Origin of the sequence: Tatumella sp. JGM118 (genome assembly GCF_018257515.1) — a bacterium.
GTDB lineage: Bacteria > Pseudomonadota > Gammaproteobacteria > Enterobacterales > Enterobacteriaceae > Tatumella > Tatumella terrea.
The window spans coordinates 1-109996 of sequence record NZ_JAERJR010000005.1; the positions used below are offsets into that span (position 1 = coordinate 1).

Below are 109996 nucleotides of genomic sequence, written 5' to 3' on the forward strand. Positions count from 1 at the left end.
TCGCGCTTTGCCGTGTCAGTGGGAGCGCATTATAGGGAGATAATTTTTTCTGACAAGGGTTTATTTCAAATAAATTACCGAATGGCGATATTTCATGCTTTCCGGGCAACAAACCAGCGAAATACGCAGTTTTATTCATCACCGGGGCTGTTTTACTCATTAACCAGGGGTCTCAATCGCCGTTTTACTCACGCAAATACACACGTTAATCCCGCTGCCAGGCATAAATAGTGCAAATAAAATCTCTCCCTTGTTGTACAAACAGTATTACCTCACCCCATTTCCGGCCACCAGCCCTGGATTGATGTGGGTACCTTGTATCAACCAGGAGCATTTCCTTATGTCTGCAGATGTACTTCGCTCTTTTCAGGGAAACGTCCCGGCCACAGGGTTGCGGGTCATGCTGGACCCTTCCTGTGTCGTCATCGGTGATGTCCTTATCGGTGATGATGCCAGTCTCTGGCCTCTGGTTGTTGCCAGAGGGGATGTAAACCGGATAACCATTGGCGCCAGAAGCAATATTCAGGATGGCTCTATTCTCCATGTGACTCACCGCTCACCGGCAAATCCTCAGGGCTATCCTTTAGAGATTGGCGATGATGTCACCGTGGGGCACAAAGCAATGCTGCACGGGTGTACGATCAGAGATCGGGTACTGGTCGGGATGGGGAGTATTATTCTGGATAATGCCTATATAGAAGAGAATGTCATGATCGGTGCCGGAAGTCTGGTACCTCCGGGGAGACTGCTGGTCAGCGGGTACCTGTACCTGGGCAGTCCGGTCCGGCAAATCCGTCGCCTGACTGACGACGAAGAACAGAGCCTGCTTTACTCTGCTGCCAATTACGTTAAATGGAAAGACGTCTGTTTATCGGAACAGAGCCAGAACCAGCCGTCGGCATCGTCCTGACCGGTAGCAATCAGTGCTTCGGCTTCTTCTTCAAGATCCCAGCGGTATTGCCGGAAAATTTCCAGTGCCTGCCCTTCGCCGTATCGCTGAAATAATTCCGTTGCGGTGATGGCACACCAGAGCTGCATGCCATGATGCAAGGCCGGGAAGCACACAGCCTGCCGTTCTGCATTCCATTCTTCGCGATCCGGAAACTGTAGTGCCTGATTCATGCCTGCAGCGCCTGTTTCACCGCGGTGATCACCGGCCCGATATCCGGCATCACCCCGTGCCATAATTTAAACGCATGCGCGGCCTGAGATACCAGCATACCGACACCGTCCGAAAGAGACGTCACCCCGTGCTGTGCCGCCATCGCCAGGAAAGGAGTCTGGCCCTGCTGATAAAACATATCGTAACAACGGGTATGGGGAGTGAAGATATCTGCCGGAAGCTGAGGAACCTCCCCGCTGACGCCACTGGAGGTTGCATTAATAATGAGATCGTATTCCTGCAGTAACTTATTATGTTCACTGGCCAGAATAGTTCCTGCATGCCGGTAGGTTTCCACCAGCGTTTCCGCTCTGGATAACGTACGGTTCGTGATTGTTATACGGCACCCGTAGTCCAGTAACGGCAGGATCACCCCGCGGGCCGCTCCGCCTGCTCCCACCAGCAATATATGCGAGTCTGGCGCGATCATCCCTTGCCGTTGCAGATCACTGAGCAAGCCAATCCCGTCAGTGTTATCTCCGAGCAGTCTGCCGTCCGGCTCTTTCCTGAGAGTATTAACCGCTTTTGATAAAGCCGCGCGATCGGTTAACTCGTCCGCCATAGCACAGGCTTCCTGCTTGAAGGGCAGCGTGACATTGGCTCCCCGGCCACCGGCATTGAAAAACTCACGAGCTGTCGGGACAAACTGATCCATCGGGGCACATATCCGGCCATAAGTGTGTTCTATGCCTGTCTGACGGGCAAACAGCTGGTGAATGAAAGGTGACTTACTGTGATTGATCGGGTGACCAAAAACGACGAATTGTTCCATTATCTACCCCTGACGAATAAGTTCACCGGTAATAACATTACGGATCTCTGACGGATTCAGGCGCCCGCCGGTTTCTCCCTGCAGAACAGGAAAATCATGACCAAACCGCTCCGTAACTTCCTGCACATTCCGGCAAGGCTCCTGACCGGAAAAATTCGCGCTGGTAGAGACTAACGGCTTCCCGTAGGCCAGACACAGTTCCTGAACATCAGGATGGTTACTGACGCGGATAGCCAGAGAGTCAAACTGACCTCTTAACCATCGGGGAGCACGGGAAGGTACCACGAAAGTCACCGGCCCGGGCCAGTGTGAGAACATCCGCTCTCTTTGTTCATCAGTCAGTAACTCATCACTGATATAAGGCAGCAGTTGCTGGTAATTAGCCGCGATCAGGATCAATCCTTTTTCTGCAGGACGTGACTTAATTTGCAGCAGAGCGTTAACAGCCTGTTCACTGTCAGGGTCACACCCTAACCCGAACACGGCCTCCGTCGGATACGCAATAACAGCATTCTTTTCCAATGACTCAATACACACGCGCAGAGAATCTGATGATAACGGGTTATACATGATAGGTATTATTTCTCTTCAGTCTTGTCGGGAACAGGCTTACCACAAAGCTTACTGGCGCAGATAAGCCTCAGACCATTTGCGGTTTTCTTTTCAGCTAATAACGGAAAGTGGCAAAACGGACATTCTCCCGCCACCGGACGGGCATTAACCACAAACTGGCATTCCGGATAGCGGCTGCAGGCATGGAAATACTTACCGTATCGTGAACGACGCTGGATCAGATGTCCCTGCTGACACTCCGGACAGGTAATGCCCGTATCATCCGGCCGGTCAATAGTTTCACTGTGTGAGCACTCAGGATAACGGCTGCACGCGATGAACATCCCATAACGCCCCTGGCGCAACGCTTTATCGGCGCCACATTCCGGACAAGGTATCCCTTCGAGGATTTTAATCAGATGCCCTTCATTACGGGCCCCCAGGGGGCGGATGTAATGACACTCCGGGTATCGGGAACACCCGGCGAAAGGACCATGTTTACCTGAACGTATCACCAGTTCTGCCCCGCATTCGGGGCAGTTATCCTGATGACGGACAGCAAACAGTGCTGTTTTATTCATAATTTTGCTATAGCGAAGAAAATATCAATGCAGAATACTGTCATTAGCGTCGAAAAGTAACTCTTCCATTTGCTGGTAGGCATCTTCACAACCCGGAATGTTGAACAGCACCATCAGTACGACCCACTTGAGATCATCGAGGGCAAACTCCAGGGAGTCGAGTGCAGTCACCCGCTCAATAACCATTTCGCGGGTATCGAGGTTCAGTACCTGCACCTGCTCCAGGAACAATAAAAACCCCCGGCAATCCGCATCCAGCTTCTGACACTCTTCAGCGGTATAAATACGCATCGAGAGCGGGTCACTGGACATCTGGATAGGCTCGACCAATCCTTCCTGATAATCAGCAAGTTTCTCCAGCCATTGCAATGCATTACTGATATCTTCCTGATTAAATCCGGCATCCGTCAGGTCATCTGTCAGCCTTTCCTGGTCAACCTGCGTGTCAGTCTCGGTATGGATATAGGTCTCAAACAAGTACATAAGTACGTCGAACATGGCATGCCCTCCTTAAACGGACATAGCCGCCGGGTACAGCTGCGATCCATCCTGCTAACTCCAGCTCAAGCAAAGCAGTTGCAATCACTGGCACAGGTTGGCCGGCACGTTCAGCGACGACGTCAACAGGTGTAACCTCATCTTCTACGTTAGCCAACACATCAGCAAATGGCAATGGAACAGTGCCCTCCCCGGGTGAATTTATTTCCTCAGACGCTGAAAACCGCAAAGAATGATAACCCGTCTGCAAATCCTCCAGCAGATCGTTAGGGTGCGATACCAGTAATGCCCCTTGTCTGATAAGCCAGTGTGTGCCTTCAGTTTCGGGTTTACCCAGCGGGCCGGGGATCGCGTATATATTGCGGTTTTGCTCCAGAGCATAACGGGCCGTGATCAATGACCCGCTTTTTAACCCGGCTTCCACCACTAATACACCCAGACTGAGGCCACTGATGATACGGTTACGACGAGGGAAATGCCCGGGGAGAGGAGGCGTCATCAGCGGGAACTCAGAGACCAGCGCCCCTCCCTGCGCCACAATCTCATGGCTGAGAGACCGGTGCCGGGCAGGATACAGGTTCATTAAACCGCTACCGATGACCGCGATAGTTTTTCCTTTGCAGGACAGAGCCGCCCGGTGTGCAACTCCGTCGATCCCTAAAGCCAGACCGCTGGTAATAGTCATTCCGCTCAATGAGAGCGATTCTGAGAAAAATGTTCCCCAATGTTCACCATAGCGAGTACTCCGCCGGCTACCAACCACCGCTATCTGAGCCGCGGAGAGTACCGCCGGATCGCCCTCGACAAACAGACAGAACGGAGGGGCGGCAATTTCTGTCAGTCGCCGTGGATAACGGGGATCCGATAATGTCAGAAAATGATGGTTTTCGCACTTTAACCACTTCTGCACCAGCTCAAGCGCTTTTTCACTGAGACTCAGGAACTGCTGACGCTGTTTTTGGTTGAAGCCAGCCACGTGAGACAACGATGCCGCTGTACCTGACAGCCGCGATAACTTTTCGGCCATCGTCTGGCGGTCTTCTGCCTTTATTCCTTCTACTGCCGCAAGACGTAACCCTATTTCAGTAATGTCCATACGATGATCCCTGTGCCGGCACTTTTATCCCGTCAGCAATACTGTCAATCGCACAATGAAACGTCTACAATATGAGGTAGTCAACTTATATATTACGAATAAAGATCCGGATATTTATGTCAGTTTTACAGGTATTACATTTCCCTGACGAGCGACTGCGTACCGTTGCTGCGCCAGTAAAAGAAGTCAACGCCGATATTCAGCGCATTGTCGATGATATGTTCGAAACAATGTATGCGGAAGAAGGTATCGGGCTGGCCGCAACTCAGGTCGATATTCACCAGCGAATCATTGTGATTGATGTTTCTGAGAACCGCGATGAGAAACTGGTGCTGATTAACCCTGAACTCCTTGAGTCCAGTGGTGAGACCGGCATCGAAGAGGGCTGTCTGTCCATTCCTGAACAACGTGCGCTGGTTCCACGTGCAGAGCGGGTAAAAATACGTGCCCTGGACCGTGAAGGTAAGAGCTATGAGCTCGAAACGGATGGTCTGCTGGCTATCTGTATTCAGCATGAGATGGACCATCTGATGGGTAAACTGTTCGTCGATTACCTGTCTCCGCTTAAGCGCCAGCGTATCCGTCAGAAACTGGAAAAACTCGCCCGTCAGACAACCCGGGCGTCCTGAACCTCCGAAAAGGGATGATTGTGTCCGACTCGTTGAAAATTATTTTTGCCGGCACTCCTGATTTTGCAGCGCGTCATCTTGACGCGCTGCTTGCTTCAGAGCATCAGGTGGTCGGTGTATTCACTCAGCCCGACCGCCCGGCCGGACGGGGCAAAAAGTTAGTGGCAAGTCCGGTGAAAACACTGGCTGAATCACACCAAATTCCCGTATTCCAGCCCGCCTCGCTTCGGCCTCCTGAAAACCAGCAGCTGGTTGCAGATCTGAATGCCGATATCATGGTGGTGGTGGCTTATGGCCTCCTGTTGCCGGAATCTGTACTGGCGCTGCCCCGGCTGGGATGTATCAATGTCCACGGGTCACTTCTGCCACGCTGGCGTGGTGCGGCACCTATCCAGCGTGCGTTGTGGGCGGGTGATGATGAGACAGGAATTACTATCATGCAGATGGATGCAGGGCTGGATACTGGCGATATGCTGGTGAAGCTCACCTGCCCTATCCGCCTGACAGATACCAGCGCTTCTTTGTATGACACCCTGGCGCAACTCGGCCCACAGGGAATGCTGACCACATTGCAGCAGCTGGCTGACGGCAGCGCGGTTGCCGTGAAACAAGATGATGCACTGGCAACCTATGCCAAAAAGCTCAGCAAAGAAGAAGCCCGTCTGAACTGGACACTCTCCGCTGAACAGCTTGAGAGGTGTATTCGGGCATTCAATCCGTGGCCGGTGAGCTACTTTGTGCTGGATGAACAACCGATTAAAGTCTGGCAGGCATCGGTATTACCCCATCAGGATCTGCAACCCGGTACGATTGTTCAGACTGACAAGAACGGGATTCGGGTGGCAACCGCAGACGGCGTACTGCAACTTGAAATCCTGCAGCCTGCGGGTAAAAAACCAATGCAGGCAAGAGAGTTACTGAACTCGCGCCAGGAGTGGTTTATGCCCGGTGCTGTGCTGGCCTGAACCGGTTATAAATGTTCTGCCGGTAATACTGGTTAACTGAAGATATTCCATGAAAAAAACTACCAATCTGCGCAGTCTGGCAGCCCGTCTTATTGAACAGGTCGTCGATAAAGGGCAGTCGCTAAGCGCAATTCTTCCTGCCGCCCAAAAGAGCCTGAACGATAAAGACAGCGCCTTACTGCAGGAATTATGTTTCGGCGTCGTCCGTACTTTACCGCAACTGGATGCGTTAATCGGTAAGCTGATGGATCGGCCGATGACCGGCAAACAGCGAACGATTCACTACCTGTTAATGGTCGGTATTTATCAGATGCTTTATACGCGGATACCTGCCCATGCAATCCTCGCGGAAACCGTGGAAGGTGCCGTTGTACTGAAAAAACAGAGCCTGAAAGGACTGGTAAACGGGGTTTTACGTCAGTTCCAGCGCCGCCAGACAGAACTGACAGAGTCACTGGAGGGACAAAGCGTTAATCTTTGGCATCCCTCCTGGCTACTGAAACGTTTACAGGTAAGCTGGCCTGATCAATGGCAGCAGATTGTTCAGGCAAATAATCTCCGTCCCCCTATGTGGTTACGGGTAAACCGCCAGCATAACTCCCGTGATCAGTGGCTTGAATTACTGAACGCCCGGGAGATGACAGGCACTGCTGATACCTTATCGGAGGATGCGGTTCGTCTGGAGAAACCCGCAGGTGTGACACAGTTGCCAGGATTTGCTGACGGATGGGTAACGGTTCAGGATCTTTCGGCACAACGTTGTGCACAGTATCTCACTCCGGAAAACGGAGAAGATATCCTGGACCTGTGTGCAGCCCCGGGCGGGAAAACCACGCATATTCTTGAAATTGCCCCCGAAGCCAATGTACTGGCCGTCGACGTGGATGCACAGCGCCTTAGCAGAGTCACAGAAAATCTGGGCCGTCTGGGGATGCAGGCTGAAGTCAGACAAGGTGATGGCCGTACGCCGGCACTGTGGTGTGCAGAGCGCCAGTTTGATCGCATTCTGCTCGATGCACCTTGTTCCGCAACAGGGGTTATTCGCCGTCATCCGGATATTAAATGGCTGCGTCGTGACAGTGACATTGATGAGCTGGTACGGTTGCAGGCTGAGATACTGGATGCTATCTGGCCATACCTTAAACCCGGCGGCACGATGGTGTATGCAACCTGCTCCGTGTTACCGGAAGAAAACCATAAGCAGATGGCCGCATTTCTTGAGCGCCATGATGACGCGAAGCCTGAAACATTACCGGGCGGAGAGAAACATGGTCTGCAGGTCTTCCCTCAGGAACTGGGTGGTGACGGTTTTTTCTATGCTAAATTACTGAAGAATGCCTAACCCATAAGAGTGAAACGACGATGAAAATTATTATCCTGGGAGCCGGACAAGTCGGTGGCACACTGGCAGAAAACCTGGTGGGGGAAAATAACGATATCACTGTTGTTGATACCGATCCTGGCAGGTTACGTCACTTACAGGATAAGTTCGATCTCCGGGTGGTGAATGGCCCGGCGTCTCATCCCCGTGTGCTTCGTGAGGCGGGGGCTGAAGATGCCGATATGCTGGTTGCTGTTACCAGTTCCGATGAAACCAATATGGTTGCCTGCCAGATAGCTTACTCATTATTTAATACCCCTAACCGGATCGCGCGGATCCGTGCCGCGGAGTATTTGCGCGATAATGAGAAGTTATTTATTCCGGAAGCGATCCCAATCGATCATCTGATCTCACCTGAACAACTGGTGATCGATAATATCTATCGACTGATCGAGTATCCGGGCGCATTGCAGGTCGTGAATTTCGCCGGAGGCAAAGTCAGCCTTGGGGTAGTCAAGGCCTATTACGGGGGGCCGCTCATCGGTAACCCACTGTCTGTTATGCGCGAGCATATGCCGCACATCGAAAGCCGCGTCGCCGCCATCTTCCGCCAGGATAAACCTATCCGTCCGCAAGGCTCGACCGTCGTAGAAGCGGGTGATGAAGTCTTCTTCATTGCTGCAAATCAACATATTCGCGCCGTAATGAGCGAAATGCAGCGTCTGGAAAAGCCGTATAAACGTATCATGCTGGTAGGTGGCGGTAATATCGGTTTTGGCCTGGCACAACAGCTGGAAAAACAGTACAGCGTAAAGCTGATTGAACGTAATCCGCAGCGAGCAGCAGAACTGGCCGAATTACTCAACGATACGATCGTCTTTTACGGAGATGCCTCTGACCAGGAATTACTGGCAGAAGAGCATATCGACCAGATTGACCTGTTTATTGCCGTCACCAATGATGATGAAGCTAATATCATGTCAGCTATGCTGGCGAAAAAGATGGGGGCAAAAAAGGCGATGGTACTGATACAACGCCGTGCCTATGTCGATCTGGTCCAAAGCAGCGTGATTGATATTGCTATTTCTCCACAACAGGCAACAATTTCTGCATTGCTTGGCCATGTCCGTAAAGCAGATATTGTCAGTGTTTCTTCACTGCGCAGGGGGATTGCTGAAGCCATTGAGGCTATTGCTCATGGAGATGAAACAACCTCACGAGTGGTAGGGCGCACTGTCAGTGAAATTAAACTGCCACCGGGCACAATTATTGGCGCAATTGTACGTGGTGAGGAAGTCATGATTGCAAACGATAGTGTCAGAATCGAGCAAGGCGATCATGTCATCATGTTCCTGACGGATAAAAAATTCGTGTCAGATGTAGAGAAGCTATTCCAGCCGAGTCCGTTCTTCCTGTAAAAATCTCCGCCAAAGGGACCTTATCCGGCTGAAGAAAACAGGGGTTAGGCTTTGTGCTGGCTGCAATGTAAAAAAGAGTAAAACAGTTAGGTCGTGTTTGTGGAAAAAATACCATTAGTTAACTAGAATCAGGTTTAACTTAATCTTTAGTCGGGTGATAACATGAGTTTAATGAAAGAATTTCGCGATTTTGCGATGCGTGGAAATGTAGTAGATCTGGCAGTCGGTGTGGTTATCGGTGCTGCGTTTGGTAAAATCGTATCTTCTTTAGTCGCTAACATCATCATGCCGCCACTGGGCTTACTGATTGGTGGGATAGATTTCAAACAATTTAAATGGGTACTTAAAGCTGCTGATGGCACAACACCTGCAGTTGTCATGGACTACGGTGTCTTTATTCAGTCTGTCTTTGATTTTGTTATCATCGCTTTTGCCATTTTCCTGGTCATCAAGCTGATTAACAAACTCTATAAGAAAGAAGCGCCGGCACCTAAAGGCCCGTCAGTTGAAGAAACTCTGTTAACTGAAATCCGTGATTTACTGAAAGAAAAACAGTAATTCATCAGTGTTCATGGAAAGCCGCTCAATTAATGATTGAGCGGCTTTTTTTATGGATAAAAGAAAGGGCAATGAGAATTTCATATTTTCATTGCCCTCTCGTCCCTCCTGTCGGTTATTACGGTTTTTACGCCGATAACTTCCTTTCCCTTTTTTATTATTTTCGGTTCTCACACGAAAAAGCGGGTCATGTAACAATGCCTGGAGAGCATTATCAGTAATTACCCCTTTGGTGTGACGATAGCTGCCCATATAACCTCCGCATAGCGTCTCTATTCATTATTTAGCTGTCGGATGACAGTCGCACCGTAGTGACTATCATATAAAAAGTCTGTACTCAGACCTGCCTGACGTAATTTCTGTTCCAGTACACGTAATCTCTTATGATATTCCGCGGCCTGATGATCGTCAGGATCCAGTTGCTGTAACAGATCGACCAGTTCAAGCGCTTCACGACGGGATTCAAGTTCCGGAGGAAGATACCCGGAATTTTTTAACAGACGATAGGCCGTACGCAATTCCGCAGGGACCTGACTATCATCGTCAAGCAGAAGAGGCTTTCCTTCACCGTTCAAACCGGAAAGTTCACCTTTTTGCAAAGCTTCCTGAATGTGTCGCTCGGCCATCTGATCAATAAGCCACATAGGTGTCCTCCGGGGCAGGGCTGAATAGATATTATACACCACTTTTCTTCAGACAATAAAAAACCCGCCGAAGCGGGTTCTTTAATTACTGCAAATTACTCTGCAGTTGCTTCTGCTTGAGCTTCTGGACGATCAACCAGCTCGATGTATGCCATCGGAGCGTTGTCACCAGCACGGAAGCCACACTTCAGAATACGAGTGTAACCACCGGTACGGCTCGCGAAACGCGGGCCGAGCTCATTAAACAGTTTTGCAACGATCTCGTTATCACGAGTACGTGCGAATGCCAGACGACGATTAGCAACGCTATCAGTCTTGGCAAGAGTAATCAGCGGCTCAACTACGCGACGCAGCTCTTTGGCTTTCGGCAGAGTCGTCTTGATGATCTCATGACGAACCAGTGAACCAGCCATGTTACGGAACATAGCCTGACGATGGCTGCTGTTACGGTTCAGTTGACGACCACTCTTACGATGGCGCATGACCTTATCCTTCTCAGTGAAACCTTAACCTGTGATCCGGTTACTCATCAGCAATGCTTGCTGGTGGCCAGTTTTCCAGGCGCATGCCCAGAGACAGTCCACGCGAAGCCAGCACGTCTTTGATCTCGGTAAGAGATTTTTTCCCAAGGTTAGGCGTCTTAAGAAGCTCAACCTCAGTACGTTGTACCAGATCACCGATGTAGTGGATAGCTTCTGCCTTAAGGCAGTTAGCAGAGCGGACAGTCAATTCCAGATCGTCAACAGGGCGCAGCAGGATCGGATCGAATTCTGGTTTTTCTTCTTTCACTTCTGGCTGACGAACATCACGTAAGTCAACAAAAGCATCCAGTTGTTCAGCCAGAATGGTCGCCGCACGACGAATCGCCTCTTCAGGATCGATTGTGCCGTTGGTTTCCATTTCGATGACCAGCTTGTCCAGGTCGGTACGTTGCTCAACACGAGCTGCTTCAACATTGTAGGCAATACGATCTACAGGGCTGTAGCAAGCATCGACTAACAAACGACCGATTGGGCGCTCATCTTCTTCCGAATGAATTCGGGCAGAAGCCGGCACATAACCACGACCACGCTGAACTTTGATACGCATATTAATAGATGCGTTTTCATCGGTCAGGTGACAAATTACGTGCTGTGGCTTGACGATTTCGACATCACCATCATGGGTAATGTCGGCTGCAGTCACAGGGCCAATGCCAGATTTATTCAGGGTCAGGATGACATCATCTTTACCCTGAACTCTTACCGCCAGCCCTTTCAGGTTGAGCAGGATTTCCAGGATATCCTCCTGAACGCCCTCTTTGGTGCTGTACTCGTGGAGTACACCATCAATTTCAACCTCGGTCACCGCGCAACCCGGCATGGAAGAAAGCAGAATACGGCGCAGTGCATTACCTAAAGTATGGCCAAAGCCACGCTCTAAAGGCTCAAGGGTCACCTTGGCGTGCGTCGAACTCACTTGCTCGATATCTACCAGGCGCGGTTTTAGAAACTCTGTCACAGAACCCTGCATTGTGTCCTCTCTTTGGTACTCAAGCTTTATTTAGAGTAAAGCTCGATGATCAGGTGCTCGTTAATGTCCGCAGACAGATCAGTACGTTCTGGCTTACGCTTGAACACACCTTCCATCTTCGCTGCATCAACTTCCAGCCAGGTTGGCTTTTCACGCTGCTCAGCCAGCTCCAGAGCGGCCTTCACGCGAGATTGCTTTTTGGCTTTCTCACGGATGCTAACGACATCATTCGGAGATACCTGATAAGAAGCGATGTTAACAACGCGGCCATTTACCATAATCGCTTTATGGCTAACCAGCTGGCGTGCTTCAGCACGAGTGGCACCAAAGCCCATACGATAAACTACGTTATCCAGACGACCTTCCAGCAGAACCAGCAGGTTTTCACCTGTGTTGCCTTTCAGACGTGCTGCTTCTTTATAATAGTTACGGAATTGACGTTCCAGAACACCGTAGATACGACGAACTTTCTGTTTCTCACGTAACTGACCGCCGTAGTCAGACAGACGTGGCTTACGCGCACCGTGCTGACCTGGGGCTTGTTCAATTTTGCACTTGGTATCGATCGCGCGAACGCCAGACTTAAGGAATAAGTCGGTGCCCTCACGACGGCTCAGCTTGAGCTTAGGACCCAAATATCTTGCCATTTTCTTTCTCCAACTAACCTAAAAACGGGGCGTTAAACGCGACGTTTCTTCGGCGGACGACAACCGTTGTGAGGGATCGGAGTCACATCAGTAATATTAGTGATGCGGAAACCAGCGGCGTTCAGAGCACGAATAGTTGATTCGCGACCCGGACCCGGACCCTTAACCATAACTTCCAGGTTCTTAATACCGTAATCTTTTACAGCTTCTGCACAGCGCTCTGCAGCGACCTGAGCAGCAAACGGAGTAGATTTACGTGAACCGCGGAAACCGGAACCACCGGCGGTTGCCCAACCCAGCGCATTACCCTGACGATCAGTGATAGTAACGATGGTGTTGTTAAAAGATGCATGGATATGAGCCACGCCATCTGAGACTTGTTTTCTTACACGCTTACGTGCACGAACTGGTGCCTTTGCCATTATTTACCCACCCCGATTATTTCTTGATCGGTTTGCGCGGACCCTTACGGGTACGTGCATTGGTCTTGGTACGCTGACCGCGAACCGGAAGACCACGACGATGACGCAAACCACGGTAGCAGCCAAGGTCCATAAGACGCTTGATGCTCAGGGTAACTTCACGACGCAGATCACCTTCAACAACGAACTTGCCAACTGCTTCACGCAGTTGCTCAATCTGTTCTTCAGACAGCTCACTGATCTTAACATGTTCAGCAATACCCGTTGAGGCACAAATGGCCTTAGAACGAGTTTTACCGATACCGAAAATCGAAGTTAATGCGATAACGGTATGTTTATGATCAGGAATGTTAATGCCTGCTATACGGGCCACTATGCACTCCTATTACTTATTAACTGCGTGCCATTCTGAAAAGCCCGTTTTCAGGATACTCAAATGGGAACGCAATAACATACAAAAGATTGGCTGGCTAATCTAGCCAGCTCAACCCGACTTTGCAAGAAAAATATGCGAAAAAATCAGCCCTGGCGCTGTTTATGCTTAGGCTCGGCACTACAAATCACACGTACGACACCGTCGCGGCGGATGATTTTGCAGTTACGACATAATTTCTTGACGGAAGCACGAACTTTCATTTTTACTCTCCGTAACTTCTCAAGCTCCTGAATTAACGGCCGTAGCCTTTCAGGTTTGCTTTCTTCAATGCAGACTCATATTGACTCGACATCATCAGAGTTTGCACTTGAGCCATAAAGTCCATGATGACGACAACTACAATCAGCAGTGAAGTACCGCCGAAGTAGAAGGGGACATTCATCGCCTCACGCATGAACTCCGGGATCAGACAGATAAAAGTAATATACAAAGCGCCAACTAATGTTAAACGCGTCATTACTTTATCGATATACCTGGCCGTTTGCTCTCCCGGACGAATTCCCGGTACGAATGCACCAGACTTCTTCAGGTTATCTGCTGTTTCACGTGGGTTGAAAACCAACGCCGTGTAGAAGAAACAGAAGAAGATGATTGCAGTCGCATAGAGTAGCACATAAAGCGGCTGACCTGGCTGTAAATACATAGAAATAGTAGTCAGCCAGTTCCAGCCGGTACCGCCCCCGAACCAGGACGCAATTGTCGCCGGAAACAGGATGATGCTGGAAGCAAAGATTGCCGGGATAACACCCGCCATATTTACTTTCAACGGTAAATGTGTGCTCTGTGCAGCGTAAACGCGGCGACCTTGTTGACGTTTAGCGTAGTTCACCACAATGCGGCGTTGACCACGTTCAACGAAGATAACAAAGAAAGTCACTGCAAATACGAGAACTGCAACCAACAGCAACAGGAGGAAGTTCAGGTCACCCTGCCGTGCCTGCTCAATGGTATGGCCAATGGCCTGCGGTAAGCCCGCAACAATACCAGCAAAAATAATGATCGAGATACCGTTACCAATACCTCGTTCAGTAATTTGCTCACCTAACCACATCAGGAACATTGTCCCGGTGACCAGGCTGACAACAGCCGTAAAGTAGAATGCCAGACCCGGATTTAACACCAGGCCTTGCATACCAGGCATATTCGGCAGACCGGTAGCAATACCGACTGCCTGGAATATAGCCAGGACTAACGTTGCATAGCGGGTATACTGGCTTATCTTACGACGTCCAGCCTCCCCTTCTTTCTTAATTTCTGCTAACGCCGGATGAACCACCGTTAACAGCTGGATAATAATAGAGGCCGAAATATACGGCATAATACCCAGGGCAAAGATAGAAGCACGGCTAAGTGCACCACCAGAGAACATGTTGAACATTTCAATGATGGTGCCACGCTGTTGCTCAAGCAGTTTGGCAAGGACTGTGGCATCAATACCAGGGATTGGAATAAAAGAGCCAATTCGGAAGACAATCAGTGCACCTATAACAAACATCAGTCTGCGTTTCAGTTCACCTATCCCACCCTTGGCACTTTGAAAATCTAATCCTGGTTGTTTAGCCATCAGCTCACTTAGTCCTCAATTTTACCGCCAGCAGCTTCGATTGCAGCACGAGCACCTTTAGTGACACGCAGACCACGAACCGTTACCGGAGCAGAAACTTCGCCAGACAGAATAACTTTCGCGAATTCAATCTGAATTCCGATAATGTTAGCTGCTTTCAGCGTGTTCAGATCGACAATACCGCCTTCTACTTTCGCAAGGTCAGACAGACGAACTTCGGCTGTGACCATTGATTTGCGAGAAGTGAAACCAAATTTTGGCAGACGACGGTATAAAGGCATCTGGCCACCCTCGAAACCGCGACGTACGCCACCGCCAGAACGTGAGTTCTGACCTTTGTGACCACGACCACCGGTTTTACCGAGACCGGAACCAATACCACGACCCAGACGTTTGGAAGCGTGCTTAGACCCTTCGGCCGGAGACAGAGTATTTAAACGCATCTCTTACTCCTCCACTTTAACCATGTAGGAAACCGCGTTAACCATACCGCGAACCGCAGGAGTATCCTCACGTTCTACAGTATGACCAATGCGACGCAGACCCAGGCCAAGCAGTGTTGCCTTATGTTTAGGCAGACGACCGATTGCACTACGGGTTTGAGTAATTTTAATAGTCTTTGCCATGATAATTACCCCAGAATTTCTTCGACGGTTTTACCACGCTTAGCAGCGACCATCTCAGGAGAATTCATATTGCTCAGGCCATCAATAGTTGCACGAACCACGTTGATCGGGTTAGTAGAACCATAGGTTTTAGCCAGTACGTTATGAATTCCGGCGACTTCCAGAACGGCGCGCATTGCACCACCGGCGATGATACCAGTACCTTCTGAAGCCGGCTGCATGAATACGCGGGAACCTGTGTGAACACCTTTAACAGGGTGCTGCAGGGTACCGTTATTCAGCGCGACATTAACCATGTTGCGACGGGCTTTTTCCATCGCTTTCTGGATAGCTGCTGGAACTTCACGCGCTTTACCGTAACCAAAACCAACGCGACCGTTACCATCACCCACTACAGTCAGAGCTGTGAAGGAGAAGATACGACCACCTTTAACGGTTTTAGATACACGGTTTACCGCGATCAGTTTTTCCTGCAGTTCGCCAGCTTGTTTCTCGATGTGTGACATCCTAGACCTCTACCTTAGAACTGAAGGCCAGCTTCACGGGCAGCATCTGCCAGTGCCTGGACACGACCATGATATTGGAAACCAGAGCGATCGAAAGAAACAGCAGTGATGCCTTTCTCTACAGCGCGTTCTGCGATTGCTTTACCAACAGCAATTGCAGCGTCTTTATTTCCAGTGTACTTCAGTTGTTCAGAGATAGCTTTTTCTACAGTAGAAGCAGCAACCAGAACTTCGGAACCGTTCGGAGCGATTACCTGTGCGTAAATATGACGCGGGGTACGATGTACCACCAGGCGAGTAGCACCCAGCTCTTTGAGCTTGCGACGTGCACGGGTCGCACGACGGATACGAGCAGATTTCTTATCCATAGTGTTACCTTACTTCTTCTTAGCCTCTTTGGTACGCACGACTTCGTCGGCGTAACGGACACCCTTGCCTTTATAAGGCTCAGGACGACGGTAGGCGCGCAAGTCAGCTGCAACCTGGCCGATCACCTGCTTATCAGCGCCTTTCAGCACGATTTCAGTTTGAGTCGGACACTCGGCAGTGATGCCTGCAGGCAGCTGATGTTCAACCGGGTGTGAAAAACCCAGTGACAGATTAACTGCATTGCCTTTAACAGCAGCACGATAACCAACACCAACCAGCTGCAGCTTCTTGGTGAAGCCTTCGGTAACACCGATAACCATTGAGTTCAGCAGCGCACGAGTCGTACCTGCCTGAGCCCAACCATCTGCAAAACCTTCGCGTGGAGCGAAAGTCAGCTGATTGTCAGCCTGCTTAACTTCAACAGCTTTATTGATAGTACGAGCCAGCTCGCCGTTTTTACCTTTTACCGAAATTTCCTGACCGTTGAGTTTTACCTCTACGCCGGCAGGAATAACGACAGGTGCTTTAGCAACACGAGACATTGAATCCTCCGATTAAGCTACGTAGCAGATAATTTCGCCGCCAAGACCAGCCTGGCGCGCTGCACGATCAGTCATAACACCTTTAGAAGTAGAAACAACTGCGATACCCATCCCTGCCATGATTTTTGGCAGTTCGTCTTTGCGCTTATAAATACGCAGACCTGGACGGCTTACACGCTGAATGCTTTCTACAACAGCCTTGCCCTGGAAATACTTAAGAGTTAATTCCAGTTCTGGCTTGATGTCGCCTTCGATTTTAAAATCTTCAATATAACCTTCTTCCTTCAGCACGTTGGCAATTGCCACTTTCAGCTTGGAGGAAGGCATGGTGACCGCAACTTTGTTCGCGGTCTGACCGTTACGGATACGGGTCAGCATATCCGCGATCGGATCTTGCATGCTCATCAGTCTTTACTCCCGTGATTCAATTGGTGACAATTACCAGCTAGCCTTTTTCAAGCCAGGTACTTCACCGCGCATGGCGGCTTCACGTAACTTGATGCGGCTCAACCCGAACTTACCTACATAGCCATGTGGACGGCCAGTTTGGCGGCAGCGGTTACGCTGACGGGACGGGCTGGAATCACGCGGCAGAGCCTGAAGCTTAAGAACAGCATTCCAACGATCTTCGTCAGAAGCGTTCACATCAGAGATGATCGCTTTCAGTTCAGTGCGTTTCGCGAAGAACTTGTCTGCTAATTTTACACGCTTAACTTCGCGTGCTTTCATAGATTGCTTAGCCATGAATTAACCCTACCTTACTTGCGGAACGGGAAGTCAAAGGCTGCCAGCAGAGCACGGCCTTCATCATCAGATTTCGCAGTAGTGGTAATGGTAATATCCAAACCACGGACGCGATCGACTTTATCGTAATCGATTTCTGGGAAGATGATCTGCTCACGGACACCCATGCTGTAGTTACCACGACCGTCGAAAGACTTCGCAGATAAACCACGGAAGTCACGGATACGAGGTACAGCAATGATGATCAGGCGCTCAAGGAACTCCCACATACGCTCGCCGCGCAGAGTTACTTTACAGCCGATCGGATAGCCCTGACGGATTTTGAAGCCTGCAACAGATTTGCGTGCTTTGGTGATCAACGGCTTTTGACCGGAGATTGCTGTCAGATCCGCTGCTGCATTGTCCAGCAGTTTCTTGTCAGCGATCGCTTCACCAACACCCATGTTCAGGGTGATCTTCTCGACCCGAGGGACTTGCATGACTGAATTGTAGTTAAACTCAGTCATGAGTTTCTTAACTACTTCGTCTTTGTAGTAATCATGCAGTTTCGCCATCGTACTACTCCAAATTACTTGATAGTTTCGCTGTTAGACTTGAAGAAACGGACTTTTTTGCCGTCTTCGAATCTAAAGCCTACACGGTCAGCCTTACCGGTTGCCGCATTGAAAAGTGCAACGTTAGAAACCTGAATAGCAGCTTCTTTTTCAACGATGCCACCTGGTTGGTTCAGGGCCGGGACCGGCTTCTGATGTTTCTTAACCAGGTTGATACCTTCAATGATGACTTTGCCAGAAGACAAAACATTTTTTACTTTACCGCGTTTACCTTTATCTTTACCGGTAAGCACGATAACTTCGTCGTTGAGACGGATTTTCGCTGCCATGATTCGCTCCTTAGAGTACTTCAGGTGCCAGAGAGATAATTTTCATGAACTTTTCAGTACGAAGTTCACGAGTTACCGGCCCAAAAATACGCGTTCCGACGGGTTGCTCGCTGTTATTGTTTAAAATAACGCATGCATTACCATCGAAGCGAATGACAGAACCGTCAGGGCGACGAACACCCTTCCTGGTGCGCACCACTACCGCCTTCAGGACGTCACCTTTCTTAACTTTACCACGTGGAATTGCTTCCTTGATGGTAACTTTAATAATGTCGCCGACGCCTGCGTAGCGACGGTGCGAGCCACCCAGAACCTTGATACACATTACGCGACGTGCACCGGAGTTGTCGGCGACGTTCAGCATAGTCTGTTCTTGGATCATTTTAGTGCTCCGCTAATGTCAACTACTACTTCGGGACCTAACTTCAGGTCGATTAAAAGCCCCATTATCGAGGGCGCGGCATTATAACACCGGTTCTCGTAGATGGGTAGAAAAAATGAACGGCTCAGACGAGCCGTTCATCTATTTTTCACAGAAAAGTGATTCTATTACAGAATCGCTTTTTCCACAATGCGAACAAGTGTCCAGGACTTAGTCTTAGACAGTGGACGGCATTCGCGGATAATTACCACGTCACCAATACCACATTCGTTGTTCTCATCATGGATGTGCAGCTTAGTCGTACGCTTAATGAATTTACCGTAAATCGGGTGTTTCACGAAACGTTCGATAGCAACAACCGCAGATTTCTGCATTTTGTCACTAACAACACGACCTTGCAGAGTACGGATTTTATCGGTCATTACGCACCCGCCTTCTCAGTCAGTAAAGTCTTAACGCGTGCAACATCACGACGAACCTGCTTCAGCAGATGGGTCTGCTGCAGCTGGCCGGATGCTGCTTGCATGCGCAGGTTAAACTGCTCACGCAACAGGTTAAGCAGCTCAGTGTTTAGCTCTTCAACACTTTTTTCACGCAGCTCAATTGCTTTCATTACATCACCGTCTTAGTTACAAAGGTGGTTTTGATAGGCAGTTTTGCTGCTGCCAGCTTGAATGCCTCACGGGCCAGCTCTTCTGATACGCCGTCCATTTCATACAGGACTTTACCAGGCTGGATTAGGGCAACCCAATACTCTACGTTACCCTTACCTTTACCCATACGAACTTCAAGCGGCTTCTCGGTAATTGGTTTGTCCGGGAATACACGGATCCAGATTTTACCTTGACGCTTAACTGCACGGGTCATAGCACGACGTGCTGCTTCGATCTGACGGGCAGTCAGACGACCACGGCCAACAGCTTTCAGACCGAAAGTACCGAAGCTAATATCCGTACCAGCAGCCAGACCGCGGTTACGGCCTTTGTGCACTTTACGGAATTTCGTACGCTTTGGTTGTAACATCAGCGACTCTCCTTACTTACGGCCTTTACGCTGCTGCTTTTTAGGTTGAGCAGCCGGTTTTTCCGATTGTTCAACAGCAGCCATACCACCCAGGATCTCACCTTTGAAGATCCATACCTTAACGCCGATTACACCATAAGTGGTGTGCGCTTCAGAGGTGTTGTAGTCGATGTCCGCACGCAGAGTATGCAATGGAACGCGACCTTCACGGTACCATTCAGTACGCGCGATTTCAGCACCGCCCAGACGGCCACTGACTTCAACTTTAATACCTTTAGCGCCCAGACGCATTGCGTTCTGTACAGCACGCTTCATAGCACGACGGAACATAACACGACGTTCCAGCTGTGAAGTGATGCTGTCAGCAACCAATTTAGCGTCCAGTTCCGGTTTACGGACTTCGGCGATATTGATCTGCGCAGGGACGCCAGCGATTTTCGCGACGACATTACGCAGTTTTTCTACGTCTTCACCTTTCTTACCGATAACGATACCAGGGCGAGCAGTGTGAATAGTCACACGGATGCTTTTCGCTGGACGTTCGATAACGATGCGAGATACAGACGCTTTTGCCAGTTCTTTATTCAGATACTGACGAACTTTAAAATCGCTGTCCAGGTTGTCAGCGAATTCGTTGGTATTTGCGAACCATGTAGAGTTCCAGGGTTTTACAATACCCAGGCGAATACCATTAGGATGTACTTTCTGACCCATTGCTAGTCTCCAGAGTCTCAGCGATCGGACACAACCACAGTAATGTGGCTGGTGCGCTTCAGGATGCGATCTGCACGACCTTTAGCACGCGGCATAATGCGCTTCATGCTAGGGCCTTCGTCGACGAAAATTTTCGTGACTTTCAGATCGTCGATGTCAGCGCCATCGTTGTGTTCGGCGTTAGCAATGGCAGATTCCAGGACTTTCTTAACCAGTAAGGCTGCTTTCTTATTGGTGTAGGTCAGGATATCCAGAGCCTGCGACACTTTCTTACCGCGTACAAGATCCGCAACCAGGCGAACCTTCTGAGCAGAAGAACGAGCATGGCGATGTTTAGCGATAGTTTCCATCTCTTCCTCCTACCTTATTTCTTCTTGGCTTTTTTATCAGCCGCGTGACCGCGATAAGTACGAGTCGGCGCAAATTCACCCAGCTTGTGTCCAACCATTTCGTCGGAAACAAAGACAGGTACGTGCTGACGACCATTATGGACAGCGATGGTCAAACCGATCATGTTAGGAAAGATCGTTGAACGACGGGACCAGGTGCGCAGGGGCTTCTTGTCACCGCTTTCCACCGCTTTCTCTACCTTCTTCAGCAAGTGCAGGTCAATAAAAGGACCTTTCTTGAGAGAACGTGGCATGGTTTATCCTCTAAAATTATTTGCTACGGCGACGTACGATAAATTTATCAGTACGCTTGTTGCTACGGGTCTTCTTACCTTTGGTCTGAACGCCCCACGGAGTGACCGGGTGCTTACCAAAGTTACGACCTTCACCACCACCGTGCGGGTGATCGACTGGGTTCATCGCAGTACCGCGAACGGTAGGACGAACACCACGCCAGCGAGTTGCACCTGCTTTACCCAGAACGCGCAGCATATGCTCAGCGTTACCGACTTCGCCCAGTGTTGCGCGGCAGTCAGCTTCGACTTTACGCATTTCACCTGAACGCAGACGCAGGGTTACGTAGGAACCATCACGCGCAACGATCTGCACGTAAGTACCAGCAGAGCGAGCAATCTGACCGCCTTTACCTGGTTTCATTTCTACGTTGTGTACAGTTGAACCGACCGGGATATTACGCATCGGCAGGGTGTTACCTGCTTTAATCGCAGCATCACTACCAGATTGGATCTGGTCGCCAGCTTTCAGACCTTTAGGGGCCAGGATATAACGGCGTTCACCGTCTTTGTACAGAACCAGTGCGATGTTCGCAGAGCGGTTCGGATCGTACTCAAGACGTTCAACGACAGCCGGGATACCATCTTTATTGCGTTTGAAGTCAATAATACGGTAAGCCTGCTTGTGACCACCACCGATATGACGGGTAGTGATACGACCGTTATTATTACGGCCACCGCTTTTGCTGTTTTTTTCCAGCAGCGGAGCAAAAGGTTTGCCCTTGTGCAGCTCAGGGTTCACCACTTTAACTACATGGCGACGACCCGGAGATGTCGGTTTACATTTAACAATTGCCATTGTTTCTCTCCTCCGACTTACTCTGCGCCGCCGACGAAGTCCAGATTCTGGCCTTCTTTCAGGGTGACGTAAGCTTTTTTCCAGTCGCTACGACGACCAATACGCTGTCCGTGACGCTTAACTTTCCCTTTAACAACCAGGGTGTTTACGTCTTTAACTTCAACTTCGAACAGCTTTTCTACGGCAGCAACGATCTCTGCTTTGGTTGCGTCTTTTGCAACTTTGAGAACGATGGTATTTGTTTTTTCCATCGCAGTAGACGCTTTTTCAGATACGTGCGGCGCGCGCACGACTTTCAGCAGACGTTCTTCACGGATCATGCCAGCATCTCCTCAACTTGCTTAACTGCATCAGCAGTCATAACGACTTTGTCGAAGGCGATCAGGCTAACTGGGTCAATGCCTGCTGCATCACGTACGTCAACCTTGAACAGGTTACGTGCTGCCAGGAACAGATTCTCATCCAGTTCACCGGTGACGATCAGTACATCTTCCAGAGCCATGTCTTTCAGTTTCTGTGCCAGCAGCTTAGTTTTAGGCGCTTCTACAGAGAACTGTTCGACAACGATCAAACGTTCCTGACGTACCAGTTCAGACAGAATGCTTTTCAGCGCTCCGCGGTACATCTTTTTGTTAACTTTCTGACTGTGATCTTGAGTCTTAGCAGCAAAAGTCACACCACCTGAACGCCAGATTGGGCTCTTAACAGAACCTGCACGTGCGCGGCCGGTGCCTTTCTGGCGCCATGGTTTTTTACCAGAGCCAGTAACTTCAGCGCGGGTCTTCTGACCACGGGTACCCTGACGGGCGCCTGCTGCGTAAGCGACAACAACCTGGTGTACCAGCGCTTCGTTAAAATCACGACCGAAGGTAGTTTCGGAAACAGTCAGCGCGCTCTGCGCGTCTTTCAATACTAATTCCATTGCTATCCCCTTACGCCTTAACAGCTGGTTTTACAATCAGGTCGCTACCGGTAGCACCGGGAACTGCACCTTTAACCAGCAGCAGGTTGCGCTCAGCGTCTACGCGAACGACTTCCAGGCTCTGAACGGTCACACGTTCGTTACCCAGCTGACCTGCCATTTTCTTGCCTTTGAACACTTTGCCCGGAGTCTGGTTCTGACCGATAGAACCCGGTACGCGGTGTGACAAGGAGTTACCGTGAGTTGCGTCCTGGGTACGGAAGTTCCAGCGCTTAACGGTACCTGCGAAACCTTTACCTTTAGAGGTGCCAGTTACGTCTACTTTTTTCACGTCAGCGAAGATATCAACACTGATGCTCTGACCAACGGTAAATTCTTCACCTTCGGTGCGGAATTCCCACAGGCCACGGCCAGCTTCAACGCCAGCTTTAGCAAAATGACCAGCTTCTGGTTTAGTTACACGGCTTGCTTTTTTAGCGCCGGTAGTCACCTGAATAGCCTGGTAACCATCGTTCTCCAGACCTTTGACCTGGGTAACACGGTTTGCTTCAACTTCGATTACGGTTACAGGGATAGATACGCCTTCTTCATTGAAGATGCGAGTCATGCCCACTTTCTTACCGACTAATCCAATCATTGTATCAACCTCTTAATCGCTCGTAACCTGATTAACCCAGGCTGATCTGCACATCAACACCGGCAGCCAGATCCAGACGCATCAGAGCATCAACGGTCTTTTCAGTTGGCTCGACGATGTCAACCAGACGTTTGTGAGTGCGAATTTCGTACTGATCGCGCGCATCTTTGTTAACATGCGGAGAAATCAGAACGGTAAAGCGCTCTTTACGAGTCGGCAGCGGGATTGGACCACGAACCTGCGCACCAGTGCGCTTGGCAGTCTCAACGATTTCCGCGGTTGATTGATCGATCAGACGATGATCAAACGCTTTAAGACGGATACGGATTCTTTGGTTCTGCATGAGACCAGAGCTCCAAACATTTTATAAACAAAAATAATTACTCCTCACACCCATTACGATTGATGGGGGAGTGTAATCGTTCAGCATATAACTCCCCAATCGGGAGTATTGTCAGGCGACGCAAATCGCGTGCCTGCGATTCTGCTCGAATCGCGCTGCTAATTTCAGCAAGCCCGCGCATTATACGTATATTTCAGCGCTTGGCAAGGGGTGCTTCGTTTTTAACCGATACTATTGCATCATCTCTCCGGCCCCGGAAGATAGTTTTGTACTGCGATGATACATCCCGGAACCCGGCACTCGCACTGTCATTTCCCCGCTTTGCCTCTGCAACCCCCTGCGGCACTCTTACGGGAGTCTCGTCTGCAAAGAGGTGTATGTTGCTACTCTTCATCTTTATTCTTGGCAGTATCCACGGAAGTTTCATCGCACTCCTGGCTGACCGTTATTTACCAGGTAAGTCCCTCCCCTGCTCTCTGCGGGCGCTGGTAATACCGCCCTCTTCCTGTACGCAGTGTCACCATCCGCTTGCCTGGTTCGAACTTATTCCCGTCATCAGCTTCATCGGATTATTGGGAGCCTGTCGCTATTGCCGGCAGGCTCTGCCCGTTCACCTGCTGTATATGGAAATCCTGACGGGGCTTTTTTGGCTATCGGTCAGTACGATCTTTCCTTCCCCTTTCCAATGGGCGGCAGCCTTACTCAATTATTCCTTGCTCTGTCTGCTGGCCAGTACCGACCGCCGGTATATGCTGCTACCGGACGGGATGGTATTTATTCTCCTGTGGTCCGGGTTGCTGCTTTCTCCGGCCTTTACTTATCCTGACCTGTACTCACGGCTATTGGGGGTCTGTTGCGGGTATCTTTTTTTGTATGTGATTAACCTGGGGTATCGTCACTACCGGTACAGGGAGGGGATCGGTGAAGGGGATATGAAATTGCTGGCGGCTATCGGGGCATGGAATGGCTGGCAGTCTCTGGCACCGGTTATCATCATCGCCTCCGCTTATGCGTTGTGCGAACTGATTTACCGGCGAACATTAATGACCAGTTTCCGGGATTCGCTCCCGCTACCGTTCGGATATTTTTTATCGATAGCGGGTGCATGCTGGTTTCTGGTGCAGAATCTGCCTATCCGGCTGCCTGCTCTTTAATCTGAGTCTGAATATAATTCTGTATACCCACGCGGGTAATCAATTCGAGCTCTGTTTCCAGCCAGTCGATATGGTGCTCTTCATCGGCAAGGATTTCTATCAGCAGATCCCGCGTCACATAATCATGGACTTTATCGGCATGGGCGATGGCTTCACGTAAATCAGTCGCACCTTCAAGTTCCAGGCTGAGATCTGACCGCAGCATTTCTTCCACATCCTCGCCGATGCGTAATTTTCCAAGATCCTGCAGGTTAGGGATACCTTCCAGAAATAAAATACGCTCGATGTATTTATCAGCATGTTTCATTTCATCTATCGACTCATGATACTCAATATCATTGAGCCGGCTCAGACCCCAGTTTCGGAACATACGGGCATGCAGAAAATACTGATTGATAGCCACCAGTTCATTACCGAGAAGTTTATTCAGATGAGTTATAACTTTCTTATCGCCTTTCATAGTACTTCCTCCGCTTCCAGTTACTTTCAGAGTAGTTGGGAGCTCCCGGAAGTCAAAAGACAGAAAGGCTATAAAGCAGGCGGTTTTCTTATAGATAAAAGAAGTCAGGCGGAGCGGAGATAGATGACCATTGAGTCCTGTTCATGCTCCAGTATTTGTCGTGCAGACCGCAGACATTTACCACACTGTGTTCCGACCGGGACAAAACGTTGTAATTCTTTCAGTGACGATGGCTGATGCTGACGGATAACCGCGCGGATAGATTTGTCGCTGATGCCATGACATAAACAAACATACATATTACAACCCTGACCTTACTGTATATTTTTCATGCACCATCATAGATGAGAATGGTTTGCATTACAATAAGGATTTTCATTTATGGCTTTGGTTCTCTGTCTGCAGCCATAAAAAAAGGGCGCTTATGCGCCCTTCTCATCAGGATGTTTCTAAACTATCGGCAATTAAGCGATAACTTTAGCAACAACACCTGCACCTACAGTACGACCACCTTCACGGATTGCGAAACGCAGACCGTCATCCATCGCGATTGGGTGGATCAGGGTAACAACCATTTTGATGTTGTCACCTGGCATTACCATCTCTACGCCTTCCGGCAGTTCGATGGTTCCGGTCACGTCAGTTGTACGGAAGTAGAACTGTGGACGGTAGCCTTTGAAGAACGGAGTATGACGGCCGCCTTCGTCTTTAGACAGAATATAAACTTCTGACTCGAACTGGGTGTGTGGTTTGATTGAACCTGGTTTAGCCAGAACCTGACCACGTTCGATCTCTTCACGCTTGATACCACGCAGCAGAACACCAACGTTCTCACCTGCCTGACCCTGGTCCAGCAGCTTACGGAACATTTCAACACCGGTACAGGTTGATTTCGCAGTATCTTTGATACCAACGATTTCAACTTCTTCACCGACTTTGATGATCCCGCGCTCTACACGACCGGTAACAACAGTACCACGGCCGGAGATTGAGAATACGTCTTCGATTGGCAGCAGGAACGGCTGATCGATAGCACGCTCTGGCTCAGGGATGTAAGAATCCAGGAAGCCAGCCAGCTCCAGGATTTTCTCTTCCCACTCACCTTCGCCTTCCAGTGCTTTCAGCGCTGAACCGCGAACGATTGGCGTGTCGTCACCCGGGAAGTCGTACTGTGACAGCAGGTCACGAACTTCCATTTCTACCAGTTCCAGCAGCTCTTCATCATCAACCATGTCACATTTGTTCAGGAACACGATGATGTAAGGAACGCCTACCTGGCGGCCCAGCAGGATGTGCTCACGGGTCTGAGGCATAGGGCCGTCAGTCGCAGCAACAACCAGGATAGCGCCGTCCATCTGTGCAGCACCGGTGATCATGTTTTTAACGTAGTCGGCGTGGCCCGGGCAGTCAACGTGTGCATAGTGACGGGTCGGGGTTTCGTATTCTACGTGTGAAGTATTGATGGTAATACCACGTGCTTTTTCTTCAGGCGCGTTATCGATCTGCGCGAAGTCACGTGCAGCACCGCCGTAGTGTTTAGCCAGTACGGTAGTGATTGCTGCAGTCAGAGTGGTTTTACCGTGGTCAACGTGGCCGATAGTACCGACGTTAACGTGTGGTTTGTTACGTTGAAATTGCTCTTTCGCCATGGCGATATTCCTTACGTTATGCCTTCATCATCTGATGAAGGCATCTGTTCAAAATTAAACCGTGGTATTACTTACCACGAGCTTCAATAACGGCCTGCGCAACGTTGTTTGGCGCATCGTCATACTTCAGGAACTCCATGGAGTAAGAAGCACGACCTTTGGTCAGTGAACGCAGCTGAGTTGCATATCCGAACATTTCAGACAGCGGAACTTCTGCGTGAATCTCAACGCCAGTTGCGTTAGATTCCTGCCCTTTAAGCATACCACGACGTCTGCTCAGGTCACCGATGACATCACCGGTGTTTTCTTCCGGAGTTTCTACTTCAACCTTCATGATTGGCTCAAGCAGAACCGGAGTTGCTTTCTTGAAGCCATCTTTAAAGGCGATAGAAGCCGCCAGTTTAAACGCCAGCTCAGAGGAGTCAACGTCATGGTAAGAACCAAAGTGCAGACGAACACCCAGATCTACTACCGGGTAACCCGCCAGTGGACCTGATTTCAGCTGCTCCTGGATACCTTTATCAACCGCAGGGATGTATTCCGTTGGGATTACACCACCTTTGATGTCGTTGATAAATTCGTAACCATCCGGGTTCTTACCTGGCTCCAGCGGGTACATGTCGATAACAACATGACCGTACTGACCACGACCACCAGACTGCTTGGCGTGTTTACCTTCGATATCGGTGACTTTAGCGCGGATAGCTTCACGGTAAGCAACCTGTGGTTTACCCACGTTCGCTTCGACGTTAAATTCACGCTTCATACGGTCAACGATAATATCCAGGTGCAACTCACCCATACCAGCGATGATAGTCTGGTTAGATTCTTCATCAGTCCATACACGGAAAGATGGATCTTCTTTAGCCAGACGACCCAGAGCCAGACCCATTTTTTCCTGGTCAGCTTTGGTTTTTGGTTCAACGGCGATAGAGATTACCGGCTCAGGGAATTCCATACGCTCCAGAATGATCGGCGCGCTTGGATCACACAGGGTATCACCAGTAATCACATCTTTCAGACCGATAGCTGCGGCGATATCGCCCGCACGGACTTCGCTGATTTCTTCACGCTTGTTAGCGTGCATCTGAACGATACGGCCGAAACGCTCACGTGCAGATTTTACTGAGTTCAGTACGGTGTCACCGGAGTTAACAATACCGGAATAGACACGGAAGAACGTCAGGTTACCAACGAACGGGTCGTTAGCAATTTTAAATGCCAGTGCTGAGAACGGTTCGTTATCATCAGCGTGACGCTCTGCAGGAGTATCTTTACCGTCATCCAGCATACCTTTAATCGCAGGTACGTCAGTCGGAGATGGCAGGTACTCGATAACTGCATCCAGCATCGCCTGAACACCTTTGTTCTTAAATGCAGAACCACAGGTCACCAGGATGATTTCGTTGTTCAGAACGCGCTGACGCAGAGCTTGTTTGATCTCTTCTTCAGTCAGTTCTTCACCGCCGAGGTATTTCTCCATCAGCTCTTCAGAAGCTTCTGCAGCGGCTTCAACCAGGTTCTGGTGCCACTCGTCAGCCAGATCGACCAGATCAGCAGGGATTTCTTCGTATTCGAAGGTTACACCTGCGTCTGCTTCGTTCCAGTTGATGGCTTTCATTTTCACCAGGTCAACAACACCGGTGAAGCCTTCTTCTGCACCGATTGCCAGCTGCAATGGAACAGGGTTAGCACCCAGACGGCTTTTGATCTGGCCAACAACTTTCAGGAAGTTAGCACCCATACGGTCCATTTTGTTAACGAACGCGATACGTGGAACTTTATATTTGTTCGCCTGACGCCATACAGTCTCAGACTGAGGCTGAACGCCGCCGACCGCGCAGTAAACCATGACTGCACCATCCAGAACACGCATTGAACGCTCTACTTCGATAGTAAAGTCAACGTGTCCCGGGGTATCAATGATATTGACGCGGTGTGGTTCAAATTGTTTTGCCATACCAGACCAGAAAGCGGTGGTAGCAGCGGAGGTGATAGTAATACCACGTTCCTGCTCCTGAGCCATCCAGTCCATGGTTGCAGCACCATCATGAACTTCACCGATTTTATGGTTTACACCGGTGTAGAACAGAATACGCTCGGTAGTTGTGGTTTTACCGGCGTCGATGTGTGCACTGATACCAATGTTACGGTAGCGGGCAATGGGTGTTGTACGAGCCATTTGATTCCTCTGATTCTCGGACGTTCATTGTAAGTAAACCACGGCGGGTTTGCTTCAGAAGCGTCCGCCGGGTTAACAACTACACCGTGGTGATTACCAGCGGTAGTGAGCGAACGCCTTGTTGGCTTCAGCCATACGGTGAACGTCTTCACGTTTCTTAACTGCAGTACCTTTGTTTTCTGCAGCATCAGAAAGTTCGTTCGCCAGGCGTAAAGCCATAGATTTATCACCGCGTTTACGAGCAGCTTCTACGATCCAACGCATTGCCAGGGCATTACGACGAACCGGACGGACTTCAACCGGAACCTGATAAGTAGAACCACCGACACGGCGGGATTTAACTTCTACTGTAGGACGCACGTTTTCGAGAGCTACATCGAATGCTTCCAGTTCAGATTTACCGGAGCGCTGAGCCAGGGTCTCAAGCGCAGTATAAACGATAGATTCTGCAGTAGATTTTTTACCGTCTACCATCAGAATGTTTACAAATTTGGCCAGTAATTCAGATCCGAACTTAGGATCTGGCAGGATTTTACGTTGACCAATAACACGACGACGTGGCATGGAAATTCTCCGTTGATAATTCAGGATTGTCCAAAACTCTACGAGTTTATTCTGACATTTATATTAAAACGTTTGGCCTTACTTAACGGAGTTCCATTAAGCCTTTGGCTTCTTCACACCGTACTTAGAACGCGCTTGCTTACGGTCTTTAACACCTGAACAGTCAAGTGCACCGCGAACAGTGTGGTAACGCACACCTGGCAAGTCTTTAACACGACCGCCACGGATCAGGATCACGGAGTGTTCCTGCAGGTTATGACCTTCACCACCGATGTACGAAGTCACTTCGAAACCGTTGGTCAGGCGAACACGACATACTTTACGCAGTGCGGAGTTCGGTTTTTTAGGAGTGGTAGTATATACACGAGTACAAACACCACGTTTCTGCGGGCAGGCTTCCAGCGCAGGCACGTTGCTTTTTGCAACTTTGCGTACGCGTGGTTTGCGAACCAGCTGGTTAACTGTTGCCATTAAATAGCTCCTGGATTTAGCTTTTGCTTCGTAAACACGTAATAAATCGCCTCGTATTTCTACGAGGACGCAGAATTTTAGGGCCACGCCTAAAAGGTGTCAAGAAATAACCAATACTTCTGTGCTACCAGGCGAGCTGTTGTGGGTGACGAATCGTTAATTCAACGAACCCATTATAGCCTACCTTGTGCATATTGGGTGAAATTTGTTCAGCCAGGCCGCGGGCCTGAAGGTCATCTTCCAGCACATAAATTGTTGCGGGGGATGCCAGCAGCATTTCCGCGAAAGGATTACCTTTAAGGGCTGCCAGTACGCCATCCTGTAACAGTAAGACGTCATCATCCGCGCCCAGCAATGAGATACGGCCCGTAACATCACTCTGCCAGGGTGAATGCATTAATGTATGTAACATGGGTAGTTTTATCTCAGAAGGTGACGATTCTGTCGTAATTATTCAGACAATGCCTTAACGCCATTGGTTCCAGGATTTCCGCATTCAGTATCCATGCCGTCTCCTCCGGGATCCCCCGACGGGTCAGCGACGCCTTACATAAATAACATTGCTCAATGTCATAAAGTGATAATACACCGAACGTTGCCGCATAATGTCGTGACAAAATTTTATCAGGCTGCTGGCCCGGCAGTAACTGGAGGACACCGTCTCCCAGAAAAAACACTCCGCACTGATCATTCAGAGCAGCGGTGGCCAGCAACGCATCCAGCCCTTCCCGCCCTGCACTGCTACCATGCGGAGCCGAGGTGAAAATAAACGCGACACGATTCATCAGAACTCTACCAGACGATCACAGGTTAATGCAGCTTCAGCAAAGGCGCCAAGGCCTGCCAGTACAAATCCTTGTTGCAGGTTTGCGACGGGTAACTGTAACCGGGCCGCCTCTGCGGAATCAATGACCCCACGCCGTAACGCCGCGGCCACGCAGATATGCAAGCCGGTACCGTGCTGTTCATGCAGCTTTTGCCATTCCCGTACAATATCCACTTCGTCACTGGCGGGTGCCGTCAGCAGGTTGGCATTGAGAACGCCTTCACGGTAGAAGAACACCGTATCCAGTTGCTGGCCGGCAGCAAGAAGTGCACGGGCAAACAGCAGTGCACTGGTCGATTGCTGCGTCCCGTAAGGTGCGCCGGTCACCAGCAATGCATAGCGCATCAGCGATCGCCTCCCTGAAATTCACCGTTTTTAAACTGCCGGATATAGAGATATACCGTATGTTTGGAGATATCCAACCGATCGGCGACCTGATTAATCGCATCTTTAATATCGAAAATGCCTTTTTCATAGAGGTTCAGCACGATCTGTCTGTTCTTTGCATTATTCGCGACATTCCGGTCATTAGTGACCTCTTCTATCGTGAATTCCAATGTCTGAGCCACCAGGTCATCCACTGAACTGGCAAAATTCACGCTTGAATCTACCTGATGCAGTTCCGGAGGCATAAACGTCGACATAATCTGAGAGAACGGGACATCCAGATTCATGTTAATACACAATAAGCCGATAACCCGCTGCTCACGATTGCGAATGGCAATCGTCACCGATTTCATGAGTACCCCGCTCTTGGCGCGGGTAAAGTAGGCGCGGGAGACATTACTGTCTTCCCCCTGCAGGTCATGTAACATCCGCAGGGCCAAATCAGTGATAGGTGAGCCGACCTGTCTGCCGGTATGCTCGCCATTGGCGATACGTATTGCTGAGCACGTCAGGTTATCCAGAGAATGCAGCACAATTTCACAATGCGACCCAATCAGCATCGCCAGACCGTCTACGACCGACTCGTAAGATTTCAGGATCTCGTAGTCTGACGGTTCAAAAGACGGTTGCTCCGGAATTTCATAAACAGAGGCATCGCCAGGATTAAAAGGATTAGACATCACAGATATTACCCTACATAGCAGGAGCCTGTCATAAGCACTGCCGGGCAGACTCAAATAGTAAAAACATCAGAGGGATCAGTCTGGCAAATGTCGATGACATAAACCAGCGTTTTTATTCTGCGCGGGGGGAAGACACCGCCGCAGAGCGCGGCGGTGTAAAGTATTACTGGGCTGCTTTGGTCTGGCTGTCAGCTGTCGGTGCTTTAGCCGCATCGTCAGTTTTAGGTGCCGGTTTAACATCCAGTAATTCGACCTGGAATACCAGGGTGGAATTTGGCGGGATACCCGGAACACCGTTCTGGCCGTAAGCTAAGTCTGGCGGGATCACCAGCTCAATTTTACCGCCTTTCTTCACGTGCTTCAGACCTTCGGTCCAGCCAGGGATCACACCGTCAAGACGGAAAGTCAGAGGCTCGCCACGCTTGTAGGAGTTGTCGAACTCAGTCCCGTTGACCAGAGTCCCTTTGTAGTTGACGACAACCGTATCGCTGTCAACCGGCGCCGGGCCAGTCCCTTCTTTCTCTACTTTGTAAAGCAGGCCGCTGGCCGTTTTCTTCACGCCGCTTTCTTTCGCGAATTTCGCCGCGAATGCATCACCTTTTTCTGCATTCTCTTTCGCGTCTTTTTCCATTTTAGCCTGAGCTGCCGCTTTTACATTCCCTTCAAACGTTTTCAGGGTTTGTTCAATTTCAGCATCAGATAATTTGCTCTTACCTGCAAATGCATCCTGCACACCGGCAATCAGGAGTTTTTTGTCAAGCTTGATACCAAGCTTCTCTTGTTCCTTCAGAGAGTTGTCCATGTAACGACCCAGAGAGGCCCCCAGAGCGTAGGCCGATTGCTGTGACTGATCTTTAAATGCAGCATTGGTCGGTGCCTGCTCTGTGGTCGTTGTTGCTGATGTTGCAGCCATAACTGCAGGTGCATTCAGCGCAACAGCCAGGGTGGTCGCTAACAATGAGACTTTAAACAATGATTTCATCCATATCTCCCAACCGAAGTCCAGGACCCCGGTGATTGTTGTGTTTTAATTGCTCACACTATAACGGTATATGACAGTGTTAACACTGCCACCACAATGATTCTCTGTTAACCTCCGACCTTTTTTGCATCAGGAAGTTTCAAAGATTATTGGGGTATGAGAGTAAATTTCAAGTTTACAACGTGGCTGGTCTGCAAAATTCAGGTAATTTCCCTCCACCGGGACTCGAATAAAATGCCGGGATCGCGCATCATGGCGCGCAAAGAGACAGCGAGGAAAACTAATGCAGATAACCGAATGGGAAAAACATCTGGAAGCGCTTGAAAGCAAAATTGCTTTTCAGGAACTGACTATCGAGGAGCTGAACCAGACTGTGGTCCGGCATGAACTCGAGATGGCAAGATTACGTGAACAATTCCGTCTGTTAGCTGACAAGCTTAAGACAGCAGCACCGTCATTGGTTGCCCCGCAATCTGAAGAGATACCGCCCCCGCATTATTAATGCGGTCAACAAAAAGCCGCTCGTCAGCGGCTTTTTGTTCAGGACAGATTAGTGGTGGCAGCCGCAACCGCCAGTTCCGCAACCTTCCTGACCGTGATCATGGTCGTGGCCATGCTCATGACCATTTTCGCCGTGCACATGGCCGTGGGCCAGCTCTTCAGCGGTCGCTTCACGGATAGCAATGACTTCGACATTGAAGCTCAGGTTCTGGCCTGCCAGCATATGGTTGCCATCAACCACAACATAATCATCACCGACTTCGGTGATTTCAACCGGTACCGGGCCCTGATCGGTTTCAGCCAGGAAACGCATACCTACCTGCAGTTCATCAACACCGACAAAAACGTCTTTCGGTACACGCTGAACCAGGTTGTCATCATACTGACCGTACGCATCGTTGGCCGGGATGTTAACGTCAAACTTATCACCTGCTTCATGGTTTTCCAGTGCCTTTTCCAGACCAGAAATCAGGGAACCATGACCGTGCAGGTAATCCAGCGGTGCATTTGCAGGGGATTCATCAACTAATACCCCATCTTCTGTACGTACCTGATAAGCAAGGCTGACAACCAGGTCTTTTGCTACTTTCATGATATCTCCTAACCGTTGAGAGCTATATTCCCGTCTCATTGGTCTATTTTTGCCTGCAATAACACCAACCAGAAAGGTCCTGACCGGGAAAAACATAAACTGATTTCCTCTCCGGTCTTAGTGGTGGCAATTGTAACGAAATTCAATCCCTCTGTAAGTTACAGAGGGAAAAAAAACCTGATGCCCGCGCTATTCGGGCGTGAATACCCCGATAATTTTACCGGCCCCTGCATGTGTATCCGCTAACCGCTTATCCGCTTCACGCATCTGGTGACCACACTTTACGCATTCCACCACATCCACATTGTTTTCACGCCACATCGCCAGCGTATCGGTTTTCTGACAGTGCGGGCATACGGCGCCGGCAATAAATCGTTTCGCCATCCTGTACTCCTGTCGGTTGAAAGCCCTTCGACAGCACTCTCACCTCGGTCGTCTTATTCAAACTCATCCCAGCCATCCAGCTGTTGCTTTTCCTGCTGCATTTCGCGGTTGAAAATATCCTCCAGCTCGCGACGGGCTTCCCGTACCCGTGAGATTTGTCCGCTATCATCATGATTTGGCATCAGTTCACGTAGCATCCGCATATCGAGACGACGGAAATGAAGCTGCGCACGCATTGCCTGATGGGGATGCATACCCACAGAAACCAGTGTTTTCCGTCCAAGCTCCAGCGCACTGGAGAAGGTTTCGCGGCTGAACTGCGTCACCCCGGCCTGCAAAAGTTCGTGAGCTTCCACACGGCCGCGGGCGCGTGCAAGAATTTTCAGGTGCGGGAAATGGTGCTGGCACAACTGAACAATCGCCATCGCATCTTCCGGATCATTACAGGTGATGACGATAGACTCGGCCCCTTCTGCACCGGCAGCCCGCAATAATTCCAGTTCCGTCGCATCGCCGTAATAGACTTTATAACCATACTTACGCATCAGGCTGACCGCGCTGATATCCCGTTCCAGTACCGTTATCCGGGTATTATTGGCCATCAGCAGACGACCAACGACCTGACCGAAACGACCGAAGCCCACCACGATCACCTGAGGCTGATCATCCTCAACATAATGCTTCTCGCCATGGTCATCTTTTGAGTTATTGAAACGTCGAATCAGTATCTTATCGATACCCTGCATCAGTAACGGTGTCGTCATCATCGATAACGTCACGGTCACGAGTAACATCGGCAGTTGTTCGCCGGTAAACAGATGCACCGAGGAGGCCGCCGAGAAGAGCACAAACGCAAATTCCCCGCCCTGGCTCAATACCCCCGCAAACTGCAAACGTTCCGAACTGCGTAAACCATACACGCGGGCCAGGATGTACAGGACCAGCGCTTTAACCGCGACCAGCACCAGTACGGCGATAATCACCTCAGTGATGTGGGTGTAGAGCACGCCCAGGTTAAGTGCCATCCCGACCGAGATAAAGAACAGCCCCAACAGCAGTCCCTTAAAGGGGTCGATAGCCACCTCAAGTTCATGCCGGTATTCACTTTCGGCCAGCAGGATACCGGCGATAAAGGTCCCGAGCGCCATCGACAGTCCCAGCGCATCCATAAACAGCGCTGAACCGATCACCAGTAATAATGCCGCCGCGGTAAAAACTTCACGCACTGCCGAACCGGCAATAAAGCGGAAAATCGGACGCAGCAGAAAGCGGCCGCCAATCAGCATGCCCGCGAATGCCAGCACCTTCATGCCTACTTTTATCCAGTCCGTCGCCTGTCCGCCATCACTGCCCCCGGCAAGGAGCGGGACCAGGGCCAGAGCCGGGATCACCGCCAGATCCTGGAACAGCAGGACAGAAAAGCCAAGCTGACCGGACTCACTACGGTTCATGCCTTTATCGCGCATCAGCTGAATAGCCATCGCGGTAGAGGACATCGCCAGCCCGATACCGCCGATGACGGCACTCTGCCAGGAAAAATGTGTCAGCCAGAGCAACCCGCCCAGAATGGCCGCCGAAAAGATGACCTGGGCCGCACCGACCCCAAAAATAGAACGCCGGAGTTGCCAGAGTTTGGCCGGGTTCAGTTCCAGGCCGATGATAAACATCAGAAAAACTACACCCAGTTCCGAAAAATGCAGTATTTCGTCAACATCACTGATAAGCCCGACACCCCAGGGGCCGATAGCAATACCCGCAAGCAGATAGCCCAGTACCGCACCAATACCCAACCGGGCAGCAATAGGCACAGCAATGACCGCTGCCCCAAGATAAATTACACCCGCAGTTAACAGGCCTGGTCCCTGCATTAAATTACCCCCTGTGGTAATGGCTGGGCTAACCAGTCGCTGTAAGCACTGGCATACGTTGTCATCGCCTTGCCCGTCTGGCGTCTGGCGGAATAAATAATCATCGGTGTTAACCAATGCATACGACAGGCCTGTGCCGTCAGTTCAAAGGGCCGCATGATATCGCTCATCGGGTACCGGTTCAGGCCGTGCTGATGATAAGCGGTTTCCGGTTCACCGGTCGTTATCACACTGCGCCAGTACTTGCCGGCTAACGCCTGCTCGCCATTGCCGATCGCAAATCCGCGGGTCAGCACCCGGTCGAACCACTCTTTCAGTAACGCCGGGCAGCTATAAGTATAGAGAGGATGCTGGAAAATGATGATGTCATGTTCCCGCAGCAGTTGCTGCTCGTAATGGATATCGATAAAAAAATCAGGGTAGAACGCATAAAGGTCATGTACGGTTACGTTTTCCTGACGTTGTGCAGTCTTCAGCAGGATCCTGTTAGCGACTGACTCCTGTGATTCAGGATGGGCATAAAGAAGCAGGATTTTGGGCTGTGTCGACATTGTTCCCCTCCAAATCATCGTCACGGATAACTATTTCAGCTACCATGCAGCACATAACGAAATTTTCTGTTTAATCATTGGTTCACTTTAGCTGATAATTTAACATATTCTGACGAAACGGCGCTTATGATTGTCTTTTCTTCGCTACAAATACGACGCGGCACCCGCGTGCTACTGGACAATGCTTCCGCCACCATCAATCCCGGGCAAAAAGTTGGCCTGGTCGGTAAAAATGGCTGCGGAAAATCCACACTTTTATCCCTTCTGAAAGGGGAAACGTCCAGTGATGCCGGAAATGTCAGTTTTCCTTCGAACTGGGCTCTGGCCTGGGTAAATCAGGAAACTCCGGCCCTGGATCAACCGGCGATCGAGTATGTTATCGACGGTGACCGGGAGTTCCGCCATCTGGAATCGCAACTGGCTCAGGCAAATGCAGAAAATGACGGTAACCGCATTGCACTGCTGCATGCTCAGCTTGATACCGTCCAGGCCTGGACAATTCAGGCACGTGCGGCCAGCCTGCTGAATGGTCTGGGATTTACCCAACAGCAATTACAGGCCCCGGTGAAAGATTTCTCGGGAGGCTGGCGTATGCGTCTGAATCTGGCACAGGCGCTGATCTGTCGTTCAGATTTGTTGTTGCTTGACGAACCGACGAACCACCTGGATCTCGATGCCGTGATCTGGCTTGAACGCTGGCTGAAGAGTTATACCGGCACGCTGATACTGATCTCCCACGATCGGGATTTCCTTGATCCGACCGTGAATAAAATTTTGCATATTGAGCAGGAAAACCTGTTCGAATACACCGGTAATTATAGTGACTTTGAACGGCAGCGAGCCACCAAACTGGCCCAGCAACAGTCGCTTTATCAAAGCCAGCAGGCGAAAGTCGCCCATCTGCAACACTATATCGACCGTTTTCGCGCCAAGGCGACAAAAGCCCGTCAGGCCCAGAGCCGGATAAAAATGCTGGAGCGCATGGAGCTCATTGCCCCGGCACATGTGGATAATCCTTTCAGCTTCAGTTTTCTGCCTCCGGAGAGCCTGCCGAACCCATTACTGAAAATGGAGAAAGTCACCGCGGGCTATGATGACCGGGTGATCCTGAATTCGGTAAAACTTAATCTGGTTCCCGGTTCACGCATCGGGTTACTGGGACGCAACGGGGCGGGTAAATCGACGCTGATTAAGTTATTAGCCGGAGAGTTATCTCCTCAGCAGGGCGAAGTTTCTCTGGCGAAAGGCATTAAAGCAGGCTATTTCGCACAGCATCAGCTTGAATACCTGCGAGCAGACGACTCGCCGTTACAGCACCTTCAGCGTCAGGCCTCGCCGCAGGTCACCGAACAGCAGTTACGGGATTATCTGGGCGGCTTCGGGTTTCAGGGAGATAAAGTCACAGAGATGACAAAACGCTTCTCGGGTGGAGAGAAGGCCCGGCTGGTGCTGGCGTTAATTGTCTGGGAACGTCCTAATCTGTTACTGCTCGATGAACCGACCAACCATCTTGACCTGGATATGCGCCAGGCACTGACAGAAGCTCTGATCGATTATGAAGGCGCTCTGGTGGTCGTTTCGCATGACAGGCACCTCATCCGTGCGACCACTGATGATCTGTATCTGGTCGATGCCGGGAATGTGGATGTGTTCGATGGCGATCTCGAAGACTACCAGCAATGGCTGACGGAACAGCAGAAAAACAGCGTGGTCAAAGAGGCCCCTGCCGTTACTCAGGGCAATTCCGCCCAGGCCCGTAAAGATCAGAAACGTCGTGACGCCGAACTCCGTGCACTGACGCAACCGGTCAGGAAAAAAATCGAGAAAATCGAAAAGCAAATGGCGTTGTTACAGAATACCCTCAGCGAGAATGAAGCTTTACTCGGTCAGCAGGAACTGTACGATGCGGCCCGTAAAGATGACCTGACCACTGCCCTGAAGGTACAGGCTGAAAGCCAGTCAGCGCTGGACAGCTATGAAATGGAGTGGCTGGAACTTCAGGAGCAGCTGGAACAGATGCAGTCGGCAGACTAAGGCCCATCCCTGCACCTGATTGCTCCCCCCTGACACCGGGAGTCTGTGATCCCGGGTGAGTCAAACATGATAGCACGGACAGCTGCCGGCTACGCATTACGCCAGCCGGTGCTGTTAACTATTCAGCCGGTTCGATGAATAAAGACTTGCCTGTCTGCCGGGAAAACAATAAATTTGTCGCCGGGTTTTCAGGGAATATTCTGCATTATCAGCATACAATCCCCTGATATACTGGCTCAGGCCGTTATCTCCGCTGAGCCATGGCAGGAAAGCCTGCCGGGGCGATGGGTGTCTAAAGCCAGATCAGAATGACACAGGATGCGGTAAGCAGCCCCATAAAGACATTAAAGATTTTCCATGCCTGCGGGCTTTTAAGCCAGCGGCCAATCATCGTCCCAAAGCCCAGCCAAATGATACCGGCCACAAGGTTGACCAGAAACATCGCAAAACTGATGGCCAGTACAGACGAACGATATTCTGCTCCGGCAAGGCTGAAGCTGGCAACGGCGCCTAATGACATCAACCAGGCTTTAGGATTGATCAGCTGCAGCAGACCTCCCTGCCAGAATGGCATGGCTTTCCCGCTGTCCGGAGAAGGGTCTACCTCAAGAACTTCATAGGGGGCGCTGCCGATTTTCCATGAAAGCCAGAGTAAATAGAGACTGCCCGCAATTTTGAGCAATAAGTGCAGCGCCGGATAAATCAGAATAAGGCCGCCGATACCAAAAGCGACCAGCAGCAACATTATTTGCATACCCAGCATGATGCCAAGCATGAGCGGGAGACTGCGAACAAAACCAACGTTGGCACCGGATGCAGTAAGTAACATATTATTAGGGCCAGGTGTTATTGCGGCAACCCATAGGAAGCCAAGTAGTGAAAGAAATAACCCCATTTCCATGCGTGGCACCTTTCCTGTCTCAGGATGAAATTAAACCGTTTAAACTATACAGTGAGTTATGGATCAGACAAGTCCCGACAACATGAATAATTGTCGTACCCCGGATGAGCATTTCACACCGATTGCTCAACTGAAGAACCCTCACCTTCAGACGCTCCTGCCCAGGATCCTGAGACGTATCGTCCGGATCAAACCCTGCTGGCAGAGACTGGAATTACCTGATGGTGATTTTGTCGATCTTGCCTGGAGCGAAGACCCGGAACGTGCACGCCATAAACCTCGTGCCGTGATTTTTCATGGCCTGGAAGGCAGTATTAACAGCCCTTATGCCCATGGCCTGCTCTCTGCGATTAAAAAACAGGGATGGCTGGGGGTTGTCATGCATTTTCGCGGGTGCGGTAAAGCCCCTAATCGTATGACGCAAAGCTATCATTCCGGTGAAATCGGCGATGCCAGCTACTTTCTGCAGTGGTTACAGGATACCTATGGGAAGGTGCCTACGGCCGCCGTCGGATTCTCGCTTGGCGGTAACATGCTGGCCTGTCTGATGGGATCTCAGGGAAGTGATTGCCTGCTGGATGCCGGCGTCATCGTTTCTGCCCCGCTAATGCTTGAACCCTGCAGTTCAAAACTGGAACAAGGCTTCTCACGCTTTTATCAGTTTTACCTGTTGTCACAACTGAAGAAGAGCGCTCGGCGGAAAATGAAAGCCTACCCGGAATTACTGTCGGTTTCTCCTGAACGTTTGAAGAAAATCCACCGGTTACGTGATTTCGATGACGAGGTGACCTCGAAGATACATGGCTTTGCCGATGCGACCGACTATTACCGCCGGGCCAGTGGCATGCCCCTGCTTTCTGGCGTTGAAAAACCTCTGCTGATTATCCATGCACGGGATGACCCTTTTATGGTGCCGGACGTTATCCCGAATCCGGAGCATCTGTCGCCCAGCATTACCTACCAGCTCAGCCAATATGGCGGGCATGTCGGTTTTGTCAGCGGAACATTAACCCGTCCGGTCATGTGGCTGGAGAAACGGATCCCTCAATGGCTCTCGACCTGGCTGGATAAAAAAGCATGATTATTCCGTGGCAACAACTCAACCCTGAGACTCTGAATAACCTGATCGAATCGTTTGTCCTGCGTGAAGGCACCGACTATGGTGAGGAAGAACGAACGCTGGAAGAAAAAACGCAGGATATTCATCGCCAGCTGACAGCCGGTGAAATCGTGGTGGTCTGGTCTGAACTGAACGAATCGGTATCCTTAATGCAAGCCAGTACCTTCAGACAGAACAGATAAATTCTGCTCACCTGAGTGATGACAGACTCCGGCAGACATGCTAACAATGCAGTCAGCCGAACGAGTTCAGGGAGCACAGCCTCATGTCAGCCAGACATCCAATCATTGCCGTCACAGGCTCAAGCGGTGCCGGGACCACCACGACCAGTCTGGCATTCAGAAAAATCTTCCAGCAGCTTAATATCCAGGCCGCCGAAATTGAGGGGGATAGCTTTCACCGTTATAGTCGTCCGGAGATGGATGTGGCCATCCGCAAAGCCAGAGATTCCGGTCGCCATATCAGTTATTTTGGTCCCGAGGCTAACGATTTCGCGATGCTGGAACACACCTTCATTGAGTACGGTACTCAGGGGACCGGTCGCTCCCGTAAGTATCTGCATACTTATGATGAAGCCGTTCCCTGGAAACAGATCCCGGGCACGTTTACGCCCTGGCAACCTTTGCCTGATAATACCGATGTTTTATTTTACGAAGGATTACATGGCGGGATTGTCACGGACCAGCACAATGTGGCAGATAAAGTGGATCTGATGGTCGGTGTCGTCCCGATTGTTAACCTGGAATGGATTCAAAAACTGGTCAGGGATACGCGCGAACGAAGCCACTCCCGTGAAGCGGTCATGGACTCGGTAGTTCGCTCCATGGATGACTATATTAACTACATCACGCCGCAATTCTCCCGTACCCATATCAACTTTCAACGGGTACCGACGGTCGATACCTCTAACCCTTTTGCCGCCAAAACCATCCCGTCATTAGATGAAAGTTTTGTGGTCATTCATTTCCGGGGGCTGGAAGCCATTAACTTCCCCTACCTGCTGGCGATGATTCAGGGGTCTTTTATTTCGCACATTAATACGCTGGTCGTACCGGGCGGGAAGATGGGACTGGCAATGGAGTTGATCATGACACCGCTGGTGAAGCGATTAATGGAAGAGAAGCAGTTTCAGTAGACAACATTGAGTGCCATGACGGCACTCAAACGCGTATCAGAGGCTTACCACCTCAAAGCTATGCGTAATCTCCGCACCTTTACCCAGCATCAGTGCCACTGAGCAGTATTTATCGGCAGATAACGTGACAGCTCGCTCAACCACCGCATCAGTCAGATTGCGACCCGTGACGACAAAATGCAGATTAATATGCGTAAATAAACGGGGTGCTTCTTCACGACGTTCAGAGGTCAGTTTGACTTCACAGTCCACCACATCCTGACGCCCCTTTTGCAGGATAGATACCACATCGATTGCGCTGCAACCGCCGGTAGCCATCAGCACCATTTCCATCGGACTCGGCGCTTTATCACCTGAATTGCCATCCATCAGAACCTGATGTCCGGAAGCCGATTCTCCGATAAAGCTGAGTCCCTCAACCCATTTTACGCGTGCCTGCATTATGCTTACTCTCAACTCTGAAAAAACAGGCTTCAGATTACTCCTTCAGAGTACAAACAGCAATCTGCTGTCATTCGTTAAAGTCTGAACATACAACAGGAGACAGTTGCGCCAGTGTGTGCTACAAACAAAGGGTGAGACATTTTTTTATCAGATTACAACTATGGTGAAACGGTAGAAAAATCCAGAACAAAATCTGCTTTTCTGCGGTAATTGCCAATAAAAATACCCTATGACTTCCTTGCCTGGCAGGAGCTTACCCCTGTATTTATGGCACGATTACAACAGAGGATAAAAGAGAATGGTTCTCGGTAAACCACAAACAGACCCTACACTCGAATGGTTCCTGTCCCATTGTCATATTCATAAGTATCCTTCCAAAAGTACCCTTATCCACCAGGGTGAGAAAGCCGAAACCCTGTACTATATTGTGAAAGGCTCCGTGGCTGTTTTAATTAAGGATGAAGAAGGAAAAGAGATGATCCTTTCTTATCTTAACCAGGGAGATTTCATTGGTGAACTGGGGCTTTTTGAAGAAGGTCAGGAACGCAGCGCCTGGGTGCGTGCCAAAGTGGCATGTGAGGTTGCGGAAATTTCCTATAAAAAATTCCGACAACTCATTCAGGTGAACCCGGAAATTCTGATGCGTTTATCTTCACAGATGGCACGCCGGTTACAGGTAACTTCCGAAAAAGTCGGTAACCTGGCGTTTCTTGACGTGACAGGCCGTATTGCCCAGACGTTACTGAATTTAGCCCGCCAGCCAGACGCGATGACGCATCCGGACGGAATGCAGATTAAAATTACCCGTCAGGAAATCGGACAAATTGTCGGCTGCTCACGGGAGACGGTTGGGCGAATTCTTAAAATGCTGGAAGATCAGAATCTTATTTCTGCTCACGGTAAGACGATTGTCGTCTACGGAACCCGTTAACCTGCCATCTACACGGTAGCATCCCGCTACCGTGTCCTGTTTTACTTTTTATCAGCGATTGTATTCCGATGTGGCGCCGACTGATTTATCATCCCGAAGTTAACTATGCCCTGCGCCAGACACTGGTCGTTTTTCTGCCGGTTTTGATCGGTGGACTTACCGGTAACCTGCAGAAAGGATTACTGTTTTCCCTTATCCCTGCCTGCTGCAATATCGCCGGACTGGATACCCCTCACCGTCGTTTCTTTGAACGGATCCTCCTCGGGGGAACACTGTTTGCTGTGAGCAGTTTTCTGCTGCAGTGGCTGTTAATACGGCATGTACCGCTCCCCTTTATCGTTTTCACCCTGCCGTTACTGATTGGGGTATGCGGAGAGATCAGTCCCCTGTATGGCCGGTTATTACCCGGTGCGCTGATCGCCATGACGTTCACACTTAGCCTGACAGGGCGAATGCCTTTATGGGGACCACCGTTACTGTATGGCGGCGGTACACTGTGGTACGGACTGTTTAACTGGTTCTGGTTCAGATTATCGAAGGATCAGCCGCTACGTGAAACATTAAGTCTGCTGTATCGGGCGCTGGCGAGCTATTGCGAAGATAAATATCATCTGCTAACCACAGCAGAACCGGAAGATACGGAAAAGGCACTGCCTGCGTTGTTAAACCGGCAGCAAAAAATCGTCGATTTGATCACTACCGCGTATCAGCAGATCCATATGTTGTCTGCCGAAAAAAACAGCCGCGAGAAATATCTGATCCGTTCCTTTATTATGGCCGAAGATTTACAGGAACATATTTCCGTCACACTGGGTGAAACCGACGATGTTCGTGCCTTAATCATAAAAAGTGGTTCAGCCGCGATCATTAAACAGAATGCCGATGAAATCTGTGCGCAGCTTAGGAGCACGGCGGATAATATTCTTTATCATCAAATCCCGGGGCATTTTTCGATGGGAGAATCGCTGGCTGCGCTGCAAAACGTTGCCCGCGAATACCCGGACAATCCGGTGGGAACATTCTTCGGATATCACTTCTCGAAAATTGCAAAAGTACTGCAGTCACGGGCTCCGCTTTACCGCCGTGATCTCATGGCGGACAGTCAACGCCGGCTACCTTTCCTGAGTGCATTACGCAGTTATCTGTCACTGAAGTCGACGGCATTACGCACTGCCGGACGCTTTTCGGTGATGCTGCTGGTGGCCAGTACCCTTGCGCTATCATTAAACATGCCCAAACCTTACTGGGTACTGATGACCATCATTCTGGTCAGCCAGAACAGTTACAACGCGACCCGCGTGAGGATACAGCACCGGGCCTTAGGGACATTTGCCGGACTGATTATTGCTGCACTCTCTTTACAGCTCGCGACCCCGGAACCCGCCATTTTACTGACCATGCTGCTGCTTACTCTGTTCAGCAATTTGTTCTCGCGACAATACTATGGCTGGGCCACCATCGGTACTACGGTGACCGCCGTGTACAGTCTGCAACTGCTCGCGCTGAACGGTGCGCACTTTCTGGTACCACGCCTGCTGGACACACTGCTCGGTTGCCTGATTTCTTTCGCGGGCATGCTATGGCTGTGGCCTCAGTGGCAGAGTGCGCTGCTGAGGAAAAATGCACAGGATGTCTTGTCCACCTACCAGAAAGCGCTGCAGATCCTTCTCGGCCCCTCCCCCGGGGCAGAAGCCGCCGAAGCCATCCGGATAAAAGCAAACCAGCAACATAATGCACTGTTCAGTTCCCTGAACCAGGCAATGCAGGAGCCAGGTTTTGATACCGAATACCTTAGCGAAATGCATCTCTGGGTGACACACAGTCAGTTTATTGTGGAGCATATTAACGTGCTGACGACTCTGTCACGTGAACATACGATGCTGACACCGGACCTGGCGGAAAGGTATCTGCAATCCTGCGAAGTGGCCTTGCAGCAATGTCAGCAACGGCTCGATTTTCACAGCGAGGGAGATCACAGCAGAAATGTCATGGATGAAGAGGTTAAAATACCTCTGGGCCCGGTCACCATTGTGGAGCGGCAACTGAACCAGATATTAAGTCATCTGAAGGTGATGCGGACGATTTCCGCACTGGTCTGGCGTCAGCGTCCTCATCATGGTCAATGGCTGCTGAGCAGAAAAAACAGCCATAAATAAATCAGGGGACAGCCATATCGCTGTCTCCTGATTATCTGCCGTCTCAGCCAAAAAGCGTCTCTGCAGCCGCCGCGAACCGGGTCATTCCTTCACGAATGTCCTGCTCCGTAATGACCAGTGAAGGTGCAAAACGAATGACACCGTTACCGGCTGTCAGGATCATCACACCTTGCTCTGCTGCTGCGTGCAAAAGATCCCGTGCTTTCGCTTTATACTCATCTTTCAGTTCTGCACCGATCAGTAATCCTTTACCGCGGATTTCGGTAAATACAGAGAAGCGCTGGTTAATTTTCTCCAGTTCTTCATAAAACCATTGGCGGCGTTGTTCCACTCCCGCAAGGACTTCCGGTGTATTGATGATATCCAGTGCGGTTTCTGCAATCGCACAGGCCAGTGGGTTTCCGCCATAAGTTGTCCCGTGAGTCCCCGGAGTCATTGCAGAAGCAATTTCCTGTGTGGTCAGCATCGCACTGACAGGGAACCCCCCTCCCAGAGCTTTTGCGGTTGTCAGGATATCCGGTTTCACGCCATAGTGTTCATACGCGAAGAGTTTCCCGCTGCGTCCCATCCCGCTCTGCACTTCATCCATCACCAGCAAAGCCTGATGCTGATCGCACAGTTCGCGTAATCCCTGCATAAATTCTGGCGTTGCCGGCGTAATGCCTCCTTCACCCTGAATAGGTTCCAGAACGATCGCACAGGTATGATCATCAATCACGGCTTTTACCGCATCGAGGTCATTAAAAGGCACATGGACAATATCGGCCGGTTTAGGACCAAAACCGTCGGAATATTTAGGTTGTCCTCCGACAGTGACCGTGAACAACGTCCGGCCGTGAAAGGCATGGTGGAAGGCAATAATTTTAGTTTTGTACGGGCTATGGCGGACGGAGGCATAGTAGCGGGCCAGTTTAAAGGCGGCTTCGTTCGCTTCAGCCCCTGAGTTAGCAAAGAACACCCGCTCCGCAAAAGTTGCCGAGATAAGCTTGCTGGCTAAACGCAGTGCCGGTTCATTGGTGAACACATTACTGGTATGCCATAATGTTTCGCCCTGCACTTTTAGTGTATTCACCAGTGCCGGATGACAGTGGCCGAGTGCGGTTACCGCAATACCGCCGGAAAAATCGACATACTCTTTATTCTGTTGATCCCAGACCCGGCTACCTTCCCCCCTGACCGGAACAAACTTCGCCGGTGCATAAACCGGCAAAATAACCTGATCAAAGGTTTCCCGTGTCACTGCCATTTTCTCTTGTGCCATATTCTTTCCCGCCTGATTGATTCACTGACCGATTAAATAATAATCCATAAAATATGCATAAAAAATCATTTAAAGGCAATCTTTACCCGGCCTGACTCACAAAATTTTTCAATAATTCCACCCCCTGCTCACTCAGAATACTTTCGGGATGAAACTGTACGCCTTCCACAGGCAGTGTTTTGTGTCTGATACCCATGATTTCGTCAGGCTCACCGTTGATCTCCGTCCAGGCAGTGATTTCCAGACAATCCGGCAATGAGGCTCGCTCGGCGATCAGGGAGTGATATCGTGTTACCGATAACGGATTCTTCAGCTGCCGGAAGACACCGATACCACGATGGATAATCGCTGATGTTTTACCGTGTATCGGCTGACGCGCACGGACCACCTTACCACCAAAGACGCGGACTATCGCCTGATGTCCCAGACAGACCCCGAGAATAGGAATTTTACCGGCAAAGTGACGAATGGCAGCCATTGAAACCCCGGACTGATCCGGTGTACAGGGGCCGGGAGAAATCACCAGATGTGTCAGGGGTAACTGGCACATCTCTTCAATCGTTATCGCGTCATTACGTACTACCCGGACATCCACTCCGGTCAGGCTAAAATACTGGAATAAATTCCAGGTGAAGGAGTCGTAATTATCGATGAGGAGCAGCATGAAAGTAATCTCTGTCTGACAGTTACCGGGTGAAGGACGGGGTCGGCATAAACACGATGGTCCCCCTCTCTGCAGATGCCGGAAGAGAGGGGGACCGGAATGAAGTCAGTGGAATGATCGTGTATTCCACTGAGCGCATCTGACTACGGTAATACTTTCGCTGAAGTGATCACAATCGGTTTAGCCGGAACATTCTCGTAAGGGCCGTTCGACGAGGTGGCTACCTGAGAAATTTTATCCACAATATCCATCCCCTTCACCACCCGGCCAAAGACCGCATATCCGAAATCGCGCTGACCATGATTCAGGAATGCATTGTCCGCCACATTGATAAAGAACTGACTGGTTGCACTGTCTTTATCTGCAGTACGTGCCATGGCGATGGTCCCACGAACGTTCGGTAATCCATTGTCAGCTTCATTACGGATAGGAGCACCTGCGGTTTTCTGCTGCATGTCTGCCGTGAACCCGCCGCCCTGGATCATGAAGCCCGGGATCACCCGATGAAAAATAGTATTGTTATAAAAGCCACTATTGACGTAGCTGACAAAATTCTTAACGCTCACCGGTGCTTTCTGATCATTAAGATCCAGCTCAATATTACCTGCCGTCGTTGTCAGTAATACATGAGTATCGGCCAGTGCCGACACAGAGACAGAAGAGAGAGCTAACAAAGTGAAAGCTGTCGCCAAAGTACGTTTCAACATAAAAACTCCCTGGTTAGATAGATAGCGCAAAAAATCCGGGTAATTGTAGTGATATAAACGGGTAAGAACCAGACGTTTACCCGGCGATGACTCTGTTAACCGCAGGAAAAGATCACTCTGCACGGATAAACATTTGAAGCACATCACACATTAAATGCAATAAAGGTATGATATTGCATTGATTATTTTTGAAGATCACGGTTCACTCTTCAGCTGTGCCGTTATAACTAGTACTTCTCTTATTATTAGGGTGTCGACAATGACAAAGACCAACAGAATTGGCCTGACCTGGATTAGCTTTTTTTCTTATGCACTGACGGGTGCATTAGTGATCGTGACAGGGATGGTCATGGATGATATTGCCCGGTACTTCAATGTGCCGGTGTCCAGCATGAGTAATACGTTCACGTTTCTTAATACCGGGATTCTGGCTGCTATTTTCCTGAATGCCTGGCTGATGGAAATCATTCCTCTGAAACGCCAGCTGATTTTTGGCTTTATACTGATGCTGCTGGCTATTGCAGGACTGGTCTCCGGGCACAGCATTGCACTATTCTCCGTCTGTATGTTTGTCCTTGGGGTGGTTAGCGGTATTACCATGTCGATTGGTACCTTCCTGATCACTCATCTGTATGAAGGTCGTCAGCGCGGCTCACGCCTGCTGTTCACGGATTCCTTCTTCAGTATGGCAGGAACTCTGTTCCCTATCATCGCGGGTATCATTCTGGCCCGTCACCTGCCCTGGTACTGGGTATATTGCTGTATCGGGCTCCTCTACGTAGTTATCTTCGTGCTCACACTGATGATGGAATTCCCGGTACTGACCAAAAGCAGCCGCCAGGAACAGGCCGGAAAAGAAAAATGGGGAAGCGGCGTGTTTTTGCTGGCACTGGCTGCACTCTGCTACATTCTGGGACAGCTGGGCTTTATTTCCTGGGTACCGGAGTATGCGACTAAAAATATGGGGATGCAGATTTCTGATGCCGGCCAGCTGGTAGGTAATTTCTGGACGGCATATATGGTGGGTATGTGGGTGTTCAGTATCGTACTGCGTTTCTTCGACCTGCAGAAAATCCTGGTTGTGATCACGGCTCTGGCAACGCTGCTGATGTACTGGTTTACTCATGCTCAGGAAGTCCCGATGCTGCACCTGATTATTATGGCCTTAGGCTTTTTCTCAAGTGCCATCTATACCACCATTATTACATTGGGATCGCAGCAGACCAGAGTATCCTCACCGAAGCTGGTTAACTTTATTCTGACCTGCGGTACCATCGGTACAATGCTGACCTTTGTTGTGACCAGCCCTATCGTAGAACACAGCGGACCACATGCTGCGCTGCTGACGGCCAATGGCCTGTATGCGGTCGTGTTTATCCTGTGTATCGGCCTAGGATTTGTAACCAGACACCGGCTGCATAGCACGCCTGCAACCCGCTAATCATCACAGCGGAACGCTCCGACGCCGGGACGCCGGCGTTTTCTGACAAAAAAGCCACCTGACGGTGGCTTTTTTGGTTTTTATTACGGTATGACTGTAGGGTGTGCCTTACTGAGGACGGGCCACAAAACCTACCGCCTGATATACCTTATCCAGCGTTTCACGGGCTCTGCTGCTGGCCTTCTCCGCGCCTTCCTGCATGATCTTATTCAGCAAGGCTTCATCGTTACGATAGTGTTCGAAGCGCTGTTGTAGCTCGCCAACCATTCCGGCAACGGCGTCGGCTACCGCGCCTTTCAGATGGCCATACATTTTACCGCTGAATTCCTCTTCCAGCTCAGGAATAGACTGACCGGTAACACCGGAGAGAATATCCAGCAGGTTAGAAACACCGGCTTTGTTTTTCACATCATAACGAACCACCGGTGGCTCATCCGAGTCGGTCACCGCACGTTTAATCTTCTTCACGACCGACTTTGGATCTTCCAGCAGGCCGATCACGTTATTTCGGTTCTCATCCGACTTAGACATTTTACGGGTCGGTTCCAGCAGAGACATCACGCGCGCACCTGATTTCGGAATAAAAGGCTCCGGAATGCGAAAGATATCACCATAAATAGCATTAAAGCGCTGAGCAATATCCCGGCTTAATTCAAGGTGTTGTTTCTGATCTTCGCCTACCGGCACCTGGTTGGTCTGGTAAAGCAGGATGTCTGCGGCCATTAACACCGGATAGTCGAAAAGACCGGCGTTAATATTCTCAGCATAACGGGAAGATTTATCTTTGAACTGTGTCATGCGACTCAGCTCACCAAAATAGGTGTAGCAGTTCAGTAACCAGGAGAGCTGCGCATGTTCCGGTACATGAGACTGGACAAATATGGTCGACTTTTCAGGATCAATGCCACAGGCCAGGTACAGTGCCAGGGTATCCAGCGTTGCCTTATGCAGCGCTTGCGGATCCTGACGGACGGTAATGGCGTGCTGGTCAACAATACAGTAGATGCAATGGTAATCATCCTGCATCTGTACCCATTGACGAAGAGCCCCCATGTAATTACCAATGGTTAGTTCACCTGAAGGCTGTGCGCCACTAAAAACAATGGGTTTACTCATAAATTTCTTCCTGATTCCTTACAGCCCAAGTGCGGGCAAAAGTTGGTCAAACGAATTCAATACTCTATCCGGCTTACTGTCCGCGATAGGCTCACCATAGTTATATCCATAGGTCAGGCCAGCACAGGGGACACCTGCAGACTTCGCTGCCTGAATATCATTTTTTGAATCACCAACAAACAATAACTCATGCGGATGCAGCCCGAATTTACCCAGAACGAGGTAAATTGCCGCCGGATGCGGTTTTTTCACCACCACATCATCCCCGCCGATGACCAGTGAAAACATGTCAGCAATTCCCAGAGATTCCAGCAGGGGTGCAACAAATGGCGTCGGTTTGTTGGTCACAATGGCCATCGGCAGTGGCTGCTGATGTAATGTGCGCAGGGTTTCTTCTACCGCCGGGAACAAGGCACTGCCATGTTCAGCCGTTTGTGCATAATAACTAGCAAATAACTGACGGGCTTGCCCGAAGTCGGTGGCTGTGGGCGTACGACCCAGGGCGTGCGTCAGGGCGCGTTCCACCAGAACATCGGCTCCGTTTCCGACCCAGGTCGTGATCTGGTCAACGCTGGCAGCAGGAAAACTCAGGGTTTTCAGCGTGAGATTGATGGCTTCAGCAAGACCAGGGATGCTGTCAGTCAGCGTACCGTCGAGATCGAATGCCAGGGCCCGAATATCAGTGAAATGACCCATTGGCACTCTCCAGTTCCCGACGCATCTCTTCGATCACTTTTTTATAGTCAGGCTGACCAAAAATCGCGGAACCGGCAACAAACATATCCGCTCCGGCCGCGGCAATCTGAGCAATATTGTCCGTTTTTACTCCGCCGTCCACTTCCAGGCGAATATCAAAGCCACTATGGTCGATACGTTTACGCACATCACGGAGTTTATTCAGTGTCGAAGGGAGAAAACTCTGACCACCAAAGCCAGGGTTCACCGACATCAACAGCACCACATCAATCTTATCCATGACGTAATCGAGATAGTTCAGCGGTGTTGCCGGGTTAAATACCAGGCCGGCTTTGCAGCCATGTTCTTTAATCAGCTGTAAGGTGCGGTCAATATGTTCTGATGCTTCCGGGTGAAAAGTGATAATGCTGGCACCGGCCTTCGCAAATTCAGGTACCAGACTATCTACCGGTTTCACCATCAGATGAACATCGATGGGGGCGGTGATCCCGTAATCACGGAGCGCTTTCAGCACCATCGGTCCCATCGTCAGGTTGGGCACGTAATGGTTATCCATTACATCGAAATGAACAACGTCTCCCCCGGCAGCCAGTGCTTTTGCGGTGTCCTCTCCCAGTCTGGCGAAATCAGCCGACAAAATTGAGGGGGCTATCAAATAGTCTTTCATTCTGTTCTCCCGAGGGTTGTGCCCGGTTAAATTACCTGAGAAATAGACCTGACTATGCTCAGCTTAGCGGTAAAGCGCCAGTAATTCGTTAACCTTAGTGCGCCCGTTTACATTACGACTGATAGAGCGGCGGGCCTTGACGATATATTTTACTGCCTCACCGTACCACTGCTGAGTTAACTCAGTATCATGATTAGAGATTAACACAGGGACTGCGTTTTCCCTTGCCAGTTTTGCCGCCAGTTCGGCCAGCTGTACCTGTTCAGCCAGATTAAAACTGTTCGTATGGTAAGCCGTAAAATTTGCCGTCGCCGAAAGCGGTGCATAAGGTGGGTCACAGTACACGACTGACCCGGAGCGCGCCTGACTCATTGTTGTGCTGTAAGACTGACAAACAAAAGTCGCCTGCTGTGCACGTTCGGCAAACCATAACAGTTCGGCTTCAGGGAAATATGGCTTACGGTAACGGCCAAAAGGCACGTTAAACTCTCCGCTCAGGTTATAGCGACACAAGCCGTTATAACCGTGACGGTTCAGATAGAGGAATAACAGAGCCCGTTCATAAGGGTCCCTGCTCTGATTAAAGATTATCCGCTGGGCATAATAGACATCAGGGTCATTAAACTCCGCGGTGAACAACCGGCGCGAATCTGCAATAAATGCCGCACTGTTCGTCTTGATAATGTTGTAGAGATTAATCAGGTCGCTATTGATATCAGCCAGCTGATAACTTTTATAATCTGTGTTCAGAAATACTGAACCAGCACCTACAAAAGGTTCGATTAAACAATCACCCTCAGGTAAGTATCGGCGAATATCATCCAGCAGGTGGTATTTTCCCCCTGCCCACTTCAGGAAAGCGCGGTGTTTTTTCATGCTGTCGTAGTAAAGATTATTTCATTAATGGCTGCGGATAGACCGACAGCAGATCTGCGCTTATCAGTGGGGCTGCCCATTGCAGCCCCGATAATTATCACTTAGCAGCCTCTTTCCTGACCTGGCTTAAAGGTTTAACCCATGGACTCTTCGCCCGTACAGCTTCAGGAAGGGTACTGATAGCACGTTTAGCTTCAGCAGAAGTTGCATAAGAACCACTCACTAACACATACCATGGCTGTCCGTTACGCTGCGTTTCATAAACATGGTAACCGGTAAGGTTTTGTTGTCTGGCCCACGCGTTCAGGGACTCCCTGTGTGTCGCACCACTCAACTGTATTGTGTACTCACCTGAAGGGACCTGTGCTACAGCCTCAGGGGGAGTTTTACGTGCCACACTGGCAGGTTTCGATTCATGCATGACCGGTTCAGAAGCAGTGACCGGCTTGCGTGTTTCTTTCACCGGATGTTCAGCAACGCGACGGGATTCCGCGGCACGACGCTGTTCAGCGACACGTCGTTGTTCTGTGACACGGCGCTGCTCTTCCCTGCGACGTTGTTCGGTTATGCGCGCCTCGCGCTCACGACGCTCCGCCGCGACATTACGTTCGCTGGCAGGGGATTTCCGGACTGCACTGTGTGGTACAGAAGGTACAGAAGGTACAGAAGGTGAAGTATTGGCCGAACGGTTACCCGGGACCATGCCGTTATTTTTTACATTCAGTCCCAGCGTGGCTGGCGCGGTCGGTAATGTTGTCTGGCTGGCGACCGGTGTGGCCGTCCCGTCAGTGCTGACATCCTTTTGCGCTGCATCAGGCTGTGACTGAACACCCGGCGCGGATGACGCAGAAGACGATGCAGATGACATATCAGTATCACTGCCGGCAACGGGCGGTAGCGGCGCATCTGAAGCTGTTCCCGGGGTATTGCTCATCACAGAAGAGCCGGAAAGGTCAATAGACTTCCCTTCTCCGCCCGCAGAGGAACTGTTTCCGGCTACCGGTGACTGCGATGGACCCTTCAGAGCGGCACCAATGCCAAGGATGAGGAGCAGAAGAACCAGAATACCGACAGCAATCATAATATGCTGCTTCGATACCGGTAACTGCGGGAGTTGCGGTAGTTTCGGTAACTTTGGCTTGGGTGATGATTTACGGGTTCGCGCAGCAGGACGATCACTGGCGTCAGGTTTTAACTCATCTTCCGGCTGGAACTCATCCATTAAACCACCTCGTGCTTAACCGTTAGTATCCCGCTACCTGTGTGCAGCAGAACAAGCTATGTCTTATATCAGCCTGGCTGACAATCATTGATCGCCGCTAAAACAATATCATGCGCTACACCACTTCTCACCTCTGCCTGCCCTGTTTTACAAGGCAGCACCAGACGCAACTCTCCGCCCAGTACTTTTTTATCACGCAGCATGTGAGGCAGATATTGCTCTGCGCTCATTTCAGCCGGTCCACAGGTCGGTAGTCCGGCCCGCGCCAGCAGCGCAATAATGCGCTCTGTTTCGGCTGAGGTAAAACCATTACAACGTTCGGCTGTTTTCGCAGCCATCACGATTCCGGCGGCCACCGCTTCACCGTGTAACCAGTTACCATAGCCCATATGCGCTTCAATCGCGTGCCCGAAGGTGTGCCCCAGATTCAGCAACGCCCTGACTCCGGACTCCCGCTCATCAGCGGCAACAACTTCAGCTTTAAGTTCACAGCAACGGCGAATACAGCGGGCTATCGTAGGTTCATCCAGGGCCATCAGCTGTTCCATATGCTGTTCAAGCCATACAAAAAAGTCAGCATCCAGAATGATACCGTATTTAATGACTTCCGCCAGTCCGGACGATAACTCTCGTAGCGGCAGCGTTTTCAGACAGCGGGTATCAATAATGACCGATGCGGGCTGATAAAACGCCCCAATCATATTTTTACCTAACGGGTGGTTTACTGCGGTTTTTCCACCGACGGAGGAATCAACCTGTGAAAGTAAGGTGGTCGGGATCTGAATAAAACGGACACCCCGTTGGTAACATGCCGCGGCAAAGCCGGTCATATCACCGATCACCCCGCCCCCGAGAGCCACCAGCGTGGTATCCCGGCCATGGGGTTTTTTCAGTAATGCGGTAAATATCTGCTCCAGAACATCCAGCGTTTTGTACTGCTCGCCATCCGGCAGAATGACCTGGTCAACCGCAATACCTGCATCAGAGAGTTTCTGTGTCACAGACGTCAGATAGAGTGGTGCCAGTGTTTCATTGGTCACCACCATCGCGGTATCACCGGCACTGAGAGGCCAGTAGGAAGCAGGGTCATCAAATAAACCTGCAGCTATGGTAATCGGATAACTACGTTCTTCAAGTGAGACCGAGATCTGCTCCATAATGATCGATACCCTGCGACTGAGTCTGTTTTACGCTAACAAATTAATTACTTTCCAGCATATGAATAATCTGGTTCGCGACCACTTTAGCACTCTGCTCATCGGTTCTGATGGTCACATCCGCAATTTCTTCATACAAAGGATTACGTTCGTCGGCCAATTCCTCCAGAACTTCCCGCGGAGGAGAGTCAACCTGAAGTAACGGGCGCCGTTTATCACGCTGTGTCCGTGCCAGTTGTTTTTCGATGGTTGTTTCCAGATACACAACAACACCACGGGCGGAAAGACGATTACGGGTATCCCGTGATTTTACTGAGCCACCGCCAGTCGCCAGGACAATTCCCTGTTTTTCAGTGAGCTCGTTGATGATTTTTTCTTCACGATCACGAAAACCATCCTCGCCTTCTACATCAAATACCCAGCCAACATCAGCTCCGGTACGTCGCTCAATTTCCTGATCGGAATCGTAAAATTCCATATTGAGTTGCTGAGCTAACTGACGACCAATAGTGCTTTTGCCGGCACCCATAGGCCCAACCAGAAAGATATTTCGTTTCTCTGCCATTTTATCGGTATTACTAAGAATTCGTTGATGATACCCCGCGTTCAGCCTTGCTGACAGTCGGGACAGAAACTGAGACCTCATAAGCGTTAACAAGAGTCAGACGAAAAATTATCTCAACACTCTGGGCTGTTTGGCAACCAATTAAATGATCTCAGGAGTAGCTTTCTCTTCCGGAGCAAGGTGAGATTGTATAGTCTGCCTGTTTTTCGGGCAATTATTCATGCAATCACAAAGATAACCTGATCCTACATCTGTTTTTCAGTATTTGGCTCCGGACTTACAGAATCGCTCAATCTTTTATGCTAAATGCACGGCCGCGTCAACGCGGATTCAGTCAGCAGACAATTTCAGAGTGAGAGATCAGGGGAATATTAATCGCGGGGTGATAAATATCACAAGTTCACGTTTATTCTGCTGACGTGAATCATGGCGAAATAATTGACCAAAAAACGGTATATCTCCCAGGATTGGCACCTTATTCCGCTGGTTATTCTGATTTTGCTGAAAAATTCCGCCCAGAGCCAGGGTCTGACCATCACGTACCGTGACCCGGGTCGAGATTTCCTGTTTATCGATACTTATCGGTACGTTACTCCCTTTTTGCAGGGCCTTTCCCGGAACATTCTGGCTGAGCTGTATCGTCAGGCGAACATTTCCACCCCCGAGCACTTCCGGAGTGATCTGCATTCCTAATACGGCTTCTTTAAATTCAACGGTTGCTGTTTCATCTTTTCCCTGGGTGACGACATAAGGTATTTCCGTCCCCTGTTTAATGGACGCCATACTACCATGTGACGTCATCAGACGCGGACTGGCGATAATTTCCGCCTGATGTTCCTGTTCAAGTGCACTCAACTCAAGGCTCAACAGTTGTCCATTCATTCGTGTCAGCGTCATGCCTGCGGTGAAGGATGCCGGTGTCACTGCCAGCGGAATATTCAGCACAGAGAGTGCTCCCGTCTCTGCCTGCAGGAGTTCGCCTTGCTGCCCCCACGCCACCCCTAATTCGCGTAAGCTTTCCTCACTGATGGTGATAATATGCGCCGTGATTTCCACCTGGGGGATAGCTACATCATAACTGTCCAGCCATTCAGAGATTTTCCTGACGGACTCTGCAGTGTCCTGAACAATCAGCATATTGGCCCGGGTATTCGCACTAATGTGGCCTGCAGGACTCAATAAGCCGGCGCTATCGCTCGTCAGTAGCGGTTTTATCGAGGCGGCGTCGGTATTCCGCAGGGTAAAACGTCGGGTGATGACCGGTGAAGACGGATGGTCCCGCGTGTTCCGGCGTCCACCCTCATCCTGAATTTCCGGGAAAACCCGCAAAATATTGTCGTCCAGGACGGCCCTCACTCCGGCCATTTCCGATACCAGTAATATCGCCCCGGGCCAGGTAATATCGTGCAACCGTAAAGACAACGTCCCGGTGACGCCCGGGGCGATGACCAGGTTAAGGTTTCGGAATGCGGCAAGATAATAGAAAATCCGCGTAACCGGTGTTTCCTCAAAGTCCAGTGTCACAGGAGAGTCCGGCACGACCGCCTGCCCCATTCCTGTAAAAAAAATAAGAAGCGATATCAGGTTATTACTCTTCATCGGGGCTCTCCCGGGTCAGTGATAATTGCCAAAACGGCTTATCGCACGCCGGGGTATTGCGGAACAACACTTTACCACGATGGATACTTTCGGCTTTCCATGCGGTTCCCGGCAGGTACTCCCCCACCTGCAGAAAATAATGACCGCCGTCGGGGCCGGTAATATAGGCGGCCTGGTGAGTCTGGTCAGATAAAGTCCCTTGCAGCCGCCATTTACGAGCACCGGATTTTTCCGGTAACTGACATTGCGGACGGCTTGCCGGAGGCTGAAAAGGGTCCCGGTCTTCGGCCTGTGCTGCACTGAGTATCAGGCTAAGACACCACAGCCAGGCTCTAGTCACCGGTCTGCAACCACAGTGTCATTTCCAGCACATCTTTCTGGCGACCAAGAGTAAAATCGCCGGCGGACCAGGCCGGAGACAGTGAGGCAATACGCCCGAAAATATCTTTAACCTCCGGCCAGTTCAGCCATAACTGTATCTGTGCCGGAGAGCCACTTTTCCAGTGACGGACCCTGACATTCGTGCGGGCCAGTAGCATCATGGGGGTCATCCGCGGGGGCTCCGGCGCTATAGCCTGACTGCACAGAGCACGCAGTTGAACCAGTGAAGGCAGAGATGCCAGTTTTTTCCGTTTCTGGTTCAGGACGGTCGATTGCTGAAGATAACGGACTTCACTCCGCTGCCACTGGCGCCAGGCTGGGAAATCCAGCAGTGCTGCTTCTGCAACCAGACTGCCCATGCCAAGCAGAACGAACAGCAGCCACTGCTGACTCTGTGGACGGTATAAAAAAGAAAGTATAACTTCAGGCATTACCATCCTCCTTCCCGTGGAGTCCGGGGAGCAGACGGGCCGTAAGCGTAAAGCGGTATCCGCCTTCGGCTACCGTGACCAATTCCTGAATAGACGGTGAGGATAAAAACGGATGTCCTGCCAGATGGCGGTTAAATCGTATTAGTTGCGAAACACTGTCAGTCTGCCCTCGGAAAATGAGTACCCCTTTCTGACGGCTGACAGAGGATAACCAGACCGAGGCAGGCATTAGTCCCGGTAAGTCAGCCCAGAAACGACGCCATTGCAATTGTTGCTCCTGCTGTACCTGCCGGGCTTCCCTGTTCTTCCTCAGATCATCCAGGCGCAGCGACAGCTGTTGTTGTTCGGTAATGAGCTGGTTTATCCGTAACTGCTGTTGCTGTTGATGCTCATCCAGTAAAAGCATCTTCTGCAGCCGATCACGCAGAATGACATATCCCACGGTACAAAGAAGAGTGATCACCATCAGCAAGACGCTATAGCGAATGACCCAGTGGCGCGCCCGTTGTTTTATCGCCGTTTCCCGCCAGGGCAACAGATTCACCCCGGTCATACGCTATCTTCCGGGCGTAAAGCAAGACCGGTCGCCAGGACATAACCATTGTCATTGGCCGGTAACGGCGGATACCGATGGGCAATCATCCGCAGAGGATGGCATAACGTAAAGCCGGGCAGCGGCTGCCGGAGAGAGTCTCCGCAACAGAGACGAAAGGCTGCCTCAGGGCACTGCTGCCGACAGAGGGTGTCCGCATCGGGGACTTGCTGGCGAAACTGCCAGCCGTAGCTGATTTTCCCGTGCCGGCGGGCAGCCCATAACCAGAAGGCATCACTGCAGTGAAGTAATATGCCGTCTTTTTCCGGCTGCTGCGCTTCCATAATTACCGCCAGACTGGCCGGAGAGAGATCAAATACCTCAGGGTTCAGTCCTGCCTGTCGGAATAATGCCTGCCACTGATCCAGTACCTTTTGATTGACGACCGTCACCGTGAGTCCCCCCGAAGAAAACGGTTCAGCGGTGTAATCAAGTCCCAAAGGTCCGGTACCTTCAGGAAACCATCGGCGTGCCGCGGCCCGGATATAACGCCCGCGCTGCGGCTCACACATGGCGGCCATGGGCAACGTAAGTTCACGGCGGGAAACGAGATGCGGAGGTAAACCGATCCGCAGCGAAAACCGGCCGGGTAACAGCCGGCGCCACTGATGCAGAAGAGATAACAAGGCTGACCGCTGCCCTTCGATATCCAGGGTGCCGGTGCCTGTGGAAGGTAACCGGTGCTGCCACCAGTGGCGCAATTGCCAACCTGTGCGGCGGGCCTGTACCCCGAGGGCTGTAATACAGTCAGGCTGAATATCAAGCCCGACATTCCAGCGCTGAAAATTCATAAATGACACCTCCGCTGTGTCTGTTGCGCAAAATGACGTATCAAACCAATCTTCTTGCCTTTATACTACGGCAAAATTGTCTATAAACTATGCAGTTGACCTTTGGTGGGATATTTCAGGTGAAGTTCTTAAAGTATTTATTTATTTTCGCAATTTTTTGCGTATTTCTGGGAGTCGGCTCTGTCTATGGCCTCTATAAGTATATTGAGCCACAGCTGCCTGATGTAAACACACTGAAAGATGTGCGGCTGCAAACGCCGATGCAGGTCTACAGTGCCGACGGCGAGCTGATGGCTCAGTTTGGCGAAAAACGCCGTGTCCCCTTAACGCTGAATCAAATCCCGCCTGAAATGGTAAAAGCGTTTATTGCCACAGAAGACAGCCGTTTCTACGAGCATCACGGCATTGACCCGGTCGGGATCTTCCGCGCCGCCAGTATCGCCCTGGTGACCGGCCATGCTTCTCAGGGGGCCAGTACGATCACCCAGCAGTTAGCGCGTAATTTCTTCCTGAGCCCGGAAAAAACGTTCATGAGAAAGGTCAAAGAAGCCTTTCTTGCAATACGCATCGAGCAGTTACTGAGTAAAGATGAAATTCTGGAACTCTATCTGAATAAAATCTACCTGGGCTATCGTGCGTATGGTGTCGGGGCGGCCGCGCAGGTTTATTTTGGTAAGAATGTGGATCAACTGACATTGAGCGAGATGGCCATGATCGCCGGGCTACCGAAAGCGCCGTCAACCTTTAATCCGCTCTATTCCCCGGATCGTGCCCTGGCCCGCAGAAATGTCGTGCTGTCGCGCATGCTGGACCAGCATTACATCACACGTCAGCAGTATGATGACGCCAGGGTACAGGCGATCGATGCCAGTTACCATGGCCCGGAGGTCGCCTTTAGCGCACCGTATATCACCGAAATGGTACGCCAGGAGATGGTGAAGCGTTACGGCGATAATGCGTATACCGACGGATTTAAGGTCTATACCACCATCACACGCCGGTTACAGACCGCCGCTCAGGCTGCCGTACAGAAAAACGTTATCGACTACGATATGCGTCATGGCTATCGCGGGCCACAAAAGGTGTTATGGAAATCCGGCGATAATGCCTGGGATGCAGCAAAAATTAGCCGGGAGCTGAATACACTTCCGGTGTATGGCCCGCTCATCCCGGCCGTCGTCACTGCCGCAAACGCCAGTACTGCCAGTGTGACCCTTAAAGGGGATAAAGTGTTGTCGCTCGACCTTGCCGCTGTTCGCTGGGCAAGACCGTTTAAGACAGATACCCAGCAAGGCGCGACCCCACAGACGGTTAACCAGGTGCTGCAACCGGGACAGCTTATCTGGGTACGTCAGACAGAGAGCCAATGGCTGCTGGCACAGGTGCCGGATGTGAATTCCGCGCTGGTCTCGCTGAATTCCAAAACCGGTGCCATCATTGCGCTGGTTGGTGGCTTTGATTTTAACCAGAGCATGTTTAACCGGGCCACCCAGGCCTTACGGCAGGTCGGGTCAAACATCAAACCACTGCTGTACACCGCAGCCATGGATAAAGGTCTGACATTAGCGACTCTGCTGAATGATGTGCCTATCTCCCGCTGGGATGCCGGTGCCGGTACAGACTGGCGTCCTCATAACTCACCGAATACTTACGACGGCCCTATCCGTTTACGTCAGGGGTTAGGGTTGTCTAAAAACGTGGTGATGGTCAGGGCGATGCGGGCGATGGGTGTGGATTATGCCGTGAAGTACCTGCAACGACTGGGCTTTCCGGAGCAGAATATTGTCCATACGGAGTCCCTGGCTCTGGGGGCGGCGTCATTCACGCCGTTACAGGTTGTCAGAGGTTATGCCACCCTGACGAATGGCGGTTTCCTAGTTGACCCATGGTTTATTCAGAAGATTGTCAATGATGGCGGGGATACCGTTTTTGAAGAACAACCGAAAATCGCCTGTCCGCAATGCAATATTCCGGTGATCTATGGCGAGACCCCGAAATCAGCGGCACTGAACGAAGAAAGTATTGAAAATGTCGCGCAATCTGGCACGGTTGCCCCGGCGAATGCCTCTGCACCACAAACGGATCTGGAACACCCCCTGGTGCCGCCGGTGACAGATCAGCAATATGCGCCCCATGTCATCAGTACTCAGCTCTCCTTCCTGATTAAGAGCGCTCTGAACTCGAATGTCTTCGGGGAACCGGGCTGGCAAGGGACAGGCTGGCGTGCCGGCAGGGACCTGAAACGAAATGATATCGGTGGTAAAACAGGTACCACCAACAATTCGAAAGATGCATGGTTTTCCGGATTCGGCCCGGATATCGCCACTTCGGTCTGGATAGGCTTTGATGATGCCCGCAGAGATTTAGGCCGCAGTACTTATTCCGGAGCCATTAAAGATCAGGCCGCCGGGTATGAAGGCGGTGCTAAAACCGCCCAGCCAGCCTGGGATGACTATATGAAAGTCGCTCTGGAGGGTGTACCACTGCAGCCACTGGTCCCACCGGAAGGCATTACCACGGTGACTATTGACCGTACCACCGGAAAACTGTCTAAAGGCGGGGCTAATTCGCGTCAGGAATACTTTATTACCGGCACAGAACCGACCGAATATTCAGTGCAGGATACCAGCCCTGAAATCATCAATAACGGCCAGAGTCACGACCTGTTCTGACATTCCTTACGCAAGATCCCCCGGGACGGGGGATTGGAGGGACCGGGAGCAATAAGACCTTCGGTCCGCGACATTTATGGTCGTTGCCCGGCGCTGTTTATCGCGGCCCGGGCCCTGTTGATTGACCCTGCTCAGGGGATAAAAAAGCCGGCACTGCCGGCTTTTTGTTATGATCAGCCAGGCAGTTTATTGTGCTTTATCAACCATTCCCGTAGCAGGAACAGCGCACTGATATTTCTGGCCTCACTGAATTGGGGCTTTTCCAGCAAGCCAGTCAGATTATTAAGCGGCCAGCGGTGCACGACCAGGGGTTCAGGTTCATCACCTTCCAGTTTTTCCGGATAAAGATCCTGCGCAACAATAATATTCATGCGGCTGGAGAAATAAGAAGGAGCCATCGTCAGACTGGCCAGTAATTCGGTATTCCGTGCGCCAAAACCGGCTTCTTCTTTCAGTTCACGTTGTGCCGCCTCCGGGGGAGTTTCGCCCGGGTCTATCAGTCCTTTAGGAAACCCCAGTTCATAACTCTCCAGACCGACCGCATACTCTTCGATCAGTAGCACCGAATCACCGTCCAGTGCGAGGATCATCACGGCTTCCCTCGATGAAGGTTTCATACGCTCATACGCCCGCCGCTCTCCGTTACTGAATTCCAGGTCGACCTGCTGGATAGTAAATAGCCGGGAACGGGCAACCTCTTTGATATTCAGAATTTCTGGTTTTTTCAGGGAACCCATCGATAACCTCGAACAGTACGTTGGAATGAGCAGCGGTAATGAACCTGCAGACTAACTGATCGTATTGAACCACAGCTCACCCTGTAGCTCAAATACCCGGTTCAGTCCTTCACAGGAGTGGCAGGGTCAGGCATTATCTCCCCCGCTGGCAGATCATATAAGATATGAATATTAAGATTAGACCGATACCCTTATTGTGCGGCGCGCAGTAGAATAGTGACGAGCGAAATCTGACTTTAATCAATGACTCAGCAGCACTAAGCTGAAGGCGAAAAGGGTCATCATTCGCGGCAGTAGTCGCGCACACCGGGCCGGTACCCGGTGCAACTGAGAATCATCTTTTATTATCTTTTCCGGAGTAAATAACTTCCGCGGAGTTCTCTGTAGCCAGGCTGAACATTACATGGGTATGATGATTACGATTTTAGCATTAGCAATATTATTAGCTGGTGCTTCAATGATTTATTTCAGAAGGTACCGCTTCTTTCCGGAGAGGCTGACTTTATTGATCCCTGCAACCAAACGTCCTCTCTCTTCAGAAGAAAAGCAAGCCGCGGTTGCGTACCTGTCAGCTATATCATCATCACGCCATCCTATTCTTGCGCTGTTCAATCGCCCCAATGTCAGTAAAGAACCGGTTTTTACGCTACGCAGTCATAAGGTCTACTCCCTCACTTATCCGATAACGCGCTACGGGCTGTCCACCAGTTCCCCCCAGCAATGGCGATATTATCTCGATACCATTGAGATCCATCTGCCGCCCTTGTGGGAACAATTCATTACGGCAGAAAACACCATTGAACTGATCCCCGCCGGGAATATTTTACTGGTCATTGCACTTAACGGGCATCAGCTGGCTGACTATTTTCAGGAGACCTCCGAGAGCCTCCCTCATCTGCCACTGAACTCCCCGGCCTCTATCCGTAAAGAGAAAAGCAGTAATATTGAGCTGCTGCAGATACGCAGAGAAACACCGGAAGAACACCAGCTTTCCAGGCCCGACGGAACCCCGGAAGCCTTTATTATCTGTCTGGCACTACTGATCCTGTTCCTGAGTCAGCTTGTGCCCCCGGGGCTGCTGTTATGGCTGGTCGTACCGTCACTGTTAGTCATCTCCGGATGCCTGTGGAGTATGTTCCGCCCTGCCAGACTCAGTGATTTTAAAGAAATCCACTGTATGCGTGGGTTGCCCAAACGCTGGGGGCTTTTCGGGGAATCGAATCAGGAACAAAGTAATATTTCGCTGGGCGTTATCGATCTGCACTATCCCGACTACTGGATGCCCTATATTCAGCACGACCTGGGGAAAGTGACCGAAATCGATATCGATACCGAACGCCGGGTGATCCGTCAGGGCAGATTTCTGTCATTGCACGACGAATGCCGCGAATTTCCGATCCAACGCTGGCGTAAAAATGCTGTTCTGGCCGGCGGCGCATTACTGGTATTGCTCATGATGGCGAGCTGGGTCCCGCTGGGGATGCCTTTCAAACTCAGTATGGCCTGGTTGCAGGGGACTCAGCGAATTGAAGTGACCTCACTGAAGCAGTTGTCTGCCATGAAATTACAGGTGGGAGATTTACTGGATGTCAAAGGCGACGGAATGTGCTCGGTCCCGGGCAGTTACCAGGGGAACCGTAGTTATGGCTATATGCCCTTTGACTGCTCGGCCATATACTGGAATAACGCCTCCCCTCTTCCATTGCCGCAATCTGAGATCATTGATGAAACCATGGCACTGCTGGATACCGTCCAGCGGCAACTGCATCCTGACTCCATCGACGATTTAAAAATTAATCCCCAGCTGGCATTAGCGATTCAGAAATCGGGGATGATCCTGCTGGATGACTTCGCCGATATTGTACTGAAAACCCATCAGCTCTGTGGTCAGGCGATGGACTGCGTCCGTCTGAAAAATGCGCTGGTCAATCTGGGCAATGCAAAAGACTGGTCATCCCTGGTAACCCGTGCGAAATCCGGTCAGCTGAATGGGGTCAATGTCCTGTTGCGTCCGGTCAGTGCCGGCATGCTGGAGAATCTGGTCAACAGCGCTGCGGCAACGTTTTTTACCAGTGAAACACGTAAAGCGATAGAAACCCTGAACAGCCCGCCGCCGGGGGGCTACCTGTTGATCAGTGACCAGGGCCGGCAACTGGTCAGGCAGCCGCAGCCGGATGTCTCTTTATTTGATCTCAGTGCACCCGAACAATGGAATGAGCTACAGCGCATTTCCGCGATGTTACTCCATACCCCTTTTACCGCGTCCGGTATCATTACTGCACTCTCTGTCGATGCTAACGGCACGACCCATGTCTCGTTACATGAAGAGCCGGGCGGGATCTCTCTCTGGCGTTATCTCGGGACATCGCTCTTCCTGGTAGTATTGGTGCTCTGCCTGCTGGTGAACGCAGTTCTTGCCTTCCGTGGAATGCGTAAAGACTACCAGCGAAAGATAGCCATTCAGCAGTATTACGATAAATGCTTTAATCCGACCCTGGGCAGCGGACATGAGCCCCGGTCGCTTTTCTGATCCCGGATAGCCGCTTCAGCCATTTCTATGGAGTTAACGGTCATCTCCCCCGGGAGCCATAACATGACCGTTACTACAGCATTTCCGGGTACTGGCGACGCAATACTTCCGGCCGGAAGTACGTTATAATGATACCTCACTGGTTTGTGCTGCACGGAAGATACTGTCATCTGTAGCGTCCCCCTTCTGCCTTGAATTATCTGTATTCACCCATATCTACTCAATTCCGGCACAGGGCGGTCACCCACATTAATGGCACTCTGCCAGGCGCAGGTCGCCGGTGATTCTGATAACAGGAGCCAGCATGAAACCAAAAATGCCCCCGCAGGAGGTCAGGCTGGATAAATGGCTATGGGCAGCCCGTTTTTATAAGACCCGGGCCATCGCCAGAGAAATGATTGAAGGCGGAAAAGTCCATTACAACGGACAACGCACTAAACCCGGCAAACATGTCGAGCTCAACGCTGAGCTGGTGTTACGTCAGGGAAATGACCTGCGTACCGTGGTGATCACCGGCATCGCCGGGCAACGAGGCAGCGCGACGGATGCCAGTCTTCTTTATCGCGAAACGCCGGAAAGTATCGAAAAACGTGAGGCTCAGGCCGTTGCACGGAAACTCCATGCATTGACGATGCCTCACCCTGACAGACGGCCGGATAAAAAAGAACGCCGCCATCTGATAAAATTTAAATTAACGGGCGATGAATAATCTCCCGTCCCCAAAGAGAGACACTTATGCCTGTACACGATCAGCTTCATCGCTTCATTTTTAACAATGCCGAGGTTCGCGGCGAGCTCGTGAACGTTTCACAGACTCTGCAGGATATCCTGCAGGGTCATGACTACCCGCAGCCGGTGCAGGCGTTACTGGGCGAGTTGCTGGTCGCGACCAGTCTGATGACCGCGACACTGAAATTTGAAGGCGACATCACTGTTCAGTTGCAGGGAGACGGTCCTCTGTCGATGGCGGTGGTCAATGGTAACAATCATCAGCAGCTTCGCGGTGTTGCCCGTATGCGTGGTGATATTGCTGACGGCGCAACACTGAAAGAGATGGCCGGGAATGGGTATCTGATCATTACCATCACTCCGGCGAAAGGCGAACGTTATCAGGGCGTGGTCGGGCTGGAAGGTGAGACGATTGCTGAGTGCCTGGAAGACTACTTTGCCCGTTCAGAGCAGTTACCTACCCGGCTTATTATCCGCCAGGACGCCCGGGGGGCCGGCGGTATCCTGCTTCAGGTTCTGCCGTCCCACGGTGCCGGTAACGAGGAGTTTGAACACCTGGTGACGCTGGCTGAGACCATCAAGGCAGAAGAGCTGACCTCATTATCGGCTACCGACGTGTTATGGCGTCTTTATCACCAGGAAGAGGTGTCAGTCTTTGACCCGGTTTCGGTTGAATTCAAATGTACCTGTTCACGTGAGCGTTGTGGCGATGTACTGAAAACCGTGGCGGCTAATGAGATCGATGAGATCCTTGCCGAAGATGGCAAGATCGATATGCATTGTGACTACTGTGGCACTCATTACATTTATGATGCGGTCGATGTGGAAAACATCCGCACTAATGCACTCGCAGGTAACAACTCCGTCCACTGATCACGAAACGCCGGCCTTATCTGCTGAGGCCGGCGTCACCGGTATCGCTGCAGGGCTACCTTTTCTGTTGAAAGAAAGGGTAGTCATTACAGCGAAGTATAACCCGCTTCACACTTTTCCCCGGACCTCCTTCCTGCCTTGATGATCCGCTGTGTACACTGCCCGTAACTCTCAGGCTGATATTCTTCCGGAATGATTATCGTTGCCTCTGGCCGCGGCATATCCACTTGCAGACCCAGGTTCGAAAGGAGCAGACACATGTCTTCCAGTAATGGGAAGTTGCCCGATCTCTCATCGTTAGGTATTCAGCATACCCCCTGCATTATTTATAACCCGGACTACACAACCCTGTTTAACGAAGAACTCCGCCCGGAATTACAGGGCTTTGAGCGGGGGATACTGACCAGTAACGGTGCCGTTGCGGTAGATACCGGTATTTTTACCGGCCGCTCTCCGAAAGATAAATACATCGTCCGCGATGAGACAACCCGCGACAATCTCTGGTGGAGTGACACTGCACAGGGCAGCAGCGGCAATCAGCCGCTCAGCGTGGACACCTGGCAGGCACTAAAACGTTGCGTGACCGATCAGCTTTCCGGTAAACGTCTGTTCGTGACAGATGCCTTCTGCGGCGCCAATGCCAACAGCCGCCTCAGTGTACGCTTTGTGACAGAAGTGGCATGGCAGGCTCACTTCGTCAAAAATATGTTTATCCAACCGGACGAGGAAGAACTGGCACAGTTTACCCCGGACTTTGTGGTCCTGAATGCGTCAAAATGTACCAATCCGTACTGGCAGTCTCAGGGGCTGAATTCTGAAAATTTTGTGGCATTTAATCTGACCGAGCGTATTCAGCTTATCGGGGGCACCTGGTATGGCGGCGAGATGAAGAAAGGCTTGTTTGCCGTCATGAATTATTTACTGCCTTTGAAGAATATTGCCTCTATGCACTGTTCCGCTAATGTGGGTAAACAGGGCGATGTGGCCGTATTCTTCGGCCTGTCCGGTACCGGGAAAACCACTCTCTCAACCGATCCGGCCCGACAGTTGATCGGTGATGATGAACACGGCTGGGATGATGAAGGCGTCTTCAACTTTGAAGGCGGGTGCTATGCAAAAACCATTAATCTTTGTCCGCAGGCCGAGCCGGAAATCTACCAGGCCATCCGCCGTGATGCTCTGCTGGAGAACGTCGTTGTCCTCGCCGATGGCCGCATTGATTTTGCCGATGCCTCGAAAACTGAAAATACCCGGGTCTCTTATCCTCTCAGCCATATTGAGAATATCGTGACCCCGCTTTCCAAAGCCGGGCATGCCCGTAAGGTTATTTTTCTCACTGCCGATGCCTTCGGGATTTTACCCCCGGTATCACGGCTGACACCGGAGCAAACCCAGTATCATTTTTTGTCCGGCTTCACGGCCAAACTCGCCGGGACAGAACGGGGAATTGTCAGACCGCTCCCCACGTTCTCGGCCTGCTTCGGGGCGGCCTTTCTTACCCTGCATCCGACCCGTTATGCAGAAGTGCTTCTGAAGCGAATGCAGGCCGCAGGCGCAGAAGCCTATCTGGTCAATACCGGCTGGAATGGTCAGGGTCAGCGTATATCGCTGAAAAACACGCGGGCGTTGATCAATGCCATTCTTAACGATGAATTACGGCAAGCTCCGATGCAGGTATTGCCGGTATTTAACCTGCAGATGCCTCTGAGGCTGAAAAATGTAGAGAGTTCACTACTTGACCCGAGGAATAGCTGGGCATCAGAGAGCGAATGGCGAACCCAGGCCGGGATACTGGCACAGAAGTTTATTGATAATTTCGTACAATATACGGATACGGCCACCGGTCAGGCACTGGTACATGCCGGTCCGGTGCCCGATTAATTCACCGTCACAGACAGGGTGACCCACCCTGTCTGTTCCGTACACTTAATGAGTGGCGGTATTCACCACCGGCGGTTCCGTAACCGGCACCGGTAACCAGGCCCGGATACGCAACCCGCCCTGTTCACTTCTGCCGATTTCCAGCTCACCCCGGTGTGCATCGATAATCCGCTGGACGATAGCCAGCCCTAATCCTGTCCCGCTGGTACTGCGGGCACTGTCACCGCGGACAAAAGGCTGAAGCAGATGTTCAATTTGCTCCGGTTCAATCCCGGGACCATTATCTTCTACCTGAAACCAGGCCCGGTTCAGCTCACGACCGCTACTGACTTTGATCCAGCCATTACCATAGCGGGCAGCATTCACCACCATATTCGCCACAGCTCGTTTAACAGACAGCGGATTGATATCCAGCAGAAGTTCACTGTCCATCACGGCATTTTCTATCTCGCGCTCATAACCGCTTTCGGCAGCGACCACTTCTCCGAGTACCGTATTCAGATCGACACGTTCTGTCTGCATTTCCTGCCCGGTACGCAGATAATCGATAAACTGTTCGATAATGGCATTACATTCTTCAATATCTTTGTTGATGGATTCGGAAAGATACTTTTCTTCTTCGCCCATCATCTCCGTCGCCAGACGAATACGTGTCAGCGGTGTCCGGAGGTCATGGCTGACTCCTGCCATGAGCAAAGTACGGTCATCAGCCAGTTGTTTAATCCCGGCAGCCATCTGATTAAACGCCCGGGTCACCGAGCGTACTTCCGATGCGCCATATTCTCTTAACGGCGGCGGTATAATCCCCTGTCCCACCTGCAGAGCAGCATTTTCCAGTTCCACCAATGGCCGGTTCTGCATACGGATAAATAACCAGGCTCCGCAAATCGCCAGCAGCATAATGGCCAGGGTATAGCGGAACAGCGGGGAGAAATCTCCCTGATGAATTTCCGTCAAAGGGACACGCACCCAGATATCGGGAGATAACCAGGTCTTCAGCCAGACCACAGGAGAGTTCTTATTGACCTCCACCCGGACATCGGTCGGCCCGCCCAGTTGCTGCGCCATCTGATCACTCAGAAATTCATAATGCTGTGCCCAGCGTAACCCGCCTTCCTCTGCCGCTGCATTGGTATACAGTGAAATACCTAATTCCCGATAGATTTCCCGACGAAAAGCCGGCGGAACTTCTAACTGCGTGCCATCTTCCAGCTGCAGCTTATCGGTCATCAGCATTCTGACTTCATACGCCAGAACCTTATTAAACTGCTGAAGACTCGGCAAAATCGCAAAATTCAGCACCACCAGATACGTCGTGACCAGACTGACAAACAGTAAAGTCACGATCAATAACAGCGTACGGGCAAAGGAGCTCCGTGGCGAGAAGCGGAATCGCTTCATGCTTTACTGCCGTCCGGCACAAACACATACCCCAGGCCCCAGACGGTCTGGATATACCGCGGGTGTGCCGGGTCTTCTTCTACCATACGGCGCAGACGTGAAATCTGAACATCAATAGAACGTTCCATCGCACTGTATTCACGGCCACGGGCCAGATTCATCAGCTTGTCGCGGGATAACGGCTCACGCGGGTGGCTGACCAGCGCTTTCAGTACCGCGAACTCACCACTGGTTAATGGCATAGGTTCATCTTCACGGAACATTTCGCGGGTGCCGAGGTTCAGTTTAAACTTACCAAAGGCGATAACGGCTTCTTCCTGCGACGGTGCGCCCGGCAGTTCATTCGCCTGGCGACGCAATACGGCGCGGATACGGGCCAGCAGTTCACGCGGGTTAAACGGTTTAGGGATATAATCGTCAGCACCGATTTCCAGCCCGACAATACGATCCACTTCTTCACCTTTGGCCGTCACCATAATAATCGGCATCGGGTTACTTTGGCTGCGTAAACGGCGACAGATAGAAAGGCCATCTTCGCCCGGCAGCATCAAATCAAGTACCATCAGGTGGAAGGATTCACGGGTCAGTAAACGATCCATCTGTTCGGCATTCGCTACGCTGCGAACCTGGAAACCCTGCTCGGTCAGATATCTTTCCAGCAATGCGCGCAGTCGCATATCATCATCAACGACCAGAACTTTGTAATTTTCCTGCATTTCTTCACTCCCAAAGGCACAATTGCCTGATGCTGTATTGTTAAAAAAGATATATTACAGTGACAGTTTATAATGGTTTATATTCTAGCCGAAATTGTTACAAAGCATATTAAACAGCAAGTTAACTCCGTTTTTATCGCCCGATGCCCGTGGAGTCTGTTGAAATTCCTCAACCTTTTCTTCCGGATTTCTTCACGGACGATAATGGCTGTTTTACGCGCAGTACGGTGAATTTCGGGTTATCCAATCTATAAACCGGACTTTTACACCCGTATAAGCGACATACACTGACAATGACTGACATTTATTGACTGTTACGGGAAGCGGAATGAGAACGCCACTGATTACACGCGAAGGCTATAACAAATTAAAACAGGAACTTGACTACCTTTGGCGCGAGGAACGTCCGGAAGTCACCAAAAAGGTGACCTGGGCTGCCAGCCTGGGTGATCGCAGTGAAAATGCCGATTATCAGTATAACAAAAAGCGGCTCAGAGAGATTGACCGCAGAGTCCGGTATCTGAGAAAAAGCCTGGAAGCGTTACGTATTGTCGATTACTCCCCGCAGCAACAGGGAAAAGTCTTCTTTGGCGCACAGGTTGAGGTCGAAAATGATCGCGGTGAGATTAAATCTTTTCGCATTGTGGGCTATGACGAGATTTTTGGCCGTAAAGACTATATTTCGATCGACTCTCCGATGGCCAGAGCCTTGCTTAAAAAAGAGGCCGGCGATGCCGCACAGGTAGAAACACCGGCCGGCATTGCCACCTGGTATATTAACGAGATCCTGTACCCGGACGCAGATTAGGAATATAGCCCAAAGGCAGCGGCGCTACTGGCATTTTAACGGCTCAGTCCGTATAACTGTCCGCTGGAAACCAACCTCGCAGAAATCTGATGCTAAAGATGAAAAATTCGCTAAGCCAAATTATTGCCGGTGAACTTCAGGTGCGTGCAGAGCAGGTCAATTCTGCTGTGCATCTGTTGGACGAAGGGAATACCGTGCCATTTATTGCACGCTATCGTAAAGAAGTCACGGGCGGGCTGGATGATACACAGCTACGCCAGTTAGAATCCAGGCTGAGTTATCTCCGTGAGCTCGAAGATCGCCGCCAGACCATTCTCCGCTCCATTGAGGAACAGGGTAAGCTGACACCGGAGCTTTCCGATGCGCTGAACACCACCCTGAGTAAGACGGAACTCGAAGATCTCTATCTCCCTTATAAACCGAAGCGCCGCACCCGTGGACAGATAGCCATTGAAGCCGGTCTGGAACCCCTCGCGACCCTGTTATGGCAGCAGCCGGATCAGGACCCTGAGAGCGCGGCGCAGTCTTATGTTGATGCAGATAAAGGTATCGCGGATACCCGCGCAGCGCTGGACGGCGCCCGTTATATACTGATGGAAAAGTTTGCGGAAGATGCCGTACTGCTGGCGAAAGTACGTCATTATCTGTCTAAGAATGCTCATCTGGTGTCAAAAGTTGTGGAAGGCAAGGAAGAAGAAGGCGCGAAATTTCGCGACTACTTTGATCACCACGAACTGTTGTCATCAATCCCTTCTCACCGCGCGCTGGCTATGTTCCGCGGGCGTAACGAAGGTATCCTGCAGCTTTCTCTGAACCCGGATCCGCAAAGCGATGAACCACCGCGGGAAAGTTATGGCGAGACACTGATAGCAGAACATCTGCAGGTCATTTTCAATAATGCGGCAGCGGACCGCTGGAGAAAAGCCGTCATCAGCTGGACATGGCGGATCAAAATCCTGCTGCATCTGGAAACCGAACTGATGGGAACACTCAGGGAGCGCGCTGAAGATGAAGCGATCAATGTCTTTGCCCGTAACCTGAATGATCTGCTGATGGCCGCACCGGCGGGTATGCGCCCGACCATGGGTCTCGATCCCGGCCTGCGTACCGGCGTAAAAGTCGCCGTTGTCGATGCCACCGGTAAACTGGTAGCGACCGATACAGTCTATCCGCACACCGGTCAGGCGGCCAAAGCCGCAGCCAGTGTGGCCGCGTTATGTACCCGCTATCAGGTTGAACTGGTCGCGATAGGTAATGGTACTGCCTCCCGCGAGACCGAACGATTCTTCCTCGAACTGCAGAAACAGTATCCGCAGGTTACGGCTCAGAAGGTGATCGTCAGCGAAGCAGGCGCTTCAGTGTACTCTGCTTCTGAACTGGCCGCCCTTGAGTTCCCAGATCTGGATGTGTCGCTGCGTGGCGCGGTTTCCATTGCCCGCCGCTTACAGGACCCGTTAGCTGAGCTGGTGAAGATTGAGCCTAAATCCATCGGGGTCGGGCAGTATCAGCATGATGTCAGTCAGAGTCAGCTGGCGAAAAAACTGGATGCTGTGGTAGAAGACTGTGTTAACGCCGTCGGTGTTGACCTGAATACGGCATCCGTTCCCCTGCTGACCCGGGTTGCCGGGCTGAGCCGGATGATGGCACAGAATATTGTCGACTGGCGGGATGAAAATGGTCGTTTCATAAACCGTAAGCAGTTACTGAAAGTCAGCCGTCTGGGGCCAAAAGCCTTTGAGCAGTGTGCCGGATTTTTGCGGATCAGCCAGGGTGAAAACGCGCTGGATGCCTCCACCGTTCACCCGGAAGCCTATCCGGTGGTTGAGCGCATTTTGCAGGCAACCGCACAGAGCCTGCAGGAACTAATGGGTAACAGCCAGGCGGTTCATGCCCTGAAACCTTCAGAGTTTACCGATGAGCGTTTCGGGTTACCGACCGTTAACGATATCCTGAAAGAGCTTGAAAAACCGGGCCGGGATCCCCGTCCTGAATTCAAAACAGCGACTTTTGCCGAAGGTATCGATACGATGGCAGACTTACTGCCGGGGATGGTACTGGAAGGCTCGGTCACCAATGTGACTAACTTCGGGGCTTTTGTGGATATCGGCGTTCACCAGGACGGTCTGGTACATATCTCGTCCCTGTCGGATAAATTTGTCGACGACCCGCACAAGGTCGTGAAGGCCGGAGATATCGTCAAGGTTAAGGTCATAGATATCGACCTGCAACGTAAGCGTATCGCCCTGACAATGCGTCTGGATGAGCAAGCAGGCGAAACACGCAGACCGGGAGGCAGTGCCGCACCCGCCGGTCAGCCACGCCCTGCAGCCCGCCAGAATGCCGGTAAAACACGACCTAAAGCCACAGGCAACAGCGCAATGGAAGATGCTCTGGCCGCTGCGTTTGGCAAAAAACGCTAATCTGAAAAGCTCCCGTCCCGGGAGCTTTTTTCCGCAATTCAGTCCGCACTGACTTCCTGCGAAAGAACAACGTCCAGCGAGGCACGGTTATTCAGCGCTGCTGCCAGCTTCTGAAATGCCGGGGCTTTCTCATGTTCATCCAGGTGCTGACGTGAGCTCCAGCGCTCGAGCATAATAAATTGCTGCGGCTTACTGATATTTTGATGGAGTACATAAGATTCACACCCGGGCTCACCCTGCACTTCTCTCTCAGCCGTTTTTAAGGCTTCAGCAACCACTTTCTCTTCACCTGGTGTTGCGGTAATTGATGCAATAACTGTTATGACCTGGCTCATATCTGACCTTCTGATGGTTAATACGGGATCCCGGCAAACGGCCGGCAGACATTGAATCTGTCTGAAAGTATGCAACTGCAGGCAGGAAAAATACACCCTGAGGCCAGCCTGTCCGCATCAGAAGATAAATGGTGCAGCACAGACCGCCCGAAGGCAGCCTGTGCAAAACAGATTACTTATAGACTTCTGCCGTGGCACTGATACGGCCATGCTCACGTCCGGCAATCACCCTGAAGTAGCGCCCTCCCTTTTCATCAGCCAGTCTGGACAGCTCAGCTTTGGCATCTATCGGAGCAGTGGCTTTTGAGGTGGTCGTCACCGTGCCTATTTTTTCCAGATGCTGGCGGCTGACTTCCGCTTTCGTAACCTCTTCTGCCGCCAATGCAGAAAAAGACACGGTACCCGCGACGAACGCAGTTACTGCAAACTTCAACATATTCATAGGGTAAGCCTCTTATTTTATGATTTTATAAAATGCGTAAAAACAGGCAACCCCTGACACGGGAGAAAATGTCAGGGGCTGTCCGACAACAGAGGTAAGGATGTTGTCCGACCAAAGTATGCGCGAATGTTTAAAAAACAGGCAATGCACAAGGTCAAATTTTTACAAATCAGATGAAAAATCCAGCACCTGCTGGCAAAAGAGGTCAGGATGAGAAATGAAAGGTGCGTGTCCGGCCTTAGGAATGATCAGTGACTGTCCGTGTCCGGTATACTGGTCCACCTCAGGCACTATCGCTACCGGCACCAGCGCATCCAGTGCCCCGTAAATGCGCAGCACCGGCACCTTCAGAGCGGACAGATCACCACGCAGGTCTGCGGATTGCAGAATAGACAGCCCTCCGTTAAGCACATCGGCTTGCGGTAACGGCTGCGAAAGAATGACGTCTCTGAGTTGCCGGGCATCCTGTCTGGCTGTACCGGTTCCCAACGTCTGTAGCGCCATAAACCGTTCGACCGTTTTTTCAAAATGCTGACTGAGTTGCTGTCTGAAGCCCTCAAGCACGGTCGGTTTAATCCCCGGCCACTGCTCCCGTTCACTGAAACAGGGTGAGGAAGCGAGGGTTATCAACCCGCGCACTTTCTGTCGTGCTGTCTGTACCAGCCGGGTCGCCACCAGGCCACCTAATGACCAGCCAGCAATAATCGCATCTTCGGGTAAATGTGGCAGTAATACCCCGGCCATCTCCTCCAGCGTCATCGCAGAATAACCCTGACTGCGACCATAGCCAGGCAGGTCGACGAGATGTAAACGGAAATGGGGCCTTAATCTCTCCGTGATACCAGACCATACTTCGGCATTCAAACCCCAGCCGTGCAATAGCACAAGATCCGTTTTTCCTTCTCCGCAACGGTGCCAGTAAAGCGACATGATGAAGTACTCCGGTTAAAAGTGAGAGGTTAACATGTTCACATTAAAAGGTAATTGCTGGCTATGCCAGTTGCCCGTGTGCTCGCCGGAACGCGGGATTTGCAGTCCCTGCCAGCGCCGGTTGCCCGCACTCCCGTCGCTGTGCTACCGCTGCGGTTTGCCTGCAGCACCGGATACGGGCGCCTGTGGTCGCTGTTTACTCAATCCCCCGCCGTGGCACCGGCTGGTCTGTGTCAGTGATTATCTTCCGCCGCTCAGCCGGTTACTGCATAAGTTTAAATTTTCAGGGTGTACCGCACTGCAGGTGATGTTTGCCAGACTGATTTTGCTAAGCTGGTTACAGCAGCACAGAAGCTGTGGTCTGAAAAAGCCGGACATTGTGGTGTGCTCGCCGTTGAATAAGCACCGGCGGTGGCAACGGGGATTTAATCAGTCCGCCTTGCTCGCGCAACCTTTAGCCCATTGGCTATCCTGCGATTATGCACCGGAAGCACTGACCCGTACCCGGAAAACGGCATTACAACACCGGCTAAGTATTCAGCAAAGAAAGCGTAATCTGCGCCATGCCTTTGCCACGGAATTCAGCTTTTCCGGACAGCATGTGGCGCTGGTGGATGATGTTGTCACCACCGGTAGCACGGCAGGTGAAATATCACAATTGCTCACCCGTGCAGGGGCAGCCAGTGTGCAGGTCTGGTGCCTGTGCCGCACCTTGTAGAGTCACGGTGATGGGCGTATTATTACCCACTGTTTCAGTCAACTATTGAGCCATACTATGATCCGTATTACTGACACTGCCCAGGAGCATTTTTCGAAACTGCTCGCTAAACAGGAAGAAGGCACCCAGATTCGTGTTTTCGTGATCAATCCGGGGACGCCCAGTGCAGAGTGTGGTGTTTCCTATTGCCCACCCGATGCGGTGGAAAGTACCGATACAGAGCTTAACTATGAGCGCCTGACCGCGTATGTCGATGAACTGAGTGCACCTTATCTTGAGGATGCTGAAATCGACTTCGTGACAGATAACCTGGGTTCACAGCTCACGCTGAAAGCGCCAAATGCCAAAATGCGTAAAGTCGCAGATGATGCTCCGTTAATTGATCGGGTTGAGTATCTGTTACAGGCACAGATTAACCCGCAGCTTGCCAGCCACGGCGGTAAAGTCTCTCTGATGGAAATTACCGAAGACGGCTATGCGATTTTGCAGTTCGGTGGCGGATGCAACGGCTGCTCCATGGTAGATGTCACCCTGAAAGAAGGGATCGAAAAAGAGATGCTGGCCGCTTTCCCGGAACTGAAAGGGGTGCGTGACCTTACCGAGCACCAGCCAGGCGAACACTCTTACTACTGATAAGTGTTATCCACCGTTTGGTAACGGTGGATATTTCAATCGCTCAGCACAGCACCAGCTGCACATCATGCTGCCGGATAACACTGAGTAGTTCTTCCGGCGGCTTACGGTCCGTGTACAGGCTGTCCAGCATACTGATATTCCCCAGATTCACCATCGCATTCCGGCCAAATTTTGAATGGTCGGTGACCAGGATGACATTCCGTGAATTTTCAATGATCGCACGCTTCGTCCTGACCTCATGGTAATCGAATTCCAGTAACGTTCCATCCATATCAATACCGCTGATCCCCAGAATGCCATAGTCCAGCCGAAACTGAGAGATAAAGTCCATCGTTGCTTCACCGATGATCCCGCCATCCCGAGTACGGACATCTCCGCCGGCCACAATGACTCTGAACTCCGGTTTTGCCATCAGCAACATCGCCACATTCAGGTTATTGGTCACAACCTGCAGATGCTTGTGGTTCAGTAACGCATGAGCCACCGCTTCAGGCGTGGTACCGATATCGATAAACAGCGTCGACCCTTCGGGGATCTGCGCGGCAACACTGCGGGCAATACTGGCTTTTTCTTCGGAATACATCATCCGGCGATCATGCCATGCCGTATTCTCGGCGCTGGAGGGTAAAGCCGCGCCACCGTGATGTCGCTGGATCTGGTTCTGTTCTGCAAGATCATTCAGATCCCGTCGGATTGTCTGCGGGCTGACCGAGAAATGTTCCACCAGCTCTTCAGTGCTGACATATCCCTGTCGTTTGACCAGTTCAATAATGACATCGTGCCGCTGAGTCTGCTTCACTCTACCCTCCTGTGCAGGATTTCCCTGACCTCTGTCTTCATCATCAACGCTGCTTTCTGGCGGACTGAGTATCGGCAAACGCCATCGCCAGCCCCACCAGTAATCCCGTGAAGTGCGCCATATTGGCGATATCCATCCCGAACAGCCCATAATACCCGACAACCAGCCACACTATAGAGAACACAATTAATCCGCGTTCCAGATACACTCCGCTCTGCGGGTCTCTTTCGCCCCGTAACCAGCAATATCCCATCAGTGCATAGACCACACCGGAGAGACCGCCGAACCAGATCCCGCTGAATTTGGCTTGCATCCAGCCACTCAGTAAGGCTGAAATTACGGTGATCACAAACAATTTTCCGCTACCCAGCCGTTTCTCAACCGCGCCGCCCAGATACCACCACCAGAGCAGGTTAAAGACGATGTGCAGCAAAGAAAAGTGAAGGAATATATGGCTGACCCAGCGCCAGACCTGGAAATATTGCCCCGACCCGTCAGGCCAGGACAGCCAGCTTAAGACCGTTTCATCACCGACAATCTGCATCAGAACAAACACGACGATGCAGATCATCATCACACTCATCGTCAGCGGACCGGCCCGTTCACGGAGGTTGGTCAGAAACTGCCCCCGCGGGTACTCCATACGTAGCCGTGTCGTCCCGCTTTTCCAGCTCGCGGCCTGATAGCGGGGATGATTGGGATCGCGCATAAACTGACTGAGTTCACTTTCCGTTAATGTCAGCTGATCTTCATCGTCCAGCCAGAGCTGGTAACTGTTTTGCTGCTGTTCAATATGCAACCTGACGCCGCGGGTTGCCATATAATCCACAAACGCCTGGGCCATTCGCGGGTTCGTAAACTGCGTAATACATTTCATGACCTATCCCCGGTACCGGACATTATCCCTGACTGTTATCGGTGCGGATTTGCGCAGGAAACGCCGTCCGCCAGGCATCAAACCCGCCGTCAACACTATATACCTGATCAAACCCCTGATTAATAAGATATTGAGCCGCACCTTTACTGCTGTTGCCGTGATAGCAAAGTACCAATACCGGCTGGTCAAACTCCGCTTCTGTCATAAAATTGTTGAGAGTTCCGTTGGTCAGATGGAAAGCCTCAGCAACATGTGCCGCTTCAAAACTTTGCGGGTCGCGAATATCAACCAGGATAGCGCCCTGTTGTAACTTCTCCATTGCCTGCAGAACGTTAATGCACTCGTAGGTTTCCATATCACTCTCTCTAATCAATCAGCTTACAGCCGCACATTGTAACCTGATCTTTGTTCTCCCGATAATCCGATAAATCACGTGCTTCAGCTGTATTGTCATCCGGTTTTGTTATCTGTATCACGCTAAAATGTTTTCATAAGGTTAAATATTGGCATCAATGTTTGTTTTCGCCTATGATAATGTTCGCAAACGAACATTGACTGATTATTCCGAACACCGGAGGAAAGCACGTGGAAACCAAAGATCTGATCGTCATCGGTGGTGGCATCAATGGTGCCGGAATTGCGGCAGATGCTGCGGGACGTGGCTTATCAGTACTGATACTGGAAGCCCGGGACTTTGCCTGTGCGACGTCCTCTGCAAGTTCGAAACTCATTCATGGTGGTTTACGCTATCTGGAACATTATGAATTCCGTCTGGTCAGTGAAGCGCTGGCCGAACGGGAAGTCTTACTCAAAATGGCTCCCCACCTCGCCTTTCCTATGCGTTTCCGTCTGCCGCACCGCCCGCACCTTCGCCCGGCGTGGATGATCCGTACGGGATTATTTCTGTATGATCATCTGGGGAAACGGACCAGTCTGCCGGCCAGTAAAGGGATCACTTTCGGGGCAGACTCAGTACTGAAACCGGAAATTAATCGTGGCTTTGAATACTCAGACTGTTGGGTGGATGATGCCCGTATGGTCGTCGCGAATGCCCAGGCTGTCGTCAGCCACGGGGGAGAAGTCAGAACCCGTACCCGGGTGACCCGCGCATGGCGTGAAAACGGTTTATGGATCGTCGAAGCCGTGGACAGTGACAGCGGGGAACACTTCCGCTGGCAGGCAAAAGGTCTGGTAAATGCTGCCGGTCCATGGGTGAAAGAATTCTTCGATAACGGTCTCGCGCTCAAATCGCCTTACGGGATCCGATTAATCAAGGGCAGTCATATCGTGGTCCCCCGTGTCCACCAGGGGAAAGAAGCCTATATCCTGCAAAATGAGGATCACCGCATCGTGTTCGTGATCCCGTGGATGAATGAGTTTTCGATTATCGGCACGACCGACGTCGAATATCATGGCGATCCGAAAGATGTGAAAATTGATGATAACGAAACGGATTACCTGCTTAAGGTCTTCAATGACCATTTCCGCCATAACCTGACGCGCGAGGATATTGTCTGGACCTATTCCGGTGTCCGGCCGTTATGTGACGATGAGTCAGACTCCCCTCAGGCAATCACCCGCGATTACACGCTGGATGTGCATGATGAGCATGGCAAGGCACCCTTATTGTCGGTGTTTGGTGGCAAGCTGACAACGTACCGCAAACTGGCTGAGCATGCGATGGAAAAGCTGGCGAAATATTATCCGAAGGCCGGACCGGCCTGGACCAAAGAAAGTGTGCTGCCCGGCGGGCATTTTTCCGGCAGCCGTGAAGACTTTGCCGCCAGCCTGCGCCGCCGCTATCCGTTTATCACCGCGAATATGGCTATGCACTATGCCCGGACCTATGGCAGTAATACGGAAAAGGTTCTGGGTGATGCACAACGCCTGGAGGATTTGGGTGAAAACTTCGGTCATGAATTTTATGAGGCAGAACTGCGCTATCTTGCCGACCATGAATGGGTTCACGAGGCACAGGATGCGCTCTGGCGCCGGACAAAACAGGGAATGTGGCTGACAGAGGAACAACAGGCCCGGGTCGCTGAGTGGCTGAAGACCCGGTATAACATCTCTTCTGTACTTCCCGCATCGTTACCGGTGGCCGGGCTGTAATCTTCAGACAGAAAACAAAAGAAGGCGGCCTGGTGGTCGCCTTCTTTTTTCCTGCGCTCTGTCAGAGAGCCACTCTTTCTTAGCCTGCTAACTGACGCAACATTCTTCTGAGAGGCTCGGCCGCGCCCCAGAGTAACTGGTCACCCACGGTAAAGGCCGACAGATATTCCGGCCCCATATTCAGTTTACGTAACCGCCCGACCGGCGTGGTCAGCGTCCCGGTGACCGCTGCCGGTGTCAGTTCACGCATAGACAATTCACGATCATTAGGAACCACCTTCACCCACTCATTATGACTGGCCAGCAATGATTCGATCTCCGGCAGAGAAATATCTTTCTTCAGTTTCAGGGTGAATGCCTGGCTATGGCAACGCAGTGCACCGACACGGACACAAAGCCCGTCAACCGGGATCGTCGCGGATGTCGACAGAATTTTATTAGTCTCTGCCTGCCCCTTCCACTCTTCACGGCTTTGACCGTTGTCCAGTTGTTTATCGATCCAGGGGATCAGGCTGCCGGCCAGAGGAACACCGAAGTTATCGCTGGGTAAGGTGCCTGAACGCGTCAGCTCAGTGACTTTACGCTCAATATCCAGAATGGCGGACGCCGGGTTTTGCAGTTCTTTGGCAACATGGCCATGCAGCATGCCCATCTGAGTGAGCAATTCACGCATATGACGGGCACCGCCGCCGGAAGCTGCCTGATAAGTCGCCACAGAGGCCCACTCAACCAGATCATGAGCGAACAGCCCGCCCAGTGACATCAGCATCAGACTGACGGTACAGTTCCCGCCGACAAAGGTCTTGATACCGTTTTCTAATCCACGCTGGATGACATTCTGGTTCACCGGGTCGAGAATAATGATGGCATCGTCTTCCATACGTAAGGTGGACGCTGCATCAATCCAGTACCCCTGCCAGCCTGATGCCCGCAGCTTCGGATAGATATCGCTGGTATAATCGCCGCCCTGACAGGTAATAATAATATCCAGCGCACGCAGCGCTTCAATATCACTGGCATCCTGAAGTACGCCATTCTGACGACCACCGAAAGCCGGTGCCGGTTGCCCATGCTGAGAGGTAGAAAAGAAGACCGGATTGATCGCATCAAAATCACGCTCTTCACTCATTCTGGACATCAGTACGGAACCCACCATGCCGCGCCAGCCAATAAAACCTACATTTTTCATCTTGTGCCTGCTTATCCTGTATTCTGAGTTCTTTTACGCCGCATTGTCAGGAACCTTGACAACCGATCGTGAGATTATACGATCTGCAGAAATAATATCCGCTCCGGAACTGATCTCTGATGAAATAAATCTTTTCCATCACCTCAGCCGGCCTGCATGTAATAATCAGATTTACCTATGACCCCCAACTCTACAAAATGCACACGCGCTGGCAAGTAAATAAATTCGATACGCCAGGCTTTTTTAATCATTGAACTAATATCAGCGCTGACCAAAGGATAAGACTGCCCTCATGACAGAGATGATTTCCGTTACCGTACTCCTTTTATTGATCATGGATCCGCTGGGTAATTTACCCATTTTCATGTCAGTACTCCGACATCTCGAGCCGCGCCGGCGGCGGGTCGTGATGATCCGCGAACTGTTAATCGCTTTGGTTATCATGCTGCTGTTTTTATTTACCGGGGAAAAAATTCTGGCCTTCCTGAATCTGCGGACAGAAACCGTGTCGATTTCCGGGGGGGTTATTTTATTTCTGATCGCGATAAAAATGATTTTCCCCGGACCTGAGCAAAGTGGATCCGGTAACGGATTACCTGCGGGTGAAGAACCTTTTCTGGTCCCCCTGGCGATCCCTCTGGTCGCCGGCCCCTCATTACTGGCCACCTTGATGCTGATGTCTCATCAATACCCGGGATCTCTGGGGATGCTGGTCCTGTCTCTGCTGCTTGCCTGGGCGATTACCTCGACCATTTTATTACTTTCGGGGGTGTTCCTGAGGTTGCTGGGCGATAAAGGGGTGAATGCGCTGGAACGGCTGATGGGGTTAATCCTGATTATGCTGGCCACACAGATGTTTCTTGATGGTGTGCGGGCCTATCTTAAGCTCTAAACATCGGGCGCAGCAGTCTGCCCTGCTGCGCCTTCATTCGTCACTCGCCTGATCAGCTTAACAGCGTAAACGCTATCATGCCGATAATTCCCCCGGTGGTGCCCAGGATAGTTTCCATCAGCGTCCAGGTCTTCAGTGTTTCTGCTTCGGTGGCACCGGTAAAGCGACCGAACAGCCAGAATCCGGCATCATTTACATGACTGCAGATAATGGACCCGCCCCCGATACAGATGGACAGCGCAGCCAGTTGTGCGCCGTTGTAATGTAAAGGACCGATCACCGGCATAATCAACCCCACCGCGGTCAGACAGGCCACCGTTGCCGACCCCTGAATAATCCGCACCGCGCCGGCTAGAATGAAGCAAGCCAGAGCCACCGGCATCCCAGCCCCGGCAATGGCATGACCCAACGCAGGGCCTACCCCGGAATCCACCAGTACCTGCTTAAAGACCCCTCCGGCACCGATCACCAACAGAATAATTCCCGCCGGTTGCAGCGCTTCACCACAAATCTGCATCACACGGGAGCTATCCATTCCCTGACGCCGCGCCAGTCCGTAAATAGTGATCAGACACGCCAGTAAAATTGCGATAAAGGGATGGCCAACGAATTCCAGCACGTGATAAAGACGGGAGTCTGGCTCCACAAAATGGGTTCCGATCGTTTTCAGGCCCACCAGGACCAGCGGGAAGAGGATCAGCGACAGGCTGAAACCAAATGACGGCAACGTGTGCTGATCTGCCGGTGCCGGGGCACTCTCTTCCGGCAAGCTAAAATGCACATAACGGGCAATAATGCTGCCAAACAAGGGGCCTGCAATCAGCATCCCCGGGATCGCCGCACAGAGACCCAGCAGGATCATCCAGCCAAAATCGGCATGCATCTGCGCTGCCAGTAACATCGGGGCTGGCCCTGGCAGTACAAACGCTGCGGCTGCGGCAACACCTGCAAACAACGGTATCACCAGTCTGACCAGGTTTCCGCCGGTACGCCTGCCCACCGCAAAGGCAATACTTATCAGCAGGACGACGGCCACTTCAAAGAACAATGGCAGTGCGCAAATAAACCCGGCAATGCCCATCGCATAGTGTGCACGCTGTTCACCGAAGGTTTTCAGCATACGCATCGCTATCTGATCGACAGCACCGGTTTCATGCAGTATTTTGCCAAACATGGCCCCCAGCGCCACGACAATAGCCAGAAAGCCTAACGTGCCGCCCATTCCCTGCTGCATAGTTTCAGTAATTTTTTCCAGCGGCATCCCCGACAGGATCCCGGCGCCGACCGAGACCAGCATCAGGGCAACAAACGCATGTAAACGTGCTTTCATCACCAGCAGCAACAACAGAAGAACTGACCCCACCGCCGTAAGAACAAGTGTTGCGGTACTCATCATTACCAGTCCTTAGTTAATGGCGTCTTTAATCGCTCCGACGGTCGCCGAAACCACCTCATCAATGGACTGCCGGATATCCACCGCCACAACATCGGTCTCTTCCGCACCAGGCTCTTCCAGCGTCGAGAACTGGGTCACCAGCATAGAGGGTTTAAAGAAATGTCCCTTACGGGCTTTGAGGCGGGATTCAATGGTATCGAAGTCCCCTTTCAGGTAAATGAATTTCAGATTGCTGTTACCTTTACGAAGGATATCCCGGTAACTTTTTTTCAGGGAGGAGCATACTATTAACGATACAGCCTGAGTCCGTTGCATGGCAAAAGCTGCATCATTAATGGCCTGCAACCAGGGCTGACGGTCCTTGTCATCTAACGGGTGACCATCAGCCATTTTCAGTATATTGGCACGGGGATGCAGAAAATCACCATCCAGAAAGGCGGTCTGCAACTCTTGTGCAACCCTGTTGGCAACAACCGATTTCCCGCTACCTGAGACGCCCATCAGAATAAAGACATAATGTTTTGAAGAGGGTGTAGACATTGTTCGCTCCGATTAATGTTACCGATAACAATTAATCAAAACATTGTCATGAGTCGTTCATTTTCTGGCAACAGATTAAGTGTTAAAAACATCAAACTGTGAACTGAATCATAAAAACAGGTTAAATACTGCGCCCGGTCTCAATCTTAAAGCCAAGATCACGGACAGGCTCAGTGATCTCCTCTCCCCTGAGTCGTCGCAATATCATAGCTGAAGCTTCCTCTCCGATTTGCTTACGCGGAGTGACGACGGTGGCCAGTACCGGCGAGACCACGCGGGTAATGTCATGCCCATGAAAACCAGTGATCGCAATCTGCTCTGGTACATTCAGCCCCAGTCTCTGGCATTCAAACATCGCCCCGACCGCCAGATCATCATTGGTACAACACAGGCTATCCATCTGCGGAAATCTCTGCAGCGCTTCTTTCAGTAACATGGCCCCGGTGGTAAACGAAGAAGGTGTTGCGCTCATAACAGAAAGTGGTTCAAGGCCGGCTTCCTGCATCGCCCGCTGATATCCCTGTTGTTTCTGAAGGGTGCGCTCATCGAGCCTGGCCCCCAGATAAACCGTTGAGCGGTATCCACGGCGGATGAGCGTCTCTGCCATCTGCCGCGCGGCTTCCGTGTTATCAAAACCCACCGCCATATCCAGACAGGGCGACACAGAGTCCATAATTTCCACCACCGGAATCCCTGCCGTTTCCAGCATTCGCAAAGTGGCAGGTGTATGGGTTCTTTCTGTCAGGATCACCCCATCGACATTCCAGCCCAGCAGGGAACGCAGCTGTCGTTCTTCTTTTTCGGCCTGGTAACCAAAATGAGCCACCAGGGTCTGATAACCGGCGGCATCGTTGACGGTTTCTATCCCTTTCAGGACATCCGCAAAAACATGATTGGTCAGTGAGGGAAGTAATACAGCAATCGCTTTGCTGGTCGCATTCGACAGTATCTCCGGGACCCGGTTAGGGATATACCCTAACTCATCCAGCACAACAGCAATGCGCTGGCCTAATGCTTCAGAGACTTGTTCCGGATTACGTAAAAAGCGGCTGACCGTCATTTTAGTGACGCCCAGTCTGTCTGCAACATCCTGAAGTACCGGCCTTTTTTTCTTCATGGTCATAGGAACTCATTCCCGTCTGGAGTAGGCTGAGTTTACCATTAAACACCGGTACAAAAATGCCCCGTAAGCGATCCAGCTCACAGGGCATAACTTTTTATCGGGATTTATCAGACCGGCGGCAAATCGAAGATAAGGACTTCAGTATCCTCTTCCGCCTGCAGTGTCAGCGCAGACTCTTCTGTCAGCGCAAGTGCGTCACTGGCTTTCAGCGACTGGTCATTGATGGCAAGTTTACCTTTCACCACCTGAACCCAGTAATTCCGCCCGCTCTCCAGGGAAATATGCTGTGTCTCCCCAGCCGGGACGACCTGGCGGGATAAGGTCATATCCTGCCAGACTTTTAATGAGTCTTCCCGGCCATCCGGGGTTAATACCCATTGCCGGCCCCGAGGATCGTCAAAACGTTTCTGCTCGTAACGCGGCTCAACACCGGCACGCTGAGGCATAATCCAGATCTGATAAAGATGTAACGGCTCCGTCGCGCTCGGATTATATTCCGAATGACGGACCCCCGTACCTGCACTCATGATCTGGAACTCTCCTGCCGGGATCTGCTCCTTATTGCCCATGCTGTCCTGGTGTTCTACCGTTCCGGAAAGAACATAGGTCAGGATTTCCATATCTTTATGGGGATGTGTCCCGAATCCCTGACCGGGGGCAATAATGTCTTCATTAATGACCCGTAAGGCCGAAAATCCCATAAAATCAGGGTCATAATAGTTGGCGAAAGAAAAGGTATGCCAGCTCTTCAGCCAGCCATGGTGTGCGTGACCACGATCTTCTGCTTTACGTAAATAAATCATCTCAGACTCCTTAATTTTTTATAGTCTGACGCCGATCACGCAGAAAAAATAGCTGAAAAAGTTCACGCCTCTGTTCAAAAAAAGTGAATGATATTCCGCGACGGAGGGACGGGATGGCGGTAAAAAAAAAGCCAGCCCCGAAGGCTGGCAAATTAATACCGGAAGCAATGTGAGCAATGTCGTCTCTCCACCGGAAGTCCGTTAAGGATGACCGGTGAAGATGTGGTAATAATAATCATTATCATTACTATTTGTAAAGCAGGATCTCTGCTTTTTATCTCTATGTCTCATCAGACTATGCTGAAAAACACCGACGGCCTAACGGAATCCGCCGCTCCCACGCACTCCCGCGCTGCCGGTTCGTTGCCCGATAGCACAAGCAGACCTATACTTTTCCGATGTGCTATCCGAAGGGAGAACATCATGCTCAAACCTCTGCTATTAATCACGATCTTCGCTCTGCCGCTGAGTAGTTTCGCTGATATCAGCAGTAACCCGTTAAACCCTACTCAACCCGGGGCCGTATATAATCCGTCACAGAAAAGGATGCAGGACCAGATGGAAATGCAGCAAAAAACGGAACAGTTGAAACTGCAGAACGAACAGCAGCAACAATCACAAAAAATTCAGCAAACTATCAGCCAGCAGCAGGCACAGGCGAGACAGCGACTCAGCAGTACCCAACCCTGAGGTCGCGGAGAGCCGCCCGCCCGCTGGCGTTTTATGCGCTGAAACCGGGGCCAATAACATCAATACAATCGGTACAGATCATATCGACACCCCACCGCAGAAGCTCCCGGGCTCGCTGCGGGTCATTCACCGTGTACACCAGAATACGTAACCCGGCGGCTTTAATCTGTCGGGTGCGCACTTCATCCAGTAACCGGTGATTGAGGTGGAGGGCGACACAACCCAGCTCATCCGTCTGAGCCTGCCAGTCGTCCTGCCACTCATCCAGTAACAACCCCCGGGGCAGTTCCGGTACGGCATCCCGGGCAGCCGCCAGGGCCTGAGGTGAAAATGACGACAGTAAGGGAGCGACCTGCCCCTGCCAGAGTGTTCTGGCTGCCAGAGCAACGTCACGACCGGTCAGCTCGTCCTGCCCGGTGGTGGGTTTTATTTCAATATTAGCCTTCATCCCATACTGCCGGCAGCGTTCAGCGACCTGTGCCAGCAGCGCCGGGGGTTCATTTCTGAAGCTATCGCTGAACCAGCGCCCCGCATCCAGCGTCGATAATGCTGCCCAGTCCTGTTGTCCGGCAATCCCCTGACCACTGGTTGTCCGTTCCAGGGTGTCATCGTGCAGCAAAAAGACCTGATGATCTTTTGAGAGTTTTGCATCAAATTCGATCATGGTATGCCCGTAACGGTGCCCGACATCGATAGCCGCCAGGGTATTTTCCGGTGCCAGTTTTCCGCCACCGCGATGAGCCACAATGTGCGGGTAAGGCCAGGGCTGAGTTTTCATTCCAGACGGTGTCCTGTAGTGGTGTCAAAATAGTGCCGGGCGGTCAGCGGAACCTCCAGCCATAGCAATGACCCGGGCTGCGGACGTTGCTCATGAGGTAAACGGACCACCAGGCGATGTTCCCCGATTTTACCATGGACTAAGTTATCAGCCCCGAGGATTTCCAGCGTTTCAACCTGCATCGGCACTCCGCCTTCTTCCCGGGAACGGAGTTTAATATGTTCCGGGCGGACCCCTAAGGTTATCTGCCGGTTGGCCAGACCGGGCTGCTGCTGGCTGAGGGGAAGATGGCACTGCGGGTCGAGGATAATGTCCCGGCCATCAGCACTGATTTTCCCTGGCAGCAGGTTCATGGCCGGTGAACCGATAAAGGCCGCAACAAAGGTCGTTGCCGGTTTTTCATAGACTTCGACCGGCGTTCCGACCTGCTCAACAATGCCTTTATTCATCACCATGACACGCTGGGCCAGTGTCATGGCTTCTACCTGGTCATGGGTCACATAAAGACTGGTTGTTCTCAGCCGTTGATGGAGTTGCTGCAACTCCAGCCGCATTTGTACCCGTAAGCGGGCATCCAGGTTAGAAAGAGGTTCATCAAACAGGAACACCGATGGCTCGCGCACAATGGCCCGTCCCATCGCAACCCGCTGACGCTGCCCTCCCGATAATTCACGGGGATGGCGGGTCAGTAAGGTATCCAGTTCCAGGCTACGGGCTGCCTGCAGAACCTTCTGGCGGATCTGTTCTTTAGCCATCCCCCGGATACGGAGTCCGTACCCCATATTCTGCTCAACCGTCATATGCGGGTATAACGCATAATTCTGAAACACCATCGCAATACCGCGATCTTTCGGCTCCAGGGTAGTGACACACTGATTATCAATATAAATATCGCCGGAGCTGACCGTTTCGAGGCCAGCCACCATTCTCAGTAAGGTCGACTTCCCGCAGCCGGAAGGGCCGACCATCACCATAAATTCGCCTTCTTCAATCGTAATATTCAGCGGCTGAATGATCCGGTTTTTGCCATCATACGATTTTGTTACTGCCTGAAAATGTACACTTGCCATAACTTATTTCTCACTTTCTACCAGGCCTTTCACAAAGGCACGCTGCATAATAATCACGACGAGCAACGGCGGAATAAGGGTCAGCAGCATCGCTGCCATCACCAGGTTCCACTGTGTCACGCCATCCCCCAGCGAAATCATTCCGCGTATACCTGCAACAGCGGTGCTCATCCGTGAATCACTGGTAATGAGCAAGGGCCAGAGATACTGGTTCCAGCCATAGATAAAGGTAATCACGAACAGGGCTGCCAGATTGGTTTTGGATAATGGCAATACAATGTCAAAAAAGAAGCGCATCGGGCTGGCGCCATCAATGCGGGCAGCCTCAATCAGCTCATTCGGTAAGGACAGAAAGAACTGCCGGAACAAAAACGTGGCCGTGGCCGATGCCATCATCGGCAATATCAACCCGTTATAGCTGTTGAGCATATGCAGCTGTGACACCACTTCCACGGTCGGGAAGATGCGTACTTCGACAGGTAACATCAGCGTGATAAAGATCATCCAGAAAAAGAACTGACGCAGCGGAAAACGAAACCAGACCAGCGCAAACGCAGAGATGATCGAAATGGAAATTTTACCGACCGTGATACCTAACGCCATAATCATACTGTTGAGTAACATATGGCCAATAGGCGGGCTGCCGGGACTGACGCCCTGCGTCCAGATGGTGTGAATGTTTTGCCAGAGATGGCTGCCGGGCAGCAACGATATCGGGGATTGGAAGACCTCATGGTTATCCAGGCTGGCAGCAACCACCGCGATATAAACAGGGAACAGAATGGTCAGAATACCCAGCCATAACATGATGTGACTGAAGATATCGAGACCACGACGATTTTCTATCATTGGTAGCGCACCTTACGTTCGATATACCGGAACTGAACGACCGTCAGCAGAATGACAATCACCATTAACACCACCGACTGAGCCGCCGAGGCACTCAGGTCCAGCCCCGTGAAACCTTCACGATAAATTTTATAAATCAGGGTCGTGGTGGACTGCACCGGACCGCCCTGGGTCGCCGCATCAATCACCGGGAAAGTATCAAAGAAGGCATAGACCAGATTGACGACCAGCAGGAAGAAACTTACCGGGGTGATCAATGGCAAAGAAAGATTGATAAACCGGCGTACCGGCCCGGCGCCGTCCAGCGCTGCGGCTTCGACTAAAGAACGGGGAATCGCCTGTAATGCTGCGAAGAAAAACAGAAAGTTATAGCTTAACTGCTGCCAGACTGATGCCAGGACAACCAGAACCATCGCCTGACCACTATTTTGTGCATGATTCCAGTTATAGCCCATCCATTGCAGTGCATGGCTTAGCACCCCCATGCCGGGGTTAAACAGGAACATCCAGAGTACGGCCGCTATCGCCGGCGAGACGGCATAGGGCAGCAGCAGTAACATCTGATAAAACTTCTTCAGGCGCAGAACATGATCCACCAGTGCTGCAAATAGCAGTGAAATGACCAGGCCTATCCCCGTCACCAGACCGCTGAAAATGATCGTCGTACGGAAGGAGTCCAGGTAATACGGATCCCGGAACAGTTCATAAAAGTTTTCAAGCCCGACAAAGCGGGAAGAAAATCCGAAGGGATCCAGATTTTCAAGTGAATACCATAGCGCTTCACTGGCCGGCCAGATGAAGAAAATCAGCGTGACCGCCAGCTGTGGCAGCAGCAACAGGTAAGGCAGAACGCGCTGATGAAATACGGGGCGGGAAGATGACATAATCGAAGACCTCAGGCGGTAAGACGATAAAAGCTACCCTCCCGGGCCCGCCTGACGGTGAGGCCTGAGAGGGTATCGCTGATACCGGGGTTACTGAACCTGCTGGCGGAAACGTTCCAGCAACAGATTTCCACGTTTAACCGCGTTATCCAGCGCAACTTTCGGGGTTTCTTTGCCCGTCCAGACGCTTTCCAGCTCTTCATCAATGACCGTACGGATTTGCGGCATATTGCCAAGACGTAAGCCTTTAGTGAAAGGCAGAGGCGGCTTATTCAGCATCTGTTTCATGGCAATATCTTCGCCCGGATTCTGTTTATAGAATCCCTGCTGGCGGGTCAGGTCATAAGCCGCCTCTGTGGCGGGCAGATAACCGGTTTTCTGATGCCATTCTGCCGCAATCGCAGGCTCGGCCAGGAACTTCATGAATTCGGCCACGCCCTTATACGTCTGAGCGCTCTGACCGCGCATTACCCACAGGCTGGCTCCGCCGAGCATGGCATTCTGCGGGGCTTTTTTGTCTGTTGCATCGTAAGGCAGCATGCCGACACCAAAGTTAAATTTGGCGTACTGGCGAATATCGGCCAGAGAGGCAGACGAAGCGGTCGTCATACCACATTCACCACTATAGAATTTCGCGGTAGATTCATCCTTACGACCGTAATAGGTGAACGTCCCGGCTTTATTCATCTGTTCCAGCATTTCAATATGACGGATCTGCTCCGGTCCGTTAAACACCAGTTTTGCGTCGGTGCCATCAAAGCCATTATTCTCTGTAGCGAAAGGCAGACCGTGCCAGGCGCTGAACTCTTCAAGCTGGATCCAGCCCTGCCATCCACTCGCATAGCCACAATTCATTCCGGACTTACGTAATGCCGCTGCATCTGTTTCCAGTTCCTGCCAGGTCACCGGCGGCTTTTCAGGATCCAGACCCGCTTTTTTGAAAGCATCTTTGTTGTAATAGAGCACCGGGGTTGAACTGTTGAACGGTTCCGAGAGGAGTTGCCCGGTTTTCGCATCGGAATAATAGCCGGCAATGGTCGGTACAAACTGCTTTTCGTCAAACGGGATCCCGGCATCTTTGAACACCTGATAAACCGGTTTAATGGCGTGGGAGGCCATCATGGTTGCGGTGCCGACTTCATACACCTGTAATATGGCCGGCGCATTTCCGCCACGCACGGCCGCAATGCCTGCCGCCAGACTTTGTTCATAATTCCCTTTATAGACAGGGACAATTTTATAGTCAGGATGTTGCTGGTTAAAACGCTGAGCCAGGGAGTTGACTTCTGTCCCCAGCCCGCCGTCCATGGAGTGCCAGAAAGGTATTTCAGTGACTGCAAATGCATTACTACTCAGGCCGGAGGCCAGTAACAACCCTGCTGCATAGTGACGTATTTTTATTGCTGACATAGTTTTATCCTGTGGCATTAACTGTCCGCTAAGAGATTCGCGAGCTAAAATGACACGGGAAAATGACAGAAAAATTAATTAAAGATGTCAGTTATATGACTAAAGAATGACAGGACTCCCGGCAGAACGGGGAATCTGTTAAACATCAGGCACGATCAATTGCGCTGCCCCGGCTACCAGACAATAAAAAAGGGCGGCCACCAGGCCACCCTTCTGTAAAATTATCCGGATCAGGCTTCGATAGCCACCCGCAATTTTTTCATGGCATTCTTTTCCAGCTGGCGAACACGCTCTGCGGAAACACCATACTGATCGGCCAGTTCCTGCAACGTTGTTTTGCTGTCTTCATCAAGCCAGCGGGCACGGATGATATTCTGGCTACGCTCATCCAGACCCTGCATCGCATCGCTCAACTTATCAGCCGCATGGGCTTCCCAGTTATCTTCTTCAATGCCGTCAGCAAAGTCAGACGCTTTATCCTGCAGATACAGCATAGGGGCCATCGATTTCCCTTCGCTGCTTTCGTCATCCGGCGTCGGATCAAATGTCATATCCTGGGCAGCCATCCGTGATTCCATTTCACGGACATCTTTGCTGCTGACGCCCAGTTCACGCGCAACCATTTCGACTTCATCCTGATTAAACCAGCCGAGGCGCTGTTTAGTCTTACGCAGGTTAAAGAACAGTTTACGCTGAGCTTTCGTGGTGGCCACTTTCACGATACGCCAGTTGCGCAGCACGTATTCGTGGATTTCTGCTTTGATCCAGTGGACTGCGAAGGAAACCAGACGTACACCCACTTCCGGATTAAAACGGCGTACCGCTTTCATCAGGCCGATGTTACCTTCCTGAATAAGATCCGCCTGAGGCAGGCCATAACCTGCATAATTACGAGCAATATGAACCACAAAGCGCAGATGTGACAGGATCAGCTTTTTCGCTGCATCCAGATCGCCCTGGTAATGCAGCCGTTCAGCCAGCGCTTTTTCCTCGTCGGCTGTCAGCATCGGGCAGCCGTTCGCGGCCCGGATATATGCATCCAGATTACCCAGAGGAGCAATAGCTAAAGCATGCATTTCTTTGGTCATTCAAACCCTCTCAGAATTATTGAAAAATATTGCCTGATCCTTACCACAACCGGCGTCTTTATTATGTCAGCCATGTCTAAAGATCGAAAGCAATGCGTGCTATTAATCAGTAAGACACTAAAGTTATCCACAGGTTCATTCTTTAATGTGAATAGTTCTGACGGGACACCGGAGGTACAGCGGGGAAATTATCCTCTGCTCCCCGACACATGGCAACAGAGGATAAGTATAGCAAAAAAACATTTCTCCGGATTACTGGGGTGTAAAACGGCGTAAATGTTGTGCCGTCGCAAGCCAGGCGGCAATCCAGCCGACAATGGCCGACACCAGCAGCAGCAGCAGGGCCTCGTCGAATGAAAATCCTTTCAAATCAAAGGACGTACTGAAGACACTTGCCACATGAGACACAACCGATTCAAGGCGGAACACCAGGATCTCGGAGAGGATCAGCGAAACAACGGCGCCGGACAAGCCCAGCATGGCACCGCCATAAACAAAGGGTCGTAAGATAAAACCATCCGTCGCACCGAGAAGTTTCTGTACGTTGATGGTATCTCTGCGGGCAAAGATACTGAGCCTGACGCTATTACCGATGACGAGGAACACCGCCACCACCATCAGTAACCCAATCATCAGTGCCACCTGACCGACCAGACCCGTTAAGGCGGATAATCTGGCAAACCAGCTATCATCCATACGTACCTGGTCAATACCACTCACTTTCGCCACCCGATCACGCAATGTATTCATGGTGTCTGAATTCTGGAAGTTGAGTTTTGGCGTAATGATCGCCACCGCCGGCAGGGGGTTCTGCTCCAGCATATCCATTGCGCCGCCGAATCCGGACCAGTTACGGAACTCGTTCAGGGCTTCTTCGCGACTCAGATAATCAACATGTTCCACACCGTCGGTCTGTTTCAGCTGATTAATCACATTCTGCGCAGCATCATCATCCAGTGTTTTCGACAAATAGACCGTCAGCTGCGGCGCCGGGTACCATTCGTTAGCCGCCTGGTCGACGTTCTTCCACACGATATAACACACACTCGGCAGCGTCAGTGAGATAGCAATAACCGTGACCGTCAACAGGGTGGCCAATGGCTGGCGTAACATATCGGACAACATTCCGCGCCAGGCATAGTGCCATTGTTCCTGCCAGCCACCGCGCAGTGCTTTCTCTTTCGACACCCGTTTAGGTTTTGGCTTCGCCCGGGGCCGGGCGGCCGCGGCCGGTGCTTTTTTAACCCGGCGGTTTACCTGATTACCCTTGCCAAACTTCATGCCACTCCCCCATGTAATCGTCCCTGACTGAGGGTCATAACACGATAATTCCTACGGGAAATAAGAGACATATCATGAGTTGCCATCAGGACAGTGACACCGACGCGATTAAATTCTTCAAATAAGCGCAGTATATCTTCCGATAATGCGTGATCGAGGTTACCGGTCGGTTCATCCGCCAGCAATAATGCCGGTTTATTGACAACGGCTCTGGCAATACCGACACGTTGTTGTTCACCCCCGGAGAGCTGAATCGGGAAACTCTTCGCTTTATCAAGCAGGCCAACTTTATCCAGAGCCGCAGAGACCCTGCGGCGAATATCTTCACCGCTGGCACCGGAGATAATTAACGGGATAGCAATGTTGTCATACACGGTTCTGTCCATCAGCAGATGGTGATCCTGGAAGATCATGCCAATCTGACGGCGCAGAAACGGCACCTCGCTGTTGCGTAAACGCGTTATATTATGTCCGCTAAACCAGATTTGTCCGGCACTGGGGCGCTCGATCCCGCAGATAAGCTTGAGTAAGGTACTCTTACCTGCCCCGGAATGACCGGTCAGAAACGCCATTTCTCCCTGACGCAGATGAAAATCTACGCCCTGAAGCGCCTGGCGTCCTCCCAGATATGCTTTACTGACCTCTTCAAAGCGAATCATCCAAATTAGTCCTCTCGGGCAAACAATGCCTCTATAAAATCGCCGGCCTTAAATGGCCGTAAATCATCGATGCTTTCTCCGACACCGATGAATCGGATAGGAATACCGAACTGGTCTGCCACAGAGAAGATCACCCCCCCTTTCGCTGTACCGTCCAGCTTAGTCAGTGTAATACCGGTCAGGCCTACCGCTTCATGGAATAACTTAGTCTGGCTGACGGCGTTCTGCCCTGTGCTGGCATCAATGGTCAGCATCACTTCATGCGGAGCACTGTCATCCAGTTTACTCATCACACGGGTGATCTTTTTCAGCTCTTCCATCAGGTGCGATTTATTCTGTAACCGGCCTGCGGTATCCGCAATCAGGACATCAATACCACGGGATTTAGCGGCCTGAATGGCATCAAAAATCACCGAGGCTGAATCCGCACCGGTATGCTGGGATACGACCGGAATGTTGTTACGCTGTCCCCATACTTCCAGCTGCTCTACCGCGGCGGCACGGAAAGTATCCCCGGCGGCCAGCATGACCGATTTTCCTTCCGACTGATACTGACGAGCCAGCTTACCGATAGTGGTAGTTTTACCCACACCATTGACACCGACCATCAGAATAACAAACGGTGTTTTTCCTTCAATATCCAGCGGTTGCTCGACCTTATCCAGAATAGCAGACATTTCCTGCTTCAGAATGCCATACAGCGCTTCAGCATCGCGCAGCTGTTTACGGCTTGCCTGAGCGGTGAGGTTACTGATGATTTTACGGGTAGTATCAACGCCAACATCGGCGATAAGTAGTTGTTCTTCAAGCTCTTCGAACAGGTCGTCGTCGATTTTTTTTCCGCGGAACAACCCGATAAAACCGGTACCGAGGTTCTGTCGTGTTTTGACCAGACTGCGTTTTAAACGGGCAAAGAAACCTTCACGGGCAGGTCGTTCCTGCTCGGTAATAATGCCTGTTTCTGCAACGGTCTCTTCACTCTCTTCCGGACTAATCTTAGACGATTCCGCCGGGGTTTCCGGCACGTCTTCGATCAGTTCCGGCTGTTCAACGAGTTGCCCGTCGTTAGTTTCCGTCGCCGGCGGAATGTCAGGGGCGGCTTCCGGGGTCGGCTGTTCGGCTTCCACGCGTTCAATCGCCGGAGTGGTAATACTCTGAGTGACCGGCGCTACCGACTGCGGTTGTTCAATAATGGTACCCGGTAATTCCGGTTCTACCGGCTCAGACAGTGCCGCTTTATCGGCGTCAGAGATCAGCGGTTTGCTTTCCGGCACCTCTGCCCTGTCAGGTTCTGCCTCGTGAACGGCCTCAGTCTCGTCAGGCGCTGCGTCATGAACGGCCTCTGCCCTGTCAGGTTCTGTCTCGTGAACGGCCTTAGTCTCATCAGGCGCTGCGTCATGCACCCGGGGCTCGTCTACCGCCTCAGGCAGGGAAGGCGTTGCCTCCGCAGGCTCCCCGGCCACAGGTTTCGGTGTGCTCTCATCCTCCCCGGCTGCCTCTTCCTTTGCCGGGAGGTCCGGTACGTGTTCAGGTTCTGCAGGGACGCCTGGTTCAGCGGTCACATCCGCTGTTTCTTTTTGTTGTTCTTCAGGCTCTGCATTTTTCTCTTCATCACGACCAAAGCCCAGCCAGGAGAAAAAGCCCCGTTTTTTTTCTTTTGCCATTATGCAGCAACACTCCTTTCGGCCCGAACCAGGAAGATGAACCCCTTCCGTACAGAGATATTCGGGACTTCTGTTTAATTTATCAAATACCTGCCAGTTTTATGCTGCCGTCAGGTATCGCGAACGCATGGTCTGATAGTCTATCATTTTCCAGGCATTGCATTACAGCACCCTTTTTTACCGTTTCTTATCACGCCAGTGCCCGCTAAACTAAGCCACAAATTATGAAGAGTTGTGATGAATATGAATAAACATTCCCGGGGGCCGGCAAGTGCCGGACAGGTACGCATTATTGGCGGACAATGGCGCGGCAGAAAACTGCCGGTGCCGGTCAGTGCCGGGCTTCGCCCGACGACCGATCGGGTTCGGGAGACACTGTTTAACTGGCTGGCCCCGGAGATGGCACAGGCACGTTGTCTGGATTGTTTTGCAGGCAGTGGCGCTCTGGGTATTGAAGCCCTTTCCCGTTATGCCGGCCACGTCACATTGCTGGAACTGGATCCTGCCGTCGCCCGACAGCTGACCGCCAATCTGCAGACCCTTAAAACGACACAGGGTCATGTGGTTCAGGGCAATACATTACAATGGCTGAACAGCCCCGGAGAACCGTACGATATCGTCTTCGTGGACCCGCCCTTCCGTAAGGGCCTGCTGAGTGACACCCTCACTCTGCTGGAAAGTAAAGGCTGGCTGTCCGCAGAGGCCATGATTTATATCGAATGCGAGACCGAACATGCGCCCCCTGAGGTGCCTGCCAGCTGGCGACTGTACCGTGAAAAAGTCGCAGGGCAGGTGGCTTACCGGCTATATCAACGTTGCGTTTCTGACAGGCAAGGAGAATAAATATGTGGGTCATTGGCGGACGTATCCTGATGGTTTTCGTCTGGCTTTTTTTGCTGATGAATATTGTTCATCCCGCACCGAAGCCTCTGAAGTATTTCATTGATGTGGCATTATTTTTTATGGTGGTCATGCATGGCCTGCAGCTGGTACTGCTGCGTGCCACACAGACCAAAGATGCCCCGGCACTTAGCGGATTTACCCAGCTAAAAATCTTCTTTTTCGGGGTATTCGAACTGCTTTCCTGGCAGAAGAAAAACTACCCCGGTAAATAAGTGCATTAAGGATCGGTCGGGGATTAATGCGTCCCCGGCGTGAAGCTGATAAAGCGCGTTCCCTGCATACGTAAAGCCCCGGTAGTGCCGGGAATGCAGTCATTATATTGCGCTTCGTTCACCGGCACGGTAAAGGTTTCGCCTACCGGCTCGCGACGGAAGGTGATCTCATAGCGGAGGGTTTCGCCGGCGATCACCTCACGTTGCCGTGAATGCCGGTCCGGAGAAGGATATTCGCGCTTACTGACAATAACCGCCTGCTGAGTCACGACCGGGGAGGCATCATTTTTAGCGGTTTCATCCCGTTGTCTGAAAAACTGATGCCCGGCCAGCAACGCAATGGCAACAATGACAATCATAAAAATCAGCGGCGGTCTGGTCATCCGGTCATCCTTACAAAATCGCTTTCTGAAAAATCCGCATCATTTGCCTGCATTTTTTGCCGATCACAGTAATAATCGTTGAGCAATGTCAGTGGCGAAACGGAGCCGTAGTCATCACAGTATTCTCCGCTCCCGGCCAGATTTAAAGAGGATTAAGGAAGAAAATATGCTTTGGTCATTTTTTGCAGTGCTGTTTTCCGGCTGGCTTTATATTGATGCTTCCTACCGGGGGCCCCGCTGGCAACGCTGGTTGTTCAAACCGGTGACGTTTTTACTGATGCTGGCCTGGGCCTGGCAGGCACCGACCCGTTCGGTGGTCGATTACTTTATTCCCGCCGGGTTGATCGCGGCGATGGCCGGTAGCCTGCTGTCCATGCTTACCCGCCGGCAACTGTTATATGCCTTTGGCGCGATGTTCCTTTCTTCTTTGCTGTATACCCTTAACCTGACCCGCGGGATTTCTTTCGGTGTCTGCTGGCCGGTACCGCTGACGTTACTGGTCATCGGCCTCGTCGTATTGGGGATTATCTGGAGCCGGCTGGAAGAGTTGCGCTGGCCGGTATGTACAATGCTGACGATGACACTGGTGATGTGCTGGGCTGCGTCATTGCAATATTTCAGCCATCAGACCGATGAAACGTTATCTCTGATGGCAGGCGCAGATTTACTGTTACTGGCACATATTTGCGGACTGGTCAGCCTTTTCCGTCGCCGTTTCGCCGGAGACCGCGCCATCTGCGAGGCATTATTTATTATCGGACATTTTATGATAGTCCGCTCGCTGTGGGTCTTTTAGCTTCCGGTCAGCCGGGTGATTAGACGCCCTTGCGGAGCAGATAGCGAAACGGTGACTGCGCGGTATCCTGCGCCAGTAACGTATGCTCCATAAAGCGGCAGAACCCCGGGATATCGCGTGTGGTCGCGGGATCATCCGCCACGATGAGCAGGGTTTCACCTTCCTGCATATGACGGATAGTTTTACGCACCAGCATCACCGGCTCGGGGCAGCGCAGACCCAGCGTATCCAGGGTATGGTTGGCCTGACTAAAAAGCTCACTCATGGGGTTCTCTGATTATTATTACGGAGGACTATTCTACCTCCGGTCACAGGGACAGACAATTCCCGACGCCCCTTCCCCTTGCATTACCCGGTTAAGCAGGTAATATGCGCCGCCTTGTGGCACCGCCACGGTTCCATGAGCGACCGTTCATCGATACACTCATCATTGAATTAATGGGTTCCCTCACCCCCACTTAAAAAGGTCTGACATGATTGCGTTTAATTCCCGCCAGCGTCTGCGTGCGCGCATTGTATTATCGGTTTTTCATTTACTCATTATTACTTCCAGTAATTACCTGGTGCAGTTGCCTGTGAATATCTTCGGGTTTCATACCACCTGGGGAGCGTTCAGTTTTCCGTTTATCTTTCTTGCCACCGATCTGACGGTAAGGATCTTCGGTGCTCCGTTGGCCAGGCGCATTATTTTCCTGGCAATGCTGCCCTCACTGCTGATTTCCTACCTGATCTCTTGCCTGTTTTATCAGGGAAGCTGGCAGGGCTGGGATGCGCTGCAACATCTGAATATCGTCGTTGCCCGCATAGCCCTGGCCAGCTTTATGGCTTATGTCCTGGGTCAGTTGCTGGATATTCATGTGTTCGACCGTCTGCGTCGGCTTTCCCGCTGGTGGCTGGCCCCGGCGGCTGCGATGTTTTTCGGTAATATCAGCGATACCTTCGCTTTTTTCTCTATCGCCTTTTACCACAGCAGCGATCTGTTTATGGCTCAACACTGGGTCGAAATCGCGCTGGCCGACTATAGCTATAAGATACTGATTTGTATGGTATTCTTCCTGCCTGCCTATGGTATCCTATTGAATACCCTGCTAAAAAAACTTTCCGGAAATATGCAAGGCAAAACGGCACGATTCAGCCGATGCTGAATGACCCTGGTCATAAGAGCAGCTAAGATTTGGTGACAAACAACAGATTGATTTTCTTTTCCGTTTTCGTTGTGATCACTGATGTGGACTATTAAAAGGAATTCAGATGCGTAAATTTATCAGATATCTCAGTGTCGGATTGCTGGTCATCGGCCTGGCCGCCTGTGACCAGAAGAAAGACGATACCTCTGACAATCATAGTGCGGCAGCTTCACAGCAGGCAGCACAAACCATTACTCTGCCAGCAGGCAAACTCAGTTTTACCCTGCCGTCAGGTATGACAGATCAGACAGGTAAGCTGGGTACAACGACCAACAATATGCACGTGTATGCCAACAGTAATGGCCAGCAGGCGGTTATCGTGATCGTCGGTTCCCAAACCAGTGACGGACTGGACGTACTGACACAGCGCCTGGAAGAGCAGCAACGTAACCGCGATCCACAGTTACAGGTGGTGTCTGATAAAGCGATCACTCTGAGCGGTCAGCCGGCACAGCAACTCGATACGGTAATTTCTGCGAAAAATCAGACTAACTGGTCTACGGTCGTCATGACTAAAGTCGGCGGTCAACTGGTGACTCTGCAGATTTCATTACCGGCCGATAATCAGGCACAGTCGCAGACGACGGCTGAGGATATTGTTAAGACCATCACCCTTAACTGATCCTTCCCCGTGTTTATCACGTTTTCTTATGGCAAAGCGTGATAAACACCCTTAACCCTGTCGGGTTATCGCTAAACTCCCCGCCCCACCCCGCCTGCATAAAAAATAAAACCTTATTAATCATAAAATAAAGAAAGTCTTTCGTGCGTCAGGTACCGGAATCCGTCAGACACGCGCTGCCTGTTTTCTGACCGCCCATGACTTCCGCCATAGATTAAAGTTATACTTATGGCCGCATGACAATAACCGCTCTGCGGTTTTATTGTCCGCCAGGATGCGCCGAAATGCTGATTAGCCATTATGCTTACTGCCCCGGTAATATTTACTTACACTCATCGCCGGGCGACCTTCCTGACCGTTTATGAACAAAATACAGGTATGCATATGAAATTACGTAGGAAGCGTATAAAACCCATCGAGATTGATGACGTCACCATTATTGATGACACCCGGCTACGTAAAGCAATTACGGCTGCATCGCTGGGGAATGCTATGGAGTGGTTCGATTTCGGGGTTTACGGATTCGTCGCCTATGCCTTAGGGAAAGTCTTTTTCCCTTCCGCATCACCCGGCATTCAGATGATTGCAGCTCTCGCGACTTTCTCAGTACCGTTCCTTATCCGCCCGTTAGGGGGATTATTTTTCGGTATGCTGGGAGATAAATTTGGCCGGCAAAAAATTCTGTCGGTCACCATTGTTATCATGTCTGTCAGTACCTTCTGTATCGGTCTGATCCCATCGTATGCCTCGATAGGGATCTGGGCGCCCATCCTGCTGTTGATAGCAAAAATGGCGCAGGGTTTCTCTGTCGGAGGGGAATATACCGGTGCCTCTATCTTTGTCGCGGAGTACTCTCCGGATCGTAAGCGCGGCTTTATGGGGAGCTGGCTGGATTTCGGCTCCATCATCGGGTTTATCCTCGGGGCCGGTGTCGTGGTCTTAATTTCTGCCATTCTCGGTGATGAGCGATTCACTGAATGGGGCTGGCGTTTACCTTTCTTCCTGGCGCTGCCGCTGGGGGTTGTCGGGTTATATCTGCGTCATGCTCTGGAAGAGACACCGGCCTTCCGGCAGCATGTGGATAAACTGGAACAGGGAGACCGTGAAGGCCTGCGTGATGGTCCTAAGGTTTCCTTCAAATCTATCGCCACCCGCCACTGGAAAAGTCTGCTGGCCTGCGTAGGACTGGTCATATCCACAAATGTGACCTATTACATGTTGCTGACCTACATGCCGAGCTACCTGTCGCATAACCTGCACTATTCCGAAGACCACGGTGTGCTGATTATTATTGCGATTATGATCGGTATGCTGTTCGTCCAGCCCGTGATGGGCATGCTCAGTGACCGTTTCGGACGCCGTCCGTTCGTGATTATTGGCAGTATTGCGCTGTTCTTCTGTGCCATTCCGGCATTTATGCTGATCACCAGTAATGTCCTGGGCCTGATTTTTGCGGGTTTACTGATGCTGGCGGTGATCCTCAATGCCTTTACCGGGGTCATGGCTTCCACCCTGCCGGCGATGTTTCCGACCCGGATCCGCTACAGCGCTCTGGCAAGCGCCTTTAATATTTCTATATTGATTGCCGGTCTGACGCCCACCCTGGCTGCCTGGCTGGTGGAAGCGAGTAATAACCTGATGATGCCGGCTTACTATCTGATGGTCATTGCCGTGATCGGATTGTTCACCGGGATCTTTATGAAAGAAACGGCAAACAAACCGCTAAGCGGCGCCACCCCGGCCGCCTCTGACCTGGAAGAGGCGCGGGAAATTCTTCAGGAGCACCACGACGATATCGAACATAAAATCGAAGATATCGACGAAGAAATCGCGCGTCTGGCAGCCAAACGTAAAAATCTGGTTCAGCAGCACCCGGATATTAACGAATAATGTTTTTTCCTCCCCCGGCAGTGTGCCGAGGGAGGTTTGCCCGGTAATTGGCACACAGAGCATCGTCCCGCCGTCATAAAAGGAGTACACTGAATCAACATTTCTAATCAGTGCAGAGTGAAAAATGTCCGACTTTTCTATTGTGCAGCGTCCGAGAAGACTGCGTAAAAACGCCTCCGTCCGTGAGTTATTCAAAGAAACTTCCCTGAGCCTGAATGATCTGGTCCTGCCTATCTTCGTTGAAGAAGGGCTGGATGACTATCAGGCAATCAACGCCATGCCTGGTGTGGTACGTATCCCTGAAAAACGACTGGCTTACGAAATTGAACGTATCGCTAACGCGGGTATCCGGTCCGTGATGACTTTCGGGATTTCACACCATCTGGATGATACCGGGAGCGACAGCTGGGCCGAAAACGGGCTGGTCTCACGGATGTCCCGGATCTGTAAAGAGACGGTGCCGGAAATGATCGTCATGTCAGATACCTGTTTCTGTGAGTACACCTCCCATGGTCACTGCGGTGTGATCTGTGACGGAGCAGTACACAATGATCAGACGCTTCACAATCTTGGTAAGCAGGCCGTGGCCGCTGCCCGTGCCGGGGCTGATTTTATCGCACCCTCCGCGGCAATGGACGGACAGGTGAAAGCGATTCGGCTGGCACTGGATGCGGCCGGATTTACGGACACCGCGATTATGTCTTATTCGACAAAATTTGCGTCCTCCTTCTATGGTCCGTTCCGTGAAGCCGCCGGTACCGCGCTGAAAGGCGATCGTAAAACCTATCAGATGAACCCGATGAACCGTCGCGAAGCTATCCGTGAATCCTTACTGGATGAGGCAGAAGGTGCAGACGCATTGATGGTAAAACCGGCAGGCCCTTATCTGGACGTCATCCGGGATATCCGTGAACGCACAGACCTGCCTCTGGCGGCTTATCAGGTCAGTGGTGAATATGCGATGATCAAATTCGCGGCTCAGGCGGGCGCCATTGATGAACAGAATGTGGTACTGGAGAGTCTGGGTGCCATCAAACGTGCCGGTGCAGATATTATCCTGAGCTATTTTGCGCTGGATTTGGCCGAGAAAAAAATTCTGACCCGCTAACGTTACACATCCGGGGAGACTGGCTACGCTTCTCAGGTAAAAAGGCGTCCTTTGGACGCCTTTTTTGCAGGGGTAACCCGTGATTATTTATTATCTTCGGGTTCGTAATACTGTACACCAATCGTAATACGTTCACGGCCTGTCGCGACCCGATGGCGGTTGGTATCACGTAACGAGTAGATACAGCCGCAATATTCCTGCTGGTAAAAGCGTTCACGCTTGCTTATCTCGATCATCCGCGCGGAACCGCCGCCTTTACGCCAGTTGAATTCCCAATACATCATTTCAGGATAATTCGCGGCAGCACGAACGCCACAATCATTAATCTGTTTCATGTCTTTCCAGCGGGAAATGCCCAGTGACGAAGTGATCACCGGAAAGCCATTTTCATGGGCATACAGCGCCGTACGTTCAAAGCGCATATCAAAGCACATAGTGCAACGCTCTCCGCGCTCCGGAGACCATTCCATGCCTTTCGCCCGCTCAAACCAGTTGTCGCGATCATAGTCAGCATCGATAAAAGGTACGCCGAACTTCTCTGCAAAACGAATATTTTCTTCTTTACGCAGTTCATACTCTTTCAGCGGATGAATATTCGGATTGTAGAAAAAGATGGTGTACTCAATTCCCGAAGCCAGCATGGCTTCCATCACTTCCCCTGAACATGGCGCACAGCAGGAGTGCAGTAAAACTTTATTATGACCACCCGGCAGCGGCAGTGGTTTTCTTTCGAAAGCGTCAGACATACTCAGATTTCCAAAACGTAGCAACAGCGAAAATGCATCATCCGGGACAGACCCGGATGCAAAGTGTACAGCATATTGTTATCGGATTCTGTTCAATACGCCAGTCCGCTGTATCTGAATCGCCATTTTTACACAAATGAATGAAAAAACGGGCCATCATTTCAGGTGACACCGGGGGGGAGACGGAGGTAACAGAATGCCGGACGGTATTTTATCATCGTCCGGCAGAATGATCAGCTGACCAGTGCCGCCGGCAACGGGGCCTTTAGCCGGCGGATAGCCTGCAGGAAAGTCTCCAGTTCTTTATTCAGTCGCCCGGTAATCATGTCAGCTATCCGTGCCTGAGGCCCGTCCTGGATAACCTGACTGTCATCGGCAAAGACGCCCTGCAAGATATCCCGTGCTTTCAATGTACTCAGTACCGGTTTCAGGGCGTAATCAATCGCCAGCATATGTGCCTGGCTGCCCGCGGTGGCCAGAGGAAGTACCACTTTATTCTCCAGGGCACGTTCCGGTAGCAAATCCAGTACCGTCTTCAGAACCCCGGAATAAGACGCCTTATACACTGGCGTGGCGATAATAATACCGCTGGCGCTGGCCAGATCTTCTTTGAACAGCGTCATTGCCGGCGCATCAAACCGGGCCTGAATCAGGTCATCCGGCTCAAAATGCTGAATATTCCACGGGATCACCTCAACCCCGTGCGATTCCAGAATATGCTGGCTGTATGTCAGTAAAGACGTGGAGCGTGATGGAAACCGGGGACTCCCGGCCAGAGTGATCACCCGCATCTTTTTCCCCTTCTCAATGTGCTGTCACCCGCAGGAAAATTTAAGCGAATAATGGCAGAGAGAGGCAGACAGGAAAAATAATATATCCGGCAAAGCTATTGCCGGTTTTTGCTAACCCCCGGAATACCCGGGGATATCCGGCGACGGCACGCAGGCTCTCAGAGCTGGTAGTCCGGGGCTTTGATCAGTTGTGCCATTTCGGGTGCGATTTGCGTCTCCCAGACCGACGATTTCCATTCTTCCCGGGGAACATATTTCAGCGCAATACTGACGGCACCGTCGCGGCACTCCAGATACTGCTGCATGAGCTGTGTTATCGCATCGGCGAATTCTTTCGTCTGCTCCGGCGTCAGTTCACGGGGAAATGATTTAATTTCAATGTGCGGCATCGGTTATCCCTTCTGTCAGATAAGACCCTGGCGGGCTGTCGTTCAGATAATGACACCGGAAATTTTGCGAAGAAAGAAAAATTATCATGCCTGCCGCGACGGGCAGGCGAAGTCGGGAGAGGTATTAATATTCATCACCGCGAACGCGGTCACGGTAGCTGTCCCAGTCAAAACGCACCCACATACTGTTCCCCAGTCGCATCCTGTCCATCACCCTGTCGCCTAATAACGCATTCATCCCTTCATGGTTCAGATTAGAGAGCATGCCTGTCGGTCGTTTGGAGGACGAGCGGCGGTCAACAATCTGGTTAATAATGACTTTTTCGTAGCGGGATTCGGTCTGCATACCAATTTCATCGATCACCAGCAGGTCAACACTGCTCAGGTCATGAATTAAGCGTTCTTCCGTCAGCGTGCTCCCCCCGCTAAATGTCCCTTTCATGTTAGACATCAGGTCAGCGACCGTCACGATCAGAACACTCTTACCGCGCAGGATAAGATCATTACCAATAGCCGCCGCCAGATGGTTTTTGCCGGTGCCGGGACGGCCGGAAAAAACAAAACTGGCAATACTGTGTTCAAATTCCGCGGCATACTGACGCGCCATCGCCAGAGCTTTACGCTGTCCTTCACTTTCCACACGGTAATTATCAAAGGAACAGTTCATATGCAATTCACGGATACCGGAACGCCCCATGATACGCTGCATTTTCATCGCCCGGTTTTCGCGAAAGACGGCTTCTGAACGCAGGCGGCCTTGCTCCTGGTTCCAGGCCAGCAAATCTTCCCCCCGGGTGAACTTAGGTTTTACCCCATCAGGCATTAAACGTTGTAATCGGCTAAAAAGATTTTCCGGTGTTTTCATTATTCACCCCTGAAGCCATTTGGCGTCTGACGATCCGGTTCAGCCACTTCCGTCAAATCACGGCGGGTCTGGCTGAATTTATTCACCCGGCCGGTCTGCAGAGATCGCGCCAGCTTCTGCTGCCACTGAATATGATGGAAAACCCGGCCTTCGGCCTGCCAGTAGGCGGTAAAGGCTGCAAGCTCTTCATCGCTGACTGGCTCACTCAGCGCGATACCCCAGAGCGCCGCCTGGCGCAGAAAATCTGCGTCGGGTTGCCAGCCGTGATACATAGGGAATTTGCCGGCCGGTGCGCGAAAAACCGGCATAGCCGCCGCAGAAGGCTCAAAAAACTGGTCATCCAGTGCGACATCTGTCGGATGCGTTAAGGCAGCCTCCGCCGCTAATAACTCCGCCAGCCGCCCGGCCGTGAGTGCATACATGACCGGGGCATTATTATTGAAAACCGCAAGCGTTCCCCGTTCGGCGCCTTGCAGTGCAGAAAGCGGATCCTGGCTGAACTCGTTCAACCCAATGATCGTTGAGGATAAAAGTTTAACCGGCATGATGAAACCTGACTCTGTAGAATTATCCGGCCCCGACCCCCCCGGGTGCCTCGGGGCGACTATACCTATAGTGTACCAAGTTTGTCGTCATGGATCGCAAAAACATCATGTAATTGTTCTTCTCCCGGTGACTTCTGCCGGTCAGTATGACATCTCTGTCAGGAAACCCAGGACCCTTGCTATGAAAATTCAACGCTGCCGTTGGGTCACTCACGACCCGTTATATATTGACTACCATGATCATGAATGGGGGGTCCCGCAAAAAGATCCTCAGATATTATTTGAAATGCTCTGCCTCGAAGGTCAGCAGGCGGGGCTCTCCTGGATCACCGTACTGAAGAAACGGCAAGCCTATCGCCAGCTTTTTAGCGGATTTTCGGCACCGGCGATGGCCGCTCTTACTTCGGCCGATATCGATTTGTTACAACAGAATCCTGCGATTATTCGACACCGCGGTAAAATAGAGGCTCTGGTCAGTAATGCAAATGCCTTACTGGCAATGGAACAAAAGGGTGAGTGTTTTTCTGATTTTGTCTGGAGCTTCGTTAACCACCAGCCCATCATTACCCGTTATCTTCGGTATGAGGATGCGCCGACCTTTACCCCTGCATCGGTCAGGCTGGCTAAGGAATTGAAAAAGCGGGGGTTCAGATTTACAGGGCCGACCATATGCCATGCTTTTATGCAGGCAACAGGGATGGTTATCGATCATCAGACTGACTGCTTCTGCCATCCGGATAACCGTGACAAACCGTCGCCGGAGACCGTTTCAGATAACGGATAAGCGACCGGCAGGGTCGAATATATACCGACAGACAGGCATAATCAGCGCCTCATGCCGGTGAGAGGCAGCGTAAACAGGAGACGTAATGACTAGCAGGCCACCACGCGCCACGATAAGCGATGTTGCCAAAGCCGCAGGAACCGGGAAAACCAGTGTCTCCCGCTACCTGAATGGTGAACAACAGCTGTTATCCCCGGCCCTTAAGGCCCGGATAGAACAGGCTATTTCCGAACTCAATTACCGGCCAAGTCAGATGGCACGCAGCCTGAAACGTGGCCGTACACGGTTAATCGGGCTCATCATTGCTGATATTACTAATGCCTACTCCGTGGAGGTCATGTGCGGTATTGAAGCTGCATGCCGTGATTACGGATTCACATTGTTAATGTGTAATACCAATAATGAGGTAGCACTGGAACAATACTATATTCAGTTACTGAGCAGTTATCAGGTTGAAGGACTGATTATTAATGCGGTAGGGATGCGCGAAGAAGAACTTAATCAGTTGCTACAATCCAGGCTACCGATGACATTGATAGACCGTAAAATCGATAACTTCGAGTGTAATGTCATTGGTCTGAAAAACCATGAGGCTGCACAGCAGCTTACCCGGCATCTGGCCGGTAACGGATTTAAATCATTATTGTTCCTCAGTGAGCCGATTGCCAGTGTCAACACCCGCCGGGAGAGGCTGGAGGCCTTCCGCCAGACAGTCGCGGAATATCCGGATATTTGCGGCGAAAATGCAGAAAT

General features: G+C 51.2%; 134 protein-coding genes (1 of these 134 cut by a window edge). 36 read left to right on the forward strand and 98 right to left on the reverse strand.

The features are described from left to right. Positions 1 to 340 precede the first annotated feature (340 nt). Positions 341 to 910 (forward strand): gamma carbonic anhydrase family protein, encoded by a 570-nt coding sequence (locus tag JK223_RS06795; RefSeq protein ID WP_212713464.1) that lies wholly within the window; start codon positions 341 to 343, stop codon positions 908 to 910. Here the strand turns inward: JK223_RS06795 and JK223_RS06800 are convergent. The 6 genes from JK223_RS06800 to dprA are packed head-to-tail and all read right to left on the reverse strand — an operon-like array spanning position 844 to position 4661. Then, complete coding sequence (locus tag JK223_RS06800) at positions 844 to 1122, reverse strand: DUF1488 domain-containing protein (protein ID WP_212713465.1); 279 nt, start codon at positions 1120 to 1122, stop codon at positions 844 to 846. The genes JK223_RS06795 and JK223_RS06800 overlap by 67 nt on opposite strands. Next, on the reverse strand, positions 1119 to 1934 hold the full coding sequence (aroE, locus tag JK223_RS06805) for a shikimate dehydrogenase (protein ID WP_212713466.1): 816 nt from the start codon (positions 1932 to 1934) through the stop codon (positions 1119 to 1121). Before aroE ends, JK223_RS06800 begins: the two co-directional genes overlap by 4 nt. 3 nt (positions 1935 to 1937) lie before the next feature. After that, positions 1938 to 2504 carry an L-threonylcarbamoyladenylate synthase type 1 TsaC gene (tsaC, locus tag JK223_RS06810; RefSeq protein WP_212713467.1) on the reverse strand — a complete coding sequence of 189 codons (567 nt, stop codon included), beginning with the start codon at positions 2502 to 2504 and terminating at the stop codon, positions 1938 to 1940. Between the two features lie 8 nt (positions 2505 to 2512). Further along, positions 2513 to 3067 (reverse strand): type I DNA topoisomerase, encoded by a 555-nt coding sequence (locus JK223_RS06815; RefSeq protein WP_212713468.1) that lies wholly within the window; start codon positions 3065 to 3067, stop codon positions 2513 to 2515. A gap of 24 nt (positions 3068 to 3091) precedes the next feature. Continuing rightward, the gene (gene smg, locus JK223_RS06820; protein ID WP_212713469.1) at positions 3092 to 3565 is read right to left on the reverse strand and encodes a DUF494 family protein Smg; all 474 of its coding nucleotides are present in this window, start codon (positions 3563 to 3565) and stop codon (positions 3092 to 3094) included. Beyond that, positions 3537 to 4661, reverse strand: coding sequence for a DNA-protecting protein DprA (gene dprA / locus JK223_RS06825; RefSeq protein ID WP_212713470.1), 1125 nt, complete (start codon positions 4659 to 4661; stop codon positions 3537 to 3539). The genes smg and dprA overlap by 29 nt, the downstream gene beginning before the upstream one ends. 116 nt (positions 4662 to 4777) lie before the next feature. Between dprA and def the strand changes: the two genes are divergently transcribed. From def to mscL, 5 genes are all read left to right on the forward strand, one after another. Then, on the forward strand, positions 4778 to 5290 hold the full coding sequence (gene def, locus JK223_RS06830) for a peptide deformylase (protein ID WP_212713471.1): 513 nt from the start codon (positions 4778 to 4780) through the stop codon (positions 5288 to 5290). A gap of 20 nt (positions 5291 to 5310) precedes the next feature. Next, positions 5311 to 6255, forward strand: coding sequence for a methionyl-tRNA formyltransferase (gene fmt / locus JK223_RS06835; RefSeq protein ID WP_212713472.1), 945 nt, complete (start codon positions 5311 to 5313; stop codon positions 6253 to 6255). A gap of 49 nt (positions 6256 to 6304) precedes the next feature. Next, positions 6305 to 7597 carry a 16S rRNA (cytosine(967)-C(5))-methyltransferase RsmB gene (rsmB, locus tag JK223_RS06840; protein ID WP_212713473.1) on the forward strand — a complete coding sequence of 431 codons (1293 nt, stop codon included), beginning with the start codon at positions 6305 to 6307 and terminating at the stop codon, positions 7595 to 7597. Between the two features lie 20 nt (positions 7598 to 7617). Continuing rightward, a complete protein-coding gene (trkA, locus tag JK223_RS06845; RefSeq protein ID WP_212713474.1) occupies positions 7618 to 8994 on the forward strand; it encodes a Trk system potassium transporter TrkA in 1377 nt (458 codons plus the stop codon). 162 nt (positions 8995 to 9156) lie between these two features. Beyond that, complete coding sequence (mscL, locus tag JK223_RS06850; RefSeq protein ID WP_025902026.1) at positions 9157 to 9552, forward strand: large-conductance mechanosensitive channel protein MscL; 396 nt, start codon at positions 9157 to 9159, stop codon at positions 9550 to 9552. On the opposite strand, the gene JK223_RS06855 is transcribed toward mscL, so the two are convergent. The 30 genes from JK223_RS06855 to rpsJ all read right to left on the reverse strand — a co-directional run bounded on the left by JK223_RS06855 (position 9532) and on the right by rpsJ (position 23949). Further along, on the reverse strand, positions 9532 to 9804 hold the full coding sequence (locus JK223_RS06855; protein WP_212713475.1) for an alternative ribosome-rescue factor A: 273 nt from the start codon (positions 9802 to 9804) through the stop codon (positions 9532 to 9534). The two genes, mscL and JK223_RS06855, sit on opposite strands and share 21 nt — an antisense overlap. Positions 9805 to 9824: 20 nt before the next feature. After that, positions 9825 to 10196, reverse strand: a complete 372-nt coding sequence (locus JK223_RS06860; RefSeq protein WP_212713476.1) for a DnaJ family domain-containing protein — start codon at positions 10194 to 10196, stop codon at positions 9825 to 9827. A 95-nt stretch (positions 10197 to 10291) separates the two neighbouring features. Then, complete coding sequence (rplQ, locus tag JK223_RS06865; RefSeq protein ID WP_025902028.1) at positions 10292 to 10678, reverse strand: 50S ribosomal protein L17; 387 nt, start codon at positions 10676 to 10678, stop codon at positions 10292 to 10294. A 40-nt stretch (positions 10679 to 10718) separates the two neighbouring features. Then, on the reverse strand, positions 10719 to 11708 hold the full coding sequence (gene rpoA / locus JK223_RS06870; protein ID WP_025902029.1) for a DNA-directed RNA polymerase subunit alpha: 990 nt from the start codon (positions 11706 to 11708) through the stop codon (positions 10719 to 10721). Positions 11709 to 11734: 26 nt separating this feature from the next. Continuing rightward, on the reverse strand, positions 11735 to 12355 hold the full coding sequence (gene rpsD / locus JK223_RS06875) for a 30S ribosomal protein S4 (protein WP_025902030.1): 621 nt from the start codon (positions 12353 to 12355) through the stop codon (positions 11735 to 11737). Positions 12356 to 12387: 32 nt separating this feature from the next. After that, positions 12388 to 12777 carry a 30S ribosomal protein S11 gene (gene rpsK / locus JK223_RS06880; RefSeq protein ID WP_025902031.1) on the reverse strand — a complete coding sequence of 130 codons (390 nt, stop codon included), beginning with the start codon at positions 12775 to 12777 and terminating at the stop codon, positions 12388 to 12390. Positions 12778 to 12793: 16 nt separating this feature from the next. Continuing rightward, positions 12794 to 13150: a 30S ribosomal protein S13 gene (gene rpsM / locus JK223_RS06885; protein ID WP_212713477.1), complete on the reverse strand. Its 357-nt coding sequence runs from the start codon at positions 13148 to 13150 to the stop codon at positions 12794 to 12796. 146 nt (positions 13151 to 13296) lie between these two features. Continuing rightward, positions 13297 to 13413: a 50S ribosomal protein L36 gene (gene rpmJ / locus JK223_RS06890; protein WP_004160566.1), complete on the reverse strand. Its 117-nt coding sequence runs from the start codon at positions 13411 to 13413 to the stop codon at positions 13297 to 13299. A gap of 32 nt (positions 13414 to 13445) precedes the next feature. Next, positions 13446 to 14777, reverse strand: coding sequence for a preprotein translocase subunit SecY (secY, locus tag JK223_RS06895; RefSeq protein WP_212713478.1), 1332 nt, complete (start codon positions 14775 to 14777; stop codon positions 13446 to 13448). An 8-nt stretch (positions 14778 to 14785) separates the two neighbouring features. Beyond that, entirely contained in the window at positions 14786 to 15220 is a 435-nt protein-coding gene (gene rplO / locus JK223_RS06900; RefSeq protein ID WP_212713479.1) for a 50S ribosomal protein L15, read from the reverse strand. 3 nt (positions 15221 to 15223) lie between these two features. Continuing rightward, positions 15224 to 15403, reverse strand: coding sequence for a 50S ribosomal protein L30 (gene rpmD, locus JK223_RS06905; protein ID WP_004846568.1), 180 nt, complete (start codon positions 15401 to 15403; stop codon positions 15224 to 15226). A gap of 5 nt (positions 15404 to 15408) precedes the next feature. Beyond that, entirely contained in the window at positions 15409 to 15909 is a 501-nt protein-coding gene (rpsE, locus tag JK223_RS06910; RefSeq protein WP_025902035.1) for a 30S ribosomal protein S5, read from the reverse strand. Positions 15910 to 15923: 14 nt separating this feature from the next. Continuing rightward, positions 15924 to 16277 carry a 50S ribosomal protein L18 gene (rplR, locus tag JK223_RS06915; protein ID WP_025902036.1) on the reverse strand — a complete coding sequence of 118 codons (354 nt, stop codon included), beginning with the start codon at positions 16275 to 16277 and terminating at the stop codon, positions 15924 to 15926. 9 nt (positions 16278 to 16286) lie between these two features. After that, positions 16287 to 16820, reverse strand: coding sequence for a 50S ribosomal protein L6 (gene rplF, locus JK223_RS06920; RefSeq protein ID WP_025902037.1), 534 nt, complete (start codon positions 16818 to 16820; stop codon positions 16287 to 16289). Positions 16821 to 16832: 12 nt separating this feature from the next. Continuing rightward, positions 16833 to 17225, reverse strand: coding sequence for a 30S ribosomal protein S8 (gene rpsH / locus JK223_RS06925; RefSeq protein ID WP_212713480.1), 393 nt, complete (start codon positions 17223 to 17225; stop codon positions 16833 to 16835). 33 nt (positions 17226 to 17258) lie between these two features. Continuing rightward, on the reverse strand, positions 17259 to 17564 hold the full coding sequence (gene rpsN, locus JK223_RS06930; protein WP_025902039.1) for a 30S ribosomal protein S14: 306 nt from the start codon (positions 17562 to 17564) through the stop codon (positions 17259 to 17261). A 14-nt stretch (positions 17565 to 17578) separates the two neighbouring features. Then, the gene (gene rplE, locus JK223_RS06935) at positions 17579 to 18118 is read right to left on the reverse strand and encodes a 50S ribosomal protein L5 (protein ID WP_025902040.1); all 540 of its coding nucleotides are present in this window, start codon (positions 18116 to 18118) and stop codon (positions 17579 to 17581) included. 14 nt (positions 18119 to 18132) lie between these two features. Continuing rightward, positions 18133 to 18447: a 50S ribosomal protein L24 gene (rplX, locus tag JK223_RS06940; RefSeq protein WP_025902041.1), complete on the reverse strand. Its 315-nt coding sequence runs from the start codon at positions 18445 to 18447 to the stop codon at positions 18133 to 18135. 10 nt (positions 18448 to 18457) lie between these two features. Then, positions 18458 to 18829 (reverse strand): 50S ribosomal protein L14, encoded by a 372-nt coding sequence (gene rplN / locus JK223_RS06945; protein WP_025902042.1) that lies wholly within the window; start codon positions 18827 to 18829, stop codon positions 18458 to 18460. Positions 18830 to 18996: 167 nt separating this feature from the next. Next, the gene (rpsQ, locus tag JK223_RS06950; RefSeq protein WP_025902043.1) at positions 18997 to 19251 is read right to left on the reverse strand and encodes a 30S ribosomal protein S17; all 255 of its coding nucleotides are present in this window, start codon (positions 19249 to 19251) and stop codon (positions 18997 to 18999) included. After that, positions 19251 to 19442 carry a 50S ribosomal protein L29 gene (gene rpmC / locus JK223_RS06955; RefSeq protein WP_212713481.1) on the reverse strand — a complete coding sequence of 64 codons (192 nt, stop codon included), beginning with the start codon at positions 19440 to 19442 and terminating at the stop codon, positions 19251 to 19253. Before rpmC ends, rpsQ begins: the two co-directional genes overlap by 1 nt. Continuing rightward, positions 19442 to 19852, reverse strand: a complete 411-nt coding sequence (gene rplP / locus JK223_RS06960) for a 50S ribosomal protein L16 (RefSeq protein WP_025902045.1) — start codon at positions 19850 to 19852, stop codon at positions 19442 to 19444. Before rplP ends, rpmC begins: the two co-directional genes overlap by 1 nt. Before the next feature lie 12 nt (positions 19853 to 19864). Next, positions 19865 to 20566 carry a 30S ribosomal protein S3 gene (gene rpsC / locus JK223_RS06965; protein WP_025902046.1) on the reverse strand — a complete coding sequence of 234 codons (702 nt, stop codon included), beginning with the start codon at positions 20564 to 20566 and terminating at the stop codon, positions 19865 to 19867. Between the two features lie 17 nt (positions 20567 to 20583). Then, entirely contained in the window at positions 20584 to 20916 is a 333-nt protein-coding gene (rplV, locus tag JK223_RS06970) for a 50S ribosomal protein L22 (RefSeq protein WP_025902047.1), read from the reverse strand. A 14-nt stretch (positions 20917 to 20930) separates the two neighbouring features. Next, a complete protein-coding gene (gene rpsS / locus JK223_RS06975) occupies positions 20931 to 21209 on the reverse strand; it encodes a 30S ribosomal protein S19 (RefSeq protein WP_001138115.1) in 279 nt (92 codons plus the stop codon). Between the two features lie 16 nt (positions 21210 to 21225). Beyond that, on the reverse strand, positions 21226 to 22047 hold the full coding sequence (gene rplB / locus JK223_RS06980) for a 50S ribosomal protein L2 (protein WP_025902048.1): 822 nt from the start codon (positions 22045 to 22047) through the stop codon (positions 21226 to 21228). A 17-nt stretch (positions 22048 to 22064) separates the two neighbouring features. Next, a complete protein-coding gene (rplW, locus tag JK223_RS06985) occupies positions 22065 to 22367 on the reverse strand; it encodes a 50S ribosomal protein L23 (protein ID WP_007891652.1) in 303 nt (100 codons plus the stop codon). Further along, positions 22364 to 22969, reverse strand: coding sequence for a 50S ribosomal protein L4 (rplD, locus tag JK223_RS06990; RefSeq protein ID WP_212713482.1), 606 nt, complete (start codon positions 22967 to 22969; stop codon positions 22364 to 22366). Before rplD ends, rplW begins: the two co-directional genes overlap by 4 nt. A gap of 10 nt (positions 22970 to 22979) precedes the next feature. Beyond that, positions 22980 to 23606: a 50S ribosomal protein L3 gene (gene rplC, locus JK223_RS06995; RefSeq protein WP_025902051.1), complete on the reverse strand. Its 627-nt coding sequence runs from the start codon at positions 23604 to 23606 to the stop codon at positions 22980 to 22982. 31 nt (positions 23607 to 23637) lie between these two features. Further along, on the reverse strand, positions 23638 to 23949 hold the full coding sequence (gene rpsJ / locus JK223_RS07000) for a 30S ribosomal protein S10 (protein ID WP_001181005.1): 312 nt from the start codon (positions 23947 to 23949) through the stop codon (positions 23638 to 23640). Positions 23950 to 24326: 377 nt separating this feature from the next. On the opposite strand from rpsJ, the gene JK223_RS07005 reads away from it, so the two are divergent. Next, positions 24327 to 25103 (forward strand): A24 family peptidase, encoded by a 777-nt coding sequence (locus tag JK223_RS07005; protein ID WP_212713483.1) that lies wholly within the window; start codon positions 24327 to 24329, stop codon positions 25101 to 25103. Here the strand turns inward: JK223_RS07005 and bfr are convergent. The 11 genes from bfr to fkpA all read right to left on the reverse strand — a co-directional run bounded on the left by bfr (position 25081) and on the right by fkpA (position 33307). Next, positions 25081 to 25563 carry a bacterioferritin gene (gene bfr, locus JK223_RS07010; RefSeq protein WP_212713484.1) on the reverse strand — a complete coding sequence of 161 codons (483 nt, stop codon included), beginning with the start codon at positions 25561 to 25563 and terminating at the stop codon, positions 25081 to 25083. The two genes, JK223_RS07005 and bfr, sit on opposite strands and share 23 nt — an antisense overlap. Positions 25564 to 25667: 104 nt before the next feature. After that, positions 25668 to 25862: a bacterioferritin-associated ferredoxin gene (gene bfd, locus JK223_RS07015; protein ID WP_212713485.1), complete on the reverse strand. Its 195-nt coding sequence runs from the start codon at positions 25860 to 25862 to the stop codon at positions 25668 to 25670. A 165-nt stretch (positions 25863 to 26027) separates the two neighbouring features. Continuing rightward, entirely contained in the window at positions 26028 to 27212 is a 1185-nt protein-coding gene (gene tuf / locus JK223_RS07020) for an elongation factor Tu (protein WP_111678312.1), read from the reverse strand. Positions 27213 to 27279: 67 nt separating this feature from the next. Next, complete coding sequence (gene fusA / locus JK223_RS07025; RefSeq protein ID WP_212713486.1) at positions 27280 to 29394, reverse strand: elongation factor G; 2115 nt, start codon at positions 29392 to 29394, stop codon at positions 27280 to 27282. Positions 29395 to 29487: 93 nt separating this feature from the next. Then, on the reverse strand, positions 29488 to 29958 hold the full coding sequence (rpsG, locus tag JK223_RS07030) for a 30S ribosomal protein S7 (RefSeq protein ID WP_025901459.1): 471 nt from the start codon (positions 29956 to 29958) through the stop codon (positions 29488 to 29490). Positions 29959 to 30054: 96 nt separating this feature from the next. Continuing rightward, a complete protein-coding gene (rpsL, locus tag JK223_RS07035; RefSeq protein ID WP_003852912.1) occupies positions 30055 to 30429 on the reverse strand; it encodes a 30S ribosomal protein S12 in 375 nt (124 codons plus the stop codon). A gap of 124 nt (positions 30430 to 30553) precedes the next feature. Further along, positions 30554 to 30841, reverse strand: a complete 288-nt coding sequence (gene tusB, locus JK223_RS07040; RefSeq protein ID WP_212713488.1) for a sulfurtransferase complex subunit TusB — start codon at positions 30839 to 30841, stop codon at positions 30554 to 30556. A 13-nt stretch (positions 30842 to 30854) separates the two neighbouring features. Then, on the reverse strand, positions 30855 to 31214 hold the full coding sequence (gene tusC / locus JK223_RS07045; RefSeq protein ID WP_212713489.1) for a sulfurtransferase complex subunit TusC: 360 nt from the start codon (positions 31212 to 31214) through the stop codon (positions 30855 to 30857). After that, entirely contained in the window at positions 31214 to 31600 is a 387-nt protein-coding gene (tusD, locus tag JK223_RS07050; RefSeq protein WP_212713490.1) for a sulfurtransferase complex subunit TusD, read from the reverse strand. The genes tusC and tusD overlap by 1 nt, the downstream gene beginning before the upstream one ends. Then, on the reverse strand, positions 31600 to 32322 hold the full coding sequence (locus JK223_RS07055) for a transcriptional regulator (protein ID WP_212713492.1): 723 nt from the start codon (positions 32320 to 32322) through the stop codon (positions 31600 to 31602). The genes tusD and JK223_RS07055 overlap by 1 nt, the downstream gene beginning before the upstream one ends. A gap of 166 nt (positions 32323 to 32488) precedes the next feature. Beyond that, a complete protein-coding gene (fkpA, locus tag JK223_RS07060; protein WP_212713494.1) occupies positions 32489 to 33307 on the reverse strand; it encodes an FKBP-type peptidyl-prolyl cis-trans isomerase in 819 nt (272 codons plus the stop codon). A gap of 283 nt (positions 33308 to 33590) precedes the next feature. On the opposite strand from fkpA, the gene JK223_RS07065 reads away from it, so the two are divergent. Further along, positions 33591 to 33809 carry a SlyX family protein gene (locus JK223_RS07065; protein WP_212713495.1) on the forward strand — a complete coding sequence of 73 codons (219 nt, stop codon included), beginning with the start codon at positions 33591 to 33593 and terminating at the stop codon, positions 33807 to 33809. Positions 33810 to 33857: 48 nt separating this feature from the next. On the opposite strand, the gene slyD is transcribed toward JK223_RS07065, so the two are convergent. The 4 genes from slyD to kefG all read right to left on the reverse strand — a co-directional run bounded on the left by slyD (position 33858) and on the right by kefG (position 37203). Then, positions 33858 to 34400, reverse strand: a complete 543-nt coding sequence (gene slyD, locus JK223_RS07070) for a peptidylprolyl isomerase (protein ID WP_212713496.1) — start codon at positions 34398 to 34400, stop codon at positions 33858 to 33860. A gap of 189 nt (positions 34401 to 34589) precedes the next feature. Next, on the reverse strand, positions 34590 to 34784 hold the full coding sequence (locus JK223_RS07075; protein ID WP_212713498.1) for a YheV family putative zinc ribbon protein: 195 nt from the start codon (positions 34782 to 34784) through the stop codon (positions 34590 to 34592). 53 nt (positions 34785 to 34837) lie between these two features. Next, positions 34838 to 36652 (reverse strand): glutathione-regulated potassium-efflux system protein KefB, encoded by a 1815-nt coding sequence (gene kefB / locus JK223_RS07080; RefSeq protein WP_212713499.1) that lies wholly within the window; start codon positions 36650 to 36652, stop codon positions 34838 to 34840. Beyond that, entirely contained in the window at positions 36652 to 37203 is a 552-nt protein-coding gene (gene kefG, locus JK223_RS07085) for a glutathione-regulated potassium-efflux system ancillary protein KefG (protein WP_212713500.1), read from the reverse strand. The genes kefB and kefG overlap by 1 nt, the downstream gene beginning before the upstream one ends. A gap of 126 nt (positions 37204 to 37329) precedes the next feature. Here kefG and JK223_RS07090 point away from each other — a divergent pair, with 126 nt between their 5' ends. After that, entirely contained in the window at positions 37330 to 39237 is a 1908-nt protein-coding gene (locus JK223_RS07090) for an ABC transporter ATP-binding protein (RefSeq protein WP_212713502.1), read from the forward strand. A 292-nt stretch (positions 39238 to 39529) separates the two neighbouring features. Here the strand turns inward: JK223_RS07090 and JK223_RS07095 are convergent, their stop codons facing one another. Continuing rightward, a complete protein-coding gene (locus tag JK223_RS07095) occupies positions 39530 to 40138 on the reverse strand; it encodes a LysE family translocator (protein WP_212713503.1) in 609 nt (202 codons plus the stop codon). Between the two features lie 58 nt (positions 40139 to 40196). Between JK223_RS07095 and JK223_RS07100 the strand changes: the two genes are divergently transcribed. The 3 genes from JK223_RS07100 to JK223_RS07110 all read left to right on the forward strand — a co-directional run bounded on the left by JK223_RS07100 (position 40197) and on the right by JK223_RS07110 (position 42393). Beyond that, positions 40197 to 41219 (forward strand): hydrolase, encoded by a 1023-nt coding sequence (locus JK223_RS07100; RefSeq protein ID WP_212713504.1) that lies wholly within the window; start codon positions 40197 to 40199, stop codon positions 41217 to 41219. Next, on the forward strand, positions 41216 to 41440 hold the full coding sequence (locus JK223_RS07105; protein ID WP_025901473.1) for a YheU family protein: 225 nt from the start codon (positions 41216 to 41218) through the stop codon (positions 41438 to 41440). Before JK223_RS07100 ends, JK223_RS07105 begins: the two co-directional genes overlap by 4 nt. An 83-nt stretch (positions 41441 to 41523) precedes the next feature. Further along, the gene (locus JK223_RS07110; protein WP_212713505.1) at positions 41524 to 42393 is read left to right on the forward strand and encodes a phosphoribulokinase; all 870 of its coding nucleotides are present in this window, start codon (positions 41524 to 41526) and stop codon (positions 42391 to 42393) included. Positions 42394 to 42429: 36 nt separating this feature from the next. Here JK223_RS07110 and JK223_RS07115 read toward each other — a convergent pair whose 3' ends face one another. Further along, positions 42430 to 42834, reverse strand: a complete 405-nt coding sequence (locus tag JK223_RS07115; RefSeq protein WP_212713506.1) for an OsmC family protein — start codon at positions 42832 to 42834, stop codon at positions 42430 to 42432. A 301-nt stretch (positions 42835 to 43135) separates the two neighbouring features. On the opposite strand from JK223_RS07115, the gene crp reads away from it, so the two are divergent. Then, positions 43136 to 43768 (forward strand): cAMP-activated global transcriptional regulator CRP, encoded by a 633-nt coding sequence (gene crp, locus JK223_RS07120; RefSeq protein WP_038016546.1) that lies wholly within the window; start codon positions 43136 to 43138, stop codon positions 43766 to 43768. A 68-nt stretch (positions 43769 to 43836) separates the two neighbouring features. Continuing rightward, positions 43837 to 45924, forward strand: a complete 2088-nt coding sequence (locus JK223_RS07125) for a YccS/YhfK family putative transporter (RefSeq protein ID WP_212713507.1) — start codon at positions 43837 to 43839, stop codon at positions 45922 to 45924. Between the two features lie 43 nt (positions 45925 to 45967). Here the strand turns inward: JK223_RS07125 and JK223_RS07130 are convergent, their stop codons facing one another. The 3 genes from JK223_RS07130 to ppiA all read right to left on the reverse strand — a co-directional run bounded on the left by JK223_RS07130 (position 45968) and on the right by ppiA (position 48556). After that, the gene (locus JK223_RS07130) at positions 45968 to 47185 is read right to left on the reverse strand and encodes an aspartate aminotransferase family protein (protein ID WP_212713508.1); all 1218 of its coding nucleotides are present in this window, start codon (positions 47183 to 47185) and stop codon (positions 45968 to 45970) included. An 82-nt stretch (positions 47186 to 47267) separates the two neighbouring features. After that, complete coding sequence (locus JK223_RS07135) at positions 47268 to 47849, reverse strand: aminodeoxychorismate/anthranilate synthase component II (RefSeq protein WP_212713509.1); 582 nt, start codon at positions 47847 to 47849, stop codon at positions 47268 to 47270. A 143-nt stretch (positions 47850 to 47992) separates the two neighbouring features. Then, a complete protein-coding gene (gene ppiA / locus JK223_RS07140) occupies positions 47993 to 48556 on the reverse strand; it encodes a peptidylprolyl isomerase A (RefSeq protein ID WP_212713510.1) in 564 nt (187 codons plus the stop codon). Between the two features lie 259 nt (positions 48557 to 48815). Between ppiA and tsgA the strand changes: the two genes are divergently transcribed. After that, positions 48816 to 49997 (forward strand): MFS transporter TsgA, encoded by a 1182-nt coding sequence (gene tsgA / locus JK223_RS07145; protein WP_212713511.1) that lies wholly within the window; start codon positions 48816 to 48818, stop codon positions 49995 to 49997. A gap of 108 nt (positions 49998 to 50105) precedes the next feature. Here tsgA and trpS read toward each other — a convergent pair whose 3' ends face one another. The 12 genes from trpS to JK223_RS07205 form a co-directional block, all read right to left on the reverse strand. Next, positions 50106 to 51113, reverse strand: a complete 1008-nt coding sequence (gene trpS / locus JK223_RS07150) for a tryptophan--tRNA ligase (RefSeq protein WP_212713512.1) — start codon at positions 51111 to 51113, stop codon at positions 50106 to 50108. A gap of 18 nt (positions 51114 to 51131) precedes the next feature. Continuing rightward, positions 51132 to 51809, reverse strand: coding sequence for a phosphoglycolate phosphatase (locus tag JK223_RS07155; RefSeq protein ID WP_212713513.1), 678 nt, complete (start codon positions 51807 to 51809; stop codon positions 51132 to 51134). Next, the gene (gene rpe, locus JK223_RS07160; protein ID WP_025901484.1) at positions 51793 to 52476 is read right to left on the reverse strand and encodes a ribulose-phosphate 3-epimerase; all 684 of its coding nucleotides are present in this window, start codon (positions 52474 to 52476) and stop codon (positions 51793 to 51795) included. Before rpe ends, JK223_RS07155 begins: the two co-directional genes overlap by 17 nt. 63 nt (positions 52477 to 52539) lie before the next feature. After that, positions 52540 to 53352 carry an adenine-specific DNA-methyltransferase gene (dam, locus tag JK223_RS07165; RefSeq protein ID WP_212713514.1) on the reverse strand — a complete coding sequence of 271 codons (813 nt, stop codon included), beginning with the start codon at positions 53350 to 53352 and terminating at the stop codon, positions 52540 to 52542. A 97-nt stretch (positions 53353 to 53449) separates the two neighbouring features. Continuing rightward, complete coding sequence (locus JK223_RS07170) at positions 53450 to 54574, reverse strand: SPOR domain-containing protein (protein ID WP_212713515.1); 1125 nt, start codon at positions 54572 to 54574, stop codon at positions 53450 to 53452. 68 nt (positions 54575 to 54642) lie between these two features. Next, a complete protein-coding gene (gene aroB, locus JK223_RS07175; protein WP_212713516.1) occupies positions 54643 to 55731 on the reverse strand; it encodes a 3-dehydroquinate synthase in 1089 nt (362 codons plus the stop codon). 43 nt (positions 55732 to 55774) lie between these two features. Further along, positions 55775 to 56296 (reverse strand): shikimate kinase AroK, encoded by a 522-nt coding sequence (aroK, locus tag JK223_RS07180; protein WP_025901488.1) that lies wholly within the window; start codon positions 56294 to 56296, stop codon positions 55775 to 55777. A gap of 360 nt (positions 56297 to 56656) precedes the next feature. Further along, positions 56657 to 57895: a type IV pilus secretin PilQ gene (gene pilQ / locus JK223_RS07185; protein ID WP_212713517.1), complete on the reverse strand. Its 1239-nt coding sequence runs from the start codon at positions 57893 to 57895 to the stop codon at positions 56657 to 56659. Beyond that, positions 57885 to 58235: a DNA utilization family protein gene (locus JK223_RS07190; RefSeq protein ID WP_212713518.1), complete on the reverse strand. Its 351-nt coding sequence runs from the start codon at positions 58233 to 58235 to the stop codon at positions 57885 to 57887. The genes pilQ and JK223_RS07190 overlap by 11 nt, the downstream gene beginning before the upstream one ends. After that, positions 58228 to 58707, reverse strand: coding sequence for a hypothetical protein (locus tag JK223_RS07195; RefSeq protein ID WP_212713519.1), 480 nt, complete (start codon positions 58705 to 58707; stop codon positions 58228 to 58230). Before JK223_RS07195 ends, JK223_RS07190 begins: the two co-directional genes overlap by 8 nt. Then, the gene (locus JK223_RS07200) at positions 58700 to 59260 is read right to left on the reverse strand and encodes a PilN domain-containing protein (RefSeq protein ID WP_212713520.1); all 561 of its coding nucleotides are present in this window, start codon (positions 59258 to 59260) and stop codon (positions 58700 to 58702) included. Before JK223_RS07200 ends, JK223_RS07195 begins: the two co-directional genes overlap by 8 nt. Then, positions 59257 to 60090: a pilus assembly protein gene (locus tag JK223_RS07205; RefSeq protein WP_212713521.1), complete on the reverse strand. Its 834-nt coding sequence runs from the start codon at positions 60088 to 60090 to the stop codon at positions 59257 to 59259. Before JK223_RS07205 ends, JK223_RS07200 begins: the two co-directional genes overlap by 4 nt. Before the next feature lie 119 nt (positions 60091 to 60209). Between JK223_RS07205 and mrcA the strand changes: the two genes are divergently transcribed. Next, positions 60210 to 62762: a peptidoglycan glycosyltransferase/peptidoglycan DD-transpeptidase MrcA gene (mrcA, locus tag JK223_RS07210; RefSeq protein ID WP_212713522.1), complete on the forward strand. Its 2553-nt coding sequence runs from the start codon at positions 60210 to 60212 to the stop codon at positions 62760 to 62762. 173 nt (positions 62763 to 62935) lie between these two features. Here mrcA and nudE read toward each other — a convergent pair whose 3' ends face one another. Then, complete coding sequence (gene nudE / locus JK223_RS07215) at positions 62936 to 63499, reverse strand: ADP compounds hydrolase NudE (RefSeq protein ID WP_212713523.1); 564 nt, start codon at positions 63497 to 63499, stop codon at positions 62936 to 62938. Between the two features lie 403 nt (positions 63500 to 63902). Here nudE and JK223_RS07220 point away from each other — a divergent pair, with 403 nt between their 5' ends. From JK223_RS07220 to pckA, 4 genes are all read left to right on the forward strand, one after another. Then, positions 63903 to 66029: an IgaA/UmoB family intracellular growth attenuator gene (locus JK223_RS07220; protein WP_212713524.1), complete on the forward strand. Its 2127-nt coding sequence runs from the start codon at positions 63903 to 63905 to the stop codon at positions 66027 to 66029. 304 nt (positions 66030 to 66333) lie between these two features. After that, on the forward strand, positions 66334 to 66738 hold the full coding sequence (gene hslR / locus JK223_RS07225; RefSeq protein WP_212713525.1) for a ribosome-associated heat shock protein Hsp15: 405 nt from the start codon (positions 66334 to 66336) through the stop codon (positions 66736 to 66738). Positions 66739 to 66764: 26 nt separating this feature from the next. Beyond that, the gene (gene hslO, locus JK223_RS07230) at positions 66765 to 67631 is read left to right on the forward strand and encodes an Hsp33 family molecular chaperone HslO (protein WP_212713526.1); all 867 of its coding nucleotides are present in this window, start codon (positions 66765 to 66767) and stop codon (positions 67629 to 67631) included. Positions 67632 to 67889: 258 nt separating this feature from the next. Beyond that, on the forward strand, positions 67890 to 69512 hold the full coding sequence (gene pckA, locus JK223_RS07235) for a phosphoenolpyruvate carboxykinase (ATP) (protein WP_212713527.1): 1623 nt from the start codon (positions 67890 to 67892) through the stop codon (positions 69510 to 69512). A 45-nt stretch (positions 69513 to 69557) separates the two neighbouring features. On the opposite strand, the gene envZ is transcribed toward pckA, so the two are convergent. After that, a complete protein-coding gene (gene envZ, locus JK223_RS07240; RefSeq protein ID WP_212713528.1) occupies positions 69558 to 70913 on the reverse strand; it encodes a two-component system sensor histidine kinase EnvZ in 1356 nt (451 codons plus the stop codon). Next, positions 70910 to 71629, reverse strand: coding sequence for a two-component system response regulator OmpR (gene ompR, locus JK223_RS07245; protein WP_025901501.1), 720 nt, complete (start codon positions 71627 to 71629; stop codon positions 70910 to 70912). The genes envZ and ompR overlap by 4 nt, the downstream gene beginning before the upstream one ends. Before the next feature lie 328 nt (positions 71630 to 71957). Here ompR and greB point away from each other — a divergent pair, with 328 nt between their 5' ends. Together greB and JK223_RS07255 are read left to right on the forward strand one after the other, a co-directional pair. Beyond that, positions 71958 to 72437, forward strand: coding sequence for a transcription elongation factor GreB (gene greB / locus JK223_RS07250; RefSeq protein WP_212713529.1), 480 nt, complete (start codon positions 71958 to 71960; stop codon positions 72435 to 72437). Between the two features lie 98 nt (positions 72438 to 72535). Further along, positions 72536 to 74857 carry a Tex family protein gene (locus JK223_RS07255; RefSeq protein ID WP_212713657.1) on the forward strand — a complete coding sequence of 774 codons (2322 nt, stop codon included), beginning with the start codon at positions 72536 to 72538 and terminating at the stop codon, positions 74855 to 74857. A 38-nt stretch (positions 74858 to 74895) separates the two neighbouring features. Here JK223_RS07255 and JK223_RS07260 read toward each other — a convergent pair whose 3' ends face one another. The 3 genes from JK223_RS07260 to bioH form a co-directional block, all read right to left on the reverse strand. Continuing rightward, positions 74896 to 75192, reverse strand: a complete 297-nt coding sequence (locus JK223_RS07260) for a putative quinol monooxygenase (RefSeq protein WP_212713530.1) — start codon at positions 75190 to 75192, stop codon at positions 74896 to 74898. Between the two features lie 172 nt (positions 75193 to 75364). Further along, complete coding sequence (locus JK223_RS07265) at positions 75365 to 75634, reverse strand: DUF1471 domain-containing protein (protein ID WP_212713531.1); 270 nt, start codon at positions 75632 to 75634, stop codon at positions 75365 to 75367. A gap of 162 nt (positions 75635 to 75796) precedes the next feature. Then, positions 75797 to 76567 (reverse strand): pimeloyl-ACP methyl ester esterase BioH, encoded by a 771-nt coding sequence (gene bioH / locus JK223_RS07270; RefSeq protein WP_212713658.1) that lies wholly within the window; start codon positions 76565 to 76567, stop codon positions 75797 to 75799. Between the two features lie 31 nt (positions 76568 to 76598). On the opposite strand from bioH, the gene gntX reads away from it, so the two are divergent. Together gntX and nfuA are read left to right on the forward strand one after the other, a co-directional pair. Further along, entirely contained in the window at positions 76599 to 77282 is a 684-nt protein-coding gene (gene gntX, locus JK223_RS07275) for a DNA utilization protein GntX (RefSeq protein WP_212713532.1), read from the forward strand. Between the two features lie 57 nt (positions 77283 to 77339). Continuing rightward, positions 77340 to 77915 carry a Fe-S biogenesis protein NfuA gene (nfuA, locus tag JK223_RS07280; protein ID WP_025901508.1) on the forward strand — a complete coding sequence of 192 codons (576 nt, stop codon included), beginning with the start codon at positions 77340 to 77342 and terminating at the stop codon, positions 77913 to 77915. 43 nt (positions 77916 to 77958) lie between these two features. On the opposite strand, the gene JK223_RS07285 is transcribed toward nfuA, so the two are convergent. From JK223_RS07285 to glpE, 3 genes are read right to left on the reverse strand one after another with little or no spacing between them, the layout of a single operon-like run. Continuing rightward, positions 77959 to 78717 (reverse strand): DeoR/GlpR family transcriptional regulator, encoded by a 759-nt coding sequence (locus tag JK223_RS07285; RefSeq protein ID WP_212713533.1) that lies wholly within the window; start codon positions 78715 to 78717, stop codon positions 77959 to 77961. A 43-nt stretch (positions 78718 to 78760) separates the two neighbouring features. After that, positions 78761 to 79594 carry a rhomboid family intramembrane serine protease GlpG gene (gene glpG, locus JK223_RS07290; protein ID WP_212713534.1) on the reverse strand — a complete coding sequence of 278 codons (834 nt, stop codon included), beginning with the start codon at positions 79592 to 79594 and terminating at the stop codon, positions 78761 to 78763. Positions 79595 to 79616: 22 nt separating this feature from the next. Next, positions 79617 to 79949 carry a thiosulfate sulfurtransferase GlpE gene (gene glpE / locus JK223_RS07295; protein ID WP_212713535.1) on the reverse strand — a complete coding sequence of 111 codons (333 nt, stop codon included), beginning with the start codon at positions 79947 to 79949 and terminating at the stop codon, positions 79617 to 79619. Between the two features lie 230 nt (positions 79950 to 80179). Here glpE and glpD point away from each other — a divergent pair, with 230 nt between their 5' ends. After that, positions 80180 to 81706: a glycerol-3-phosphate dehydrogenase gene (gene glpD / locus JK223_RS07300; RefSeq protein WP_212713536.1), complete on the forward strand. Its 1527-nt coding sequence runs from the start codon at positions 80180 to 80182 to the stop codon at positions 81704 to 81706. Between the two features lie 79 nt (positions 81707 to 81785). Here glpD and asd read toward each other — a convergent pair whose 3' ends face one another. Next, positions 81786 to 82895, reverse strand: a complete 1110-nt coding sequence (asd, locus tag JK223_RS07305) for an aspartate-semialdehyde dehydrogenase (RefSeq protein WP_212713537.1) — start codon at positions 82893 to 82895, stop codon at positions 81786 to 81788. Positions 82896 to 83187: 292 nt separating this feature from the next. On the opposite strand from asd, the gene JK223_RS07310 reads away from it, so the two are divergent. Next, positions 83188 to 83787, forward strand: a complete 600-nt coding sequence (locus JK223_RS07310) for a YhgN family NAAT transporter (protein ID WP_212713538.1) — start codon at positions 83188 to 83190, stop codon at positions 83785 to 83787. A 52-nt stretch (positions 83788 to 83839) separates the two neighbouring features. On the opposite strand, the gene gntU is transcribed toward JK223_RS07310, so the two are convergent. The 4 genes from gntU to JK223_RS07330 all read right to left on the reverse strand — a co-directional run bounded on the left by gntU (position 83840) and on the right by JK223_RS07330 (position 87649). Beyond that, on the reverse strand, positions 83840 to 85180 hold the full coding sequence (gene gntU / locus JK223_RS07315; RefSeq protein WP_212713659.1) for a gluconate transporter: 1341 nt from the start codon (positions 85178 to 85180) through the stop codon (positions 83840 to 83842). Positions 85181 to 85192: 12 nt separating this feature from the next. Then, complete coding sequence (gene gntK / locus JK223_RS07320) at positions 85193 to 85723, reverse strand: gluconokinase (RefSeq protein ID WP_212713539.1); 531 nt, start codon at positions 85721 to 85723, stop codon at positions 85193 to 85195. Positions 85724 to 85844: 121 nt separating this feature from the next. Further along, a complete protein-coding gene (gene gntR, locus JK223_RS07325) occupies positions 85845 to 86840 on the reverse strand; it encodes a gluconate operon transcriptional repressor GntR (protein WP_212713660.1) in 996 nt (331 codons plus the stop codon). Between the two features lie 113 nt (positions 86841 to 86953). Further along, positions 86954 to 87649: a pirin family protein gene (locus tag JK223_RS07330; RefSeq protein WP_212713540.1), complete on the reverse strand. Its 696-nt coding sequence runs from the start codon at positions 87647 to 87649 to the stop codon at positions 86954 to 86956. A 423-nt stretch (positions 87650 to 88072) separates the two neighbouring features. Here JK223_RS07330 and JK223_RS07335 point away from each other — a divergent pair, with 423 nt between their 5' ends. Then, positions 88073 to 88339, forward strand: a complete 267-nt coding sequence (locus JK223_RS07335; RefSeq protein WP_212713541.1) for a DUF2756 domain-containing protein — start codon at positions 88073 to 88075, stop codon at positions 88337 to 88339. Between the two features lie 31 nt (positions 88340 to 88370). Here the strand turns inward: JK223_RS07335 and ugpQ are convergent, their stop codons facing one another. The 9 genes from ugpQ to ftsY form a co-directional block, all read right to left on the reverse strand. Beyond that, positions 88371 to 89117, reverse strand: coding sequence for a glycerophosphodiester phosphodiesterase (ugpQ, locus tag JK223_RS07340; RefSeq protein ID WP_212713542.1), 747 nt, complete (start codon positions 89115 to 89117; stop codon positions 88371 to 88373). Further along, positions 89114 to 90187, reverse strand: coding sequence for a sn-glycerol-3-phosphate import ATP-binding protein UgpC (locus JK223_RS07345; protein ID WP_212713543.1), 1074 nt, complete (start codon positions 90185 to 90187; stop codon positions 89114 to 89116). The genes ugpQ and JK223_RS07345 overlap by 4 nt, the downstream gene beginning before the upstream one ends. A gap of 3 nt (positions 90188 to 90190) precedes the next feature. Then, a complete protein-coding gene (gene ugpE, locus JK223_RS07350) occupies positions 90191 to 91036 on the reverse strand; it encodes a sn-glycerol-3-phosphate ABC transporter permease UgpE (protein WP_212713544.1) in 846 nt (281 codons plus the stop codon). Continuing rightward, positions 91033 to 91920: a sn-glycerol-3-phosphate ABC transporter permease UgpA gene (gene ugpA, locus JK223_RS07355; RefSeq protein WP_212713545.1), complete on the reverse strand. Its 888-nt coding sequence runs from the start codon at positions 91918 to 91920 to the stop codon at positions 91033 to 91035. Before ugpA ends, ugpE begins: the two co-directional genes overlap by 4 nt. Before the next feature lie 90 nt (positions 91921 to 92010). Continuing rightward, positions 92011 to 93330 (reverse strand): sn-glycerol-3-phosphate ABC transporter substrate-binding protein UgpB, encoded by a 1320-nt coding sequence (gene ugpB, locus JK223_RS07360; RefSeq protein ID WP_212713546.1) that lies wholly within the window; start codon positions 93328 to 93330, stop codon positions 92011 to 92013. 230 nt (positions 93331 to 93560) lie between these two features. Further along, positions 93561 to 94418, reverse strand: coding sequence for an RNA polymerase sigma factor RpoH (rpoH, locus tag JK223_RS07365; RefSeq protein WP_212713547.1), 858 nt, complete (start codon positions 94416 to 94418; stop codon positions 93561 to 93563). A gap of 252 nt (positions 94419 to 94670) precedes the next feature. Then, on the reverse strand, positions 94671 to 95699 hold the full coding sequence (ftsX, locus tag JK223_RS07370) for a permease-like cell division protein FtsX (RefSeq protein ID WP_212713548.1): 1029 nt from the start codon (positions 95697 to 95699) through the stop codon (positions 94671 to 94673). Next, positions 95696 to 96358, reverse strand: a complete 663-nt coding sequence (gene ftsE, locus JK223_RS07375; protein WP_025901527.1) for a cell division ATP-binding protein FtsE — start codon at positions 96356 to 96358, stop codon at positions 95696 to 95698. Before ftsE ends, ftsX begins: the two co-directional genes overlap by 4 nt. 5 nt (positions 96359 to 96363) lie before the next feature. Next, complete coding sequence (gene ftsY, locus JK223_RS07380; RefSeq protein ID WP_212713549.1) at positions 96364 to 98022, reverse strand: signal recognition particle-docking protein FtsY; 1659 nt, start codon at positions 98020 to 98022, stop codon at positions 96364 to 96366. A 243-nt stretch (positions 98023 to 98265) separates the two neighbouring features. Between ftsY and rsmD the strand changes: the two genes are divergently transcribed. Further along, positions 98266 to 98865: a 16S rRNA (guanine(966)-N(2))-methyltransferase gene (gene rsmD / locus JK223_RS07385; protein WP_212713661.1), complete on the forward strand. Its 600-nt coding sequence runs from the start codon at positions 98266 to 98268 to the stop codon at positions 98863 to 98865. A 2-nt stretch (positions 98866 to 98867) separates the two neighbouring features. Continuing rightward, entirely contained in the window at positions 98868 to 99137 is a 270-nt protein-coding gene (locus JK223_RS07390) for a DUF1145 family protein (RefSeq protein ID WP_212713550.1), read from the forward strand. A 23-nt stretch (positions 99138 to 99160) separates the two neighbouring features. On the opposite strand, the gene JK223_RS07395 is transcribed toward JK223_RS07390, so the two are convergent. Then, on the reverse strand, positions 99161 to 99520 hold the full coding sequence (locus JK223_RS07395; protein ID WP_212713551.1) for a DUF2500 domain-containing protein: 360 nt from the start codon (positions 99518 to 99520) through the stop codon (positions 99161 to 99163). 166 nt (positions 99521 to 99686) lie between these two features. Between JK223_RS07395 and JK223_RS07400 the strand changes: the two genes are divergently transcribed. Continuing rightward, complete coding sequence (locus tag JK223_RS07400; RefSeq protein ID WP_212713552.1) at positions 99687 to 100316, forward strand: lysoplasmalogenase; 630 nt, start codon at positions 99687 to 99689, stop codon at positions 100314 to 100316. A 19-nt stretch (positions 100317 to 100335) separates the two neighbouring features. On the opposite strand, the gene tusA is transcribed toward JK223_RS07400, so the two are convergent. Further along, complete coding sequence (gene tusA / locus JK223_RS07405; protein ID WP_212713553.1) at positions 100336 to 100581, reverse strand: sulfurtransferase TusA; 246 nt, start codon at positions 100579 to 100581, stop codon at positions 100336 to 100338. Positions 100582 to 100789: 208 nt separating this feature from the next. Between tusA and JK223_RS07410 the strand changes: the two genes are divergently transcribed. The 4 genes from JK223_RS07410 to hemB all read left to right on the forward strand — a co-directional run bounded on the left by JK223_RS07410 (position 100790) and on the right by hemB (position 105123). Next, the gene (locus tag JK223_RS07410; RefSeq protein ID WP_212713554.1) at positions 100790 to 101461 is read left to right on the forward strand and encodes a 7-cyano-7-deazaguanine/7-aminomethyl-7-deazaguanine transporter; all 672 of its coding nucleotides are present in this window, start codon (positions 100790 to 100792) and stop codon (positions 101459 to 101461) included. Between the two features lie 106 nt (positions 101462 to 101567). Continuing rightward, positions 101568 to 102125 (forward strand): DcrB family lipoprotein, encoded by a 558-nt coding sequence (locus tag JK223_RS07415; protein ID WP_212713555.1) that lies wholly within the window; start codon positions 101568 to 101570, stop codon positions 102123 to 102125. Between the two features lie 384 nt (positions 102126 to 102509). Next, positions 102510 to 104015: a glycine betaine/L-proline transporter ProP gene (gene proP, locus JK223_RS07420; RefSeq protein ID WP_212713556.1), complete on the forward strand. Its 1506-nt coding sequence runs from the start codon at positions 102510 to 102512 to the stop codon at positions 104013 to 104015. Between the two features lie 124 nt (positions 104016 to 104139). Next, a complete protein-coding gene (gene hemB / locus JK223_RS07425) occupies positions 104140 to 105123 on the forward strand; it encodes a porphobilinogen synthase (protein WP_212713557.1) in 984 nt (327 codons plus the stop codon). 83 nt (positions 105124 to 105206) lie between these two features. Here the strand turns inward: hemB and JK223_RS07430 are convergent, their stop codons facing one another. From JK223_RS07430 to dnaT, 5 genes are all read right to left on the reverse strand, one after another. Next, positions 105207 to 105869, reverse strand: a complete 663-nt coding sequence (locus JK223_RS07430; RefSeq protein ID WP_212713558.1) for an epoxyqueuosine reductase QueH — start codon at positions 105867 to 105869, stop codon at positions 105207 to 105209. 233 nt (positions 105870 to 106102) lie between these two features. Then, on the reverse strand, positions 106103 to 106660 hold the full coding sequence (gene ssuE / locus JK223_RS07435; RefSeq protein ID WP_212713559.1) for an NADPH-dependent FMN reductase: 558 nt from the start codon (positions 106658 to 106660) through the stop codon (positions 106103 to 106105). A gap of 158 nt (positions 106661 to 106818) precedes the next feature. Beyond that, entirely contained in the window at positions 106819 to 107049 is a 231-nt protein-coding gene (pptA, locus tag JK223_RS07440) for a tautomerase PptA (protein ID WP_212713560.1), read from the reverse strand. A gap of 124 nt (positions 107050 to 107173) precedes the next feature. Beyond that, positions 107174 to 107914, reverse strand: coding sequence for a DNA replication protein DnaC (gene dnaC, locus JK223_RS07445; RefSeq protein ID WP_212713561.1), 741 nt, complete (start codon positions 107912 to 107914; stop codon positions 107174 to 107176). Next, on the reverse strand, positions 107914 to 108459 hold the full coding sequence (dnaT, locus tag JK223_RS07450) for a primosomal protein DnaT (RefSeq protein WP_212713562.1): 546 nt from the start codon (positions 108457 to 108459) through the stop codon (positions 107914 to 107916). The genes dnaC and dnaT overlap by 1 nt, the downstream gene beginning before the upstream one ends. Before the next feature lie 187 nt (positions 108460 to 108646). Between dnaT and JK223_RS07455 the strand changes: the two genes are divergently transcribed. Then, positions 108647 to 109243 (forward strand): DNA-3-methyladenine glycosylase I, encoded by a 597-nt coding sequence (locus JK223_RS07455; protein WP_212713662.1) that lies wholly within the window; start codon positions 108647 to 108649, stop codon positions 109241 to 109243. An 85-nt stretch (positions 109244 to 109328) separates the two neighbouring features. After that, a protein-coding gene (locus tag JK223_RS07460) for a LacI family DNA-binding transcriptional regulator (protein ID WP_212713563.1) crosses the window boundary here: on the forward strand, positions 109329 to 109996 show its 5' portion. Its footprint extends 355 nt past the window's final position; 668 of the gene's 1023 nt are visible here — the first part of the coding sequence; its start codon is at positions 109329 to 109331; its stop codon lies off the right edge, out of view.

What these genes read in the sequence shown, in the direction of transcription:
- rpsQ (WP_025902043.1), bottom strand. Translation starts at nt 19,251, where the DNA reads ATGACCGATAAAATCCGTACTCTGCAAGGTCGTGTTGTTAGTGACAAA.
- dprA (WP_212713470.1), bottom strand. Translation starts at nt 4,661, where the DNA reads ATGGACATTACTGAAATAGGGTTACGTCTTGCGGCAGTAGAAGGAATA.
- JK223_RS07110 (WP_212713505.1), top strand. Translation starts at nt 41,524, where the DNA reads ATGTCAGCCAGACATCCAATCATTGCCGTCACAGGCTCAAGCGGTGCC.
- greB (WP_212713529.1), top strand. Translation starts at nt 71,958, where the DNA reads ATGAGAACGCCACTGATTACACGCGAAGGCTATAACAAATTAAAACAG.
- rplQ (WP_025902028.1), bottom strand. Translation starts at nt 10,678, where the DNA reads ATGCGCCATCGTAAGAGTGGTCGTCAACTGAACCGTAACAGCAGCCAT.
- nudE (WP_212713523.1), bottom strand. Translation starts at nt 63,499, where the DNA reads ATGGGTTCCCTGAAAAAACCAGAAATTCTGAATATCAAAGAGGTTGCC.
- asd (WP_212713537.1), bottom strand. Translation starts at nt 82,895, where the DNA reads ATGAAAAATGTAGGTTTTATTGGCTGGCGCGGCATGGTGGGTTCCGTA.
- tuf (WP_111678312.1), bottom strand. Translation starts at nt 27,212, where the DNA reads ATGGCGAAAGAGCAATTTCAACGTAACAAACCACACGTTAACGTCGGT.
- aroB (WP_212713516.1), bottom strand. Translation starts at nt 55,731, where the DNA reads ATGGAGCAGATCTCGGTCTCACTTGAAGAACGTAGTTATCCGATTACC.
- JK223_RS07005 (WP_212713483.1), top strand. Translation starts at nt 24,327, where the DNA reads ATGTTGCTACTCTTCATCTTTATTCTTGGCAGTATCCACGGAAGTTTC.
- def (WP_212713471.1), top strand. Translation starts at nt 4,778, where the DNA reads ATGTCAGTTTTACAGGTATTACATTTCCCTGACGAGCGACTGCGTACC.
- JK223_RS07105 (WP_025901473.1), top strand. Translation starts at nt 41,216, where the DNA reads ATGATTATTCCGTGGCAACAACTCAACCCTGAGACTCTGAATAACCTG.
- fusA (WP_212713486.1), bottom strand. Translation starts at nt 29,394, where the DNA reads ATGGCTCGTACAACACCCATTGCCCGCTACCGTAACATTGGTATCAGT.
- rpsD (WP_025902030.1), bottom strand. Translation starts at nt 12,355, where the DNA reads ATGGCAAGATATTTGGGTCCTAAGCTCAAGCTGAGCCGTCGTGAGGGC.
- rpsK (WP_025902031.1), bottom strand. Translation starts at nt 12,777, where the DNA reads ATGGCAAAGGCACCAGTTCGTGCACGTAAGCGTGTAAGAAAACAAGTC.
- JK223_RS07130 (WP_212713508.1), bottom strand. Translation starts at nt 47,185, where the DNA reads ATGGCACAAGAGAAAATGGCAGTGACACGGGAAACCTTTGATCAGGTT.
- JK223_RS07255 (WP_212713657.1), top strand. Translation starts at nt 72,536, where the DNA reads ATGAAAAATTCGCTAAGCCAAATTATTGCCGGTGAACTTCAGGTGCGT.
- slyD (WP_212713496.1), bottom strand. Translation starts at nt 34,400, where the DNA reads ATGAAAGTAGCAAAAGACCTGGTTGTCAGCCTTGCTTATCAGGTACGT.
- rpoH (WP_212713547.1), bottom strand. Translation starts at nt 94,418, where the DNA reads ATGACCAAAGAAATGCATGCTTTAGCTATTGCTCCTCTGGGTAATCTG.
- tusD (WP_212713490.1), bottom strand. Translation starts at nt 31,600, where the DNA reads ATGCGCTATGCATTGCTGGTGACCGGCGCACCTTACGGGACGCAGCAA.
- rpsL (WP_003852912.1), bottom strand. Translation starts at nt 30,429, where the DNA reads ATGGCAACAGTTAACCAGCTGGTTCGCAAACCACGCGTACGCAAAGTT.
- crp (WP_038016546.1), top strand. Translation starts at nt 43,136, where the DNA reads ATGGTTCTCGGTAAACCACAAACAGACCCTACACTCGAATGGTTCCTG.
- JK223_RS07265 (WP_212713531.1), bottom strand. Translation starts at nt 75,634, where the DNA reads ATGAATATGTTGAAGTTTGCAGTAACTGCGTTCGTCGCGGGTACCGTG.
- rpe (WP_025901484.1), bottom strand. Translation starts at nt 52,476, where the DNA reads ATGAAAGACTATTTGATAGCCCCCTCAATTTTGTCGGCTGATTTCGCC.
- envZ (WP_212713528.1), bottom strand. Translation starts at nt 70,913, where the DNA reads ATGAAGCGATTCCGCTTCTCGCCACGGAGCTCCTTTGCCCGTACGCTG.
- pptA (WP_212713560.1), bottom strand. Translation starts at nt 107,049, where the DNA reads ATGCCGCACATTGAAATTAAATCATTTCCCCGTGAACTGACGCCGGAG.
- rplR (WP_025902036.1), bottom strand. Translation starts at nt 16,277, where the DNA reads ATGGATAAGAAATCTGCTCGTATCCGTCGTGCGACCCGTGCACGTCGC.
- secY (WP_212713478.1), bottom strand. Translation starts at nt 14,777, where the DNA reads ATGGCTAAACAACCAGGATTAGATTTTCAAAGTGCCAAGGGTGGGATA.
- JK223_RS07055 (WP_212713492.1), bottom strand. Translation starts at nt 32,322, where the DNA reads ATGTCTAATCCTTTTAATCCTGGCGATGCCTCTGTTTATGAAATTCCG.
- JK223_RS07135 (WP_212713509.1), bottom strand. Translation starts at nt 47,849, where the DNA reads ATGCTGCTCCTCATCGATAATTACGACTCCTTCACCTGGAATTTATTC.
- pilQ (WP_212713517.1), bottom strand. Translation starts at nt 57,895, where the DNA reads ATGAAGAGTAATAACCTGATATCGCTTCTTATTTTTTTTACAGGAATG.
- JK223_RS06855 (WP_212713475.1), bottom strand. Translation starts at nt 9,804, where the DNA reads ATGGGCAGCTATCGTCACACCAAAGGGGTAATTACTGATAATGCTCTC.
- rsmD (WP_212713661.1), top strand. Translation starts at nt 98,266, where the DNA reads ATGAATAAACATTCCCGGGGGCCGGCAAGTGCCGGACAGGTACGCATT.
- JK223_RS06795 (WP_212713464.1), top strand. Translation starts at nt 341, where the DNA reads ATGTCTGCAGATGTACTTCGCTCTTTTCAGGGAAACGTCCCGGCCACA.
- JK223_RS06800 (WP_212713465.1), bottom strand. Translation starts at nt 1,122, where the DNA reads ATGAATCAGGCACTACAGTTTCCGGATCGCGAAGAATGGAATGCAGAA.
- JK223_RS07310 (WP_212713538.1), top strand. Translation starts at nt 83,188, where the DNA reads ATGACAGAGATGATTTCCGTTACCGTACTCCTTTTATTGATCATGGAT.
- JK223_RS07090 (WP_212713502.1), top strand. Translation starts at nt 37,330, where the DNA reads ATGATTGTCTTTTCTTCGCTACAAATACGACGCGGCACCCGCGTGCTA.
- nfuA (WP_025901508.1), top strand. Translation starts at nt 77,340, where the DNA reads ATGATCCGTATTACTGACACTGCCCAGGAGCATTTTTCGAAACTGCTC.
- ftsY (WP_212713549.1), bottom strand. Translation starts at nt 98,022, where the DNA reads ATGGCAAAAGAAAAAAAACGGGGCTTTTTCTCCTGGCTGGGCTTTGGT.
- tsgA (WP_212713511.1), top strand. Translation starts at nt 48,816, where the DNA reads ATGACAAAGACCAACAGAATTGGCCTGACCTGGATTAGCTTTTTTTCT.
- JK223_RS07335 (WP_212713541.1), top strand. Translation starts at nt 88,073, where the DNA reads ATGCTCAAACCTCTGCTATTAATCACGATCTTCGCTCTGCCGCTGAGT.
- aroK (WP_025901488.1), bottom strand. Translation starts at nt 56,296, where the DNA reads ATGGCAGAGAAACGAAATATCTTTCTGGTTGGGCCTATGGGTGCCGGC.
- rplV (WP_025902047.1), bottom strand. Translation starts at nt 20,916, where the DNA reads ATGGAAACTATCGCTAAACATCGCCATGCTCGTTCTTCTGCTCAGAAG.
- ftsE (WP_025901527.1), bottom strand. Translation starts at nt 96,358, where the DNA reads ATGATTCGCTTTGAAGAGGTCAGTAAAGCATATCTGGGAGGACGCCAG.
- JK223_RS07065 (WP_212713495.1), top strand. Translation starts at nt 33,591, where the DNA reads ATGCAGATAACCGAATGGGAAAAACATCTGGAAGCGCTTGAAAGCAAA.
- dnaC (WP_212713561.1), bottom strand. Translation starts at nt 107,914, where the DNA reads ATGAAAACACCGGAAAATCTTTTTAGCCGATTACAACGTTTAATGCCT.
- tusC (WP_212713489.1), bottom strand. Translation starts at nt 31,214, where the DNA reads ATGAATCGTGTCGCGTTTATTTTCACCTCGGCTCCGCATGGTAGCAGT.
- proP (WP_212713556.1), top strand. Translation starts at nt 102,510, where the DNA reads ATGAAATTACGTAGGAAGCGTATAAAACCCATCGAGATTGATGACGTC.
- rplE (WP_025902040.1), bottom strand. Translation starts at nt 18,118, where the DNA reads ATGGCGAAACTGCATGATTACTACAAAGACGAAGTAGTTAAGAAACTC.
- rplC (WP_025902051.1), bottom strand. Translation starts at nt 23,606, where the DNA reads ATGATTGGATTAGTCGGTAAGAAAGTGGGCATGACTCGCATCTTCAAT.
- rsmB (WP_212713473.1), top strand. Translation starts at nt 6,305, where the DNA reads ATGAAAAAAACTACCAATCTGCGCAGTCTGGCAGCCCGTCTTATTGAA.
- hslO (WP_212713526.1), top strand. Translation starts at nt 66,765, where the DNA reads ATGCCTGTACACGATCAGCTTCATCGCTTCATTTTTAACAATGCCGAG.
- ugpE (WP_212713544.1), bottom strand. Translation starts at nt 91,036, where the DNA reads ATGATAGAAAATCGTCGTGGTCTCGATATCTTCAGTCACATCATGTTA.
- JK223_RS07125 (WP_212713507.1), top strand. Translation starts at nt 43,837, where the DNA reads ATGTGGCGCCGACTGATTTATCATCCCGAAGTTAACTATGCCCTGCGC.
- gntR (WP_212713660.1), bottom strand. Translation starts at nt 86,840, where the DNA reads ATGAAGAAAAAAAGGCCGGTACTTCAGGATGTTGCAGACAGACTGGGC.
- ugpB (WP_212713546.1), bottom strand. Translation starts at nt 93,330, where the DNA reads ATGTCAGCAATAAAAATACGTCACTATGCAGCAGGGTTGTTACTGGCC.
- JK223_RS07200 (WP_212713520.1), bottom strand. Translation starts at nt 59,260, where the DNA reads ATGACCGGGGTGAATCTGTTGCCCTGGCGGGAAACGGCGATAAAACAA.
- JK223_RS07220 (WP_212713524.1), top strand. Translation starts at nt 63,903, where the DNA reads ATGGGTATGATGATTACGATTTTAGCATTAGCAATATTATTAGCTGGT.
- tsaC (WP_212713467.1), bottom strand. Translation starts at nt 2,504, where the DNA reads ATGTATAACCCGTTATCATCAGATTCTCTGCGCGTGTGTATTGAGTCA.
- aroE (WP_212713466.1), bottom strand. Translation starts at nt 1,934, where the DNA reads ATGGAACAATTCGTCGTTTTTGGTCACCCGATCAATCACAGTAAGTCA.
- rplX (WP_025902041.1), bottom strand. Translation starts at nt 18,447, where the DNA reads ATGGCAGCGAAAATCCGTCTCAACGACGAAGTTATCGTGCTTACCGGT.
- JK223_RS07260 (WP_212713530.1), bottom strand. Translation starts at nt 75,192, where the DNA reads ATGAGCCAGGTCATAACAGTTATTGCATCAATTACCGCAACACCAGGT.
- JK223_RS07115 (WP_212713506.1), bottom strand. Translation starts at nt 42,834, where the DNA reads ATGCAGGCACGCGTAAAATGGGTTGAGGGACTCAGCTTTATCGGAGAA.
- JK223_RS07390 (WP_212713550.1), top strand. Translation starts at nt 98,868, where the DNA reads ATGTGGGTCATTGGCGGACGTATCCTGATGGTTTTCGTCTGGCTTTTT.
- gntX (WP_212713532.1), top strand. Translation starts at nt 76,599, where the DNA reads ATGTTCACATTAAAAGGTAATTGCTGGCTATGCCAGTTGCCCGTGTGC.
- rpmD (WP_004846568.1), bottom strand. Translation starts at nt 15,403, where the DNA reads ATGGCAAAGACTATTAAAATTACTCAAACCCGTAGTGCAATCGGTCGT.
- bfd (WP_212713485.1), bottom strand. Translation starts at nt 25,862, where the DNA reads ATGTATGTTTGTTTATGTCATGGCATCAGCGACAAATCTATCCGCGCG.
- hemB (WP_212713557.1), top strand. Translation starts at nt 104,140, where the DNA reads ATGTCCGACTTTTCTATTGTGCAGCGTCCGAGAAGACTGCGTAAAAAC.
- rplP (WP_025902045.1), bottom strand. Translation starts at nt 19,852, where the DNA reads ATGTTACAACCAAAGCGTACGAAATTCCGTAAAGTGCACAAAGGCCGT.
- JK223_RS06860 (WP_212713476.1), bottom strand. Translation starts at nt 10,196, where the DNA reads ATGTGGCTTATTGATCAGATGGCCGAGCGACACATTCAGGAAGCTTTG.
- mscL (WP_025902026.1), top strand. Translation starts at nt 9,157, where the DNA reads ATGAGTTTAATGAAAGAATTTCGCGATTTTGCGATGCGTGGAAATGTA.
- JK223_RS07195 (WP_212713519.1), bottom strand. Translation starts at nt 58,707, where the DNA reads ATGCCTGAAGTTATACTTTCTTTTTTATACCGTCCACAGAGTCAGCAG.
- rpsN (WP_025902039.1), bottom strand. Translation starts at nt 17,564, where the DNA reads ATGGCTAAGCAATCTATGAAAGCACGCGAAGTTAAGCGTGTAAAATTA.
- glpE (WP_212713535.1), bottom strand. Translation starts at nt 79,949, where the DNA reads ATGGAAACCTACGAGTGCATTAACGTTCTGCAGGCAATGGAGAAGTTA.
- JK223_RS07410 (WP_212713554.1), top strand. Translation starts at nt 100,790, where the DNA reads ATGATTGCGTTTAATTCCCGCCAGCGTCTGCGTGCGCGCATTGTATTA.
- smg (WP_212713469.1), bottom strand. Translation starts at nt 3,565, where the DNA reads ATGTTCGACGTACTTATGTACTTGTTTGAGACCTATATCCATACCGAG.
- ompR (WP_025901501.1), bottom strand. Translation starts at nt 71,629, where the DNA reads ATGCAGGAAAATTACAAAGTTCTGGTCGTTGATGATGATATGCGACTG.
- rpoA (WP_025902029.1), bottom strand. Translation starts at nt 11,708, where the DNA reads ATGCAGGGTTCTGTGACAGAGTTTCTAAAACCGCGCCTGGTAGATATC.
- trpS (WP_212713512.1), bottom strand. Translation starts at nt 51,113, where the DNA reads ATGAGTAAACCCATTGTTTTTAGTGGCGCACAGCCTTCAGGTGAACTA.
- tusA (WP_212713553.1), bottom strand. Translation starts at nt 100,581, where the DNA reads ATGAGTGAGCTTTTTAGTCAGGCCAACCATACCCTGGATACGCTGGGT.
- JK223_RS07400 (WP_212713552.1), top strand. Translation starts at nt 99,687, where the DNA reads ATGCTTTGGTCATTTTTTGCAGTGCTGTTTTCCGGCTGGCTTTATATT.
- rplO (WP_212713479.1), bottom strand. Translation starts at nt 15,220, where the DNA reads ATGCGTTTAAATACTCTGTCTCCGGCCGAAGGGTCTAAGCACGCTTCC.
- JK223_RS07155 (WP_212713513.1), bottom strand. Translation starts at nt 51,809, where the DNA reads ATGGGTCATTTCACTGATATTCGGGCCCTGGCATTCGATCTCGACGGT.
- JK223_RS07095 (WP_212713503.1), bottom strand. Translation starts at nt 40,138, where the DNA reads ATGGAAATGGGGTTATTTCTTTCACTACTTGGCTTCCTATGGGTTGCC.
- kefB (WP_212713499.1), bottom strand. Translation starts at nt 36,652, where the DNA reads ATGCAGGGACCAGGCCTGTTAACTGCGGGTGTAATTTATCTTGGGGCA.
- dnaT (WP_212713562.1), bottom strand. Translation starts at nt 108,459, where the DNA reads ATGCCGGTTAAACTTTTATCCTCAACGATCATTGGGTTGAACGAGTTC.
- rplW (WP_007891652.1), bottom strand. Translation starts at nt 22,367, where the DNA reads ATGATCCGTGAAGAACGTCTGCTGAAAGTCGTGCGCGCGCCGCACGTA.
- ugpA (WP_212713545.1), bottom strand. Translation starts at nt 91,920, where the DNA reads ATGTCATCTTCCCGCCCCGTATTTCATCAGCGCGTTCTGCCTTACCTG.
- tusB (WP_212713488.1), bottom strand. Translation starts at nt 30,841, where the DNA reads ATGTTACATACATTAATGCATTCACCCTGGCAGAGTGATGTTACGGGC.
- JK223_RS07205 (WP_212713521.1), bottom strand. Translation starts at nt 60,090, where the DNA reads ATGAATTTTCAGCGCTGGAATGTCGGGCTTGATATTCAGCCTGACTGT.
- ssuE (WP_212713559.1), bottom strand. Translation starts at nt 106,660, where the DNA reads ATGCGGGTGATCACTCTGGCCGGGAGTCCCCGGTTTCCATCACGCTCC.
- dam (WP_212713514.1), bottom strand. Translation starts at nt 53,352, where the DNA reads ATGAAAAAACACCGCGCTTTCCTGAAGTGGGCAGGGGGAAAATACCAC.
- JK223_RS07075 (WP_212713498.1), bottom strand. Translation starts at nt 34,784, where the DNA reads ATGGCGAAACGATTTATTGCCGGCGCCGTATGCCCGCACTGTCAGAAA.
- bfr (WP_212713484.1), bottom strand. Translation starts at nt 25,563, where the DNA reads ATGAAAGGCGATAAGAAAGTTATAACTCATCTGAATAAACTTCTCGGT.
- pckA (WP_212713527.1), top strand. Translation starts at nt 67,890, where the DNA reads ATGTCTTCCAGTAATGGGAAGTTGCCCGATCTCTCATCGTTAGGTATT.
- glpG (WP_212713534.1), bottom strand. Translation starts at nt 79,594, where the DNA reads ATGAAATGTATTACGCAGTTTACGAACCCGCGAATGGCCCAGGCGTTT.
- fkpA (WP_212713494.1), bottom strand. Translation starts at nt 33,307, where the DNA reads ATGAAATCATTGTTTAAAGTCTCATTGTTAGCGACCACCCTGGCTGTT.
- ppiA (WP_212713510.1), bottom strand. Translation starts at nt 48,556, where the DNA reads ATGTTGAAACGTACTTTGGCGACAGCTTTCACTTTGTTAGCTCTCTCT.
- ftsX (WP_212713548.1), bottom strand. Translation starts at nt 95,699, where the DNA reads ATGAAGTTTGGCAAGGGTAATCAGGTAAACCGCCGGGTTAAAAAAGCA.
- hslR (WP_212713525.1), top strand. Translation starts at nt 66,334, where the DNA reads ATGAAACCAAAAATGCCCCCGCAGGAGGTCAGGCTGGATAAATGGCTA.
- JK223_RS07345 (WP_212713543.1), bottom strand. Translation starts at nt 90,187, where the DNA reads ATGGCAAGTGTACATTTTCAGGCAGTAACAAAATCGTATGATGGCAAA.
- JK223_RS07330 (WP_212713540.1), bottom strand. Translation starts at nt 87,649, where the DNA reads ATGATTTATTTACGTAAAGCAGAAGATCGTGGTCACGCACACCATGGC.
- kefG (WP_212713500.1), bottom strand. Translation starts at nt 37,203, where the DNA reads ATGTCGACACAGCCCAAAATCCTGCTTCTTTATGCCCATCCTGAATCA.
- rpsG (WP_025901459.1), bottom strand. Translation starts at nt 29,958, where the DNA reads ATGCCACGTCGTCGTGTTATTGGTCAACGTAAAATCCTGCCAGATCCT.
- ugpQ (WP_212713542.1), bottom strand. Translation starts at nt 89,117, where the DNA reads ATGAAAACTCAGCCCTGGCCTTACCCGCACATTGTGGCTCATCGCGGT.
- JK223_RS07395 (WP_212713551.1), bottom strand. Translation starts at nt 99,520, where the DNA reads ATGACCAGACCGCCGCTGATTTTTATGATTGTCATTGTTGCCATTGCG.
- rpsH (WP_212713480.1), bottom strand. Translation starts at nt 17,225, where the DNA reads ATGAGCATGCAAGATCCGATCGCGGATATGCTGACCCGTATCCGTAAC.
- JK223_RS07430 (WP_212713558.1), bottom strand. Translation starts at nt 105,869, where the DNA reads ATGTCTGACGCTTTCGAAAGAAAACCACTGCCGCTGCCGGGTGGTCAT.
- rplB (WP_025902048.1), bottom strand. Translation starts at nt 22,047, where the DNA reads ATGGCAATTGTTAAATGTAAACCGACATCTCCGGGTCGTCGCCATGTA.
- JK223_RS07100 (WP_212713504.1), top strand. Translation starts at nt 40,197, where the DNA reads ATGGATCAGACAAGTCCCGACAACATGAATAATTGTCGTACCCCGGAT.
- gntU (WP_212713659.1), bottom strand. Translation starts at nt 85,180, where the DNA reads ATGAGTACCGCAACACTTGTTCTTACGGCGGTGGGGTCAGTTCTTCTG.
- rplF (WP_025902037.1), bottom strand. Translation starts at nt 16,820, where the DNA reads ATGTCTCGTGTTGCTAAAGCACCTGTCGTTATTCCTGCCGGCGTAGAG.
- trkA (WP_212713474.1), top strand. Translation starts at nt 7,618, where the DNA reads ATGAAAATTATTATCCTGGGAGCCGGACAAGTCGGTGGCACACTGGCA.
- JK223_RS07415 (WP_212713555.1), top strand. Translation starts at nt 101,568, where the DNA reads ATGCGTAAATTTATCAGATATCTCAGTGTCGGATTGCTGGTCATCGGC.
- rpmJ (WP_004160566.1), bottom strand. Translation starts at nt 13,413, where the DNA reads ATGAAAGTTCGTGCTTCCGTCAAGAAATTATGTCGTAACTGCAAAATC.
- rplN (WP_025902042.1), bottom strand. Translation starts at nt 18,829, where the DNA reads ATGATCCAAGAACAGACTATGCTGAACGTCGCCGACAACTCCGGTGCA.
- gntK (WP_212713539.1), bottom strand. Translation starts at nt 85,723, where the DNA reads ATGTCTACACCCTCTTCAAAACATTATGTCTTTATTCTGATGGGCGTC.
- rpsE (WP_025902035.1), bottom strand. Translation starts at nt 15,909, where the DNA reads ATGTCACACATCGAGAAACAAGCTGGCGAACTGCAGGAAAAACTGATC.
- JK223_RS06815 (WP_212713468.1), bottom strand. Translation starts at nt 3,067, where the DNA reads ATGAATAAAACAGCACTGTTTGCTGTCCGTCATCAGGATAACTGCCCC.
- rplD (WP_212713482.1), bottom strand. Translation starts at nt 22,969, where the DNA reads ATGGAATTAGTATTGAAAGACGCGCAGAGCGCGCTGACTGTTTCCGAA.
- rpsJ (WP_001181005.1), bottom strand. Translation starts at nt 23,949, where the DNA reads ATGCAGAACCAAAGAATCCGTATCCGTCTTAAAGCGTTTGATCATCGT.
- rpmC (WP_212713481.1), bottom strand. Translation starts at nt 19,442, where the DNA reads ATGAAAGCAATTGAGCTGCGTGAAAAAAGTGTTGAAGAGCTAAACACT.
- rpsS (WP_001138115.1), bottom strand. Translation starts at nt 21,209, where the DNA reads ATGCCACGTTCTCTCAAGAAAGGTCCTTTTATTGACCTGCACTTGCTG.
- rpsC (WP_025902046.1), bottom strand. Translation starts at nt 20,566, where the DNA reads ATGGGTCAGAAAGTACATCCTAATGGTATTCGCCTGGGTATTGTAAAA.
- JK223_RS07170 (WP_212713515.1), bottom strand. Translation starts at nt 54,574, where the DNA reads ATGGATGAGTTCCAGCCGGAAGATGAGTTAAAACCTGACGCCAGTGAT.